The sequence below is a fragment of the Flavobacterium sangjuense genome (assembly GCF_004797125.1).
Lineage (GTDB): Bacteria > Bacteroidota > Bacteroidia > Flavobacteriales > Flavobacteriaceae > Flavobacterium > Flavobacterium sangjuense.
The window spans coordinates 2,076,173-2,191,515 of record NZ_CP038810.1; the positions used below are offsets into that span (position 1 = coordinate 2,076,173).

General features: G+C 35.1%; 116 protein-coding genes (2 of these 116 running past the window's edge). 56 read left to right on the forward strand and 60 right to left on the reverse strand.

The window, feature by feature from the left end; translation table 11 throughout:
- The 5 genes from GS03_RS09065 to GS03_RS09085 all read left to right on the forward strand — a co-directional run.
- Positions 1-728 carry the 3' portion of a DNA gyrase/topoisomerase IV subunit A gene (locus GS03_RS09065; RefSeq protein WP_136152221.1) on the forward strand. Its footprint begins 1,984 nt before the window's first position, so the window shows 728 of its 2,712 coding nt (coding positions 1,985-2,712); its start codon lies off the left edge, out of view; the stop codon is at positions 726-728.
- A gap of 119 nt (positions 729-847) precedes the next feature.
- Positions 848-1,120: a heavy metal-binding domain-containing protein gene (locus tag GS03_RS13380; RefSeq protein ID WP_210726611.1), complete on the forward strand. Its 273-nt coding sequence runs from the start codon at positions 848-850 to the stop codon at positions 1,118-1,120.
- A 106-nt stretch (positions 1,121-1,226) separates the two neighbouring features.
- On the forward strand, positions 1,227-1,787 hold the full coding sequence (locus tag GS03_RS09075) for a helix-turn-helix domain-containing protein (protein ID WP_136152222.1): 561 nt from the start codon (positions 1,227-1,229) through the stop codon (positions 1,785-1,787).
- Between the two features lie 92 nt (positions 1,788-1,879).
- Positions 1,880-2,593, forward strand: a complete 714-nt coding sequence (locus GS03_RS09080) for a heavy-metal-associated domain-containing protein (protein WP_136152223.1) — start codon at positions 1,880-1,882, stop codon at positions 2,591-2,593.
- Position 2,594: 1 nt separating this feature from the next.
- Complete coding sequence (locus GS03_RS09085; protein WP_136152224.1) at positions 2,595-5,030, forward strand: multicopper oxidase domain-containing protein; 2,436 nt, start codon at positions 2,595-2,597, stop codon at positions 5,028-5,030.
- Positions 5,031-5,059: 29 nt separating this feature from the next.
- On the opposite strand, the gene GS03_RS09090 is transcribed toward GS03_RS09085, so the two are convergent.
- The 15 genes from GS03_RS09090 to GS03_RS09160 form a co-directional block, all read right to left on the reverse strand.
- Positions 5,060-5,470 (reverse strand): OsmC family protein, encoded by a 411-nt coding sequence (locus GS03_RS09090; RefSeq protein WP_136152225.1) that lies wholly within the window; start codon positions 5,468-5,470, stop codon positions 5,060-5,062.
- Positions 5,471-5,473: 3 nt separating this feature from the next.
- Complete coding sequence (locus GS03_RS09095; protein WP_136152226.1) at positions 5,474-6,340, reverse strand: class I SAM-dependent methyltransferase; 867 nt, start codon at positions 6,338-6,340, stop codon at positions 5,474-5,476.
- Between the two features lie 30 nt (positions 6,341-6,370).
- Positions 6,371-6,898, reverse strand: coding sequence for a GNAT family N-acetyltransferase (locus GS03_RS09100; protein WP_136152227.1), 528 nt, complete (start codon positions 6,896-6,898; stop codon positions 6,371-6,373).
- Between the two features lie 45 nt (positions 6,899-6,943).
- Positions 6,944-7,459: a hypothetical protein gene (locus tag GS03_RS09105; RefSeq protein ID WP_136152228.1), complete on the reverse strand. Its 516-nt coding sequence runs from the start codon at positions 7,457-7,459 to the stop codon at positions 6,944-6,946.
- Positions 7,460-7,670: 211 nt separating this feature from the next.
- Entirely contained in the window at positions 7,671-8,528 is an 858-nt protein-coding gene (locus GS03_RS09110) for a TerC family protein (protein WP_136152229.1), read from the reverse strand.
- 21 nt (positions 8,529-8,549) lie between these two features.
- Entirely contained in the window at positions 8,550-8,921 is a 372-nt protein-coding gene (locus GS03_RS09115; protein WP_136152230.1) for a DNA topoisomerase IV, read from the reverse strand.
- Positions 8,922-9,005: 84 nt separating this feature from the next.
- Complete coding sequence (locus GS03_RS09120) at positions 9,006-9,581, reverse strand: DUF1572 family protein (RefSeq protein ID WP_136152231.1); 576 nt, start codon at positions 9,579-9,581, stop codon at positions 9,006-9,008.
- Positions 9,571-9,798, reverse strand: a complete 228-nt coding sequence (locus GS03_RS09125) for a DUF6095 family protein (RefSeq protein ID WP_136152232.1) — start codon at positions 9,796-9,798, stop codon at positions 9,571-9,573. The genes GS03_RS09120 and GS03_RS09125 overlap by 11 nt, the downstream gene beginning before the upstream one ends.
- 1 nt (position 9,799) lies before the next feature.
- Entirely contained in the window at positions 9,800-10,285 is a 486-nt protein-coding gene (locus GS03_RS09130) for a hypothetical protein (protein ID WP_136152233.1), read from the reverse strand.
- 5 nt (positions 10,286-10,290) lie between these two features.
- Positions 10,291-11,103 carry an N-acetylmuramic acid 6-phosphate etherase gene (murQ, locus tag GS03_RS09135; protein WP_136152234.1) on the reverse strand — a complete coding sequence of 271 codons (813 nt, stop codon included), beginning with the start codon at positions 11,101-11,103 and terminating at the stop codon, positions 10,291-10,293.
- Positions 11,104-11,109: 6 nt separating this feature from the next.
- On the reverse strand, positions 11,110-11,490 hold the full coding sequence (locus GS03_RS09140; protein ID WP_136152235.1) for a PH domain-containing protein: 381 nt from the start codon (positions 11,488-11,490) through the stop codon (positions 11,110-11,112).
- Between the two features lie 64 nt (positions 11,491-11,554).
- Positions 11,555-12,085 (reverse strand): hypothetical protein, encoded by a 531-nt coding sequence (locus GS03_RS09145; protein WP_136152236.1) that lies wholly within the window; start codon positions 12,083-12,085, stop codon positions 11,555-11,557.
- A gap of 36 nt (positions 12,086-12,121) precedes the next feature.
- The gene (locus GS03_RS09150; RefSeq protein WP_136152237.1) at positions 12,122-13,729 is read right to left on the reverse strand and encodes a tetratricopeptide repeat protein; all 1,608 of its coding nucleotides are present in this window, start codon (positions 13,727-13,729) and stop codon (positions 12,122-12,124) included.
- Between the two features lie 83 nt (positions 13,730-13,812).
- Entirely contained in the window at positions 13,813-14,481 is a 669-nt protein-coding gene (locus tag GS03_RS09155; RefSeq protein ID WP_136152238.1) for a ZIP family metal transporter, read from the reverse strand.
- A 77-nt stretch (positions 14,482-14,558) separates the two neighbouring features.
- On the reverse strand, positions 14,559-15,323 hold the full coding sequence (locus GS03_RS09160) for a class I SAM-dependent methyltransferase (RefSeq protein ID WP_136152239.1): 765 nt from the start codon (positions 15,321-15,323) through the stop codon (positions 14,559-14,561).
- A gap of 66 nt (positions 15,324-15,389) precedes the next feature.
- Between GS03_RS09160 and GS03_RS09165 the strand changes: the two genes are divergently transcribed.
- A complete protein-coding gene (locus tag GS03_RS09165) occupies positions 15,390-16,553 on the forward strand; it encodes a THUMP domain-containing class I SAM-dependent RNA methyltransferase (protein ID WP_136152240.1) in 1,164 nt (387 codons plus the stop codon).
- 7 nt (positions 16,554-16,560) lie between these two features.
- Here GS03_RS09165 and GS03_RS09170 read toward each other — a convergent pair whose 3' ends face one another.
- The 7 genes from GS03_RS09170 to rlmD all read right to left on the reverse strand — a co-directional run bounded on the left by GS03_RS09170 (position 16,561) and on the right by rlmD (position 22,497).
- Positions 16,561-17,076, reverse strand: coding sequence for a GNAT family N-acetyltransferase (locus GS03_RS09170; RefSeq protein ID WP_136152241.1), 516 nt, complete (start codon positions 17,074-17,076; stop codon positions 16,561-16,563).
- 9 nt (positions 17,077-17,085) lie between these two features.
- Positions 17,086-18,603: a TlpA family protein disulfide reductase gene (locus GS03_RS09175; protein ID WP_136152242.1), complete on the reverse strand. Its 1,518-nt coding sequence runs from the start codon at positions 18,601-18,603 to the stop codon at positions 17,086-17,088.
- A gap of 107 nt (positions 18,604-18,710) precedes the next feature.
- On the reverse strand, positions 18,711-19,454 hold the full coding sequence (locus tag GS03_RS09180) for an NYN domain-containing protein (RefSeq protein WP_136152243.1): 744 nt from the start codon (positions 19,452-19,454) through the stop codon (positions 18,711-18,713).
- 60 nt (positions 19,455-19,514) lie between these two features.
- Positions 19,515-19,748: a hypothetical protein gene (locus GS03_RS09185; RefSeq protein ID WP_136152244.1), complete on the reverse strand. Its 234-nt coding sequence runs from the start codon at positions 19,746-19,748 to the stop codon at positions 19,515-19,517.
- Between the two features lie 24 nt (positions 19,749-19,772).
- The gene (locus tag GS03_RS09190) at positions 19,773-20,525 is read right to left on the reverse strand and encodes a DUF6048 family protein (RefSeq protein WP_136152245.1); all 753 of its coding nucleotides are present in this window, start codon (positions 20,523-20,525) and stop codon (positions 19,773-19,775) included.
- Positions 20,497-21,030 (reverse strand): DUF6452 family protein, encoded by a 534-nt coding sequence (locus tag GS03_RS09195; protein ID WP_136152246.1) that lies wholly within the window; start codon positions 21,028-21,030, stop codon positions 20,497-20,499. The genes GS03_RS09190 and GS03_RS09195 overlap by 29 nt, the downstream gene beginning before the upstream one ends.
- A gap of 51 nt (positions 21,031-21,081) precedes the next feature.
- The gene (rlmD, locus tag GS03_RS09200) at positions 21,082-22,497 is read right to left on the reverse strand and encodes a 23S rRNA (uracil(1939)-C(5))-methyltransferase RlmD (protein WP_136152247.1); all 1,416 of its coding nucleotides are present in this window, start codon (positions 22,495-22,497) and stop codon (positions 21,082-21,084) included.
- Between the two features lie 155 nt (positions 22,498-22,652).
- Between rlmD and GS03_RS09205 the strand changes: the two genes are divergently transcribed.
- From GS03_RS09205 to GS03_RS09240, 8 genes are all read left to right on the forward strand, one after another.
- Positions 22,653-23,318 (forward strand): porin family protein, encoded by a 666-nt coding sequence (locus GS03_RS09205; protein WP_136152248.1) that lies wholly within the window; start codon positions 22,653-22,655, stop codon positions 23,316-23,318.
- 101 nt (positions 23,319-23,419) lie between these two features.
- A complete protein-coding gene (locus GS03_RS09210) occupies positions 23,420-23,965 on the forward strand; it encodes a DUF1697 domain-containing protein (RefSeq protein WP_136152249.1) in 546 nt (181 codons plus the stop codon).
- A 101-nt stretch (positions 23,966-24,066) separates the two neighbouring features.
- Entirely contained in the window at positions 24,067-24,477 is a 411-nt protein-coding gene (locus tag GS03_RS09215) for an OsmC family protein (protein ID WP_136152250.1), read from the forward strand.
- A gap of 98 nt (positions 24,478-24,575) precedes the next feature.
- The gene (locus GS03_RS09220) at positions 24,576-25,283 is read left to right on the forward strand and encodes a DUF1003 domain-containing protein (protein ID WP_136152251.1); all 708 of its coding nucleotides are present in this window, start codon (positions 24,576-24,578) and stop codon (positions 25,281-25,283) included.
- 155 nt (positions 25,284-25,438) lie between these two features.
- Entirely contained in the window at positions 25,439-26,683 is a 1,245-nt protein-coding gene (rocD, locus tag GS03_RS09225; RefSeq protein ID WP_136152252.1) for an ornithine--oxo-acid transaminase, read from the forward strand.
- Between the two features lie 45 nt (positions 26,684-26,728).
- The gene (locus GS03_RS09230; RefSeq protein WP_136152253.1) at positions 26,729-27,187 is read left to right on the forward strand and encodes a DUF5362 family protein; all 459 of its coding nucleotides are present in this window, start codon (positions 26,729-26,731) and stop codon (positions 27,185-27,187) included.
- 60 nt (positions 27,188-27,247) lie between these two features.
- Positions 27,248-27,436 carry a hypothetical protein gene (locus GS03_RS09235; protein ID WP_136152254.1) on the forward strand — a complete coding sequence of 63 codons (189 nt, stop codon included), beginning with the start codon at positions 27,248-27,250 and terminating at the stop codon, positions 27,434-27,436.
- The gene (locus GS03_RS09240; RefSeq protein ID WP_136152255.1) at positions 27,426-27,968 is read left to right on the forward strand and encodes a Smr/MutS family protein; all 543 of its coding nucleotides are present in this window, start codon (positions 27,426-27,428) and stop codon (positions 27,966-27,968) included. The genes GS03_RS09235 and GS03_RS09240 overlap by 11 nt, the downstream gene beginning before the upstream one ends.
- Positions 27,969-28,030: 62 nt before the next feature.
- Here GS03_RS09240 and GS03_RS09245 read toward each other — a convergent pair whose 3' ends face one another.
- On the reverse strand, positions 28,031-29,092 hold the full coding sequence (locus tag GS03_RS09245; RefSeq protein WP_136152256.1) for a DUF3810 domain-containing protein: 1,062 nt from the start codon (positions 29,090-29,092) through the stop codon (positions 28,031-28,033).
- A 97-nt stretch (positions 29,093-29,189) separates the two neighbouring features.
- On the opposite strand from GS03_RS09245, the gene GS03_RS09250 reads away from it, so the two are divergent.
- The 3 genes from GS03_RS09250 (at position 29,190) to GS03_RS09260 (ending at position 34,116) form a co-directional block, all read left to right on the forward strand.
- Positions 29,190-30,653, forward strand: coding sequence for an aminoacyl-histidine dipeptidase (locus GS03_RS09250; RefSeq protein ID WP_136152257.1), 1,464 nt, complete (start codon positions 29,190-29,192; stop codon positions 30,651-30,653).
- 123 nt (positions 30,654-30,776) lie between these two features.
- Entirely contained in the window at positions 30,777-31,808 is a 1,032-nt protein-coding gene (locus GS03_RS09255) for a hypothetical protein (RefSeq protein WP_136152258.1), read from the forward strand.
- Complete coding sequence (locus tag GS03_RS09260; RefSeq protein WP_136152259.1) at positions 31,768-34,116, forward strand: hypothetical protein; 2,349 nt, start codon at positions 31,768-31,770, stop codon at positions 34,114-34,116. Before GS03_RS09255 ends, GS03_RS09260 begins: the two co-directional genes overlap by 41 nt.
- 40 nt (positions 34,117-34,156) lie before the next feature.
- Here GS03_RS09260 and GS03_RS09265 read toward each other — a convergent pair whose 3' ends face one another.
- The 5 genes from GS03_RS09265 to GS03_RS09285 form a co-directional block, all read right to left on the reverse strand.
- A complete protein-coding gene (locus GS03_RS09265; RefSeq protein WP_136152260.1) occupies positions 34,157-34,705 on the reverse strand; it encodes a PepSY-associated TM helix domain-containing protein in 549 nt (182 codons plus the stop codon).
- 3 nt (positions 34,706-34,708) lie between these two features.
- Positions 34,709-36,949 carry a TonB-dependent siderophore receptor gene (locus tag GS03_RS09270; protein ID WP_136152261.1) on the reverse strand — a complete coding sequence of 747 codons (2,241 nt, stop codon included), beginning with the start codon at positions 36,947-36,949 and terminating at the stop codon, positions 34,709-34,711.
- A gap of 174 nt (positions 36,950-37,123) precedes the next feature.
- Positions 37,124-37,612: a DUF6265 family protein gene (locus GS03_RS09275; RefSeq protein WP_136152262.1), complete on the reverse strand. Its 489-nt coding sequence runs from the start codon at positions 37,610-37,612 to the stop codon at positions 37,124-37,126.
- 34 nt (positions 37,613-37,646) lie between these two features.
- Complete coding sequence (locus tag GS03_RS09280) at positions 37,647-38,255, reverse strand: HPP family protein (protein ID WP_136152263.1); 609 nt, start codon at positions 38,253-38,255, stop codon at positions 37,647-37,649.
- A gap of 2 nt (positions 38,256-38,257) precedes the next feature.
- Positions 38,258-39,526, reverse strand: a complete 1,269-nt coding sequence (locus tag GS03_RS09285) for a chloride channel protein (protein ID WP_136152264.1) — start codon at positions 39,524-39,526, stop codon at positions 38,258-38,260.
- A gap of 147 nt (positions 39,527-39,673) precedes the next feature.
- Here GS03_RS09285 and prfA point away from each other — a divergent pair, with 147 nt between their 5' ends.
- The gene (prfA, locus tag GS03_RS09290; protein WP_136152265.1) at positions 39,674-40,747 is read left to right on the forward strand and encodes a peptide chain release factor 1; all 1,074 of its coding nucleotides are present in this window, start codon (positions 39,674-39,676) and stop codon (positions 40,745-40,747) included.
- 64 nt (positions 40,748-40,811) lie between these two features.
- On the opposite strand, the gene GS03_RS09295 is transcribed toward prfA, so the two are convergent.
- The 5 genes from GS03_RS09295 to GS03_RS09315 form a co-directional block, all read right to left on the reverse strand.
- Positions 40,812-41,375, reverse strand: coding sequence for a hypothetical protein (locus GS03_RS09295; RefSeq protein ID WP_136152266.1), 564 nt, complete (start codon positions 41,373-41,375; stop codon positions 40,812-40,814).
- 34 nt (positions 41,376-41,409) lie between these two features.
- A complete protein-coding gene (locus GS03_RS09300) occupies positions 41,410-41,613 on the reverse strand; it encodes a lmo0937 family membrane protein (RefSeq protein ID WP_317128567.1) in 204 nt (67 codons plus the stop codon).
- Between the two features lie 129 nt (positions 41,614-41,742).
- Positions 41,743-43,536 (reverse strand): CHASE3 domain-containing protein, encoded by a 1,794-nt coding sequence (locus GS03_RS09305; RefSeq protein WP_136152268.1) that lies wholly within the window; start codon positions 43,534-43,536, stop codon positions 41,743-41,745.
- Between the two features lie 12 nt (positions 43,537-43,548).
- A complete protein-coding gene (locus tag GS03_RS09310; RefSeq protein ID WP_136152269.1) occupies positions 43,549-43,995 on the reverse strand; it encodes a response regulator in 447 nt (148 codons plus the stop codon).
- A gap of 5 nt (positions 43,996-44,000) precedes the next feature.
- On the reverse strand, positions 44,001-44,558 hold the full coding sequence (locus GS03_RS09315; protein ID WP_136152270.1) for a helix-turn-helix domain-containing protein: 558 nt from the start codon (positions 44,556-44,558) through the stop codon (positions 44,001-44,003).
- A gap of 253 nt (positions 44,559-44,811) precedes the next feature.
- Between GS03_RS09315 and pyrF the strand changes: the two genes are divergently transcribed.
- Together pyrF and GS03_RS09325 are read left to right on the forward strand one after the other, a co-directional pair.
- Entirely contained in the window at positions 44,812-45,630 is an 819-nt protein-coding gene (gene pyrF, locus GS03_RS09320; RefSeq protein ID WP_136152271.1) for an orotidine-5'-phosphate decarboxylase, read from the forward strand.
- 5 nt (positions 45,631-45,635) lie between these two features.
- On the forward strand, positions 45,636-46,436 hold the full coding sequence (locus GS03_RS09325) for an ABC transporter substrate-binding protein (RefSeq protein ID WP_136152272.1): 801 nt from the start codon (positions 45,636-45,638) through the stop codon (positions 46,434-46,436).
- Positions 46,437-46,594: 158 nt separating this feature from the next.
- Here the strand turns inward: GS03_RS09325 and GS03_RS09330 are convergent, their stop codons facing one another.
- Both GS03_RS09330 and purU read right to left on the reverse strand, forming a co-directional pair.
- The gene (locus tag GS03_RS09330) at positions 46,595-47,308 is read right to left on the reverse strand and encodes a DUF4197 domain-containing protein (RefSeq protein ID WP_136152273.1); all 714 of its coding nucleotides are present in this window, start codon (positions 47,306-47,308) and stop codon (positions 46,595-46,597) included.
- 50 nt (positions 47,309-47,358) lie between these two features.
- A complete protein-coding gene (purU, locus tag GS03_RS09335) occupies positions 47,359-48,213 on the reverse strand; it encodes a formyltetrahydrofolate deformylase (protein WP_136152274.1) in 855 nt (284 codons plus the stop codon).
- Positions 48,214-48,365: 152 nt separating this feature from the next.
- Here purU and GS03_RS09340 point away from each other — a divergent pair, with 152 nt between their 5' ends.
- The gene (locus GS03_RS09340; protein WP_136152275.1) at positions 48,366-51,791 is read left to right on the forward strand and encodes a methylmalonyl-CoA mutase family protein; all 3,426 of its coding nucleotides are present in this window, start codon (positions 48,366-48,368) and stop codon (positions 51,789-51,791) included.
- 48 nt (positions 51,792-51,839) lie between these two features.
- Here the strand turns inward: GS03_RS09340 and GS03_RS09345 are convergent, their stop codons facing one another.
- A complete protein-coding gene (locus GS03_RS09345) occupies positions 51,840-53,711 on the reverse strand; it encodes a mucoidy inhibitor MuiA family protein (protein ID WP_136152276.1) in 1,872 nt (623 codons plus the stop codon).
- 71 nt (positions 53,712-53,782) lie between these two features.
- Positions 53,783-53,929: a hypothetical protein gene (locus tag GS03_RS09350; RefSeq protein WP_136152277.1), complete on the reverse strand. Its 147-nt coding sequence runs from the start codon at positions 53,927-53,929 to the stop codon at positions 53,783-53,785.
- A 91-nt stretch (positions 53,930-54,020) separates the two neighbouring features.
- Here GS03_RS09350 and GS03_RS09355 point away from each other — a divergent pair, with 91 nt between their 5' ends.
- Complete coding sequence (locus GS03_RS09355; protein ID WP_136152278.1) at positions 54,021-54,536, forward strand: hypothetical protein; 516 nt, start codon at positions 54,021-54,023, stop codon at positions 54,534-54,536.
- A 79-nt stretch (positions 54,537-54,615) separates the two neighbouring features.
- Here the strand turns inward: GS03_RS09355 and GS03_RS09360 are convergent, their stop codons facing one another.
- Complete coding sequence (locus tag GS03_RS09360; protein WP_136152279.1) at positions 54,616-55,875, reverse strand: aminotransferase class I/II-fold pyridoxal phosphate-dependent enzyme; 1,260 nt, start codon at positions 55,873-55,875, stop codon at positions 54,616-54,618.
- A 97-nt stretch (positions 55,876-55,972) separates the two neighbouring features.
- Complete coding sequence (locus tag GS03_RS09365) at positions 55,973-58,357, reverse strand: hybrid sensor histidine kinase/response regulator (RefSeq protein ID WP_136152280.1); 2,385 nt, start codon at positions 58,355-58,357, stop codon at positions 55,973-55,975.
- 170 nt (positions 58,358-58,527) lie between these two features.
- On the opposite strand from GS03_RS09365, the gene GS03_RS09370 reads away from it, so the two are divergent.
- From GS03_RS09370 to GS03_RS09380, 3 genes are all read left to right on the forward strand, one after another.
- Positions 58,528-59,097 carry a non-canonical purine NTP diphosphatase gene (locus tag GS03_RS09370; RefSeq protein WP_136152281.1) on the forward strand — a complete coding sequence of 190 codons (570 nt, stop codon included), beginning with the start codon at positions 58,528-58,530 and terminating at the stop codon, positions 59,095-59,097.
- Positions 59,098-59,228: 131 nt separating this feature from the next.
- Entirely contained in the window at positions 59,229-61,178 is a 1,950-nt protein-coding gene (locus GS03_RS09375) for a DEAD/DEAH box helicase (protein WP_136152282.1), read from the forward strand.
- A gap of 177 nt (positions 61,179-61,355) precedes the next feature.
- A complete protein-coding gene (locus GS03_RS09380) occupies positions 61,356-62,123 on the forward strand; it encodes a carboxypeptidase-like regulatory domain-containing protein (protein ID WP_136152283.1) in 768 nt (255 codons plus the stop codon).
- 108 nt (positions 62,124-62,231) lie between these two features.
- On the opposite strand, the gene GS03_RS09385 is transcribed toward GS03_RS09380, so the two are convergent.
- Both GS03_RS09385 and GS03_RS09390 read right to left on the reverse strand, forming a co-directional pair.
- Complete coding sequence (locus GS03_RS09385; protein ID WP_136152284.1) at positions 62,232-62,897, reverse strand: TrmH family RNA methyltransferase; 666 nt, start codon at positions 62,895-62,897, stop codon at positions 62,232-62,234.
- Between the two features lie 23 nt (positions 62,898-62,920).
- Positions 62,921-64,198: a hypothetical protein gene (locus GS03_RS09390; protein WP_136152285.1), complete on the reverse strand. Its 1,278-nt coding sequence runs from the start codon at positions 64,196-64,198 to the stop codon at positions 62,921-62,923.
- Positions 64,199-64,257: 59 nt separating this feature from the next.
- On the opposite strand from GS03_RS09390, the gene GS03_RS09395 reads away from it, so the two are divergent.
- Positions 64,258-64,950 carry an SIR2 family NAD-dependent protein deacylase gene (locus tag GS03_RS09395; RefSeq protein ID WP_136152286.1) on the forward strand — a complete coding sequence of 231 codons (693 nt, stop codon included), beginning with the start codon at positions 64,258-64,260 and terminating at the stop codon, positions 64,948-64,950.
- A 72-nt stretch (positions 64,951-65,022) separates the two neighbouring features.
- The gene (gene purB / locus GS03_RS09400; RefSeq protein WP_136152287.1) at positions 65,023-66,366 is read left to right on the forward strand and encodes an adenylosuccinate lyase; all 1,344 of its coding nucleotides are present in this window, start codon (positions 65,023-65,025) and stop codon (positions 66,364-66,366) included.
- A 63-nt stretch (positions 66,367-66,429) separates the two neighbouring features.
- Here the strand turns inward: purB and GS03_RS09405 are convergent, their stop codons facing one another.
- The 5 genes from GS03_RS09405 to GS03_RS09425 all read right to left on the reverse strand — a co-directional run bounded on the left by GS03_RS09405 (position 66,430) and on the right by GS03_RS09425 (position 72,812).
- The gene (locus GS03_RS09405) at positions 66,430-67,500 is read right to left on the reverse strand and encodes an outer membrane beta-barrel protein (RefSeq protein WP_136152288.1); all 1,071 of its coding nucleotides are present in this window, start codon (positions 67,498-67,500) and stop codon (positions 66,430-66,432) included.
- Positions 67,501-67,636: 136 nt separating this feature from the next.
- Positions 67,637-68,962: an ammonium transporter gene (locus GS03_RS09410; protein ID WP_136152289.1), complete on the reverse strand. Its 1,326-nt coding sequence runs from the start codon at positions 68,960-68,962 to the stop codon at positions 67,637-67,639.
- A gap of 267 nt (positions 68,963-69,229) precedes the next feature.
- A complete protein-coding gene (gene guaB / locus GS03_RS09415; protein ID WP_136152290.1) occupies positions 69,230-70,702 on the reverse strand; it encodes an IMP dehydrogenase in 1,473 nt (490 codons plus the stop codon).
- A gap of 110 nt (positions 70,703-70,812) precedes the next feature.
- Entirely contained in the window at positions 70,813-71,679 is an 867-nt protein-coding gene (locus tag GS03_RS09420; RefSeq protein WP_136152291.1) for a beta/alpha barrel domain-containing protein, read from the reverse strand.
- A gap of 116 nt (positions 71,680-71,795) precedes the next feature.
- On the reverse strand, positions 71,796-72,812 hold the full coding sequence (locus GS03_RS09425) for a quinone-dependent dihydroorotate dehydrogenase (RefSeq protein WP_136152292.1): 1,017 nt from the start codon (positions 72,810-72,812) through the stop codon (positions 71,796-71,798).
- Between the two features lie 140 nt (positions 72,813-72,952).
- Here GS03_RS09425 and nadC point away from each other — a divergent pair, with 140 nt between their 5' ends.
- The 4 genes from nadC to priA are packed head-to-tail and all read left to right on the forward strand — an operon-like array spanning position 72,953 to position 77,642.
- Positions 72,953-73,810, forward strand: coding sequence for a carboxylating nicotinate-nucleotide diphosphorylase (nadC, locus tag GS03_RS09430; RefSeq protein WP_136152293.1), 858 nt, complete (start codon positions 72,953-72,955; stop codon positions 73,808-73,810).
- Positions 73,811-74,761, forward strand: coding sequence for a YihY/virulence factor BrkB family protein (locus GS03_RS09435; RefSeq protein ID WP_136152294.1), 951 nt, complete (start codon positions 73,811-73,813; stop codon positions 74,759-74,761). It abuts the gene before it with no gap.
- Positions 74,758-75,180: a DUF2147 domain-containing protein gene (locus GS03_RS09440; RefSeq protein WP_136152295.1), complete on the forward strand. Its 423-nt coding sequence runs from the start codon at positions 74,758-74,760 to the stop codon at positions 75,178-75,180. The genes GS03_RS09435 and GS03_RS09440 overlap by 4 nt, the downstream gene beginning before the upstream one ends.
- A gap of 11 nt (positions 75,181-75,191) precedes the next feature.
- Positions 75,192-77,642 carry a replication restart helicase PriA gene (gene priA, locus GS03_RS09445; RefSeq protein WP_136152296.1) on the forward strand — a complete coding sequence of 817 codons (2,451 nt, stop codon included), beginning with the start codon at positions 75,192-75,194 and terminating at the stop codon, positions 77,640-77,642.
- Between the two features lie 6 nt (positions 77,643-77,648).
- On the opposite strand, the gene GS03_RS09450 is transcribed toward priA, so the two are convergent.
- On the reverse strand, positions 77,649-78,344 hold the full coding sequence (locus GS03_RS09450) for a LytR/AlgR family response regulator transcription factor (RefSeq protein ID WP_136152297.1): 696 nt from the start codon (positions 78,342-78,344) through the stop codon (positions 77,649-77,651).
- Between the two features lie 188 nt (positions 78,345-78,532).
- On the opposite strand from GS03_RS09450, the gene rpsF reads away from it, so the two are divergent.
- From rpsF to GS03_RS09485, 7 genes are all read left to right on the forward strand, one after another.
- Positions 78,533-78,877, forward strand: coding sequence for a 30S ribosomal protein S6 (gene rpsF, locus GS03_RS09455; protein ID WP_136152298.1), 345 nt, complete (start codon positions 78,533-78,535; stop codon positions 78,875-78,877).
- A gap of 2 nt (positions 78,878-78,879) precedes the next feature.
- The gene (gene rpsR, locus GS03_RS09460) at positions 78,880-79,176 is read left to right on the forward strand and encodes a 30S ribosomal protein S18 (RefSeq protein ID WP_136152299.1); all 297 of its coding nucleotides are present in this window, start codon (positions 78,880-78,882) and stop codon (positions 79,174-79,176) included.
- Between the two features lie 62 nt (positions 79,177-79,238).
- The gene (gene rplI, locus GS03_RS09465) at positions 79,239-79,679 is read left to right on the forward strand and encodes a 50S ribosomal protein L9 (RefSeq protein WP_136152300.1); all 441 of its coding nucleotides are present in this window, start codon (positions 79,239-79,241) and stop codon (positions 79,677-79,679) included.
- A gap of 211 nt (positions 79,680-79,890) precedes the next feature.
- Entirely contained in the window at positions 79,891-80,364 is a 474-nt protein-coding gene (locus tag GS03_RS09470) for a DUF6495 family protein (protein ID WP_136152301.1), read from the forward strand.
- A gap of 73 nt (positions 80,365-80,437) precedes the next feature.
- Complete coding sequence (gene ligA, locus GS03_RS09475) at positions 80,438-82,438, forward strand: NAD-dependent DNA ligase LigA (protein ID WP_136152302.1); 2,001 nt, start codon at positions 80,438-80,440, stop codon at positions 82,436-82,438.
- Between the two features lie 100 nt (positions 82,439-82,538).
- Positions 82,539-83,258 carry a lysoplasmalogenase family protein gene (locus GS03_RS09480; protein WP_136152303.1) on the forward strand — a complete coding sequence of 240 codons (720 nt, stop codon included), beginning with the start codon at positions 82,539-82,541 and terminating at the stop codon, positions 83,256-83,258.
- 28 nt (positions 83,259-83,286) lie between these two features.
- The gene (locus tag GS03_RS09485; RefSeq protein WP_136152304.1) at positions 83,287-83,970 is read left to right on the forward strand and encodes a lysoplasmalogenase family protein; all 684 of its coding nucleotides are present in this window, start codon (positions 83,287-83,289) and stop codon (positions 83,968-83,970) included.
- On the opposite strand, the gene GS03_RS09490 is transcribed toward GS03_RS09485, so the two are convergent.
- Entirely contained in the window at positions 83,956-84,870 is a 915-nt protein-coding gene (locus GS03_RS09490) for a bifunctional metallophosphatase/5'-nucleotidase (protein WP_136152305.1), read from the reverse strand. The genes GS03_RS09485 and GS03_RS09490 overlap by 15 nt on opposite strands.
- 4 nt (positions 84,871-84,874) lie before the next feature.
- Positions 84,875-85,651, reverse strand: a complete 777-nt coding sequence (locus GS03_RS09495; protein WP_136152306.1) for a 5'-nucleotidase C-terminal domain-containing protein — start codon at positions 85,649-85,651, stop codon at positions 84,875-84,877.
- 103 nt (positions 85,652-85,754) lie between these two features.
- On the opposite strand from GS03_RS09495, the gene GS03_RS09500 reads away from it, so the two are divergent.
- The 13 genes from GS03_RS09500 to GS03_RS09560 all read left to right on the forward strand — a co-directional run bounded on the left by GS03_RS09500 (position 85,755) and on the right by GS03_RS09560 (position 100,987).
- Positions 85,755-86,219: a DUF6913 domain-containing protein gene (locus GS03_RS09500; protein ID WP_246034065.1), complete on the forward strand. Its 465-nt coding sequence runs from the start codon at positions 85,755-85,757 to the stop codon at positions 86,217-86,219.
- Position 86,220: 1 nt separating this feature from the next.
- Positions 86,221-87,105, forward strand: coding sequence for a 4-hydroxy-tetrahydrodipicolinate synthase (dapA, locus tag GS03_RS09505; RefSeq protein ID WP_136152308.1), 885 nt, complete (start codon positions 86,221-86,223; stop codon positions 87,103-87,105).
- 109 nt (positions 87,106-87,214) lie between these two features.
- Positions 87,215-88,009: an outer membrane protein assembly factor BamD gene (locus tag GS03_RS09510; RefSeq protein ID WP_136152309.1), complete on the forward strand. Its 795-nt coding sequence runs from the start codon at positions 87,215-87,217 to the stop codon at positions 88,007-88,009.
- A gap of 7 nt (positions 88,010-88,016) precedes the next feature.
- Positions 88,017-88,337 (forward strand): DNA-directed RNA polymerase subunit omega, encoded by a 321-nt coding sequence (locus tag GS03_RS09515; protein WP_136152310.1) that lies wholly within the window; start codon positions 88,017-88,019, stop codon positions 88,335-88,337.
- Between the two features lie 5 nt (positions 88,338-88,342).
- Positions 88,343-89,554, forward strand: coding sequence for a bifunctional phosphopantothenoylcysteine decarboxylase/phosphopantothenate--cysteine ligase CoaBC (gene coaBC, locus GS03_RS09520; RefSeq protein ID WP_136152311.1), 1,212 nt, complete (start codon positions 88,343-88,345; stop codon positions 89,552-89,554).
- Entirely contained in the window at positions 89,544-90,431 is an 888-nt protein-coding gene (gene porD / locus GS03_RS09525) for a type IX secretion system protein PorD (protein WP_136152312.1), read from the forward strand. Before coaBC ends, porD begins: the two co-directional genes overlap by 11 nt.
- Before the next feature lie 41 nt (positions 90,432-90,472).
- Complete coding sequence (gene recN / locus GS03_RS09530) at positions 90,473-92,125, forward strand: DNA repair protein RecN (RefSeq protein ID WP_136152313.1); 1,653 nt, start codon at positions 90,473-90,475, stop codon at positions 92,123-92,125.
- Between the two features lie 55 nt (positions 92,126-92,180).
- Complete coding sequence (fabV, locus tag GS03_RS09535; protein WP_136152314.1) at positions 92,181-93,374, forward strand: enoyl-ACP reductase FabV; 1,194 nt, start codon at positions 92,181-92,183, stop codon at positions 93,372-93,374.
- Positions 93,375-93,482: 108 nt separating this feature from the next.
- Positions 93,483-96,911 carry a T9SS type A sorting domain-containing protein gene (locus tag GS03_RS09540; protein WP_136152315.1) on the forward strand — a complete coding sequence of 1,143 codons (3,429 nt, stop codon included), beginning with the start codon at positions 93,483-93,485 and terminating at the stop codon, positions 96,909-96,911.
- Between the two features lie 120 nt (positions 96,912-97,031).
- On the forward strand, positions 97,032-98,033 hold the full coding sequence (locus GS03_RS09545; protein ID WP_136152316.1) for a glycosyltransferase: 1,002 nt from the start codon (positions 97,032-97,034) through the stop codon (positions 98,031-98,033).
- Positions 98,030-98,614 carry a dephospho-CoA kinase gene (gene coaE, locus GS03_RS09550; RefSeq protein WP_136152317.1) on the forward strand — a complete coding sequence of 195 codons (585 nt, stop codon included), beginning with the start codon at positions 98,030-98,032 and terminating at the stop codon, positions 98,612-98,614. Before GS03_RS09545 ends, coaE begins: the two co-directional genes overlap by 4 nt.
- Before the next feature lie 70 nt (positions 98,615-98,684).
- The gene (locus GS03_RS09555) at positions 98,685-100,265 is read left to right on the forward strand and encodes a sensor histidine kinase (RefSeq protein ID WP_136152318.1); all 1,581 of its coding nucleotides are present in this window, start codon (positions 98,685-98,687) and stop codon (positions 100,263-100,265) included.
- 20 nt (positions 100,266-100,285) lie between these two features.
- On the forward strand, positions 100,286-100,987 hold the full coding sequence (locus GS03_RS09560; protein ID WP_136152319.1) for a response regulator transcription factor: 702 nt from the start codon (positions 100,286-100,288) through the stop codon (positions 100,985-100,987).
- A 154-nt stretch (positions 100,988-101,141) separates the two neighbouring features.
- Here GS03_RS09560 and GS03_RS09565 read toward each other — a convergent pair whose 3' ends face one another.
- The 7 genes from GS03_RS09565 to GS03_RS09595 form a co-directional block, all read right to left on the reverse strand.
- Positions 101,142-101,882, reverse strand: coding sequence for an acyl-[acyl-carrier-protein] thioesterase (locus tag GS03_RS09565; protein WP_136152320.1), 741 nt, complete (start codon positions 101,880-101,882; stop codon positions 101,142-101,144).
- Positions 101,883-102,800 (reverse strand): tRNA (adenosine(37)-N6)-dimethylallyltransferase MiaA, encoded by a 918-nt coding sequence (gene miaA / locus GS03_RS09570; protein ID WP_136152321.1) that lies wholly within the window; start codon positions 102,798-102,800, stop codon positions 101,883-101,885.
- A complete protein-coding gene (locus GS03_RS09575; protein ID WP_136152322.1) occupies positions 102,800-104,161 on the reverse strand; it encodes an exonuclease domain-containing protein in 1,362 nt (453 codons plus the stop codon). The genes miaA and GS03_RS09575 overlap by 1 nt, the downstream gene beginning before the upstream one ends.
- A 109-nt stretch (positions 104,162-104,270) precedes the next feature.
- Complete coding sequence (locus GS03_RS09580) at positions 104,271-104,951, reverse strand: YggS family pyridoxal phosphate-dependent enzyme (RefSeq protein WP_136152323.1); 681 nt, start codon at positions 104,949-104,951, stop codon at positions 104,271-104,273.
- Between the two features lie 13 nt (positions 104,952-104,964).
- Positions 104,965-106,182: a DUF1015 domain-containing protein gene (locus GS03_RS09585; protein WP_136152324.1), complete on the reverse strand. Its 1,218-nt coding sequence runs from the start codon at positions 106,180-106,182 to the stop codon at positions 104,965-104,967.
- Between the two features lie 3 nt (positions 106,183-106,185).
- A complete protein-coding gene (locus GS03_RS09590; RefSeq protein ID WP_136152325.1) occupies positions 106,186-107,073 on the reverse strand; it encodes a 3-hydroxyacyl-CoA dehydrogenase family protein in 888 nt (295 codons plus the stop codon).
- A gap of 9 nt (positions 107,074-107,082) precedes the next feature.
- Positions 107,083-108,060, reverse strand: a complete 978-nt coding sequence (locus GS03_RS09595; protein WP_136152326.1) for a Gfo/Idh/MocA family protein — start codon at positions 108,058-108,060, stop codon at positions 107,083-107,085.
- Positions 108,061-108,192: 132 nt separating this feature from the next.
- Between GS03_RS09595 and GS03_RS09600 the strand changes: the two genes are divergently transcribed.
- Both GS03_RS09600 and GS03_RS09605 read left to right on the forward strand, forming a co-directional pair.
- Positions 108,193-108,834, forward strand: a complete 642-nt coding sequence (locus GS03_RS09600; RefSeq protein ID WP_136152327.1) for a protein-L-isoaspartate(D-aspartate) O-methyltransferase — start codon at positions 108,193-108,195, stop codon at positions 108,832-108,834.
- Between the two features lie 5 nt (positions 108,835-108,839).
- Positions 108,840-110,141: a T9SS type A sorting domain-containing protein gene (locus GS03_RS09605; RefSeq protein WP_168710294.1), complete on the forward strand. Its 1,302-nt coding sequence runs from the start codon at positions 108,840-108,842 to the stop codon at positions 110,139-110,141.
- Here the strand turns inward: GS03_RS09605 and smpB are convergent.
- Complete coding sequence (smpB, locus tag GS03_RS09610) at positions 110,138-110,590, reverse strand: SsrA-binding protein SmpB (RefSeq protein WP_136152329.1); 453 nt, start codon at positions 110,588-110,590, stop codon at positions 110,138-110,140. The genes GS03_RS09605 and smpB overlap by 4 nt on opposite strands.
- A gap of 140 nt (positions 110,591-110,730) precedes the next feature.
- On the opposite strand from smpB, the gene GS03_RS09615 reads away from it, so the two are divergent.
- Positions 110,731-111,381: an outer membrane beta-barrel protein gene (locus GS03_RS09615; protein WP_136152330.1), complete on the forward strand. Its 651-nt coding sequence runs from the start codon at positions 110,731-110,733 to the stop codon at positions 111,379-111,381.
- Positions 111,382-111,478: 97 nt separating this feature from the next.
- Positions 111,479-111,709, forward strand: a complete 231-nt coding sequence (locus GS03_RS09620; RefSeq protein ID WP_136152331.1) for a VF530 family protein — start codon at positions 111,479-111,481, stop codon at positions 111,707-111,709.
- Here GS03_RS09620 and GS03_RS09625 read toward each other — a convergent pair whose 3' ends face one another.
- Positions 111,710-112,270 carry a GNAT family N-acetyltransferase gene (locus GS03_RS09625; protein ID WP_136152332.1) on the reverse strand — a complete coding sequence of 187 codons (561 nt, stop codon included), beginning with the start codon at positions 112,268-112,270 and terminating at the stop codon, positions 111,710-111,712. It abuts the gene before it with no gap.
- Positions 112,271-112,557: 287 nt separating this feature from the next.
- Between GS03_RS09625 and GS03_RS09630 the strand changes: the two genes are divergently transcribed.
- The gene (locus tag GS03_RS09630) at positions 112,558-113,058 is read left to right on the forward strand and encodes a CAP domain-containing protein (RefSeq protein WP_136152333.1); all 501 of its coding nucleotides are present in this window, start codon (positions 112,558-112,560) and stop codon (positions 113,056-113,058) included.
- Between the two features lie 55 nt (positions 113,059-113,113).
- Here the strand turns inward: GS03_RS09630 and GS03_RS09635 are convergent, their stop codons facing one another.
- Complete coding sequence (locus tag GS03_RS09635) at positions 113,114-113,710, reverse strand: 3'-5' exonuclease (protein WP_136152334.1); 597 nt, start codon at positions 113,708-113,710, stop codon at positions 113,114-113,116.
- Between the two features lie 2 nt (positions 113,711-113,712).
- Positions 113,713-115,343, reverse strand: partial view of a DUF294 nucleotidyltransferase-like domain-containing protein gene (locus tag GS03_RS09640; RefSeq protein ID WP_136152335.1) — the 3' portion only. The gene runs 286 nt beyond the window's last position; 1,631 of the gene's 1,917 nt are visible here — the last part of the coding sequence; its start codon lies beyond the right edge, outside the window — the gene reads right to left on this strand; the stop codon is at positions 113,713-113,715.

Sequence of the window (115,343 nt, forward strand, 5' to 3'; positions counted from 1 at the left end):
ATTTGGATTTTGCCGATATTGCTATCAAAGGAAGAGCTTCACGCGGAAATACGGTAACCAAATATCCAATCAAGAAAATTGAATTAAAGGAAAAAGGAATTTCGACTTTGCGTCCGAGAAAAGTCTGGTTTGATGATACAGTTCAAAGATTAAATGTAGATGGAAGAGGTGAGTTGCTTGGCGAATTCAGACCAAATGACAGATTATTGCTTATCAATCAATCCGGAAAACTGAAAACTATTATTCCGGAACTGACGACGCATTTTGATGAAGATATCGTGGTGATGGAAAAATGGAATCCAAACAAACCGATTTCTGCGATTTATTATGATGGTGAAAAGGAGCGTTACTTTATCAAGCGTTTCTTGGTCGAAAACGAAAACAAGGAAGAAATCTTTATTACTGAACACGAAAAGTCGCAATTGGAAATTGTTTCTACAGATTGGCGCCCAATGGCTGAAATTATTTACGCCAAAGTAAAAGGCGTACAAAAGGATAACCAAACGATAAACCTGGAAGAATTCATTGCGGTAAAAGGAATCAAGGCATTAGGAAATCAACTGACAACAGATAAGCTAAAACAAGTGAATCTATTGGAATCATTGCCTTATGAAGAGCCTGAGCCTGAACCGGCAGAAGAAATGGAAGTCAGCGACGAAACGGATGTTTCGGATGATATACAGACAGAAACAGGCGATGATGGACAAATAACTTTGAGTTTGGAGTAACTACTATGATAAAATTTGACATCAATTAGAATTTAATATTGTAATTATATAACTATATATAAAACAAAGGGTTGTATATTTATACTGTAGAAATTAATCTACAAGTAAATTCAATTAAGATGAAAAGGGTATTCATTTCAGCCATAATAATGGCTTTAGTATTGGTTTCCTGTACTAAAAAAAGTGAAGGAAGTACAACAACCGTTACTTCCGATGATAATGCTACTGAGAAAGTCGAAGTAGTTAAAGATACAGTTAACGAAGAGCCGGAAACATTACCAGCGCAACTTTATGCGTGTTCCATGCATCCGGAAGTGCAGGGAAAACAGAACGATGAATGTTCCAAATGTGGCATGGCTTTAACAGAGCTTGTACCTGGAGAAACCAAATAAAAAAAAACAAATATTCTTTGTACTAAGTATTGACCTTGCTATACCAATAGTAAGGTTTAATTATTTGATGGCTACTTCACTTTTATTTAAAAATTAAATTCTCTTTATGAAACTTTATATTAAAAATATGGTCTGCAGCCGTTGTAAAATGGTAGTGAAATCTGTTTTTGAAAATATTGGAATAATACCCATTTCCGTTGAGTTGGGTGAAGTTGAAGTGAAAAATGATATTGCAGAACATCAAAAAAAGGAATTGATAAAGCAGCTTCGAAGTATTGGTTTTGATTTAATTGATGATAAGAAAAGTAAAGTGATTGATAAGATTAAAACATTAATCATCGATTTAGTTCAGAATAAAAGCAATAATTTAAAAACGAATTTATCCGACTATCTTTCTCAAGAATTGCATCAAGACTACACCACTTTAAGTAACCTCTTTTCGGAAGTAGAAAGCACAACTATTGAAAAGTACTTTATCAATCAGAAAATTGAAAAAGTAAAAGAGTTGATTATTTATGATGAGCTCTCTTTAAGTGAAATTGCATATTCCTTAAACTACAGCAGCGTTTCACATTTAAGCAATCAATTCAAGAAAACAACCGGTTTTTCGCCTACCTATTTCAAAAACTTAAAATCCATAAAGCGGAAGCAGATTGAAGATTTGTAAATTTTGCAAATCAAACCCAAAATTGTGCAAACCTGAAAAATTTTTATCAGGGAACTTTGTGTCATTATTAATAATATTTAAAAATTTTAAAAATGGTACACAAATATCAAATAACTGGAATGACCTGTACAAGTTGCGAAGCAAAAGTAAAATCTGATTTGCTTATGACTGAAAATGTAACGGATGTCAGCGTTTCAAAAGAAGATAATTCTGCAACGATAACTATGAGCAAACACGTTGCATTATCAGATTTGCAAAAGAACCTGAATCCAAAATACAGTATTTCGGCAATTAATCACAGCGAAATTACTGAACAGGCCAAGAGTTGGTTTGAAACTTACAAACCTATACTGCTCATATTTTTTTATATTGGATTAGTAACGTTACTTATTCAGCTCAAAAATGAAAGTTTCAGGAGCATGGAGTGGATGCGTCATTTTATGGTGGCTTTCTTTTTGGTATTTTCCTTTTTCAAATTATTAAACCTAAAAGGTTTTGTTGAAAGTTATGTCATGTATGACGTAATAGCAAAACGGTTACCAATCTGGGGTTATATCTATGCGTTTACAGAGTTAGGCCTGGGAATCGCTTTCCTGATTGATTTCAATCCACTGTTTACCAATGTAGTTACTTTTATCGTGATGTCAGTTAGCATAATAGGCGTATTACAATCAGTTTTGAATAAAAGAAAAATACAATGTGCCTGTTTAGGAGCTGTTTTTAATTTACCAATGAGCCAAGTCACTATCATCGAAGATGCTATAATGATTGGTATGAGTGGAATAATGATTCTTAATCTAATTTAAAATGAAAAAAATACTGCTGATATTAGTATCATTTTTCATAATTTCATTTGCAAATGCACAAACACAGCAAACCTTTTATACCTGTGTAATGCATCCGGAAATCCATGTCACAAAACCAGGAAAGTGTCCGAAATGCGGTATGAATCTGACCAAGGAAAAGCCAAAGTCGGTCAAGAAAAAAGTAGCTTTTCCGCAGCCAAAACCTGTTGCTCCAAAAAAAATGGATGTTAAAAAAGACAGCATTCCACCAGTAACAACTGCAACAAAGCCTAAGGTTACTATTATTTCAAAAAAGAATGACCCACCAAAAACTGTCCGCTATGACTTATATGTTAGGGATACGATAGTTAATTTTGGAAACAAACCCAAACGGGCTATAGCTGTCAACGGCCAGATTCCAATGCCCACATTAACCTTTACCGAAGGCGACACCGCTGAAATTTATGTCCATAACGAATTAGATGAAGATACTTCGCTGCATTGGCACGGATTGTTTTTGCCCAATCAGTATGACGGTGTTCCAAATCTGACGCAGCTGCCTATCAAGCCGCATACAACGCATTTGTACAAGTTTCCAATCATTCAAAACGGAACACATTGGTATCACAGCCACACCGAATTACAGGAACAAATCGGAATGTATGGCTCTTTTATTATGAACAAAAGAAATGAAGATCCAACCTTCCGGAATGGAATTGATGATTTGCCTACTGTTCCGATTATTTTGAGTGAATGGACAGACCTGAAACCCGAAAACGTACATCGCATGCTGCACAATGCTACCGATTGGTTTGCCATTAAAAAAGGAACTACCCAAAGTTATGCTGAAGCGATAAGAAGCGGCCATTTTAAAACAAAGATTATTAATGAATGGAAGCGAATGAATGCCATGGATGTCAGTGATATCTATTATGAAAAATTTTTGATTAATGGGCAAAATGAATCCTCACTTCCTCAATTTAAAGGTGGTGATAAAGTCCGTTTACGAGTTTCAAATGGTGGGGCTTCCTCATATTTCTGGCTGACCTATGCTGGTGGAAAGATTATGGTTGTTGCCAGCGATGGCAATGATGTAGAACCTGTTGAAGTAGATAGGTTACTCATAGCCGTTTCGGAAACCTATGATATTATCGTTACTATTCCTGACGATAAAAAGGCGTATGAATTATTGGCAACACCTGAAGACAGGACAAAATCAACTTCTGTATTTATAGGTGATGGCATAAAGCAAACAGCTTCTCGTTTGCCAAAGCTCAAGTATTTTGAAGGAATGAAGATGATGAATGACATGATGAAGATGAATGGTGATTTGGATGATATGGGAATGAAGATGTCTTACAACCAAATGGATATGAATTCCGTAATGTATCCTGAAGTTACAGGTGATGAAACTCATGCCAATGACAACGAACATTCCAATGAAATTATCACATTGAATTATGCAATGCTCAAATCACCAACCAAAACTAATCTCCCACAGGGCACAACAATAAAGGAATTGAAATTTGAACTGACTGGTAACATGAACCGCTATGTTTGGAGCCTAAACAACAAAGTGGTTTCGGAAACCGATAGAATCCTAATTAAAAAAGGAGAAATCGTGCGTATGGTCATTCATAACAATTCAATGATGCGCCATCCCATGCATCTTCACGGTCATGATTTTAGGATACTAAACGGTCAGGGTGATTATTCACCTCTTAAAAACATCATCGACATCATGCCGATGGAAACGGATACTTTAGAATTTGCAGCAAGCGAAAGTGGCGACTGGTTTTTTCATTGCCATATTCTTTATCATATGATGGCTGGTATGGGAAGAATCTTCTCCTATGAAAATTCGCCTCCAAATCCGGAAATCCCAAATCCCAAATTAGCACAGCGAAAATTATTCGCTGACGACAGGAAATTTCACATTATGACTGAAAATGATTTTGCGACAAATGGAAATGACGGTCATTTCATGATTGCAAATACCCGTTGGAGCATAGGCACAGAATGGCGATTGGGTTATACTGACATGCATGGTTATGAAACCGAAACCCATATTGGACGCTATATTGATAAGATGCAATGGATTATGCCGTTTGTAGGTTTCGATTGGCGTTACCGCAAAATGGATGAAGGCGAAATGGAAACAAACCTGTTCAATCAAACCAATACCAAAGACAATCGTTCCGTATTGAGTATCGGTATCGAATACACACTTCCAATGCTTATTAAGGCGCAGGCTGAATTGTTTACTGATGGTAATTTCAGACTCCAATTTGAACGAATGGATATTCCGGTTTCAAAGCGACTCCGAATGAGTCTGATGTGGAATACCGATAAGGAATATATGGCAGGACTGCGTTATATCTTCACACGCAATTTTGGCGTAACAACGCATTATGACAGTGATATGGGATTTGGTTTGGGAGTCAGCCTGAATTATTAAATGCCCAAGATTTCAAATGACAAACTCCGTCAGAGGCGGGATTTTTTTAATTCAACATTTATTCCTTGCCGCAGCGTATTATGAATTTCAGCAAGCTTATCGACAGTTTTTATCAAGTCCCAAATTTCGGCATCTGAATGGTCATTTGCTTTAACGTCGACTTCATAAGTGATATTTTTAGCTGGTTCACCTTCGCTTCCAAATTCTCCAGAAACAATAACTTGTACGGAATCAATTTTCATATTTCTTTTGCTGGCTTCTCTATATAAATCATTGCAAAAACAAGTAGCCAGCGACAGGAAAAGTAATTCACCACCATTAATTGACGAGCCAAAACCTTCGGGTTTCGGACTAATCGAAATGGGTTTTACTTTATTTTCTGTTTCAACAGTCACTTCATGAAGTTGAAAAGCGCTTTTTACTGATGCACTAATTTTCATAGATTAAGGTTTTTCTCCAACGGCTACGATCATTTCGCATGGTCCGGTAAAGCCCGTTTCAGATTCAAACGTTTGAAGTTCTCTTTCAATTTCCTCCCAAATAGCTTCTTTCTCAGTGTTGGTTAAATTACTCATCATTTGATGCAAGGCGCCAAATGATTCCTTTTCAAATTGCACACACGCACTTGCTGACGGAAGCTGTAAAGGCGAGTCAACAAGTTCTGATTTCACATTTATAAATCCAGCCTGTTCAAATGCTTTTTCGAGAACGCCTTCGGCACCTAAGCTAAAAGGTCCGGGTTGTCCCGGTAAAGGTGGTGGCAATTTTGCTCGATTGCGAATAATAGAAACAGGAATTGAGAAAAACTTATTTTTTTCTGGGGTTGAATAAACAATAGCTGCTATTTTTCCGCCTGGTTTAAGTACCCGCAACATTTCTTTTAATGCCCGCTGCTGGTCAGGAAAATAGATAAGCCCAACTCTGGAAATAACGGCATCAAATGTTTCATCATCAAGAGTCAGGTTTTCACCATCCATTACTTTTGTCTTGATATTACTTAACCCATTTTGTTCTGCCAATTTTTTGGCATATTCCAAAATATTGGAGGAAATGTCGGTCGCTAAAACTTCACCCGAAGGACCAACTTTCTTGGCTGTTGTTATAGATTGTTCACCTGCACCTGCAGCGATATCAAGGACATGATGTCCGGTGCTAATGCCTGCCATAGCAAGCATTTTTTCAGTAGCATTACCAAGCCACTTATTCAGTGTAGGACTCCACCGAAACCAGGCATCGGCTGCTTCTTGCCACTGATCGTGAGTTGTGTTTTTGTATTTAACAGGATCAAATTGTGGTGTTGTTGGTTCCATAATATTTAGAATTTAAGCTTAAAGGTAGCATTAATTATCTAAAACGTTCTGAATCAGTCTAAATAAAATCAAATCCGCATTCTCGACGTTAACATCGTTCAATTGTTTAAAATCTATTTTTTGAAGCAGTTTAATTGAGCTTTGATTTTCTTTATGCGTTGCTGCATCAATTGTTTTTATTCCAAGTGTTTGATTCGCATACTCAATAACTTTTTTTGCCGTTTCGAGCATAATTCCCTGACCCTGATATTCCGTTAAGAGCTCGTATCCAATTTCACATTTATTAATATCATTCTGAAAGTCAAATAAGCAAATTGTACCAATAAGTTTATCTTCCCCTGTCTTTGTAATTGCCCAATATAGAAGTTCATTGTCAATTATACTTTTGATGAAACTCAAGGCATCGTCTAGTGTTTTGCTTGGTTTTCTGTCAAGGTATTTATTTATCGCTGCGTCCGAACGCAATCGCAATATTTCTTCAGCATCACTTTTTGAAAGCTGCCGAAGTGTTAGCCTTTCAGTTGTTAGAATTGGGAATATTTTCGAGTCTGTGGTCATTTGTTTTATGAGAAATTGTCTGTCAAACGGCTGTTGTAGGCAGTTTTATTTCTTAATATATTCATCCCTTAAATCCTTTCCAGCTTCAAAATACGGTTTACTTGGATTTTTAATGACATAATTTTTTATAGCAGTTCTTTCCATTGAATCAATCCAGTTTTGCCCGTATCTATCTTCAATTTCTTTACTCATTACATCTTCATAACAAAAATAATTTAAACCTTTTGGTGGTCCTGTACAAGTTCTTTTTCCCTCTTTCGCAATCATACCATAAGGTTTAATAACTATGTTCAGCTCATCTAGAGTTCCTGCAATACAATCATAAGAATAAAGAACTAATTTGTTTTTCTTAATATCAAGTTTTGCTTTTTTAATTTCAAAAGGGCAAATAGTGTCAATAATTTCAATTTTTTGTTTCGGATTTTTGCGTATCACTTTTTCGTATTCTTCCCAGGAATAAATTTTTATTGAACCGTTAGAATCCGGTTTAGCTGTAACAACTTTCTGTGATTTTTCGCAACCTAATAAGATTATTAAAATTACGATAGTTAAGTTCTTCATGGTTACAGTGAAGTTTATGAAATTGCCTACAACTAATTAATAAGCATGACACTCATACATTATCCATAGCTAATATATAAAAAAGATTACAAATGGCTAACTTTCTAGCCCTGATGGCAGAGAAAATAAAAAGGCTTTCAAATCGAAAGCCTTTTTTATTGTAACGCACAGCAGGAATTGCCATTACTGATAAATTCTGAACCGTTCGCTCCTAATTCGTTACATCTTCATCTTTTAATTTCCTGTCGATAATCTTGTTGTTATGCAGCTTGACAGGTTTTCTGTTTTTCTTCATTCGCAGGTTTAGGAATTCCACGAATAAAGAGAAGAAAATAGAGAAGTATAAATAACCTTTTGGTATCGTTCCGACTTCGACATTGGCACCAAATCTAAAATGTGCCAGGTGAGAACCTTCGGCAATAAGCATCACACCAATTAAAATCAGGAATGATAAACCAAGAATTTGTATCGTTGGATGTTCGTTGACGAATTTAGAAACCGGTCCGGCAAAAATCATCATGATTACAATTGAAATCACTACCGCTAAAATCATAATAATCAACGCGCCGGCATGTCCAAATCCACCTTGTTCAGGTTCGGCGTTGCTTACCATTCCGATGGCCGTTAAGATACTGTCGAAAGAAAAAACGATATTCAATAACGCAATCTGAATGATGGCTGCAGATAAACTATTGCTGGCTTTGCCAGTTGTGCCTTCTTCTTCGCCTTCCATTTTGTGATGAATTTCGGAAACCGATTTGTATAACAGGAATAAGCCACCACCAAAAATGATAAGACTTTGTCCTGTAACTCCGGCTTCAAAAAATCCCCAGTCAACATGAAACAGCACTTCCTTTAAACCCATTACCCATGTAATTCCAAACAGCAGGATAATTCTAAACACCATGGCAAGCAATAACCCAACACGTCTTGCTTTTGGCTGGTCTTCGGCTTTTAATTTTCCGGAAACGATAGAAAGAAAAACGATGTTGTCAATCCCGAGAATGATTTCAAGAAAAGTCAGTGTAAGGAGTGCCATCAGGGCATTTGGCGTAAATAAAATTTCCATGTTTTATAAGTTGGTTTGTGTTTAATCTAGTTTTGTTACAGTGCCACGTGATTTTTTGTTGCTTCCCACAAAGGAATATTCAAAAGTATAGCTATTCTTTTCAGTAAACAAAATTTTCATGCTGATAGCTTTTTCTTCGGCCATGTTTTTCGGATGCAGTTTCTGCAGTATGAATTCGCAGTCATTTACCCAACGCACTGAAGCCGAATCGGTTTTTCCGTTATAGGTTTCAATCTGAAGATTTTCTGTACGTGTAAAAGTTGATGTATGTTTTTTGCCATTAATGTCCTGTGTAAATTCAAACTTTCCGGTTTTGAAATCCTGGCAGTTGCGTTCCTTTTCCGAGCAGGAAACGAGTAAAAATGTGAATAGGAGTAAGGTTAGTTTTTTCATTTTTAAAGGTGCTATGGTTCTAAGTCACTAAGGCTCTAAGGTTGAGAAATAAAAACTCAGCACCTTAGTACCTTAGCGCCTTAGTTACTTTTTTAGTTTATCTAATTCATCATCCGTAAAATTCTTAATGCTTTTTTCTTTGGCAAATTTTTCAGCGTTATAACTATTCGATTTGTTCTTCGGAATGGATAGCGAATTCCATTCGGTTTGCTTTAGCATTTTGGCATAAAAAACAATCTGACCAATATGATACGGATAATGCGCCAACTGACGGTTTATGGCTTCCATCACGGAGTGGCCTTCATTGCGAATGTAAATAATGGTTTCAAGTTGGTCAGGAGTTAACGAATTGATAGCGTTGAAAAAACAATCCCAGCCTTTGTTCCAACTAGTCATTAATTCTTCTTTGGTATTGATAGTTTCTTCGAATTCGCTATCTCGATTTCTCCATTCTTTCTCGCCATCAGTAGTCAAGAAATCTGTCCAGCGGGAAAGCATATTGCCCGAAAGATGTTTTATAATAACCGCAATCGAATTGGTGTCTTCATTTACAGAAACGAATAATTGCTCAGGTTCCAATTGCTCGATTGCTTTTTCTCCTATAGTTTTATAATACAGAAGTTGCTTTTTGATGCTTTCTAAATAAATATTATTTATCATGATGAAAAAGTGCGTCGGTTAGTGTTTTGATTCCCTTAAACATAAAATAAACGGCTAAAAAACAGAATGCAATTCCAAAAGCCAATACCAAATAATGCCAAACATTCTGCTTATTGATAAACGCATTATAAATTACGCTTGGTCCAATAAACATTAGTGGCAATGCATAAAGCATATACTTGATTCCTTTGTCTAAAAGTTGTTTGTTGAGAGGCATTTTAAAATTTTATTTGGATTCCGACTCCGTTTTGATTGGCCACTGCGTTTAAGTCAAAATCTACTGAACCCGTATTTTTTAGTCCGTCGTTATAGGATTTGACAGCTTCTTCAATCTTTTTTGACCTTCCGGATAAGACAGGAATAGAGACTGCAACCATGCCAACACCGGCATAGGTCAGTGCAGTTGGATATTTTGTATCTGAAAACAAACCGACAGCCAAATCAATAACTGACAGCGTTACTCCTAATCCAAGCAGCGTTGCACCAATTCCTTCTTTTGATTTTGCCTGCTTATAAAGATGTAGCGCATGCAAATTAGAAGCTAATATTTTCTTAACCTGATAACTCGGAATCTGTTCATTGTTCTGATAGATTTTTCCTTTTTCTAATTTGAGTTCAACAGACGTGGTTTTTTTAAGGGTAAGTCCTTGTGAAAAAGCAGTAAATCCAAATAGTAATGTAAATACTAAAAGTAAGTTTTTCATAGTGTTTATTTATTGTAATTATCAACCGCTTTTCTAACGCTGCCAAATTCTTTTAGCAATTCAGCTGCTTTTTCATACTCGACCGGAATTTCACCCATAATCATTTTCACGCCACGATCAACAAGTTTGTCATTGCTCAATTGCATATCAACCATTTTGTTTCCCTTGACTTTCCCAAGCTGAATCATCGTTGTGGTAGAAATCATATTCAGCACTAATTTCTGAGCGGTTCCTGCTTTCATACGGGAACTTCCGGTTACGAATTCAGGTCCAACCACAACAACTATCGGAAACTTTGCGGTTAACGCTATCGGACTTCCTTCATTGCAGGTAATGCAGCCCGTAACAATGTTTTTTGAATTGCATTTTTCCAAACCGCCGATAACATAAGGCGTAGTTCCTGAAGCGGCAATTCCTATAACAACATCGCTGTCCGTTATGCCGTGTTCCTGTAAATCAATCCAGGCCTGAAGTTTGTCGTCTTCGGCATTTTCTACCGCACGTCGAATGGCTTTGTCACCACCGGCAATAAGTCCGTTAACCAAATCAAACGGAACACCAAAGGTTGGTGGGCATTCCGAAGCATCTACAATTCCCAATCTTCCTGAAGTTCCGGCTCCAATATAGAAAAGCCTTCCGCCGAGTTTCATTTTTTCTACGGTTTTGGCAACCAATGCTTCAATCTGTGGCAATGCTTTTTCCACCGCAAGTGGAACAGTTTTATCTTCTTTATTGATATTGGCTAACAAATCGGCAACCGACATTTTTTCTAAATGTTCGTAGTGTGAGGATTGTTCGGTGGTTTTGGTAAAATTCATTTTTTATTATCTTAAAACGTGATGTGCCAATACATTTTGGACATCATATACATTAACCGATTTATTGAATTGCTTGATGATACTTGGATTTGCTTCGCTTGAAACCCAGATTTTCAACACAGCCTCAAGGTCAAATGTTCCTGCAGTTTCAACACTGAATCTTGAAATACTTTTGTAGATAATAGATTTGTATTCGATTTTGCTTCCAGTAATTCCTTGTTTCTCAACCAAAATAAGTCGTTTGTTCGTGAAAATAAAAGTATCGCGGATAAGCTTGAATCCCAATTCAATTTGCTCTCCTTCAATAAGTAGTTTTTGATACTCTTTAACTAAGGTTTCCTGATCAACTGATCCGGCGTTTCCTAATAATGCAGAAAATAATCCCATAAATTGTTTTTTTATTTCAGAGTGGCTAAGGTACTAAGATTTTTGCTTTTGGCATAAGCCTATTTTAATCTCCGCGGCTAAACTTATATATATCACCACCATTTTTTGAACAGTTAATAAAAAATTGTTTGGGTAAGCCTTTGCTGCAATCAATTACTCTTGTCTTTCTTAAATTGCAGTCTGCTGAATTTGTTGAATAAAGCAATTTGTTATTTTTCAGATAATCGGGCAAATTATCTGGATAACCAACATAATAGTAGCCAAAAAATTTGTTTTTTATGTCATATATTTTGATATTGCTCGTGCCATGGCATATGTCAACATGGGTTTTGAATACAAAAAAGGAAGTGAGAATCTTATACTGTTTTCCTGTATTGGTGCGGACAATCCCCAAATATTTAATGCTGGTTTTATTGCAGTTTTTTAAACCTGACAAATCATAAGTGTATTGCTTCCCAATACTATTTGCCTTTAAAGCTTTTAGCTCAAGTCTTTCGAGTTTGTCACATTCCGGACATTCTCTATTGATTACTGTAAACGAGCTTAAAACTACCAGACATAAAATTATTAATACTATTTTACGGGTTGTTTCCATAGGCTAAATTTACAAAGTTTTTGCTTTTGGTTTAATCTAAAATCCTCTACGTTTTTTTTCATTTTCATAGGAAGTATATTCTTCATGCAATTTTTCATATGACTTAGCTTTATCCTTGTCCTTGGCAATCACTTTTCCTTTTCTGTACATGCTGGCTAATTCTAAATACGTTTTGCTTTCAAAATAAGAACCTTTCATATACCATTCTTTTTTTGAATACAATGAGGTTATATAATCGGGTTGTAAGCTTTTCGAAAACCATTCAAAAGCCTTTTGCTCATCGGGAGCGATAGCATAGGACACATGCATTTTTTTTCTAAAATTCTTAATTCCTCCTGTTGAGAGATCTTCGATTATACCATACTTATAAATCATGCCTAAATAATACGCTGCGTTGGGACTGCCTTTGTCAGCTGCTTCTGTAAATGCCGCGATTGCCTTTTCCGGGTTTTCTCCTGCCACACTTTTCACACCACTATAAGTAAAGCTCTTACTGTCATACCACTTGCCAAGTTCTACCATGGCATCTAGACTGCCTAATCTGGCGGCTTCTTTTAAATAAGGAGTGCGTTCTTTTCCTAGTTTGGCTTCCATATCTGACATTATCATGATAGCATCTAAGTTCTTGTTTTTAAAGGCATGATTAAACCATTCCTCTCTTTTTGGGACGAATTTGGTACACCACAAATCATAACTTGAAAGGTATAAAATCATTCGCGCGTTTATATCTCCATTTGTTGCTCTGTCTATTAAGGGATAATAATATAACGTTCCGAATCGTTTTTCTTTATTCTCTCTTTCAATATCATCACTAACTTTTTTCTGTCTTTCGGCTTCTGCTGCTTCTGCTGCCCTTCTTTGTAATTGTGCCGGAGTTGGCGCAAACAGGTCTACAATTCCAGTCGCTACTTCGCTTATTTGCTGGCCTTGCTGATAACCTTTAGTAAAACTGTCGACCGCACCGGAGCCGCTACTTGTCTTCGTGACCATAGGATTGCTAACTGGTTTGCCATCTGTTTTGAAATGTGCTAAAGGATCATTGCCGGAAGTGTTTGCAGGTACACCATTAACTTTCGTTTGTCCGGGATTGGTATTACTTCCTAAAGTGGTATTGGAATTTCCGCTGTTTGATTTTTGAAGTATAGAACTAATTTTACTGGCAGTATCATTATCACTAATACTTACCCAACCAATTCCCGAAGCAGTTGGAGAATTACAACTTGAACCGCCAACAGATTTAGGCTGAAGAGCCATAGTTTGTGTATCGCCAATAGAATAAAAAGTGGCTGAATTACTCTCAAGCACTTTACCTTGACAATTGTATGTCAGTTGCAAATGAATGCTGCTAAACGTTATAGTATTGCAAATGCCTTCGAGCTGTGAGCAGCTATAAAATTTGCCGTTTTGATACCAACCTTTATTTTTGTCAACATCGACCTTAACTAATTCTACGGAATATTCTGTGCCATTTGCGGCCGAATTTATTGTAGAATTGGCAGCAGTTCTCAATAAAGAAATCCGAATGGTTAAAGTATAGGCAAATCCCCGACCATTACTTTGCGTATTGTCAACATATTTCGTAAAAGTCTGTCCGTTAGCAAAATTGGATAATAATGCTAATGCAATCAAAAGGAATTTTTTCATGTATTGGTTAGTTTAATTTTTAAGGAAGGACATTTTAGACTTGAGTCTGCGTAAACTTACCAATAATTTACCGACATCCAACATTATAAAAAACTCGCCAATACAATTCCTAAAATAATCATCGAAACTTTAGCGATGTTGAACTTATGTCCTTCGCTGCTCTCAAAGATAATGGTGGAGGAAATATGGAATAGAATCCCAATGACAACAGCGGTGATTTGAGTGTAGTATTCGTTGAGTATTGGAAGACTATCAGAAACTAAAGTTCCTAATGGCGTCATTATGGCAAAAGTTAGCATGAAGATAAACAGTGCTATTTTATTTAACTGCGCATTCAGAAAAAATGTTGTTAAGATAATGGCAATAGGTAAGTGGTGAATGGCAATTCCGTAAGCTAAATCGTGATGATGTCCAACAGGGAAACCTTCTAATAGAGCGTGAATACACAAACTGATAAAAAGTAACCAAGGTATTTGTGTCAGTTTATCATGTCCGTGAACGTGTCCGTGTTCGGCACCTTTGGAAAAGAACTCCAGAATGATTTGGAATAGAATTCCGCACATGATAAAAATCCCAACGCTTTTGTTGTCACTTTCATACACATCAGGAAGCAAATGCATGACGGTTAACGACAATAAAAAAGAACCGCTAAACGCCAATAACAGTTTTAGGTTTTTCTTTGCTTTTGGTTTAAGCAACAAGGCAATTAAATAACCGATAAGTACTGACAGTAAAGGTAATAAGTAATTCATTTGTTGGTTATTCGGTTATTCGGTTATTTGGTTATTTGGCTTTCGAATAACCAAATCCACAAATAACCAAATCCACTTTATTTAAAAATCATTATTAAACGTTCGCTCGTATTCTTGTGGAATTTTTTCAACTTATAATCACCAAAAGTATCCAATAAATAAATCCCGGTTTCGTTCATCATATTCTGGAAATCTTCCAAAGTATAGGCTCTTACTTTTTCGGTAAAATGAAAAGCTTCTCCCTTGTCTTCAAAATCAATTTCTTTAATGATAAAACCATCTATTGCAAAGCGTTTGATGTGAAAAGTGATTCCGTCTATTTCTTTGGTTTCTTCTGGAATTAAATTATCAATCACGACTTGTGAATTCATAAAATCAATCACGGCAAAGCCATATTCTGACAGGCTTTCTTTAATAGCAACCAAAGTTTTTATATCGTCTTCTCTGTTTTCAAAATAGCCAAAACTGGTAAACAAATTGAAAATAGCATCAAACTTTTCATTGAAAGGTACACGCTTGTCATGCACCACAAAATGCAACGTGTCATTCTTGTTTTTATTGGCTTCAGCAATACTGTTCTCAGATAAATCGGCACCAACAACATCAAATCCCAATTGGTTTAAATAAATAGCATGTCGTCCTTTGCCACAAGCCAGATCAAGCACTCTTGCTTTCTCAGGCAAGTTTAAATAATGCGTGAGATTGTCCATGAAAATTTGCGCTTCACGATAGTTTCTGTCTTTGTAAAGGATGTGATAATAAGGCGTATCAAACCACGAAGAATACCAATTTTCTGATTTTGTATTTGTAGTTTGAGATTTTAGATTTTCTGGTGTAGACATTTATTCTTTTCAAATGAATTCTGAACGTGCAAATTTAGTGTATTTTTGCCGATGAATTTATTGGATATGGAGAATTTTAAAATGATTGCCAAAACCTTTTTTGGTTTTGAAGAAATATTAGCTAAGGAATTGCAGCAATTAGGCGCGCAGGATGTTGAAATCGGAACGCGTGCTGTTAGTTTCAAAGGGGATAAGGGTTTTATGTACAAAGCCAATTTGTCGTTGCGTACAGCTTTGAAGATATTAAAGCCGATTTATTACTTCAAAGCGACGAATGACCAGAATTTATACAAAGGCATTCAGGGTATTGATTGGTCGAAATATATCGGCGAAAGCCAAACTTTTGTGATTGATACTACGATTCATTCTGATAATTTCAAGCACTCGCAGTTTGTTTCGCAAAAGGCAAAAGATGCTATCGTTGACCAATTCCGTGAGAAAACAGGGCAACGCCCAAGCATTGATAAGGATTTCCCCGATTTAAGAATTAACATTCATATTGACCGCGACCAGGTTTCGGTAGCACTTGATACTTCGGGTGCTTCGTTACATCATCGTGGTTATAGAACGGCAACGAATATTGCTCCGATTAACGAAGTACTTGCAGCAGGAATGTTGTTGCTTTCGGGTTGGGATGGAAGTTCTGATTTTTTGGATCCAATGTGTGGTTCGGGAACTTTATTAGCGGAAGCCGCAATGATTGCCTGCAATATTCCGGCGAACATCAACAGAAAAGAATTTGCTTTCGAAAAATGGAACGATTGGGATAACGATTTGTTTGACCAGATTATCGATGCGTTGATGAAACGAACCCGTGAATTCCATCATACCATTATTGGTTACGACAAAGCGCCAAGTGCGGTTCAGAAAGCAAAAGACAATATTATGAATGCCAATCTTGACGACTATGTAAGTATCATTCAGGGTGACTTTTTTGACAGTAAAAAAGAAAATACCGGACCATTGCAAATGGTTTTCAATCCGCCATACGGTGAACGTTTGAATATTGAGTTGGAACGTTTTTACAGAGAAATTGGCGATACTTTAAAGAATAATTATCCGAATACTAATGCCTGGTTTATCACGGCAAATCTGGAAGCCTTGAAATTTGTCGGACTACGACCATCACGTAAAATCAAGCTTTTCAACGGAAGTCTGGAAGCGCGTTTGGTAAAATACGAAATGTATGAAGGTAGCAAGAAAGGGAAGTATATGAACTTAGAAGAATAGTTCCCAGTCAATCGTTATTCAATTTCCAAGTAATGTATTCGCCTTCCTGACCTAAATTTAAAAAATTATTGTTTTCCAATATACGCTGTGAAGCAATATTTGAAGGGTCAGTTTTTGCAATTATAGATTTGACATTTTCCTGTTGAAAAGCCCAGAGCGCCATTTGATTTACCGCTTCTTTCATATATCCTTTGCCTTGAAATGCAGGATAAGTTCCATATCCGATTTCAATTTCTCCATCATCATTTGGCGGACCTTTGAAGCATAAGTCTCCAATCATGCAGTTTTGTGCTTTGTCTATTATTGTCCAAAAAGTGTACAATAAATTGTCTTTTGGAGATTCATTAATGGCAGGCAATAGTTTTGTGGTGATAGCATTTTTTACCCTGTCATTAATTGTTCTTGGAATAGGAATAATAGTAAGTCCAAGTTCGTTTTCAAGAATATTATCGGCTATAAGGTAATTTTCCAGTTGGTTTTTAGTAAGGGCAACTATTGAAATCCGAGTTGTTTCTAACTTCATTTGTTGCTACTATTTTCCATTTTTTGTTTCGTAATCTATTGCCTTAATCATGTTTTTTAACTGATTAGCATCAATGCGTTTGGCTTTGATAACTTTATTTCTGTCTAAGATATAAATAACAGGCGTAGAGTAAACATCATACTTCTCAATAGCATTGTTATAATGCGCGCCATCATAAACGTTTATCCAAGGCAACTTGTGTTCGGCTATATATTTCAGATATTTATCGACTTCGTGCTGCATGTAAACGCTGTATACTTTTACGTCTTTCTTTTCTTTTAACAAGTCATTATACTGTTCCAATAGTATCGGGATTTCTTTTTGGCAATGACCGCAATCAACATCCCAAAAAACAAGAACGGTATATTCTGCTTTGACTTCGCTTAACTTGACAAACATTTTGTTAACCTGATCAACATTTTTATAAAAAACATTGGTCATTTCTTCGCTGTTTTTAGCGTCTTCAAATCCCATGGCTTTTAACTTCGGAAAATCTTCGGCCTTTGTCATAAACAAATCCTGAGCAGTAGCACCAACCAATAGCGGCTTTAATTTATCGGCACGCTTGGTAATTTTTTGCACAATATCATTGTCTTCATATATGCCATTGGCTTTTCCGGTTTTAAAATACTTGTCAGACATGTGTACAAATACTTTGTCAAATCCCATTATTTTTGACGTTTCATACTTGTAGGTGAAATGCGCCAGTAAAAGTTTGTAGGTCAGCGTTCCCGGTTTGGTCTTGTCCATTATTTTGTCAATTTCAACAGCAACAGAATCAGGATGCATAACGACAATAGATTCGAAATACCTTTTTATTTTATTATTGAAAAAAGGATTTCTAATGGTGCCATCATCTTTGAAATCGACATTGTCCCAAAAATGTTTTTTATAGTATTTGAATACCTGAATGCTGTCTGGTCTTCCGTTAGAAGCTTTTGGAATGTCCTTGAGAAGTTTTTCCACTTTAAGATTCATCACATCAGCAATATAAGTTCCTTTATGGTCAGCAATAAACTTTTCTTCAAAATCATTAATCTTATTTTCGATTTCTTTTTGTTTGTTATTTAACGCCAGTGTATCTTTCTTGGTCGCCAAGGTTAAAGTTTGCTTATAAGCCTGAAAGTCTTTGTTTTGTTGGTTGATGTATTGCACATAGCTAAAGAAATCATTTTCCAATGGCGAATTTAGTGCTGTTAACTCTTTACCAATATTCTGGCTTGCTTCGGTTTTGAGTTCAAGATTTTGGGTGTTATCATCGACAAAGAAATCAAAGTAGATTCCTTTAGCCTGGCTTACCAAAGAGTAAATTCCCTTATCGAGTTTTCCTTTTCCTTTAAAAACAATCTTTCCGTTTTTGATATTGGTGCAAGTATCCTTGATTAAGGTTTTGTCAAATTGATAAAAGGTTAGATATGCTAAGGTATCCGGAGCGTTTTTTAGATTAATCGTAATCTCATAACCCGATTGGGCTACTGCAAATAAAGAAGAGAAACAAAAAATTGTGGCAAGTAGCAATTTCTTCATAAACAAGCGATATTATTTCTTTAAAATGATTTTAGAAATTCAAAAATAGTGCATTTAAAGACAGCAACAGCACCCTGAATTTTTAAAGTTTACTTAAAATTACAGCCTTATTTCAATCTGACTAAAGGATGATTCAATCCGTTGACGATATTTTTAACCACCTGATATTTGTCAATGCTCTCAAAAAGCTTGGTCAGATTCCTAAAACCATAGGTTCTGGAGTCAAAGCTTGGCGATATTTTACGCAGGTTGGTTCCAATGTTTGAGATATACGCTTCATCATCTTCATTGGCTGAAATATCAAATGCTTTGTCAATAATCGAAAGATTTATTTTTGGAGTAGCATCTGTTTCTTTTACGGCGACTTCTTTTGTACTGGCTTTCTTTTTAGCAACCGGAATTGCTTTTGGTTCCACAAGAAGGTTTTCGGTAAACGTAAAGATTTCACACGATTGAACAAACGCACTTGGGGTTTTCTTTTGTCCGATGCCCATCACAAAAAGACCTTCTTCCCGAATTCTTTTGGCCAAACCGGTATAATCGCTATCACTTGAAACGATGCAAAAGCCTTCGGTGTTTTTGCTGTGGAGAATATCCATAGCTTCGATAATTAGGGAACTGTCGGTAGAGTTTTTCCCTGTAGTATAGGCAAACTTTTGAATTGGACTGATAGAATACTGATTGATAATTTCTTTCCAGCCATTCATATGTTGTTGTGTCCAGTCGCCATAAATTCTTCGAATGGTGGCTTTCCCATATTTGGAAACTTCTTCAAGAATTTCCTTAATTAGTTTGGGCTGGGCATTATCACCATCGATTAAAACAGCGATATTAAATTTTGTGTCTTCCATTATTTGGTTATTTTCTGGAAATAAAGATAACCTTTTTAAAACACTTATGCTGATTATTGATTATCCTACTTCGCGAATGCCTTTTAAAAACAACCAACGCATGAATATCTTTTCACCATCAGGAGTTTTTACTGCCTGGAATTTAGGTGCTGTAAGTGTACCAATGACAAAGGCTGTGATTGGAATATACAAACCCGTTAAGTTGGTATATTTATCTACCAGGAAACGAAACGAAATGAATAGTATTGCAAAGCAAACAAGGTTATAAAGGAAAGCTTTTACTTTTTTGGACATAATATTGAAATTACGAATTACGAATTATTTTTTCTTCTTCTTAGATTCCTCTTTCTTTTTAGCTTTTACCGTGGCTTTGTAAAGCGGAATAAAATAAGAAACGGTATAGTTGAATCCAACACCAAAATCTCCATTATAGGTTCTGTTAAAACCCGGAATATAGAGATTGTCAAAGTTATTGGGACGTTTTTGAGTTACCAATCGGTTTAGCCTAAAACTAAAACCTACGAAGACGTTGTTAAATACTTCGGCTTTCATACCGGCAACGACTTCTATCCATTGTGCTGATAAACCATTAAATTTTTCACCTGAGATGATTACGGGAGATTCTCCTAAATACTGGTTAGGATTATAGACTTGATAGCTATTTAATGTCTGGCTAAAACTACTCACACCATAACGCAATCCAACAGAAATAATGTTCTCCATATTTCCCCAGTTCTGAAAAGAGTTGTAGTCAAATCCCGCTTTTAGATACGTTCCTTTTGTAGTAAAGTTGACTTGGTCATCATTAACCGTTTTGTCTTCATTACCAATTTCGGCAGCCAAATAATGCCTGCGTGTCAAACGATAATCGCCAACCAATTCCAATCCACGGTAATCGGTTTCATAAAACGAACGTGTTAGTTTGAATAAATCAACTCCAACACGCAAACCATAGCGTTCTTTTTTGGGAGGAATGCTGTCTTTTTTTGTCGTAGCTTTCTCTTGTGCATTTCCTAAAAACGAAAGCAACAGTAGGCAAACACTAAAAAAGAATTTTGATATGTGTCTCATTTTCGGTTTCAATGTTTGTTGTTAAAATGTTTATGTCTTGTATCCAAATGCCGTCAGCTATTGCTCCATCCGTTTTGATAACACCAGTTGGAAAAGCATTCAATTCAAAAATGGTTTTGTAACCACAGGCTCTGGAAACAAAAACGTTTTGACGTGTATAATTAAATTGAAGCGAATCTTCATTCGCACCGCTTGAACTTGTGCTGTTTAGTATCAAACTGTATTTGGTTGTATCTTGTGTAATATTCAGCGGCAATTCGAGTTTGTTGCCATTGAAAAGATACCGGTCAGGATCTGTTTCCGGGAGAGATGTATTAAAAACTATAAAATCAGCAGCACCAACTGCTTTGACTTTTAAGTTTACGACAGCCTTCAGATTTGCCGGGTTTGAAACATCATAAAACTCCAATATCAATCGAGGAGTCGTTTCGTCTATGCAGATATCGTCCTTTTCACAGCTTGAAAGGCTTATTGTAATTAGTAACAGGGCAAGTATTTTTTTCATATAATTTATTTTTGTCAGTCTGAGCTTGTCGAAAGACAGTGTGACAAATTTCTATCGTCTTTCCAAAAGTACAACATTTTCCACATGATGCGTTTGCGGAAACATATCTACCGGACGCACGCGTGTCACTTTGTATTGTTCATCCATCAAGGCTAAATCTCTGGCTTGTGTAGCCGAATTACAACTAACATACACAATCTTTTCTGCCCCAATTTTCAGCAATTGCTCCACAACATCTTTATGCATTCCGTCACGTGGCGGATCGGTAATGATTACATCGGGTTGGCCGTGTTGCGCAATGAAATCATCATTAAACACATTCTTCATATCGCCCACATAAAACTCACAATTGGTGATGTCGTTGCGTTTGGCATTTTCCTTTGCATCAGCAATAGCTTCGGGAACGGCTTCTACGCCAATAACTTTTTTGGCTTTTTTGGAAACGAATTGTGCAATAGTTCCGGTTCCGGTGTATAAATCGTAAACGACTTCATTACCTGTCAAGCCTGCAAATTCGCGTGTGATTTTGTATAATTCATACGCCTGATCAGAGTTGGTTTGGTAAAACGATTTGGCGTTGATGCTAAACTTTAAACCTTCCATTTCTTCCAGTATATAATCTCTTCCTTTATACAATTTGATGTCCTGATCGTATAAGGTATCATTCGCTTTACCATTGATTACGTATTGTAGAGAAGTAATCTGTGGAAACGTGGCATAGATATAATTCAATAACAATTCGCGTTGTGATTTATCTTCCTGAAAGAACTGAATCAGCACCATGATTTCTCCCGTTGAAGCGGTTCTAATCATCAGCGTACGCAACAAACCTTCGTGGTTACGAGCGTTAAAGAATGGCATATCGTGTTCGGTTGCAAATTCACGGATTGCATTTCTAATCGCATTTGATGGATCTTCCTGCAGGTGACATTTCTCAATATCCAAAATCTTGTCCCACATTCTCGGAATATGAAAACCTAATGCCGGCTTTTTGCTTAACGATTGATCTTCGGATTGTATTTCTCTTTCGGTTAACCAACGCGTGTCCGAAAACCCAAACTCCATTTTGTTTCTGTAGAAGAATTGTTTCTCCGAACCCAATATCGGTTCAAAGTCTGGCAAGTCAATTTTACCAATGCGTTTCAGGTTGTTATACACTTCCTGATTTTTATAAAACAACTGTTGTTCGTATTTCATATTCTGCCATTTGCAACCACCACAGGCACCAAAGTGCTCACAAACAGGTTCAATTCGGTTTTCAGAATAGGAGTGGAACTTGATGGCTTTGCCTTCAAAATAGGATTTTCTTTTCTTTAAGGTTTGCACATCTACCACATCGCCGGGAACGACATTGGGTATAAAGATGACCTGACCTTCGGGTGCTTTTGCTACCGATACGCCTTTGGCACCGGCATCAAGAACAGTTATGTTTTCAAAGATGACTTTGTTGGTTTGTTTTCTTCCCATTCGGCAAAAATAGGGAAAGAAGAATCAAGAATCAAGAAGCAGGAGAAAAGAATATAGAAAATAGACTTGGGTTTGCTGTAACTAAGATTTTAAAACCAGCTGCGCCAAATATTAAAAAAATGGTGTATTTTAGCACAATCTCTAAAACATAAACAATGAAAAACCTTTTTTTAATTGCGGCGATACTAGTTTGTAGTATTGGAACTGCTCAAGATAAACAAGATGCTAAGCACGCGTCAAAACCTTTAAAATATGGACTTAAATTAGGTTTGAATTTTGCAAAATTAACCGACTCTGATTCTGGGACAACAAGAAATGGGTTGAATGTTGGAGCTTATTTAAATTATAAGTTTGCAGATAAGTTTGCTTTTCAGCCAGAATTGCTATACACAGCCCAGGGAATGAAAGAAGAAGGCACTTCTGAAGGAATTGACCTCAAACTAATTTATAAACTTGACTATATAGCGATACCATTGATGCTTAAATATTATCCGGTTAAAAACTTTAACTTCGAGTTTGGTCCCCAATTAGGATTCAATGTTAAAAAAGAATTAGAAGCAACAGGTAACGGACAGACTTTGACTTTTGATTTAGACGATTTCTTTAATGATAATGGTATTGATGCTAAAACCAATACATTTGATTTGGCACTAAATTTTGGTTTGGGATATGAACTCGAAAATGGTTTGAATTTTAACGGACGTTATTCGTTAGGACTTACTAAAGTTATTGAAGGAGACGATGTAGTTGATAGTAACGGAAACTCACAAGATATTAAGAACTCAGTATTTACCTTTGGGTTAGGATATACATTCAAATAAAAACTAATTTTCATTTAGATAAAAGCAACTTTTGGTGGTTTTTTTATGCTTTAAAGATTAGCGTCTGTTTTGTATATTTGAAAGATAGAAATTAAATTATAATGACAACCCATCTCGCACTTCTCCGTGGCATCAACGTCTCGGGACATAAAATGATTAATATGGTGGCTTTGAAAAAAGCACTTGAAGCCATTGGCTTTACCAATGTGGTAACCTATATTCAATCGGGAAATGTGTTTGTGGATACCGAAGAAGAAAGTCCGGGGAAAGTTGGTTTTTTGATTAAGCAGGAAATCTTTAAGGAGTTTGGGCATGATGTTCCCGTAATTGTCATTGGAAAAGAAGATTTGCAGGCGTGTTTGGATCGGAATAAATTCCTGAACGAAGAAGGCGTCGATTTAAAGAAATTGTATGTTTCGTTTATTTCATCGATGCTGCCCGACAATATGATTACCCAACTCAACTTAAACTTTATAAAGCCAGACGAAATTCAGTTGGATGGCAAACGTATTTATCTGAAATATGATATTTCTCCCGCCAAAACCAGACTCGATAACAAATGGATTGAGAAAAGCATGAATGTGGTTTCTACTACGCGGAATTGGAATACGGTGAATAAACTACTTGAAATGTTCGAGGGAAAATAATTGCCAATTAAAATAATCCTATAATAAATAACAATGATTTCGTAACTTTAGAGAATTATTCTATTATTAAATTTGACAAAAATTTTAAACAATCAACTATCATGAAAAGAAATGCAACCGCAGTTTGGAAAGGTTCCCTAAAAGAAGGAAAGGGAGTGATTACAACACAAAGTACCACATTAAACAACACACAATATTCTTTCGGTTCCCGTTTTGAGGAAGGCGTTGGAACTAATCCTGAAGAACTTGTTGCGGCAGCACATTCGGGTTGTTTTTCGATGCAACTTTCTGCTTTTATTGGTGAAGCGGGATTTACACCGGACAGCATTGAGACCAAATGTGTAATCGACTTACAGAATGGAAGTATCGTTAGTTCTACTTTGACTGTGGAAGCTAAAATCCCGGGAATATCAAATGATACGTTTCAGGAATTGGTTATTAAAGCAGAGAAAAACTGTCCGATTTCAAAACTTTTGAATACAGAAATTAGTTCGACTGCTACTTTACTTTAGTTGATAACTAGTATAATAACTAACCTCATTTCTTTTACAGAAGTGAGGTTTTTTTATTGATTAAAAATGTAAATTAGCTAATAAAATAAAATATCACTATGAGTTCAAAAGCCACATTTAAAAGTGCCATCTCGGGTTTAGAAGCTCCTGAAAATGATAAAATTTCCTGTAAAAGCATCAGAGTTCCCATTCTCAATTTGATAAAAGAAGACCATCCGGATTTAGATATGTCAAAAGATATAACAGTAGGTGAATTGAATATCTACAGAGAAAAATATATTTCAAAGTTTTTAAAATCCGAAGTAGGTGAGTTAAATGATTTGCATAAAAATGTGCTCAAATCATTAACCGATGACAAATCATTGGTTAGAAAAGTAGAAGACGAACCCGACAATAGAACTTTTGGTCAAAGATTAGCGGATAATGTGGCTGATTTTGGAGGAAGCTGGACATTCATTATTTGGTTTTTTGTGGTTATTATGGCTTGGATTGGGGCGAATGTTTTTCTGCTGATGAACAAAGGGTTTGACCCATATCCGTTTATATTATTAAATTTGATTTTGTCCTGTTTGGCCTCATTGCAGGCACCCATAATCATGATGAGCCAAAACCGCCAGGAGCAAAAAGATCGGGAACGTGCCAAGAAAGATTATATGATTAACCTGAAATCAGAATTAGAAATCAGAATGTTAGATGATAAATTAGACCATTTAATAATGCACCAACAGCAGGAATTAATAGAAATACAGAAGGTTCAGATAGAAATGATGAATGATATTTTGAATAGGATTGAGGGGAAGAAGTAGTTATAAGTTATGAGTTATAAGTTATGAGTTTTTGAAAATTTGCAGATTACAACTCATAATTCATAACTTATAATTCATAATTAAGTTTTACTTTTGTCATGGATGATTTCTCTCCAAAAGAAGGAATTGATATTAAAGAATTTAAATTACAAAAAATGTCAGTTTTAGAAAAAATGAGTTCAGCTGAAGCGATTGCTTTAGAAAACAAGTATGGTGCACACAATTACCATCCGTTACCAGTAGTTTTGAGTAGAGGAGAAGGCGTGTATGTTTGGGATGTTGAAGGTAAAAAGTATTACGATTTTCTTTCGGCATACTCTGCAGTTAATCAAGGTCATTGTCATCCAAAGATTGTAGGTGCGATGATGGAACAAGCGCAAACTTTGACGCTGACATCGAGAGCATTTTACAATGATAAACTGGGTATTTACGAAGAATACATCACTAAATATTTTGGTTTTGATAAAGTATTGCCAATGAATACAGGTGCCGAAGCTGTAGAAACCGCTTTGAAACTTTGTAGAAAATGGGCTTATGAGAAAAAAGGAATTAACGAAAACGAAGCACAGATTATTGTGTGTGACGGTAACTTCCACGGAAGAACTACGACTATTATTTCGTTTTCTAATGATGAAAATGCACGTAAAAACTTTGGTCCATACACAGCAGGATTTATAAAAATAGCTTACGATGATTTAGACGCTTTGGAAAAAACGATTACTTCTTCAAAAAATATTGCAGGTTTCTTGGTTGAACCAATTCAGGGTGAAGCCGGGGTTTATGTGCCAACAGAAGGTTATCTGGCGAAAGCCAAAGCATTATGCGAAGCGAACAATGTTTTATTCATTGCTGATGAAGTACAAACCGGAATTGCACGTACCGGAAAATTATTAGCCGTAAATCACGAAAACGTACAGCCTGATATTTTGATTTTAGGGAAAGCCATTTCTGGTGGCGCGTATCCAGTTTCGGCAGTTTTGGCAAATGATGCGATTATGAATGTCATCAAACCTGGCCAACACGGTTCTACTTTTGGTGGAAATCCGGTAGCTGCAGCAGTTGCTATGGCTGCGTTAGATGTGGTGAAAGATGAGAAGCTTGCTGAAAATGCAGAAAGATTAGGCGTTATTTTCCGTAGAGAATTGGCAAAATATGTTGAAACATCCAACATCGCGACTTTAGTTCGTGGAAAAGGATTATTAAACGCTGTTGTAATCAATGATACTGAAGAAAGCGATACCGCGTGGAATATCTGCATGGCTTTACGTGACAACGGATTATTGGCAAAACCAACACACGGAAACATCATCCGTTTTGCGCCGCCATTGGTAATGAATGAAGAGCAATTATTAGATTGTGTTGCTATCATTATCAAGACATTAAAGCAATTTGAAAAGTAATCAACAACCCTTTTTATAAACCAACCAAAAAAAACTTAATTAATTATGGAAGAAAAATTATCATTGAATGACTTAGCTGTTGAAGCTTTAAGAGAAAGTGCCAAGTGGTGTACGTTTTTAGCAATCGTAGGATTTATTTTTATTGCTCTGATGGTAGTCATGGGAGTTTTTATGACAGTCGCAATGACTGCAATCCCGAGTGATCCCTATGGCGGGGCAATGGGTGCAAATCCAATATTGGCTATGAAAGAATACTTTGGTGCGTTTTACATCCTGATGGCATTGCTTTATTTTTTCCCGGTTTATTACTTATACAAGTATGCTAACGGAACAAAACGAGCTTTAGAATCAAGCAATAGCGACGTGCTTTCAGATGCTTTGGTGAATTTAAAATCGCATCATAAATTTTTAGGAATAATGACTATCATCATGATTTCACTATATATTTTAGCAATCATTGGTTTTGTTATATTTTTCGCTAGTATGGCAAGCGGAGGAATGTAATTATTAAAAATATGTTTATTTAAAACCAGCTAATTCAGCTGGTTTTTTTATTTTTGGATTATGAAAAAACTAGTAATTCCATTTACACTTGTGGCCATTATTGTTGGTTTGTATGAACAATCAAAGGCCAAACCCAATGTTTATATTTTATGTATTACTATCGTGATATTCATGTATGGCATTATGAAATTAAGCGCCAAAACGCCTAGTAAAAATCAGGAAGAAAAAGAGGATGACCATGCTGAATAAAGGTGATAAAGTTTCGGTTTTGGATGATGCCATTGATGGTGTTGTGGTTGAAATCAATGGTTCGGAGGTTACTATTGAAACCACTGATGGTTTTAGTCTGACGTTTAAAAGCAGCGAGTTAATTAAGATTGGAAGTGGTAATGCGATGGATTTTAAATTTAATAAAAGCCAGGTGATTAGCGAAAAGGAAGTAGCCAAGCCAAACTATATCAACAAAGAGAAGAAAAACAAAAAAGAAATTCCGCCACCGGAGTTTGATTTGCATATCGAAAAGTTGGTCAAAAACTACAAGTCGATGAACAACTATGATATCCTGACTAAACAAATAGATACGGCAAAATCCCATATTGAATTTGCCATTCGAAACCGAATTCCGAAGATTGTCTTTATTCACGGTGTTGGAGAAGGCGTACTGAAATCTGACCTTGATTTTCTGTTAGGACGTTATGATAATATTGTTTTTCAAGATGCTAATTATCAGAAGTATGGACTAGGTGCAACGGAAGTTTACTTTAAGCAAAACACAAAATAGTGGGAACACAGATTTCACAAATTATCACAAAATAAATCTGTGCGAATCTATGAAATCGGTGTTTAAAATTCTTTTTCTTTGTAGTAATTAATCAATAAATCAACAAACTTACTATAGCTTTCCAAACCGTCTTTTTGTTGGTTGGCTTTTAGGAATTGATCATAAAAAGCGTGAAATCCTTTGTCAATAAAGGTGTCGTATTGTTCCCAAAAAAGCTCACTTTCTTTAAAGTTCTCAATGATTCCGGGATTGATTTTCGGTCTTAACGCTTTGAATTTTTCTTCGTCTTTCATAATCACATTCCCCAGACAATAGCGCAAAGCCACGTTATAAGCAGCATACTGAAAATACAAATCATCATTTTTGATACAGGCCATAAAGCCGATAAAGTTGCATTCGCTTTCGCTGGCAAAGCCAATTTGGTGTGCCATTTCATGACAAACTACATTTGGGAAACCATACATCGGTAACTTGTAATTCACCTGCGATTCATTGGTAAACGGATTTAGATAACCGCCAAAACCCATATAAGTCAAGGGCAAACTAAACAGTGATTTCTTTCGGCTTGGAATTTCATATTTGAAAAAAGGATATTGTTTGGCTAAATTGTCATAACCATTTTGCGTCATGTTGAAAATGCTGTCCTGCGAATACGGATTGGTCACTTTCTGATTTTTGTTGTGCGTAATGGCGAATTGTACTTCGTTGGTTTTGGCAATCAGCTTTTCGGTAAACGCATATAAATCTTCGTTGCTGTATTCTCTTTTGATATTCATTTTCTCAAACAGCGGCAGGCGATAATAATTCAATGCCCAAAGAAGATGAAATATAAAGTAGAAAACAGAAAGGCAGCTTACCACTTTCAGTAGATTATCCTTCCATTGTTTTTGCCATGTTTTTCGGGTTTTCCAGATAGAAATCAACAAATAAACAATTAGAATTCCATACATGATATCGCCAAAAGAGAACGGAATCCAGCCTAAAACGGTGCGCTCAAATCTCGAAGTGAAAACATACAATCCGTTGCTGTAATGGCGTTCAATAGTTTCGGGGAAGAAGGCTAAAACCTTCAGGAAAATGATTTGAAATAACAGAAAAAGAGGAAGTATATATTTGCGTTTCACGTTGCGATTTAAAATGTAAATATAATCACAATATCAATTTGCAAAGCAATTTAACTTTGTAACTTTGCGACTCGACATTTAAAAAAATAGAACTATAATGAGCCAGGAAATTAGAAACCTTGAACCAAAAGTACTTTGGAATAAATTCGCCGATTTGAATGCGGTTCCTCGTCCGTCAAAGAAGGAAGGACGTGTGATTGAATTCATGAAAAACTTTGGTAACAGTTTAGGATTGGAAACTTTTGAAGACGAAATCCGCAACGTAATCATCCGCAAACCGGCAACTCCTGGAATGGAAAACAGAAAAACTGTTGTACTGCAAGGGCATTTGGACATGGTGCACCAAAAAAATAACGACACTAATTTTGACTTCGATACGCAAGGAATTGACATGTATGTTGATGGCGATTGGGTTCGTGCACGCGGAACTACGCTTGGCGCGGATAACGGTTTAGGTGTTGCAGCGATTATGGCCATTTTGGAAAGCAAAGATATTCCGCATCCTGCGATTGATGCGTTGTTTACGATTGATGAAGAAACCGGAATGACTGGCGCTTTGAACTTAAAAGGCGGAATTTTAAAAGGAGAGATACTGTTGAATTTAGATACCGAAGAAGACGATGAAATTGATATTGGTTGTGCCGGTGGAGTAGACGTAACAGCAACCAGAAGTTACAATCCGGAAGAAACTCCGGAAGGCTCTGTTGGTTACACGATAACGGTTAAAGGTTTGAATGGTGGCCATTCCGGAATGGATATTCATAAAGGATTAGGGAATGCCAACAAGATTATGAACCGTTTATTGTTTGATGGTTTTGAGAATTTTGGTTTGCAGATTGCTGAAATCAACGGTGGAAGTTTGCGTAATGCGATTCCGCGTGAAAGCGTGGCGAAAGTGATTGTTGCGGGTATGTATGATGAAGCATTTGTATTTGATATGCAGGAAATCATTAACGATATTAAATTTGAATTTAAGACTACTGAACCCAACTTAGCCATCGAAATTGTAAAAAGCGATTTGCCTGCATCTGTTATGGATTTAGGCGTTCAGGAAGGATTGTTGCGTGCTATTTATGCCGCACACAATGGTGTTTACCGAATGAGTGCTGATATGGCTGACTTGGTAGAAACTTCGAATAATATTTCTAAAGTGGTTGTGAAAGATGGTGAAATTACCATTCAGAATTTAACGCGTTCCTCTGTAGAAAGTTCAAAATTTGATTTGGCTAATGCTTTGCGTTCGGCGTATGAATTGTTTGGTTGCGAAGTTGAATTTGGCGGAAGCTATCCGGGTTGGACACCAAATGTCAAATCAGAAATATTGGATTTATTAGTAAACATCTACGAAAAACAAAATGCTGCTAAACCAAGTGTTGTGGCTTGTCACGCCGGATTGGAATGTGGAATTTTGGGAACCAATTATCCAGGAATGGATATGATTTCGTTTGGGCCAACAATCCACGGTGCGCATAGCCCTGATGAAAGAGCATCGATTAAATCATCACAGAAATTCTGGAAGTTTTATTTAGAGATATTGGCGAATATTCCTGAAAGAAAATAGAGAAAAGAAGCATGAATAAAGAGAAACTTCGTTTAGAAATAGACGAGGTTTTTTTTTGTTAAAATATTGCAGAAAATAATATACTTTTAATACGTATTTTACGTTATATCAAAAACTTCAAAAATGAAAAAAATACTGCTTCTTGGTTTGATTTCCTGCCTGTTTTTGTCTTGTAAAAAGGAACATAAAATTGCCAATGTTGAACGTGCTTTTTATTATTGGAAAAGTGACAATTGGAATATTTCACAAAAAGAAGACTCTATTAGTAAAAAACTAAATGTAAAGAAATTATATGTGAAGTTTTTCGAAGTAGATTATAGTGATGCAATGGGCAATTTTCCCATTTCAAAAACACAACTTTATTTATACAATCTTGATAGTATTACTATTGTACCAACTGTGTATATAAAAAATGCTGTTTTCCTAAAATCCAATCAGGCCAGTTTGGATACTTTGGCAGATAACGTCAACTTTTTAATCACTAAATTTTATAAAGAAAAATTCAGAGAGGCCAAACCTCTGACTGAGTTTCAAATGGATTGTGATTGGACGTTGAAATCCAAAGACAACTATTTTTATTTTTTGAAAAAACTAAAATCCATTTCCCAAAAAGAAATCAGTTGTACACTGCGATTGTATCCATATAAATATCCGGATAAAATGGGAGTTCCTCCAGTTGATAAAGCTACTTTAATGTGTTACAATATACTGAATCCATTGCAGAACCATACAAAAAACTCCATATTGGATATTGATGAATTAGAAAGTTATCTGGATACAGATAAAATCTATCCGAAGCATTTAGATGTTGCTTTGCCTATCTATTCGTGGATGCAAGTGTATAAAAACGAACAGTTTTCGAATGTAATCTATACAGATAATAAGATGGTCAAAAAGTTGTTGAAGGAAATAAAACCGCTTTGGTATTCGGTAACCAAAGACACTGTTATCAATGAAACCTATTTGCGAATAGGCGATAAAGTAAAGTTTGAAGAAATTGACGCTCGAAAAATTGAGCAAACAATTCATTTATTGAAAAAATATGTAAGTTTCGACAAGAATACCACGGTTTCCCTTTTCCATTTAGATGATGAACAATTAAGCAATTATACCAATGAAGAACTTTCTGGGTTTTATAGCGCTTTTAGCAAGTAGCAGTCTTTTTGCCTGCGGATTTTATCCGTATGGTGAAGAACTTCGTTTTTCATTTTTTAATCCCGATTTGATGGGATACCATTCCTATTCGGAGTTTTATTATTCTGCCAATACATTTTCACCTCAAGGGGTTTACAGGGATTTTGATAAAAGACCCAATGACTTACTTTGGGTTAAATATTGCAAAAACAAGGTTTCCTATCAGGCGGTTCAAGAAGTATTGGGTGGGATGTCTGTTGGCGACATCAATCCAAGGTCAAAAAATGAAATGTTGCATTATTTGTATCAAACCAAAGATTATGAGGTAATTAATTATTTGAAGTTTGCCAAAAACTGTGAATTTTTCAATTCCTGGATGGAAGACCCTTGGGAGCGCAATGAAGTGCAATCGTCTCCGGTTCGAAGAAAATTGTTAAAGAATGCTATTTTGCTTTCCAAACAAACAAAGAATGAAACACTAAAGTTCCGTTATACTTTTTTAGCTATCCGTATGGCATTTTACAGCCAGGATGTGGTTAAAATCAGAACGCTTTTTGATACTGTTTTTAAAGCCAAACCTTCCAAAGACATATTGTTTTATTGGAGTTTGTATTTCAGAGCCTTAGCTGAAGAAGATAAAGCTTTGGGCAATTTTTATGCATCACAGGTTTTTGTCAATGCACCCGAAAAACGTTTTGCCATTTCACAATATTACAATAGAGATGTTCCTATAGAGCAAGTAGTAGCTTTTGCCAAAACCGATGATGAAAGAGCCAATGTTTATCTTTTCGCCGGGATTTTAAAACACGATAAATCATTGGAATATTTCAAAAAAGTATATGAATACCGTCCAAAGTTTGATGGATTGAGTTTTATGTTGTTGCGCGAAATGAATAAAGTGGAAGATTGGATTTTTACGCCTTATTACACTCTTTTTGAACCATCGATTGAAACCAACAGTTATTGGGATGAAGAGGTTTCTGTTTTTCAAACCGTACAGAAAAGGGTAGAAGGCGATCGAAATTACGCCGGAGAATTATTGCGCTTTATCAATACAATCGATTTGAATTCAGTTGAAAATCCTATGCTCTGGAAAACCTGTAAAGCTTATTTGTTATTCATTACTAAAGATTACAATGGCAGCATTTCCTTATTGAATGAGCTGGAAAAAGTCAAACAATCAGAATTGGTTACCAATCAATTGGAAATTATTGAAGCATTGGCTTTAACAGCCAATCAGGAATACGGAAAAGCGATATTGATTAACGAAGTGAAACCGATAATTTTAAGAAATAAAAACTATCAAAAGTTTTTGTTTGCCTTGGGAAGAGAACTAGAATACAAAGGCAACACCACAGATGCAGTATTACTGTATTCCACTTTAGGTAAAGGTTATGAGAATTATTATGAAGATCATAATTATTATAATAGTGTCTATTGGAAAACGGTGACCAATTCACCTGACAATTATTCTGATTTCTATAATGAGTATTTCGATTACATCAATGTAATGTATACGCCTGGGCAAATGGAAGCTTTGATTGACAATATTTATAAAAACAGAGATAAGGAAGATGAATTTTCAGTTTTTAAATACAGTGTTTTAAAGACACAATTACCTCTTTTATATGATTTATTAGGAACCAAATACATACGACAAAACAAATTGACTAAAGCAATGCAAAGCTTTAAGAAAGTTGATGCTAAACTTTGGAATGAAAAGTATTCTAACTGGGAGCATGAGAACAACGGATGGAATTTTGGAGATAATGTATTTGATGAAAATCCATTTTATGTTGTAAAATATACTCCGGAGTTTATTCCGGTAAAAGATGCTTTCCGCATTAATAAATACACCGTTACGCGACAACTGATTAAGTATATTAACAAAGCTGAAAATCCAAAAGAAAAGAACAAGGATTACTATTATTTTTTAGTTGGGAATTGCTATTATAATATGACTCATTTTGGCAACGCCTGGATGATGCGTCGCTACTACTGGACCAGCGGAGGAAATCCAACTACTATCGAAGATGAGAGAGAATATTACGAATGTCTTTCGGCCAAAACCTATTATTTGTTGGCACTTAAAAATGCCAAGACGGATAAGTTTAAAGCGTTGTGTCTGCGGATGATTGGCCGTTGTGAAAACAATAGATTGATTCATGCAGACAACGATAGATTTGAAGGCAGTTATGATCAGTTCCAAAATTATATTATGGGCAATAATAAATACTATCGGGAGTTAAAAGAAAAGTATCCGGATTATTATGGTGAATTGACTTCAAACTGTGATGCTTTCGGAAAATATTTCAGCGCCAGACGATAATAAAAAAGCTCTCCATTGGAGAGCTTTTCGTTTATTCTTATTAACCCAATAAGAACAAAAACAATAGAGGGAAAAGTAATCCGGCGATGGCCAGTTTCCAACCTCTACGTTTAAAGGTAAACTTTCCGGCAGGAATCATAATCGCTCCTGTAATCGCTATTGTGATTAATGATATTCCAAAGATATCAGAGTAATAAATCCACCAGTTAGAAGTGTTTTTGTGCAACTTCATCATTTGGCTGATGATAGGTGTTTTTTGAAAAGAAACAATTTCACCTTTACCAGTTTCCATATCAATTTCAACATCGTGTTTTTCGAATGAAATCTTGAAGGTTCCTTTTTTTACATTGTGACGACGAATTTTGTCATCAATACCAAGAGCTTTTCCCAAAGAATCAGCAAACGGTTCGTTGATTTTTTCCTCCGCAGGCAATTTAACTTCGATGGCTTTGGTTTCAATCGTATATTTTTCAGGATGCCAGCTTTCCCTGTGATTCATCAAAATCCCTGAGAAGGCAAAAGAAATGATTAGTCCAATATAAAAATAACCTAAGTCGCGGTGCAGGTTTCTGATAGTGACTTGCTTCATTTTTTAGAATTTATAAGATACTGTAGTGGTTAACATTCTTGGGGCAATAGGGGTAACGGTATTATCATCATAAACATAATAGCTAACTACATTTGCTAAGTTCGATAATCTTGCTCTTATTGAAAAATCTTTGATGGAATAACCAACTGATGCATCGAATTGTAAAAATCCGTCAACAGGAATTGGTTTTCTTGCCATTTCAGCAGCAGTTGACGCATTGTTTGGTCTTAATCTTCCGCCTAATCTTTCTCCGATAAAAGTTGATTGTAAACCAAATTCGAATCCTTTTAATTTGGTGTTTTCAAAAGTATAAAACGCACTTGCATTAGCGGTATGTTTTGGTGAAAATCTTAGATGTGTACCAGCATCATAGATATTACTTTTAGTATATTTTGTTTCGTTAAAACTGTATCCGGCGATTAATCTTAAACCTTTGTGGTGGCCTGTAATGTCTAACTCAACTCCTTTACTTTGGTAAGCTCCAGCTAATTCTTTGATGTTGGTATTGGTATTTCCGTTTGAGAAATCGGTCTGCGCTAAATTTCCGTAATCGATTAAATAAGTTGTCAAATTAGCAACCAAATGACCTTTGAAGAATTCGTTTTTAATTCCCACTTCGTATTGATCGATTCTTGAGTTTGGTAAAGCTTTTAGATTTCTGTCAGTTCCGGTGTTTAACACAAATGAATCAGAATAGCTTGCAAAAACAGAATTGTTTTTAGTTGGTTGGAAAACCAAACCTAATTTTGGAGAAAATATATTATCGTGTGTTTCTGTTACAACCGGTGCAGTTGGTGTTGAAGAATATGTGAATACTTCAGAGGTGTTTTCAAGATAGCTGTAACGTAAACCGGCTAATACTTTTACTTTTTGAGTAACTTCAATTAAGTCCTGAAAGTAAACTCCGGCTCTTTTAACATTGGCCAAAGTGTTAGTGTTTTTATCCATTGAAGGGATAAGTGTATTGGCGTAGGTTGGATTTTTGGCAAGAATCACATTCGGATTATAGATGTTGATTTTGTCATAATAATTGATGTTTTTGTAAGCCAAAGTGACAGTGTTACTTTGGTCGGCATCTGCACCAAAAAGTAAAGTGTGTTTCATTTTTCCGGTGTTGAAGGTTCCGGTTAAATCTGCTTCAACTAAGCTGTAATCTTGCTCTGAGTCTGTTTTTTGAACACCTCTAATCCAATCGCCATTGGCACGAACTAAGTTGTTGTTTGCGTTGTTAGGATCATTAATTCCTGCATTTGGTCTTAAACTCGACAATAAATCAGTGCTGTAACCTTGGTAAGAGAAAATCCCTTTCAATTGCCAGTTTTTGTTTAAATCGTGATTGATGGTAGAAGTAAAGCCTACTTGTTCTGAGTCAAATTTTCCCCAATCAAAACCTAAGAATGAATTTCTTGGCAATTCAACCACTTTATAATCAATGGTAGCCAAACCAAAGTCAGGTGTTCTGTTGTCACTTGTATAATCCGCTTCAACTAAAATATTTGTTTTTGCTGAAATGTCAAATAAGAATGATGGATTGAAATAGATTCTTCTGGTTTGCACATCATCTCTAAAACTGTTTCCTTGCTCATAGCTACTGATAAAACGGTAAGCCACAGTATTACTGTTGTTCACTGCTCCATAAACATCAATGGTAGGTTTGAAAAAGTTATATTCTGTCGTTCTGATACTCAATTCACCACCGTGATTGAATCTTGGTTTTTTGGTGATAAGGTTTAAAATTCCACCCGGAGCAACGTTTCCGTATAAAAGTGCGGAGCTTCCTTTTAAAATTTCTATACTTTCAAGCGAAGCTGTTTCAGGAATTAACGATCCGTTAAATCTCACACCGTTTTTAAATGTGTTAGCACCGCTAAAAGTAAATCCTCTTGAACCTAATTCTTCCTGATTGTTTCCTGAAGCATTGCTGGCACCTGCAACATAAATACCGTTAGCGTTTTTAAGCGCATCTGAGAGTCTTAATATTTGTTGTTGCATGATGGTTTCTTTACCGATTACCATAGAGGCTTGCGGTAAGTCAAGTGGTTTGATGTTGGCTTTTCCACCTTTAACCACGGTTTTTTGTTGTTGTGAAATAATCACTACTTCTTTTAAGGCTTCTCCTTTTTTGTTTTTTACTGTATCGTTTACAGCATAAAGTTCGTCTTGGAAATCATCATTGGATTCTTGGGCAAAACCAACGGCACTAGTAGTAAGTGTTAAGGCGAGAATTGTAATATATCTATACATTTATTTAGAATAAGTTAAAATAACGGTGCAAATATAAATACGAGATTTGAATTAAAAAAGTTTATTTAGACTTAATATAAATAATATTTTTCAACAAATTGATTTACTAATGTTTATAAATAAAAAAACCTTACTGTTTAGTAAGGTTAGAAGTGTTTTATGAAGAAAAAGTGCTTATTTTTTAGTCATTGCATAGCTTTCCGAAGTCGGTTTTCCTTGTTGCTTTCCGGAAATTGTTGCAACTAAACTAGTTCCATTTATTTTTTTATAAGTGATTTTTTGTGGGTAATCATGAGCTGGGTTTTCAAAAGCAAAAGTGTTATCTGCATCCGAAGTTAATTTAAATTGAACAGGCTCATCATTATTTTGTCCAACAACTGTAGCATTATAGGTTAATTCCTCAGCACGCTGCGTAAGCTTTATGCTTTCAAAATGAACCGTGTCTTTAGGGGTGATAAAATAACTGTCTCCGCTAAACGTGCTGTCATTTTGCTTTGTCCAGGTTTCCTTTAAGGTTCCATCAGGAAGTTTTTGTTCCCAATTGCCAACAAGCCAATTCAGCTTTTCGAGTTTGTCGAACTTTTTTTCGGAAGAATTATTTTTACATGATGCTAAACAGGCAAGAACAAGTGCAATAACCAAAGGAAGTTTGTGTGATTTCATAGAAAATGATTTATAAAAGATAAAAATAGTAAACTTATTTATCATTTTCATATTTTGGTAAGAAAGGAATTCGTTTTCTAATTTCAGAAAACTTCTTGTTAACGGGATATTGTCTATTAGCTGTAATATTATTAAAGAACAAGGCCGCAACAAGTAAAATTATACTTCCAACCAAAACAGGTGATATTACATACCAATAACCAAGATTCTTCAATTCAACAGAACCAGTCACGGCAATCAAAGCTGTTGCTCCTCCGGGTGGATGCAATGTTTTAGTTATTTGCATTAAAACAATGGACAATGAAACAGCAAGTGGTGCCGTAATCCACAAAATATCAGGAGCAAATTTTTGAACGGTAACACCAATTATGGCTGAAACTAAATGTCCACCAATTAGGTTTCTGGGTTGTGCCAATGGACTTTGAATTACACCATATACCAATACACTTGAAGCGCCAAAAGAGCCAATTAGATAAATCACATCAGAATGAGGTAAAGTTTTTGATTGCAAGTAAGCAATGATACCAATGCCAATAAACGAACCAACAAATGCCCAAAAGTGTTCTCTAAAATTAATCAGGGTCTCTCTGTAAAGAATATATCTTGTCCTACGATAACCTCTTTTTATTTTTTTGATTGGCATAACTATGCGCGATTATAATTATAAACTGTAAATGGAAAAATTAGTTTCGAAGTATATTTGGCAATCAGTGCCACTGCTAAAATTGGGAAAAACAAAGTATAATCATTTATCATTCCACATACCAAAAACAGAGCAGTAAAAGGAGCATGAATGCTGGCACTTAAAACAGCGGCCATTCCAATGACCATAAAATTAATCGGAATAACATTGGCATCGAAAAATGTATTTAAAATCGTAGCCATTAATAATCCCAAAAAGGCACCAATAAATAGGCTGGGAGCAAACACACCGCCATCGCCGCCAGAGGCTAGTGTGGCTGAAGTGACAATAGGTTTTAAAATAAGTATTCCGAGAATTGTTGCTATAAGACTTAGAGTAGTGACTGGATTGGTTGCCGAAAATATATCTTTCATGGCATGATAACCATCACCATATAATTGTGGAAATTCAGCCAATGAAAGACTCAAAATTAATGCACCAATGATAATTTTATGATAATCACTTGCAATTTTCCCGTATTGTCGTTTAAAGAACAACACCATTTTGGTAAGGAAAACAGAATTAATTCCGGCTAATATTCCCAACAAAATAAAATAAGGAATTGCATAAAAATGCCAAGTGGTAATGGTAACACTAAACAACGGTTCTTCGTTCATTAATAGTAACAAAGCAGAAGCTATCGTTAGCGCAATGATGTTGGTCAAAAAGAAAATCTTATTCGTTTTTTTGGCAATGACTTCCATCGAAAACAAAATACCGGCAATCGGACTGCTGAATAAAATTGTAATTCCGGCTGTAATTCCGACGCAAATCAGTTCCGTTTTATAGTTTCTGAAAACATTTTCTTTTCTATGTGATGCTGCACCAATTGCAGCCGTCGAGACAACGGTTGAAACTTCGATTCCGGTGGAGCCACCAAAAGCAACGGTAAACAATCCATTGACAAAATGCGATGGGATTTTATATAACGGTAAGCTTTTATTCTTTGATTTGGTCGCATCAAAAATTTCAGTAATGCCTTTGTTTTCTTTTTTCTTGAATAAATACTGGCGTAAAAAGTGAATGATAAGCAATCCAATAATTGGAAACACAAACATGTAAATAGTGTTGTTGGCTGCTTTCAAAAAGAAAATGCTTTCTAAATATTCCGTTGTATGCTTTAATGATATGGCCAAAAAGGAAGAAAGAACACTAATCAGCAACGAAGCTATAATCAGTTTTCGGGTTATAATTAGTCTGATTTTTTTTTTAATTTTTGTATAGGAAGTCATTTGGAGTATTGTATTTTACAAAATTAATGAATCATTATCCGAAAAACTTTAAATGCAATCATAAAACTATCCTAAACTTGAAATAGTAAATTTTAAACTTGAAACAAAAAGTTGTATTTTTGCACGCGAAATAAAGAACACAAAATAATGTTAGAAAGACTTCAATATGTAAAACAGCGTTTCGACGAGATTTCGGATTTGATTATTCAGCCCGATGTCATTGCCGATCAAAAGCGTTATGTACAGTTAAATCAGGAATATAAAGCTCTGAAAGATTTGATGGAAAAGCGTGAAGAGCTTATTAATGTTACCGGAAATATTGCTGAAGCAAATGAAATTATTGCTGATGGTTCTGATGCCGAAATGGTAGAAATGGCCAAAATGCAATTGGACGAAGCCAAAGAACGTTTGCCGGAATTAGAAGAAGAAATCAAATTCATGCTGATACCAAAAGATCCGGAAGATGCCAAAAATGTAATGGTTGAAATTCGTGCCGGAACTGGAGGAGATGAAGCTTCAATTTTTGCAGGAGATTTATACAGAATGTATACTAAATATTGTGAATCTAGAGGTTGGAGAACTTCTACGGTTGATATGAATGAAGGAACTTCAGGAGGTTTTAAAGAGGTTATCTTTGAAGTAACCGGAGAAGACGTTTACGGAACATTGAAATTTGAAGCCGGAGTTCACCGTGTACAACGTGTACCACAAACCGAAACACAAGGTAGAGTTCATACTTCTGCAGCAACGGTTATGGTTTTACCTGAAGCCGAAGAATTTGATGTACAAATTGATATGAATGATGTTCGTGTCGATTTCTTCTGTTCGTCTGGCCCTGGCGGACAATCGGTTAATACGACTAAATCTGCTGTGCGTTTGACACACATCCCAACCGGATTAGTAGCACAATGTCAGGATCAAAAATCGCAGCATAAAAATAAAGATAAAGCTTTGGAAGTTTTACGTTCGCGTTTATACGAACAAGAATTAGCCAAAAAACAGGAAGAAGATGCAACAAAACGTTCATCACAGGTAAGCTCAGGTGATCGTTCGGCAAAAATCAGAACTTATAATTATGCGCAAGGTCGTGTGACTGACCACAGAATTGGATTGGATGTTTTTGATATGGATGGTGTGATGAACGGAAAAATTCAAAAATTTGTTGACGAACTTCAGTTGGTGAACAATATGGAAAAACTAAAAGAAAGCGAAGTTTTCTAAATAAAAAAAGAGCTAACGAAAGTTAGCTCTTTTCTTTTACTTACTATCAGTAGACCCATTTGGGCTAAAGTCTAAATCCGTAAGCAAGTCTCAAAGCAATCATTCCCATTCCTTTTCCAGTTGTTCCATCATTATTCACTATTGGAAAATCAGTATAATGTTCGTATCGTAGACTGGCATCAAAATACTTGTTTGCGTATCCTATTCCAGGACTAAGAAGCAATGAAGATTCATCATAGTCGTTTGTAACGGCAAATGCACCACCAACTTCAGCCAATAAGTAAAGTTTATCTTTTAGAACAAAGGCTTTAAATCCACCTTTTACAGGTATGTATCCCAAATCATTATCATCACCATTGATGAAGAAATTATTGAATCCTGTAGTAAAAGTTAAAGAATATTTGGTTGATAAATCGTATTGTAATCTAACATCGGCGCCAACATTAAACTCATAAGGTTCTGCGCTTAATGGTACACCACCTGAAAGCCCGAAGCCAAGACGCCAGCCTTGATCATAATTTTCTGTTTTTGTTGTTGTTCCCGAATCTTGTGCAGATGCCGTAATCGAACCTGCTAGGAATAAAAGAACTGTGACTAATTTTACTGAATTTCTAAAAATAGTTTTCATGGTATTTAATTTAGATTAATAAAATGTAGTTTTTCTACACTTTTTCTCCTTTTATGATTTTAAGCAATACAACTACGACTGCAGCTAATAGTAAAAGATGGATAATACTGCCTGTGTTGTATATGAAAAACCCTAATGCCCAGAATATGAGTAATAATATCACGATTGAGTAAAGTAGATTTTGCATGATAGTTTGAAAATTATTTGTTAGTATCCAGTTTGTTTTGATTGACATCATTTAACATTACAAAGTTGCGTGGATTGTAGGAGGTTTATGTTATAACTTTTTTAGCAATAGTTATAACATTTCCATTTATAGAAAATCCTATGCGATAACATAGGATTTATAGATAAGGAGTAAAGTTAGTTAGTGGTTGTCTTCCGGAAGGTAAATGGTAAAAGTTGCTCCGGCATTTGGTTTTCCTTTGGCAAAAATAAATCCCTTATGGTTTTCAACAATTTTTTTACAAATGGCCAAACCAATTCCGGTACCAACATATTCATTCTTATTATGAAGACGGTTGAATAATACAAATATTTTTTCAGCATATTCCTGCTCAAAACCAATCCCGTTATCTGTAAAAGTAATTTTATAGAACTTGTCTTTTGTCTTTTTAGGAATCAATTCTTCCTCGAAAGCAATTACCTTTTTGCACGAAATTTTAATTTTCGGAACAGTGTCGGTTTTGCTGTATTTTAGTGAATTGCCAATCAGATTAGCAAATAATTGCTGGATTTGAAACGAAATTACAGTCATTACCGGCAACTTATCACTTTTGATAATCGCATTTTTTTCCTCGATTGATTGCAATAGATCGTTTTTAGCATTTTCTATTAAGTCATTCAAGTCGGTACTTTCAAAAACTTTCTCTGTTTTTGTAGTTCTCGAATATTGCAACAAATCATCAATAAGAATTCGCATTCGTTCAACAGAATTGTTGATTCGGGTCATGAACTCTTTTCCGTTTTCGGATAGGTTGTCATATTCTTTGTCAGCCAATCGGGAAACAAAGGTTTGAATTTTCCGCAATGGTTCCTGTAAATCATGACTGGCAACATAATTAAAAGCGACCAGTTCTTTATTACTGGCTTCTAATTCTATGTTTTGTTGTTCCAATGACAAAGAAGCCAAAACTTCTTCCGTAACATCACTGGTGGTTCCAATTAAAATTTCTTGTCCTGATTTATTGGTTACAATTCGGGCTGTAGTTCTAAAATATCTGACTTTCTTATCTTTTCTAATCACTCTGTAAGTAAATGGTGCCATGCTGCCATTTTCTATCATTTTAGAACTAGCCTCACTAAAAGCGGAAAGATCTTCAGGATGAATATACTTCATAAAGTTTTCCTGGCTAGCAAAAAAAGCTTTCGGTTCATAACCAAGCAGTCGATAACTGTTGTCTGAAAAAGTATATTCTTTGGTATCAACATTTAATTGCCAACTACCAAAACTACCGACTATTTCAGCCAGATTATTTGATTCATTCAACACAACCAGACTGTTGTTGGAAATTTGTAATTTATCTAAATCTTTAATAATTCGGGTATAGGAAATAGAGATTAACAAAAGCGTAATCAAAAGCGTTATATAAACAAAAATTGGAGTAACCTTGATGGTGTCTTTATAATACAATTCTCTTCCTTTTAATGTTTTTTTCTCATAAAGAATCATTTTATCTATTTGATTCCGAATGCTATCCATTGTTTCCTTACCAATAATTAAAGCTTTTTTTATTTCTTTATCATCTATTGATTTTTTTAGCGATAAATGCAAGGTAATAGAAAGATAATTTTGTCTTTTACTGATGAAAAATTCTAATTTTCGGAGATTATTTTCTTGAGCAGGATTATCTTTTGTATATTTTTTAACTTTAGCAAAAGAACCATCAATTTTCGTTTTGGATTTTATATAAGGAACTAAAAAGGTAGAATCTTTAGTGATTAAAAATCCACGCTGACCGGTTTCAGCATCTTTTATATACGACATTAAACGTTCCAATTCTAGGTTGATATCATAGGAATGAGTAACCCGTTTAGAAGAACTATCTAATACACTAATATGCTTGAAAGTTACGGCTGCAATGAAAAAAATAGCAAAAATAGAAACCACAAAAATGCTTTTGAGAAAAATAGCCGATTTATAGATTCTACTTAATTTCATGATTTCAATAATTTACAATCGAAGTAAAAAATTATCTCTGTTTAATCCCGAAGTATAATATTGCCAGTTTATGGTAACTACATCCGACAATACTTTTTTCAGTGTAGTAAAATCACTTGGCTTTTTTATATAGATATTGGCACCAAGTACAAAAGTTTCTTCGATATGTTCTTCTGAAGATGAAGTTGAAAAAATGGCAATAGCAATATCGCTAAAACGATCGTCTTTCTTTATTTCATTGAGACATTCAATTCCGTTTTTCTTTGGCATGTTTAAATCGAGAAATAAGACATTAGGCAAAACAGCATTTGGAGTATTTAAATAATCCATCAATTCTACGCCGTCATTAAATGTATTTACTTTTGTATTGATTTTCATTTCTTCAAATGCATCAGTAAAAAGCATCCTATCGTCTTCGTCATCGTCGGCCAAAATAATGTGTATATAATCCTTATCCATATGTCTTATTTTTTTGTGGCGATTTCTCTTCTTTTTGTTATTATTCGCTGAAAGGCTGAAGGTGTAATTCCGGTAACATTTTTAAATTGTGTACTTAAATGCGCCACACTCGAATAATTGAGTTGGAAAGCAATTTCAGTCAAGCTCAAATCACTGCTTACAATTAATTGCTTGGCATATTCTATTTTTTGCAAAATAATGTAATTCTCAATTGAAGTGTAGGTTACATCAGAAAACAAATTGGAAAGATAGCCATAGCTGTGACTCAACTTTTCGGCAAGATAAACGGAACTTTTGACATTAACTAGTTCAGGGCTGTGAATCATCTCAATTATGGCATCTTTTATTTTTTGAACCAAGACACTTTTTTGATTTTCGATAATATCAATACCATATTCTTTAAGCTCTTCGGTCAAAGCCTTAAAAACAGAAGCATCAATTTTCCCCAGAACATCAACTTCACCAAAACCTAATATTCGATAGTTGATATTATGTTTGATGAGTTTTTCTTCTAAAACTTTTCGGCAAACTGCGTTAAAATCAAATTTGATAAAGATTTTCATAAAAATGGATTCAGCGTTAATTATTGTAAATGTAATAAAATAATGCTATCAAAAAAGCCGTATTGTTATACGGCTTTTTCTTTCTCTCTAACCCCAACTTTTATTATAGCCAAATGATAGTAGATTTGAGTATCATTTGCTTTACAAAGATATCCTACCTTTTTAAGGATGGGTTATATAATTTTAGGGCATTGTTATATTTTTTCCACTTTTTAGTTTCCAATTTGTAACTTTGTACCACACAACTACAAAAATGACAACACAACAACTCGTTCAACAAATCCAACAAAAAAAATCTTTTCTTTGTATTGGTCTCGATGTAGATTTGACTAAAATTCCACAACATTTACTGGAACTCGAAGATCCAATTTTTGAATTCAATAAAGCCATTATCGATGCCACTCACGATTTGTGCGTTTCCTATAAACCCAATATGGCTTTTTATGAAGCCTACGGATTAAAAGGCTGGCAGTCGCTACAAAAAACTATTAATTATTTAAACGAAAAGCATCCTGAAATTTTCACCATCGCTGACGCTAAACGCGGAGATATCGGAAACACATCAGCGATGTATGCCAAAGCTTTTTTGGAAGATTTGAATTTTGACAGCATAACCGTTGCACCTTATATGGGCAAAGATTCAGTTGAACCATTTTTAGCTTTTGAAAATAAGTTTGCCATCATGTTAGCACTGACTTCCAATGAAGGTGCATTCGATTTTCAGACTAAAAACGCAGATGGAGAAGAGCTTTTTAAAACAGTAATTAAAACGTCTAAAACCTGGAAAAATTCACAAAACTTGATGTATGTCGTTGGCGCAACCAAAGCGGAATATTTTGCTGAGATTCGAAAAACAGTTCCAAATAGTTTTCTGCTCGTTCCCGGAGTTGGCGCTCAAGGGGGAAGTTTATATGATGTTTGCAGTTATGGTATGAATGATGAAGTTGGTTTGCTTATTAATTCATCCCGTGGAATTATTTATGCTTCCAACGGAAAGGATTTTGCTGAAAAGGCTAGGGAAGAAGCCTTGAAAATACAGCAGGAAATGGAAGTGATTCTTGCAAATAAATAGTCGTTTTGAAAACGTTTGCAGACCAACTCGGCACAATCCACACTTTTGAGAACATTCCGAAAAGAATCGTTTCTCTTGTACCTTCTCAAACAGAACTGCTATACGATTTGGGTTTGGAAGAAAGCATCGTTGGAATTACTAAATTCTGTGTGCATCCTTTTCATTTCAAATCGACAAAGAAAATTATTGGTGGCACCAAAAAAGTGCATTTCGAAAAAATAAGATTACTCCAACCCGACATTATCATTGCCAACAAGGAAGAGAACACTCAGGAAGTTGTTGAGCAACTTTCTAAAATCTGCCCCGTTTGGGTTACCGATATTATCACTTTGGAAGACAATTTGAAAATGATAACTGACTTTGGCTTACTGTTTAACAAAAGAACCGAAGCTCAAAAATGGGTGGATAAAATAAATTTTGCACACCAAAATTTTCTGAATTTTATCAAAGATAAAGAAGTACTAAAAGTAGCTTATTTTATTTGGGCAAACCCGTATATGGTTGCCGGAAACAATACGTTTATTAACGAAATGCTTAAATTCAATAACTTTCAAAATATTTATGAAAATAGGGAAGAACGTTATCCCGAAATAATTATCCAAAAGATGCGAATTCAAGGCGATCCTGATTTGATTTTACTTTCATCGGAACCTTTTCCTTTTACTGATGAACATGCTTTTGAATTAGGAAGATTTACACATCATGCCAAAACAGTTTTTGTGGATGGCGAAATGTTTTCCTGGTATGGAAGTCGGTTAATAAAAGCATTTGATTATTTCAAAAAACTACACGAAAGCATTGCATAAAAAAAATCCGGTGTTTTGGGAACACCGGATTCTTTAAACTAACCCTAACCAAAATAATAAAAAACCAAATTTATTACAGTACAAATATACGCTGCCTTTTTAGCTTTTACTGTTAAGGTTATGTTATACTTATGTTATTGATTTCTAAAAATTTAGATCTACTTTTTGTCCTGCATTGCAAATACTTGTTGCAGCAAAGTAGAAGTTCTTGAACTTAGGTTGGTTCTGATGTTTTTTTCTTCCACAGCAATCATTTTATAAACACCTTCTAACGCTTTATTGGTAGTATAATCGGTTAAATCAGGATTGACTTTTTTAACAAATGGAATGTTGTTGTATTTGGAGATAATATTTGTCCAGACTTTATCAGCTCCCACTTTTGCAAAAGAGTTTTTGATAACCGGATTGAATTTAGCGTATAAAGGAGTAGTCGTAGTAGATTGAAGATAAGTAGTTGCAGAACTTTCGTTACCCATCAAAATATTTTTAGCATCTGTAAAAGTCATTTGTTTTACGGCATTCACAAAAATTGGTGTTGCTTCTTTTGTGGCATCTTCTGCAGCACGGTTCAGCATTTTTATACCATCATCTGCAAGAGAACCCAATCCTATTTTTCGCAAGGCTTTATCTACTTTTTGCAACTCTTCGGGCATTAGGATTTTTACCGCTTCGTTTTTATAAAACCCATCAACAGCAGTCAACTTCGATACTTGTTTGGTGATTCCGTTATTCAACGCTTCTTTTAATCCACCTGCTATATCAAGGCTTTGTGTGGAGTTAGGAAGTTGATTGGCAATTTGTTGTAATTCGGCGCAACTCATAAAAACAAACATTAGGGCAAAAGCAGCGGTAATAGATAGGAACTTTTTCATAGTAAAATTTTTTTTCGATGTCTTGCAAAAATAAAGCCAAAAAATGAATGCTAAGCAAAAACAACTGTTTTATTATTGTAAACCATCGTTTTTCTTTCGGCATGCAATTTTATGGCTCTTGCCAAAACCATGCGTTCTAAATCTTTTCCTTTCATGATAAAGTCTTCTATCGAATGGCTGTGCGTTACCCGAGTAATATCTTGCTCAATAATCGGTCCTTCATCCAATTCTTCAGTAACATAATGACTGGTAGCTCCAATAATTTTCACACCACGGTTAAAAGCGGAATGATAAGGTTTCGCTCCGGGAAAAGCTGGTAAAAAAGAATGGTGAATATTGATAATTTTGTTTTTATACAATTCAATCAGATTAGGCGTGATAATCTGCATATAGCGCGCCAAAACAATGAAATCAATTTGGTGTTCTTTTAGAATTTCTATCTGAGCTTTTTCTCCGGCTTCTTTGTTCTCTTTGGTAAATGGAATGTAGTGATACGGAATCGAAAAGCGTTTGGCAACATTACTCAAATCATTGTGATTACTTATAATCAAAGGAATTTCTACATGTAATTCACCAGTGCTGAATCTCGAAAGAATATCATACAAACAATGATCATATTTAGAAACAAAAATCGCCATTCTCGGTTTTCGCTCCTGAAGCTGAACTGACCACGACATAGAAAAAGGAGTAGCTAGGTTTTTCTGAAAGTTATCCTTAATGTCATTCAAATTAAAATGGTCTTTAGCAAATTCACATACCAATCGCATAAAAAAGACATCCTGATCACCATCTACATGCTGGTCAAGGTAAATAATGTTTCCTTCAATAGAAGCAATATAGTTGGTAACAGCTGCTATAATTCCCTTTTGATCTCGGCAATGGATGAGTATGACAATTTTATTCATTTGATATTGAAATGCTTGGTTCTGTATTCCAAATCTAAACTTATTTTGCTTTGATTTTTGAAAAAAACTAATTTTTATGTTTTGTACTAATTAATAGTCCATTTTTTGAAAAATCCTTAAATTGCGTGCTCAAAACAGACACTTATTTAACAATGGTTCAAGAACAACCTTATATTCCTAAAAACAAAGTCAGAATTGTAACTGCCGCTTCACTTTTTGATGGTCATGATGCCGCTATTAATATCATGCGAAGAATCATTCAGGCAACTGGTGTTGAAGTAATTCATTTGGGTCACGACAGAAGCGTAGAAGAAGTGGTAAACACTGCAATTCAGGAAGATGCCAATGCCATTGCTTTGACTTCTTATCAAGGAGGGCATAATGAGTATTTTAAATACATGCACGATTTATTAAAGGAAAAAGGAGCAGGTCATATCAAGATTTTTGGCGGCGGTGGCGGCGTAATTTTGCCAAGCGAAATTGCAGAACTGCAAGCTTACGGAATTACCCGAATTTACGCTCCGGATGATGGTCGAGCCATGGGATTACAAGGAATGATTAACGATTTGGTTAAGCAATCTGATTATCCTATTGGTAACGAACTGAATGGTGAGCTAAAACATATTGAAGATAAAAATCCAACAGCTATTGCCCGTTTGATTTCGGCAGCAGAGAATTTCCCGGAAATTGCAAAACCTGTTTTTGATGATATTCATAAGATTAATGAAACCTCAAAGATTCCGGTTCTTGGAATTACAGGAACTGGTGGAGCTGGAAAATCTTCTTTGGTTGATGAGTTAGTACGTCGTTTTTTAATTGATTTTCCTGAAAAAACTATCGGATTAATTTCGGTTGATCCATCAAAACGTAAAACTGGTGGTGCTTTACTAGGAGACAGAATCCGTATGAATGCGATTAACAATTCCAGAGTTTATATGCGTTCGTTGGCAACACGCCAATCTAATTTAGCGTTATCAAAATATGTTGCCGAAGCGATTCAGGTTTTGAAAGCGGCGAAATACGATATTATCATTCTTGAAACTTCGGGAATCGGACAATCTGATACTGAAATCATGGATCATTCCGATGTCTCTTTGTATGTAATGACACCTGAATTTGGTGCCGCAACGCAATTGGAAAAAATCGACATGCTTGATTTTGCTGATTTGGTAGCGATAAATAAGTTTGATAAACGTGGTGCTTTGGATGCTATTCGCGATGTGAAGAAACAATACCAACGCAATCACAACCTTTGGGATACAAACCCCGATGAAATGCCGGTTATTGGGACAATCGCTTCACAGTTCAATGATCCTGGAATGAACACACTTTATAAAAAAGTGATGGATAAGATTGTGGAAAGAACTGGTGCCGATTTAAAATCTACTTTCCAGATTACCCGTGAAATGAGCGAGAAGATTTTTGTTATTCCACCACACAGAACAAGATATTTATCTGAAATTGCAGAGAACAATCGCAAGTATGATGAAACGGTTTTAACTCAGGTAGAAGTTGCTCAAAAGTTATATGGCATTTATAAAACCATTGAAAGCGTTTCCAGAAAACCAGTGCATTTAGACAAAGCCGGAGTTGATGTTAATGCTTTGAATTTCAATGATGATAACAAAGATTTTCTAAACCTATTAGTTAAAGAATTTGACAGAGTAAAAATGAACCTTGATCCATTCAATTGGGAAATAATCCTAACATGGAATGACAAGGTAAATAAATATAAAAATCCGGTTTATAGCTTTAAAGTGCGTGACAAGGAAATCAAAATCCAAACGCATACCGAAAGCTTATCACATACACAACTTCCAAAAGTAGCGCTTCCAAAATACCAGGCTTGGGGCGATATTTTGAGATGGAATTTGCAGGAAAATGTTCCAGGAGAATTTCCTTTTGCTTCCGGATTGTATCCGTTTAAGCGTGAAGGCGAAGATCCATCACGTATGTTTGCAGGAGAAGGCGGGCCGGAACGTACTAACAAACGTTTCCATTATGTGAGTGCAGGTTTACCGGCAAAACGTTTATCGACAGCGTTTGATAGTGTGACCTTATACGGAAACGATCCTGATTTACGTCCGGATATTTATGGAAAAATCGGTAATGCCGGAGTTTCTATTTGTTGTCTGGATGATGCCAAGAAATTGTATTCCGGTTTCGATTTGAGTCATCCGCTGACTTCGGTTTCGATGACAATCAACGGTCCGGCGCCAATGTTGTTGGGTTTCTTTATGAATGCTGCTATCGACCAAAATTGTGAAAAATACATTGTTGAGAATAATCTTCAGGTAGAAGTAGAAGAAAGAATCAACGAAATCTATAAGGAAAAAGGATTAAACAGGCCAAAATACAACGGTGAATTGCCACAAGGAAATAATGGTTTAGGACTTATGCTGCTTGGCGTTACCGGAGACCAAGTTTTACCAAAGGATGTTTATCAGGACATCAAAGTTAAAACACTGACACAAGTTCGTGGTACAGTGCAGGCTGATATTTTAAAAGAAGATCAGGCGCAAAATACTTGCATATTCTCTACTGAATTTGCGCTTAGATTGATGGGTGATGTGCAGGAATATTTTATTCAGAAGAACGTTCGTAACTTTTATTCGGTTTCTATTTCAGGTTATCATATTGCCGAAGCCGGAGCGAATCCAATTACGCAATTGGCATTTACGCTATCGAATGGTTTCACTTACGTGGAATATTATTTGAGTCGTGGAATGAACATCAACGATTTTGGACCAAACTTATCCTTCTTTTTCTCAAACGGAATTGATCCGGAATATGCTGTAATCGGAAGAGTTGCACGTAAGATTTGGGCGAAAGCCATGAAAAATAAATACGGTGCCAACGAAAGAGCGCAGATGTTGAAATACCACATCCAAACTTCCGGTCGTTCGTTGCACGCTCAGGAAATTGATTTCAACGATATTCGTACAACGCTTCAGGCTTTGTATGCGATTTATGATAATTGTAATTCGTTGCATACGAATGCGTATGACGAAGCGATTACAACTCCAACTGAGGAATCAGTGCGTCGTGCGATGGCAATTCAATTGATTATCAATAAGGAATTGGGTTTAGCCAAAAACGAAAATCCAATTCAGGGTTCGTTTATCATTGAAGAATTAACCGATTTAGTTGAAGAAGCAGTATTGCAGGAATTTGACAGAATCACAGAACGTGGCGGAGTTTTGGGCGCTATGGAAACCATGTATCAGAGAAGCAAAATACAAGAAGAAAGTTTGTATTATGAAACTTTAAAACATACAGGTGAATTTCCAATCATTGGAGTAAACACATTCTTGAGTTCAAAAGGTTCACCAACGGTTTTACCAGCCGAAGTGATTCGTGCTACCGAAGAAGAAAAGCAAGTGCAGATTCAAACCTTAGATAATTTGCATAAAACCTATCACGATTATGAAGATGAGCAGATTGCGGCTTTGCAGAATGCTGCAATAAATAACGAAAACATCTTTGAAGTGTTGATGAATGCTACGAAATATTGTTCACTCGGACAGATTACCGCAGGTTTGTTTGAAGTAGGAGGACAGTATCGTCGTAATATGTAACTTAGTATATTAAAAAAGAAAACCTCACATCACTGTGAGGTTTTTTTATTACAAATTTATTTTCTTATTCTTAGGGTATTTTACCTGATAGCCCAATTGCTTTTTGATCACTTGCTTTGGTGTAATTGTTATAGGCCAATATAAAATTCCTGTTTTTTCATCATACTCAGCACTATCAGTGTTTTCTTTTTCTACTTTAATCTCTTTATTTTGGCTTATAGGGATTCGGTCATAGATTCTAACAGTGGCATCAGTCGATTTATTATTACGCAAAGTGATTTCGTAGTTGCGGTCAATAATTCTGGTGCTTCCCAAAAATGATTTGTCTTTTAGGTTGTTGATTTGCTTGCGCTCAATAATCAGATTACTGTCAATCCCCATCGATATTATCAATTCTTCTTCTGTTTGATACGGATTGATAAATGTTGTGCCAGCATAACTTCCTTCGGTATAAATACTCGCATCACCTGGTAATAAATCGTATTTATTCCAGTCTTTTACTTTGGCAGTCAAGAATACATTTTCACTTAGTATTGGAGCTGAGAAATATTCAAATTCAGCAGGCATACTAAAGTTATCAATTTCTATTATGGATGGAGTGTCGAGCGAAGGAATAGAGTAGTTCTTTTTAATTTTAAAAGTTACAGTATTCATTATAATTTCCTTCTCGTCACCGGAACCTGTTGTGATTTCTTCTGATTTTACTTCGTTATCGTCTGAATCAATATCAGATCTTTTAGTTGAGCCATAGCCAACAACTACTACTTCCTGCAACGTAACACCACTGTCTTTCATAGTAACATTCATGGTGTTGCTGTATATGGGAAGCACAGCGTTTTCCATACCAACAAACGAATAAACTAATTCTTTACCGTTTTCTACTTTAAGGGTGTATCTGCCGTCAAAATCGGTTTGAGTACCAATGTTGGTTCCCTTTACCATTACATTAACGCCGGGTATTGGACCACCTTTATCTGTAACCACACCTGAAACTACTTTAACCATTGGGTTAAAAATAAAATTTTGTTTTGTTAGCGCAGCTCCGGCATTGTAGTTATAAGTATTAATAAAGTTTAAATATTGAGGATCTAATTGTGGTTTGTCGTTGTTAACAGTAGGGTTACCTGTTGACAAAATAAGTTTTACGTTATTCCAATCCTCACCGGTATTTTGGTAAACCTGTGCTTTGTAAGCAAATTGCAAAGCATCTTTTGAATTCTTGGCCTTAATTTCATAAGAAGGAACCCAGCCAGCACCTGAAACAGTATATTTCAGAATCAAATCCAGCGCAACGGCTTCATTGGGATTGTCTAATTTTATAATTATCTCACCTTTTGTTTCGTTAGAATTACCCATAATTTTTTGTAATTCCTGCTGCATGAGTTTTACGTCAGTATCTAAGGCTGCAATTTTTTTGTTGGTATCATACTTTTCCATTTTGATAATAGGAATACGTTCTCTGTAATGTTTGGAATGCAAAAGCAATTTGTCCATTCCAACGGCTTGTTGACTACTGCCTAAATTTTTATTGAGTGAAAGTAACGACTCTTCTTCATCGAGACCATTAATACTGCTTTGTAAAACAGCTATTTCTCTTAGTTTGGCACTGATTTCAGATTGAAGTGTTTTGATTTTATCTGACAATATTTTTTTAGGATAAGACACTACTTCATACGCAATAGATAGTATTGAAACATCTTTTAATCCACTGATTTGTATAGTGTTTTGACTTATAAATTGGGAAACATCTACAATTTTGAGGATATTAGCTCCTTTTGGAATAGTTACAGAAACATCCGAAGTGATTTGTGCTCCATTGGTATATACTATAACTTCTTTAGGTGTTGCTTTTGTTTTAATTTCGGTAGCAGAAACATAAATCGAAGTAGTACATAAAAGGAATAAAATGATTTTTTTCATCAGTGCAGTGATAATTAGTTTTTCTCGATATGTTCAAAGATATAAAACAAATGATACAGATTTCAGCATTCTTAAGAATTAGATTTATCCTCATTAAACTTTTTTACAATAGCTTTGAGTTGTTCTGCGCGGGCAGCTTTCTTGGATTTTTCCTTATCTTGCGCTTTGTGAAGCTTATCGTTATGTGCCTTAATATTTTTAGCATTGTTTCTTCCCATGTGTTAAAAGTACAAATTTTTGTTAAATTTAATCTTTGGCACAATTAATGGATAGCAAAAAAAAATCATTAATCATTAAAAAATAAATATTATGAAAAAGTTTACTTTAGTTTTAGCTTTTATCGGGATGATAACGCTACAAGGTTGCACAACTAACAATGATGACAGTATTGATAACGATACCATTAGTGAAGTATTTGAACTTAAAAATATTAATTTTGGTTTTGACGGAGGAAACAGTTATTCGATTTATCAAGTATTAAATCCTCAAATTTACCCTTCGGATAATATTCTGATTTATAGATTGTCGGGAACCATTGATTCCAGCACTCCAATTTGGCAATTAATTCCAAGAACCTTATATTTAGATGAAGGTGAGTTGGATTACGATTTTGATTTCAGCAAAGAAGATTTTACGATATATGCCGGCGGAACGTATGATTTGACTCTAACTCCAAGCTATATCACTAATCAAACATTTAGAATCGTAATTATTCCAGGTTATTTTTCAAATAAAATGAAAGCTGGTGTAGATTTATCAGATTACAATGCAGTTGTAAATGCATTCCATATTGACCAGTCTAATATTAAAGTGCTGAATAAATAATTTGTAATACAGTTTTATAAAAAAACCATCTCGAATAGAGATGGTTTTTTATTTATCTAAAAATCTAATTGTCTAAAATCTATGAGACATCAACCGTAGTGGCATCAGCAATCTTTTTATATGTTCCGTTTACTAATTTTTCTCTGATTGCATCAAAAGCAGTCAATGTTTCGTCGATATCCGCCAAAGTGTGAGAAGATGTTGGAATCATTCTCAACAAGATAATTCCTTTTGGAATAACAGGATAAACTACAATTGACAGGAAGATACCATAGTTTTCACGCAGGTCATTTACCATCACCATCGCTTCCGGTATAGAACCTTCTAAATAAACAGGAGTTACACAAGTGTTGGTATCTCCAATATTAAATCCGTGTGCTTTTAATCCGTTTTGCAATGCGTTTACATTTTCCCAAAGTTTGTCTTTCAATCCCGGATTGTCTCTCAACAACTGTAATCTTTTCAAAGCACCAACAGTTTGAATCATTGGCAACGCTTTGGCAAACATTTGCGAACGCAAATTGTATTTCAAATAATCAATAATGTCTTTATCTGCAGCAAGGAATGCTCCAATACTTGCCATCGATTTGGCAAATGTTGAAAAGTAAACATCAATTCCGTCCTGGCAACCTTGCTCTTCTCCGGCACCGGCACCTGTTTTTCCTAATGTTCCAAATCCGTGAGCATCATCAACTAAAAGTCGGAAATTGTATTTCTTTTTCATCTCTACAATTTCTTTCAACTTTCCTTGTTGGCCACGCATTCCGAAAACACCTTCTGTAATGAATAAAATTCCACCTCCGGTTTCAGTAGCCATTTTAGTAGCACGTTGAAGATTTTTCTCCATGCTTTCTAAATCATTGTGTTTGTAGGTAAAACGTTTGCCCATGTGAAGACGCACACCATCAATGATGCAGGCGTGTGCATCAACATCGTAAACTATAATATCATTTTTGGTAACCAAAGCATCAATAGCAGACATTATCCCTTGGTAACCAAAGTTTAATAAGTATGCTGATTCTTTCATTACGAAAGCCGCTAATTCTTTTTCTAATTGTTCGTGAGCATCAGTGTGACCAGACATCATACGAGCACCCATTGGATAAGCAGCACCATATTTAATAGCAGCATCAGTATCCGCCTGACGAACTTCAGGATGATTTGCTAAGCCTAAATAATCATTCAGACTCCAGTTTAAAATATTTTTTCCGTGAAATGTCATTCTTGGGCCAAGTTCTCCTTCCAGTTTTGGGAAAACATAATATCCTTCGGCTTGAGATGCCCATTTTCCTAATGGACCTTTATTGTTTTGTATTCTTTCGAATAAATCTTTTACCATAATCACTTTGTGTTTTAGTCGTGGCAAAAGTAATTATAAATTTAGTTTACTCCTAATGAAAATTTTGAACCATTAAGTGTTGAAAACCCAGATAAATCTAGCTGACCAATAATTTAATGATTTCAAACAACGTGTCCTTATCAACCGGTTTTGATAAATATTTGTTCATTCCAATTTCGATAACTCTGGTTTTGGTGCTTTCCATGACATCCGCAGTTAAAGCAATAATCGGAATTGATTTTTTGTCTTCGCCGGCTTCACCGTTACGGATGGCTATTGTGGCTTCATAACCATCCATAATTGGCATTTGTAAATCCATAAGAATAATGTCATAATCTTTCTCCATCAGTTTTTGAACACCTTCTTGTCCGTTGTTGGCAAAATCTACTGTAGTGTTCAGCCATTTTTTGGTAATCATTTTAATCACCATTTGGTTCATCGCATTGTCTTCAACAACCAAAATTGATTTTCCGTTTAAATCATAATCATTAGTTGCAGCACTTACTTCAATTTCATTTTTGACTTCAATATTTTCATAAGTCAAATCGATAGTAACAACAGTTCCCAATCCAGTAGTGCTATCAACTTTAATCTTGCCATTTTGCAGATTTACCAAATGTTTTACGATATAAAGTCCAAGTCCTAAGCCGCCAAATTTTCGTTTGTTGGTAATGCTGTCCTGTGAGAACGAATCGAAAATGCTGTTTATTTTTTCTTTAGAAATTCCAACTCCGGTATCACTTACCGAAAAGGTGATTTGCACTTTGTTGTCTTTCTCTATTTTAGCATCTAACTTAAATTTGACAAATCCTTCATTGGTAAATTTGAGTGCATTACTTAAGATGTTTTGCAGTATTTGACTCAATCGGGCAGCATCTCCTTTGACCATTTGTGGCAAATTATCTCCTTTGACGAAAGTAAATTCTAATCCTTTGTCCTTAGCTTCACTAGTAAAATTATTGGCCATGTGCTCTACAGTTTTTACCAAATCAAACTCCGTAAACTCAAGCTTTATTTCATTTTTTTCAATTTTGGAAAAGTCCAGAATGTCATTAACGGAATTCAATAAACTATAAGTCGAATACTTTATGATTTGACTGCCATTTTGTATTTGCTCCTCTTTAGAATCATTTGCCATTGATTTGGCTGTGTTCAAAATTGCATTCAAAGGTGTTCGCAATTCGTGACTTATATTGGATAAGAAATAGGACTTCAACTCGTTCATTTCTTCAGACTTCTGTAGTGCTACGGTTTGCAATTCTTCACGTTCGTCTTTTAGATTCCGAATTAAGTTCGCCATCGAAAGTGAAAGGAAAATTACCTCCATTCCGGTACCCAATTTTGATCCGTTTTCTGTCCAAAAAGTTAGTGGTAAAATGCTGAAATTTTTAAGAATAAAAACAACAAACCCGGCAATGAGAAAGAGTATGCCTGTTACAAAGAAACGGTCAATTCTTTCGGTTTTAATATAAATAATTAATACTGAAGTGATGATAAGTAACAATAAAACTAATCCCAATCCATTCGCAATAGGATAGGAGTATTGAAGTGCTTTAGGAATAAAAAATAATGACAAAAAAAGCAGTAAATCCAATGCGTACAAAACATAAAAAGCATTGTTTATAAAACGATTGTATTCTTTTATTTTCAGAAACACTTGAGCATAGCGACCTAAGAAGAAATTAGCAATGCAGGCAAATATAATTACGGCGTGCAAAGAAAACCAACCCGATTGTGGTGTAATAAATTGATAGAAATAGCCATCGATAGAAAATTGCAGCAAACCAATAAAAACCACATACATGCTGTAATACAAGAAAGTTTTGTCACGCATGGCAAAGAAAAAGAACAGATACAAAATAGCCGCAATAATCAAGATTCCGTAAAAGAAACCAAACACAAACTGTTCAAACGAAGTGACTTCTAATAAATGTTGCAAACTATGCAACACCATTGGCATAGAAAGCATTTCACCATCACTTTTAATATGCAGATAAAACTGCTGTTGTTCCTGTGGCGACAAAGTAATTCTGAAAATCGTTTTTCTGTGGTCAAAACTTCTTTCGGCAAAGGGAATAGCATCACCACTAATATATTTTGCAACCTGATTATTGTTTTTTATAATATACAATTCGGCTAAGTCGGTTATTGGTCTTGCCGTTTCAAAGAAATATATCAGTTCTTCATCAGTAGTATTCTTGAGCTGAAATCGCAGCCAATAGTTATGGTTTGTAAAGCCAAAGTCTTGATTTTCATTCTTCATTGGAACGAAATGAAAGGCTTTTATATTTTTGATTTGTTCAAAATTTACGTCAACTTTGCCAACGTCAACATATTCAGTTTTAGTATGTATGGATATGTTTTCGGATTGTTTTCCTTCTTGCAGAAGAAATTGTGAGGTCACATTTTGACTCAGTAATAGAAAGATGCCAATAAGGCAAAGCAAACTATTACATGCTTTGTTTGTGGTATTTGATAGCATGCTTGGGTTCGTTTTATTGTGGGTAAAGTAACTTACGAATATATTTGGCTTTTAGTTCTGTTTAACAATAGTATAAAAAAGATAAACAACTATTTAATTTTATCTGCTAATAAATCATAAAACGGTATATTTTAAATAACTTTGTCATCCTAATACTTCATTTAATTTCCATGCAACTCGTCTTTGCTTCCAATAACAAAAATAAAATCAAAGAAATTCAATTGTTACTTCCGCAATCTATTCAAATTCTGAGTTTGGAAGATATAGGTTGCATTGAAGAAATTCCAGAAACTGCTGATACAATTGAAGGTAACGCTATTCTCAAAGCGAATTATGTTACCCAAAAGTTTGGTTACAATTGCTTTGCAGATGATACTGGTTTGGAAGTCGAAGCTTTGAACGGTGAACCTGGTGTTTATTCGGCTCGTTATGCAGGTGAACAAAAAGATGCCAATGATAATATGGATAAATTGTTATTGAATTTAAAAAATAAATCCAATAGATCTGCCCAATTCAAAACAGTTATTACTTTAAACCTTAACGGAAAACAAACCCTTTTTACAGGCATTATCAAAGGAAAAATCATTGAAGAAAAAAATGGAACCAATGGCTTTGGTTACGATCCAATTTTTGTTGCCGATGGTTATGATAAAACCTTTGCCGAGTTGACGATAGAGGAGAAGTCAACTATCAGTCATCGTGGTTTAGCTGTCAAAAAATTGGTTGAGTTTCTCAAGTAAATCTTATTGCTTATCCCTTTTCTCTTATCCCTTTCAACTTTATCAAATCGTAACTAATTAATTATCAATAAATAACAAATTAGTTTTTATGGTTATTAAAACCTACCTTTGCACCCAATTTAAAATACAATATGAATAAATTTGAACAATTAGGTCTGAATGAGTCGTTACTGCTGGCGATCAAAGATCTAGGATTTGAGAATCCGTCAGAAGTGCAGGAAAAGGCTATTCCGGTTTTATTGGAACAAAACACAGACTTAGTAGCTTTAGCACAAACAGGAACAGGGAAAACGGCAGCTTTTGGTTTTCCACTAATTCAAAAAATTGATGCCGAAGACAGAAGTACTCAAGCGTTAATTTTATCCCCAACGCGTGAGCTTTGCTTACAAATCACCAACGAGATTAAACAATACTCAAAATATGTAAAAGGTTTACATACAGTGGCAGTTTATGGTGGTGCAAGCATTACAGAACAAGCCAGAGAGATTAAACGCGGAGCACAAGTAATTGTGGCAACTCCGGGTAGAATGCAGGACATGATTAATCGTGGTCTTGTGAACATTAAAAACATTAATTTCTGTATTCTTGACGAAGCAGATGAGATGTTAAACATGGGTTTTTATGATGATATCGTTTCGATCTTATCTGATACTCCGGACGAAAAAAACACTTGGTTATTCTCGGCAACAATGCCTGCGGAAGTAGCGCGTATTGCTAAGAAATTCATGCATGAACCGGCTGAAATTACAGTTGGACATAAAAACTCAGGTTCGGCTACAGTGTCACACGAATTTTACTGTGTGAATGCACGTGACCGTTACGAAGCTTTGAAAAGATTGGCTGATGCGAATCCGGACATCTTCTCAGTAGTTTTTTGTAGAACAAAACGTGATACACAAGCGGTTGCTGAAAAGTTAATCGAAGATGGATACAGTGCCGCGGCATTGCACGGAGATTTATCTCAGGCGCAACGTGATGGTGTAATGAAATCTTTCCGTGGCCGTCAAATTCAAATGCTTGTTGCAACTGACGTTGCGGCACGTGGAATTGACGTTGATAATATTACACACGTAGTAAACTATCAATTGCCTGACGAAATTGAAACTTACAATCACCGTTCAGGAAGAACAGGAAGAGCCGGTAAATTAGGAACTTCTATCGTAATCATCACTAAAAGTGAGTTGCGCAAGATTTCTTCAATCGAAAGAATCATCCAACAAAAATTCCAGGAAAAAACAATTCCAAGTGGAATTGAAATCTGTGAAATCCAATTATTGCACTTAGCTAATAAAATTAAGGATACCGAAGTTGACCACGAAATAGACAACTATTTACCGGCAATCAACGAAGTTCTTGATGGTTTATCAAAAGAGGAACTAATCAAGAAAATGGTTTCTGTTGAATTCAACCGATTTATCGCTTACTACAAAAAGAAACGCGACATATCTGGTGAAGGTGGAGAAAGAAGCGAAAGAAGTTCAGAGCCGAGAGAAATCAGAGCCGGAGATCCAGTTCGTTATTTCGTAAACATTGGTTCAAGAGACGATTTCGATTGGATGCAATTGAAAGATTTCTTAAAAGAAACACTTGATTTAGGTCGTGATGACGTATTTAAAGTGGATGTAAAAGAAGGTTTCTCTTTCTTTAATACTGATGGTGAACATACTGAAAAAGTAATGTCAATTCTTAACGGATTTGATATGAATGGAAGACGTATCAACGTTGAGATTTCTAAAAACGACGGTGGAAGCCGTGAAAGACGTGACCATAACGGAAGAAGTTCTGGTGGTTTCAGAGGTGATAGAAATTCTGGTGGAGAAAGAAGAAGTTCTGGTGGTGGAAGTTTCGGCCCGAGAAAAGAAGGCGGATTCAGAAGCGACAGAAACGATGCTCCAAGAGGTGAACGTTCTGACAAACCAAGAAGAGAAGGTGGTTTCAATCGTGATAGCGCAGCTCCAAAAAGAGCGCCAGGTTCTTTTCAAAGAGAAGAAAGAGCGCCAAGACGTTCTTCTGAAAACAATGACAGACCAGCAGGTCGTTCATTTGAAGCTGCTAAAAGCAGAAGACCAAGAAAAAGCTAAAGCTTAACTTTATTCCTGAAAAGGAAATTATTATAACTCCGTTTTTACTCAATTATTGAGGTGAAAACGGAGTTTTTTTAGGCGAACACCTGATTTTGTTAATTTTGTTCTAATTCTGCCATTAAACGTTACCATTTCTTAAAAGAGTTTCATACTTTTAAACCATCAAAATAAGCTATGAGATATTTTACAATTTTACTTTTCTTTATATTTTCTTCAAGTGCCATCGCGCAAGTCAATCCGATATCGCAAAAAGTTACAGGAACAATTGTCAACGATAATACATTATTGCCAATTTCCAATGTAAACGTTATTAATATAAACAAAGTAAAAGGCGTTACTACTGATGTTAAAGGTTACTTTGAATTGGAAGTAAGTGTTAATGATACGCTGCACATCGCTTTGCTGGGTTATCAATCATTGAGAGTAAGGGTAACCAATGACTGGCTTAAAAATGGTACGGCCAAATTATTGCTGACTGAAAAAGCTATTGCTTTGGAAGAAGTTATTGTCAAAAAATATGACTTAACAGGTTATCTTGAAATCGATTCAAAGCTTATTCCCGAAAAAGAAAATTACCGTTACAGTATTTCAGGTTTGCCACAAGGATATGAAACAGGAGATACTTCGCCCGGAGCTTTTACGAGAGTTTTAGGTTCTATTTTCAACCCCGCGGATATGCTGTATAATTTCTTTGGTAAGAAGTCCAATGAGCTCAAGAAACTCAAACAGATGAAAAAGGACGATACCGTTAGAAATCTGTTAGAATCTAAGTTTGACAGGGAAACGCTTGGTGTGCTTCTTGGTATTGATAAAAAAGAAATTGCAGAAATCTTAACGCGTTGCAGCTACTCGGAAGAGTTTATCAAAACTGCAAACGATTTGCAAATTATGGATGCCATCAGCGAATGCTATGAGCAATACAAAGTGTTGAAGAAGAAATAGATAAAAGAATAAAGACAGCTTCTCTGCAAGAAGAAAGATGTATAATGGCTAAAAAAGAAGCGTCCCGATTTAATCAGGACGCTTCTTTTTTCTTTCTTCTTTCTTCTTTCAACGAAGTGGTCTATTCTCATAATACCTCGCTTCAATCCGCTTAATATCCTTAATAGTATTTTTTGCCCAAAGCAAGCGCTTTTCAAGCAATTCTTCTTCTGTAAGCTGCCAGTTTACATCAGATTGGCGCAGGCGAGTGGTGATATCCTGAATAATAATAGCTGCCGAAACGGATATATTCAGACTTTCCGTAAAACCAACCATTGGAATTTTTAAATAACCATCTGCCTGATTCATTACTTCTTCTGATAATCCTTCTTTTTCGGTACCAAAAAATAAAGCGCTCTTTTTGGTTACATCAAATTCATGCAGCAAGCACGAATCGTTATGCGGAGTAGTAGCTATGATTTGATAACCTTTTTTTTTTAGTGTTTGAATGCAATTAGAAATGTTTTCAAACTTATTGATATCGACCCATTTTTGTGCGCCCATAGCAATTTCTTTATCGATGTTTTTACCAAAACGCTGCTCCACTATATTAATTTCCTGGATTCCAAAAACTTCGCAACTGCGCATCACCGCACTCGTATTGTGAAACTGAAATACATCTTCTACCGCAATGGTAAAATGATTGGTTCTGTTTGCCAACACAGTTTCAAAGCGTTCTTTACGGTTGTCAGTTAAAAATCCTTCGAGATAGGTGAGGTAATCTAGGTCAATCATGGTAATAGTATTTTGATAAGAAGTTATCTATTTGCTTCTGATATCCAGTGAAACTGTCTTTCTGCTAACGGGAATTTTTTATCATGTTTAACAAGTTCATAGAACAAAGTATCTTTTTTAAACACTCCTTCTAATTGAAGTATTTTTTTATTGATAAATTTATACTTCATCCCAAACAAAGGTACGCTGTCTGACATTCCTTCTTTAAAGTTTATCATTTGTTTGGACTTATCTGTTTCGTAAACAAAATAGGCTCTTCCGTATTTGTTCCAAAAAGTAGTGTCGGCTGTTTTGATGCTGCCCAATTTTCCTTTGTCAAATATGAAATCTTTCCATGCTAAAGTATCAGTAGCGTCAATAGCAATAAGCTGATTATTCTTTTTAAATGTCTTAATGTTGTAAACTCCTTGTGGTATAATGCTAGTTTCCTCTTTGTGCATTTGTCCATACCAGTCTATGCATTCGTATATGTTTAAACCAACAACAAGCACTATAAATGCAGTTTTTAAAACGATGCGTCCAACTCGTTGCCATCTTTTGGTAAAGTGATAATTATAACCTGTTGTCGGAATCGTCGGCTTATTGAGGATAAAGAAATTAAGGTACTTTCTGCTGTCAATTGCCAATAAAAAGAAACAGCAGATAACAATCTGCATCGAATACAATTTAACCGGAATATCATAGCACATATTCATCGCAAACACATTGACAAAGACTCCAAGACCAACAATCAGTCCAAGTGGAATGGTTCTTCTGTAAAGCAATAAAAGTCCAACAATAACTTCCATCAAGCCTGAAAAGAATTGGTAAGGCTGAGAGTAACCAATAAACATCCAACTAAATCGCATTGGCAGAAACTCACCCAAAGGTGTTGCCAACTGGCTTAGGTTTGGAAAGGGCATCTGTAATCCAAACAACTTGATAATTCCATAACTGAAAGCAACCATGATAAGGTTGTACCGAATTAAATTGTGCAGCCAATATTCGAGTGATCTGGATTCTTTTTCTTTTTTATTTAAAATTGTCCAAATAATCGCAATTACCAGCGAAAGTATAATGAAAGTATAAAACTCAGCCCAAGCATAAGAAGTGTCTCCGCTTCCATAGCCTTCAGTATTTAATTTTGGCTTCACATGCAAAAACCAATCATTGCATTTGAAAACAATCCACTGTATTCCTTTGGTGTAAAAATCCGTTACGTAGTTTAAGCCCGGTACATATGTAAGCCAAAACCAAGGTGTAATGGTCAGAAAAAAATAAAGAAAGAAAAACCGAAAGAATATTTTTTTGATATGTTTCATAAATTATGGTTTTGGTAAAAGTAGTAAAATAGTGTAATTTTAAGCAAAAAATATTTTGTATGAAAAAGAAGCTAGTCGTTTTAACCGGTGCCGGGATTTCTGCAGAAAGCGGTCTCAAAACATTCCGTGATGCTGACGGACTTTGGGAAGGTCATAATGTTATGGATGTCGCTTCGCCCGAAGGTTGGCATCGAAACAAGGAATTGGTTTTAGATTTCTATAACCAACGCCGAAGACAATTGCAGGAAGTTAAGCCAAATCAAGGGCATATAGTGTTAGCTGAATTGGAAAAAGATTTTGATGTCCATATTATCACGCAGAATGTAGACAATCTCCACGAACAAGCCGGAAGTTCAAAAGTTTTGCATTTGCATGGCGAATTATTAAAAGTACGAAGTACCAAAAATGAAGACTATATTTTAGATTGGAAACATGATTTGGTTCTTGGCGATGTTGATGATAAAGGCCATCAATTGAGGCCACATATTGTTTGGTTTGGCGAAATGGTTTCTGCTTTAGAAGAAGCTGTAAATATCACAGAACAAGCGGACTATGTAGCTGTTATTGGCACATCACTTCAAGTTTATCCGGCAGCAAGTTTGATGCATTATGCGAATTCAAATACCAAGGTTTTTTATATTGACCCAAGACCGGCAAGCATCAATAATTTGCAAAATCCGTTAGAAGTTATTGCTATGAATGCTACTGATGGCGTTCCGTTATTAAGAGAAAAGTTATCGAATTTAAAGTAAAAAACTCATAACTCATAACTCATAACTTACAACTAATCCTTATTTTTGCATCACAAAACAACAACACAACACATGTCACTAACACCATTAAACGCCGTTTCTCCTATTGACGGAAGATATAGAAGTAAAACCAAATCACTTTCCAATTATTTTTCTGAAGAAGCTCTAATAAAATACAGAGTTTTAGTTGAAGTTGAATATTTTATAGCCTTATGCGAAGCTAATTTACCACAGCTAAAAGGAGTAAACCCAAGCGTTTTTGATAGTCTGCGTAATCTCTATAAAAACTTTACTGCCGAAGATGCGCAATGGATAAAAGACACTGAAAAAATCACTAACCACGATGTAAAAGCGGTAGAATATTTCATTAAAGAAAAATTTGAAGCCTTAGGATTGTCACAATACAAAGAGTTTATTCATTTTGGTTTAACCTCACAAGACATAAACAATACAGCGATTCCTTTATCTACAAAAGAAGCTTTTCAGGAAGTGTATTTGAAGTCATTAATTGCATTGGTAGCAAAACTAAAAGAACTGGCGATGGAGTGGAACGACATTCCAATGTTGGCCAGAACACATGGACAGCCAGCTTCTCCAACACGCTTAGGAAAAGAGATTTTAGTTTTTGTAGAACGTTTGGAAGAGCAGATGCGTTTGTTGTTTAATATTCCGTTTGCCGCTAAGTTTGGTGGTGCTACCGGGAATTTTAATGCGCATCATGTAGCCTATCCAAATGTAGACTGGAAACAATTTGGTACCACTTTCGTGGAAGATACACTCGGATTGCAACATTCTTTTCCAACCACACAAATAGAGCATTACGACCACTTTGCAGCTTTTTTTGATGCGCTAAAAAGAATAAACAATATTGTCATTGACTTAGACAGAGACATCTGGACGTATGTTTCGATGGAGTATTTCAAACAAAAAATCAAAGCAGGTGAAATTGGTTCATCAGCCATGCCACATAAAGTAAACCCAATTGATTTCGAAAACTCCGAAGGAAACTTAGGTATTGCCAATGCTATTTTTGAGCATCTTTCGGCCAAACTGCCAATTTCAAGATTGCAGCGTGACTTGACTGACAGCACGGTTTTAAGAAACATCGGTGTTCCGATGGGACATACGTTGATAGCTTTTGACGCTGCTTTGAAAGGATTGAATAAATTGTTATTAAATGAATCAAAATTTGCTGAAGATTTAGAAAAAAACTGGGCAGTTGTTGCCGAAGCTATTCAAACCATTTTAAGAAGAGAAGGGTATCCAAATCCGTATGAGGCTTTGAAAGGGTTGACCAGAACTAATTCAGTTATTGATAAAAAAGCGATCCACGATTTTATAGGAACATTAGAAGTTTCAGATTCAATTAAAGCTGAATTGCTTCAAATCACTCCAAGCAATTATACCGGAATTTAATAAATAAAGGCATAAGTAATTAAACTTATGCCTTTATAATTTTGTGTTGTTTTAGTTATTGTATTAAAAAGAATAGGTTGTTGCTAATAAAATAAAAGCAGAAGAACCTGTTGCAGTACCATCTTTCTTGCTGAAAATATCTTCTGATGATGAATCAAATCTGATTTCCGGAATAAAAGTAAAGTTCCCTTCTTTATAATTAAAAGAAAGTGTATTGCCTATTATGCTTGGCATTGCTCCATAAATAGCCCCATCTTTGTCATCAAAATACTCTAATCTATAGGCCAAACTCCATTTGCCTTTTAAGGTATAGTTTAGATAGCCTACAAGTGAAAACCAGTTAGCATCAAGATCACTATCAATGTCATCCTCAACCATAGCATAAGTACCATTAAAGCCCAAAGTCAATTTAGCATTTAACTTTCTACTGGCAACCAAATCAAATTGGGTTTTGTTTTTATCTGATGCAGGATTTGCACTTCCAGAAGTGAAATTAAAGTAAGCACTACCTTTGTCTGCAACATAACCAATTTGACCAATAAAAGTTTTATTTTTTGATCCCGCCTCACCAGCAGTTTTAAAATCAGTTGGGTTAGTAATTCCGGCCATAAAGCTATACTTTCCAGAGGTATATTGCGCTTTAACTCCTGTGTTGAAAAATGGCCCGTTTGTAAAAGCATAAGACATACTGTAGTTTTTATTATCAACGGCGTCTAATAATTCGTATCCGATGTGAGTTCCAAAACTACCGGCTGTTACTTTAAAACTAGGTGTGAAATCATAGGTGACATACATTTGTTTAATCATAAAAGTAGTGGCTGCGTCGTTGTATGTAAATTCACTTGCTCTTGAGCCAAAACCTAAATCAACAAATACAGAGGCCTTTCCTAATTTATGAGAAGCTTCAATTGAAGCCATTCCAATTTCATAGGAATCGTGAGAATGTGTAAAACTGGTATAGCTGTTATCTACTTCTGCAAAGTCATATTTATAATAGAAATCGGCTGACCCAGCGAAAGTAGTTCCAGGTAAAATTGTTGTGCCTTCTTGTGCATTTGCGGCATATATCGCCAATAGGCAAAAACCGGCTATTTGAAAAAAGTTCTTCTTTAAAATTGTTGTAGTTGTTTTCATGTGTTGTTTTTTAAAAGTTAATTAGTAATGATTTTTTTAAGATTTAGACAATAGAAAATACCATCAACAACATCTGGGGCAAAAAGATGTTGTTGAAAATATTTTCAGTAAATAAGTGTGATTTTAAATAATTTATTTAGAGGAATTCACCGTGTTGTGTGATGTCCAGTCCTAATTCTTCTTTTTCTTCGCTTACACGTAAAGGTGTTATTTTATTAACGATAAAGAATAAAGCATAGGAAACCACAAAGGCAAATATTGAAACTAGTACTAAAGCTTTCAATTGTGTAAAAAACAAAGTAGCATCACCATATATTAAACCTTGATTGTCACCAACAATTGCATTAACAGATTTTGAGGCAAATACACCAGTCAAAAGCATACCAACCATTCCGCCAACACCGTGACAAGCAAATACATCTAATGCATCATCGATTTTACCTTTTGGAAATTTACTAACCACAAGGTTACTTACAATACTAGCTATAAAACCAATAGCAAGTGCAGAAGGAATTGACACAAAACCTGCAGCAGGAGTAATGGCTACCAATCCAACAACAGCACCGATACAAGCTCCCATTGCAGAAAGTTTGTGTCCCAATATTTTATCAAGGAATACCCAACCCATTGCGGCAGCGGCAGCAGCTACAGTAGTTGTTCCAAGAGCTTGAGCAGCAAGGCTTCCAGATCCAACAGCAGAACCTGCATTGAAACCAAACCAACCGAACCACAATAAGCCAGTTCCTAATAAAACATAAGTTATACGAGCAGGATTTGCTTTTTGCGCTTTCCTTTTTCCTAAAAACATAGCTCCTGCAAGAGCAGCCCAGCCGGCACTCATATGTACTACAGTTCCTCCGGCAAAATCTAATACTCCCCATCCAAAAAAGATTCCATCAGGATGCCAAGTCATGTGGCATAATGGAGAATAAATAAATAATATGAATAAAACCATAAATAACATATATGCCCAGAAACGAACGCGTTCTGCAAAAGCTCCTGTTATTAACGCAGGTGTTATGATAGCAAATTTTGCTTGAAACAAAGCAAACAATATAAAAGGAATCGTTGGAGCTAATTCCCATGCTGTATTAGCACTTACTCCTTGGAAAAACAAGTTATGGGAAGGGTCTCCAATAAAACCTCCAATTGAAGGTCCAAAACACAGTCCAAATCCAACTACAACCCAAAGTACAGTTACAATTACCATAGCTATAAAGCTTTGTAGTACTGTACTAATTACATTTTTCTTACCAACCATTCCTCCATAAAAGAAACCAAGTCCTGGGGTCATTAACAACACAAGTCCTGTTGCGCAAAGCATCCAAGCAGTATCTCCAGTATCTAATTTTAGATTAACTACGTGAGCACCTAATGTTGTCCCTTCTGGAAATAAATAAATTGAAAAAACAGATAGTACTAAAATTGTAATCAGAATTACACTTAAAATAATTTTTCTCATAAATATGGTTTTTTAATGTTAATTATTTGCTAAAACTATTAATAAATTATTGTAACCCCCAAATATTTATATATAAAAAGTTAATTTTTATTAAATTATTAAATTTAACCCTAAAAATTATAGGGTATGCATATAAAATAAAATATTTTTAGAATTTAATAACCCACTTTTTTAAAAACCATATTTTTCTTAAATAATTAATAATAAAAAAGGTATCAGAAATTAATCTGATACCTAATACTATTTTAAGTTTTAAAATTTTAAGAGTTATCTCGAATAATTCGGAGCTTCTTTAGTAATGGTTACATTATGCGGATGGCTTTCACCAATGCCACTTGTGGTGATTCTAACAAAGCGTCCGGTTTCCTGTAGCGTTGGAATATCTTTTGCACCACAGTAACCCATTCCGGCACGAAGCCCGCCAACAAATTGCTGCATGCTTTCGTTTAATTCGCCTTTGTATGGAACCCGGCCAACAATTCCTTCCGGAACTAATTTTTTGATATCGTCTTCGACATCCTGGAAATAACGGTCTTTTGAACCTTCCTGCATCGCTTCTACAGAACCCATACCGCGATAGGATTTGAATTTTCTTCCTTCAAATATTATAGTTTCTCCCGGAGATTCTTTTGTTCCGGCTAAAAGTGAACCTAACATTACACTATCTGCACCAGCTGCAATCGCTTTTGGAATATCACCGGTATATCGAATTCCACCATCGGCAATTACAGGAACTCCGGTTCCTCTTAATGCTGCAGCAACTTCTAAAACTGCTGAGAACTGCGGGAATCCAACTCCGGCCACCACTCGTGTTGTGCAAATAGAACCAGGTCCAATTCCAACTTTCACAGCATCAGCACCATTTTGAACCAGATATAATGCTGCTTCAGGAGTAGCGATGTTGCCAACAACCACATCAAGGTTTGGAAACTTGGCTTTGACTTCTTTTAAAACAGAAACAACACCTTGCGTATGTCCGTGAGCGGTATCAATAATGACAGCATCAACTCCGGCGTTTACCAAAGCAGTTGCTCTTTCCAAAGCATCAGCAGTTACACCTAATGCAGCTGCAACTCTAAGACGACCAAATCTATCTTTGTTAGCAATTGGTTTTTGAGTCAGTTTGGTTATATCTCTAAAAGTAATTAATCCTATAAGTTTGAAGTTGTCATCAACTACAGGAAGTTTTTCTATTTTGTTTTTCTGAAGGATTCCTTCGGCTTCCTGCAAAGTTGTTCCTTCTGCAGCTGTTACCAGATTTTCAGAAGTCATTACTTCTAATATAGAACGGGAATTTATTTTTTCGAAACGCAAATCCCTGTTGGTTGCAATTCCTTTTAAGATTCCGTTTTCATCTACAACCGGAATTCCGCCAATGCCAAATTCTTTCATAGCCATCTTAGCATCGCCAACGGTAGCTGTCAATGGTAAGGTAACCGGATCGATAATCATTCCGGCTTCAGCACGTTTTACTTTTCTGACTTTAGCTGCCTGCTGTTCAATCGTCATGTTTTTGTGCAGTACGCCAATGCCGCCTTCCTGAGCCATAGCAATCGCCATAGAACTTTCGGTAACGGTATCCATAGCTGCAGAAACAATAGGAACATTCAAAGTAATATTTCTCGAAAACTTCGATTGAATACTAACTTCACGTGGTAAAACTTCGGAATAATTTGGGATGAGCAGTACATCGTCGTAAGTAAGACCTTCTCCAACGATTTTTGTTGTGTGTGCTTTCATTGCAATTTGTAGTTGTAGTTAAATTGCATGCAAATGTAAGTAATAATTATGAATTATAAGTGATAAGTTATGAGTTAAGGTTAGGTTAAAAAATATAACTCATAATTGACTTAATGATAAGATGTAAAAATCTTTGTCGCTTCATTGTAAGCGCTTTCAAAACTCATTGGACTTGTATTGGTATTTGCTTTTTGTGTAGTGAAATAGGATAGGAGTTTCTCGGTTGGCATATTACCGGTTAAATCATCCTTTGCCATTGGGCAACCGCCAAAACCCTGAATGGCTCCATCAAAACGGACACAGCCGGCTTTGTATGCGGCATCAACTTTTTCGTGCCATTTGTCCGGAGTTGTATGCAAGTGTGCACCAAATTCGATGTGAGGATATTTCGGAATCAGATTCGAAAACAAATAAGTAATCACATCAGGCGTTGAACTTCCAACAGTATCCGAGAGCGAAAGAATTTTAACGCCCATATTCGCCAGTTTTTCTGTCCATTCGCCAACAATCTCAACATTCCAGGGATCACCATACGGATTTCCAAATCCCATAGATATATAAGTAACAACTTCTTTGTTGGAAGCATCCGCAATATCTAAAATTTCCTGAAGTGTTATAAGACTTTCGGCTATGGTCTTGTGTGTATTACGCATCTGAAAGTTCTCTGAAATCGAAAAGGGAAAACCTAAATATTGAATCTCCTTATGTGTTGAAGCTATTTGTGCGCCTTGTGTATTGGCGATAATAGCAAGCAGTTTGCTTTGCGTTTGTGATAAATCTAATTGGGCTAAAACTTCAGCTGTATCCTGCATTTGCGGAATCGCCTTAGGAGAAACAAAACTTCCAAAATCAATTGTATCAAAACCAACCCGAAGCAACGACTGAATGTAATCAACCTTCTTCTGAGTAGGAATAAAGTCTTTGATCCCTTGCATGGCATCTCGTGGACATTCTATGATTTTGATTTTTTCTTTCAAGGTACTGAGGTGCTGAGGCGCTAAGGTACTAAGTTTTTTTTTAAAGAGTTGCTAAAAAATTAAGGTTCGAAGGCACTAAAGCTTTTACTTTCTTAGAGCCATAGCACCTTAGTGCCTCAGTTCCTTAATATTGCTTTGTTGATATCGGAAACCAATTTTGGACCTTCATAAATAAACCCGGTATACAATTGTACTAAACTTGCCCCGGCTTCCAGTTTTTCTAAAGCATCTTCAGCAGTATGAATTCCGCCCACGCCAATGATTGGAAACGCTTTATTGCTTTTCTCTGAAAGAAAACGAATGACTTCAGTAGAGCGTTTGGTTAATGGTTTACCAGATAATCCGCCAGTTTCTGTTTTATTTTCTGATTGTAAACCTTCTCTTGAGATGGTTGTATTGGTTGCAATCACGCCTGATATTTTGGTTTCGTTTACAATATCGATAATATCCAATAATTGTTCATCAGTTAAATCAGGTGCTATTTTCAAAAGAATTGGTTTAGCCTTAGGCTTTTTATCATTTTCATTCTGTAATGTCTGCAAAAGTTTTGTCAAAGGCTCTTTCTCCTGAAGTTCGCGAAGGTTTGGTGTGTTTGGTGAACTCACATTCACCACGAAATAATCGACATAATCAAACAAAGTTTCAAAGCAAATCAGATAATCAGAAGTCGCATCTTCGTTAGCTGTGATTTTGTTTTTACCAATGTTTCCACCAATTAAAACATCTTTATTTTTTTTCAATCTCAAGACTGCCGCATCAACGCCGCCATTATTAAAACCCATTCGGTTGATGATAGCGCTGTCTTGCTTTAAGCGAAATAAACGTTTCTTTGGATTTCCGTCCTGCGGTTTTGGAGTTAAGGTTCCGATTTCGATAAAGCCAAAACCAAAGTTGGATAATTCCTGAAAACATTTGGCATCCTTATCAAATCCGGCAGCCAAGCCTACTGGATTTTTAAATTTCAAGCCAAAAACTTCGCGTTCCAAACGAGTATCATTTACGTCATAAATTGACTTTAGAATACTGGAAACAAAAGGAATTTTGGAAATAAATCTGATAAAACTAAAGGAAAAATAATGGACTTCTTCCGGGTCAAACCAAAATAAAATGGGACGAATAAGTAGTTTGTACATGAGTAGTGTTGTTGTTACGCAAAGATAATTCGGTTATTTGGTAATTCGGTTATTTGGTTAAAAAAATTGTTTTCAAATAACAAGATAAACGCATAACCAAATCAACATATTTACTATTTTAGCCAATCAATAGTTTCAAAATGATTTCAGAACAACAGTTTCAAAAAGAACTCAATATAATTATACAAAATGGCATCCGCGAGGATATTGGTCCTGGCGATTACAGTTCGTTGGCCTGTATTCCGACTAATGCCAAAGGGAAAGCAAAGCTTTTGGTTAAAGATAACGGAATCATTGCCGGAGTAGCATTTGCCAAAATGGTTTTTGAAAATGTTGATCCAACTTTAGAAATTGAAACTTTTATTGAAGATGGAACAGCAGTAAAACATGGCGATATTGTTTTTCATGTTTCGGGAAGTTCGCAATCTATTTTGAAAGCGGAACGATTAGTGCTGAATTCGATGCAACGCATGTCTGCCATTGCTACCAAAACAAATCAATACGTAAAACTATTGGAAGGCACCAAAACTAAAGTGCTTGATACTCGTAAAACTACTCCCGGATTTCGTGCTTGTGAAAAATGGGCTGTCAAGATTGGTGGTGGTGAAAATCACCGTTTTGCTCTGTATGATATGGTAATGCTAAAGGACAATCACAATGATTTTGCAGGTGGAATTACAAATGCTATCAACAAAACCAAAGAATTTTTAAAGTTTAATGATCTGGATTTGCAGATTATTGTCGAAGCCAGAAACCTTGATGAAATAAAAGAAATTCTGGAAAGTGAAGGTGTTTACCGAATTTTGATTGACAATTTCAATTTTGATGATACAAGAAAAGCTGTCGAATTGATTGGCAACAAATGTTTGACAGAATCATCCGGAAATATCAATGAGAATACCATTCGTCAATATGCGGAATGTGGTGTGAATTATATTTCGTCAGGAGCATTGACGCATTCGGTTTATAATATGGATTTAAGTTTAAAAGCTTTTTAAATGTCGACTACAACAGAAAACAAATTCAGCAAGCTTCCTGTAATTAAACAGTTTGTCTTTCTTTTAGACGGCATAAAATTACCATGGCTTCATGGCATGTCGTTGTATGAGATGTTAAGTTTTTATTTCACCGGAATTTTTGAGGGTGAGATTTCTTATCGTGCTACGGCAATTGCATTTAGTTTTTTTATGGCGTTGTTTCCGTTTGCTCTTTTTATACTTAATCTGATTCCGTACATACCAATTGAGGGATTTCAGGAAGATTTTTTAGGCTTCGTTCAGCAAAGCGTGCCACCGACAACTTATGATGCTATTTACAAAATCATCAATGATATTTTGCACAACAGTCATAGCGGATTACTTTCGACAGGTTTTTTGATGGCTGTTTTGTTGATGACTAATGGCGTGAATGCTGTTTTAGGAGGATTTGAGGCTTCTCATCATATTCATGTTTCTTTAAAACGAAAGTTTTTTAGACAATATGTTGTTGCTTTAGCCTTGTCAATAGTATTATCGTTTCTATTGTTAATTACCGTGGCAGCGATTGTGATTTTTGAGGTTTTTATTCAAAAAACAAAAATTCAAGATGTTTTATCAGACAACATTCCGCTTATCGAAATGGGACGATACATTTTTGTTATTTTAATGATATTGATGGCTACCTCTATATTGTTCAGATATGGAATTAAGCATGATAAAAAAAGAGCTTTAGTTTCTATAGGTTCGGTTGTGACAACCATTCTGATTATTATTTCTTCTTATTTCTTTGGAATTTGGGTAGTTAAATTTTCAAAGTATAATGAGCTTTATGGTTCCATAGGAACACTGTTAGTTGTTATGTTTTACATTTGGATAAATTCAATGGTCTTGCTTTTAGGTTTTGATTTAAATGCTTCCATACATCATATTAAACGTGAAAAGCAAAAAGAAATAGATAATAAAGTACCATGAAACTAACTTTATCAATTGTAATGTTCTTGTTTTTCCAACTAAGTTTTTCGCAAACTATTTTTGGGAAATGGAAGACTATTGACGACATAACAGGAAAAGAAAAAGGAGTTGTTGAAATCTTTGAGCACAAAGGAAAAGTTTACGGCAGGATTATCGAAATATTTGAAGCGGAAAAAAAGCATATCAAATGCGAAAAATGCGATGGCGATGAGAAAAACAAACCTGTAATGGGAATGAACATTATTAAGGGAATGACAAAAGATGGTGATATTTATGGTGGTGGAAAGGTGTTAGACCCAAAAATTGGTAAATGGTATCACTGCAAAATTTCCCTCGATGGAAAAGATAAACTGATTGTTCGCGGTTATATAGGAATTCCACTTTTTGGCAGATCACAGATATGGATTAGACATAAATAACTACATTTAAAATGAATTACTTCATTGAAGTTATTGTTCCGCTTTCTTTGCCTAAAACCTTTACTTATAAGGTTTCAGAAAATGAATTTGCATTTATTAAAAAAGGAATGCGGATTGCTGTTCCTTTTGGTAAAAACAAAATCTATACAGCCTTAGCAATCGATTTGCATCAAAACGAACCAACGCTTTATGAGGCAAAAGAAATCCACCAAATTCTTGACGAAAAACCAATTGTAAACGAATTCCAAATCAATCATTGGTTTTGGATTGCGTCTTATTATATGTGTAATATTGGAGATGTTTATCGTGGTGCATTACCATCAGCTTTGTTGTTGGAAAGCGAAACGATTATCTCTCAAAATAAAGAAACATTTGTAGATGAAACTTCTTTTACTGATGATGAGTTTTTGATATATGAAGCCTTACAACATCAGAGTTCATTGAAAGTCGAGAACATTATTGACATTCTGAATAAGAAAACGGTTTTGCCGGTTATTCAAAAGTTAATTAACAAAAAAATCATCTCGCTTCAGGAAGAAATCCAGGAGGAATACAAACCCAAACTTGTCAAATACATTCGGCTGCACGAACAGTATCAAAAGGAAGAAAATCTAATAGCTTTATTGGATGGTTTAAAATCCGAAAAGCGAAAAAATCTAGTACTCCAATATTTTCAATTGCAAGCGCAGGAACGTCAGCCTGTTTCGGTAAAACAATTAACGGAAACGACACAAACTTCTGCAGCAATTGTCAAAGGATTGGTTGATAAAGAAATCTTTGAAGAGTATTTTATTCAGGAAGACAGAGTCAATTTTGATAAAAATAAAGTTGAAAATGAATTGACTTTAAGTCAGACGCAACAACAGGCTTTTGATGAAATTGTAAATTCTTTTGAAGAAAAAGAAGTTTCGCTTTTGCATGGCGTAACATCAAGCGGCAAAACAGAAATCTACACCAAACTCATTGAAAACTATATAGCTGAGGGAAAGCAAGTCTTGTATTTACTGTCGGAAATTGCTTTGACAACACAATTGGTTGCCCGATTAACGCAGCATTTCGGCAATAAGGTTGCTGTTTTCCATTCCAAATACAGTAATAACGAAAGGGTAGAAGTCTGGAACAACGTTAATCAAAATGCAGCATCAGCACAAATTATAATAGGAGCAAGGTCGGCTTTGTTTTTGCCATTTTCCAATTTAGGTTTAATCATTGTTGACGAAGAACACGAGCAAACATTTAAGCAACAAGATCCGGCTCCAAGATATCATGCACGTGATGCAGCGATTGTATTGGCAAATGCGCATCTAGCCAAAGTTTTATTAGGTTCCGCGACACCAAGCATTGAGACATATTACAATGCAACTTCAGGAAAGTTTGGTTTGATAACTTTAACGGAGCGCTTTGGGAAAGTGCAAATGCCCGAAATTGAATTGGTCGATTTGAAAGACAGTTATTTCAGAAAAAAAATGAAAGGTCATTTCAGCCTTACTTTAATTGAAGAAATTACCGAAGCGTTTGCTAATAATGAGCAGGTAATACTTTTTCAAAACCGTCGTGGCTTTTCGCCTGTTTTAGAATGTATGACTTGTGGTCATGTGCCGCAATGTCCACAATGCGATGTGAGTTTAACGTACCACAAATATAAAAACCAGTTGCGTTGTCATTATTGTGGTTATTCGATGGCAAAACCAACGAATTGCCATGTTTGTTCGAGTGTTGATTTGGAAACCAAAGGTTTTGGAACTGAGCAAATCGAATTGGAATTAGCCGAATTGTTTCCTCAAAAGAACATCAAACGCATGGATCAGGACACTACACGTGGGAAATACAGCTTCGAAAAAATCATTGATAGTTTTAAAAACAGAGAAATTGATGTTTTAGTTGGTACACAAATGTTGGCCAAAGGTTTAGACTTTGACAATGTCTCTTTAGTCGGAATAATGAATGCGGACAATATGTTGTATCATCCCGATTTTAGGGCTTTTGAAAGAAGTTTCCAAATGATGACACAGGTTGCAGGTCGTTCGGGCAGGGCAGAAAAACGCGGAAAAGTTATCATTCAGACGTATAATCCGTTGCATAATATCATTCAGCAAGTGACAAACAATGATTATGAAGGAATGTATAAGGAGCAACTTTATGAAAGGAAGATTTATTACTATCCGCCATTTTACCGTTTGATAAAACTAACCTTAAAGCATCGTGACTTTGAAAAATTGAAAGAAGGTTCGATGTGGTTGTATCAGGTTTTACAGCAAAACTTAACTATTCCTGTTCTTGGTCCGGAAGAACCGGCCATTGGAAGAATCCGAAACGAATATATTCGAACCATAATGATTAAGATGCCTGGAGACGCTTCGATTCAGGGCACAAAAAAAACTATCCAGAAAATACTGAATAGTTTTGATTTGGTTTCACAATACAGAACTATTAAAGTTACTGTAAATGTTGATTTTTATTGAGTAGACTTAAGCAATAGCTAAAGCTTTAATCAAATCTTCTTTCTTATTTCGGCTCAACGGAATTTTTGTTACCCCAATTTCGGCAAACTTACTGTTGAAACGTTCCACTTTATCAATATTAATGATATAAGATTTATGAACCCGAATAAATTTCTCTTTTGATAAATCATTTTCAAAAGACTTCATAGTTGAAAGAACAAGATTACTATCTTCTTCGGTAACTACTTTCACATAATCTCCATAAGCTTCAATCCACTTAATTTTATTGGTATAAATTTTAAGTTTCTTAAGATTACTCTTAATAAAGATATGTTCTCCTTCTTCTTCCTGATTTTCTTTTTTAAGCATATGGAAATCCATTGCTCTTCTGACAGATGCATTAAAACGATCCAAAGCTATCGGTTTCTGTAGGTAGTCCGTAGCGTCATAATCGAATGCTTTCATAGCATACTCTGCCTTTGACGTGATAAAAATAATTTGGGGTTTTACTTTTAAGCCGTCAAGAAAATCAAAACCGCTGATGACTGGCATCTCGATATCGAGAAAAATTAAGTCAACGGTATGAACCGACATGCAATTTTTTGCTTCAATTGCATTAGAAAAATCACCTACTAAATGTAGATTTGGGTGATTATTTACTAACTTTGCGATGATCATTCTTTGAATCGAACTATCATCAACAACAACACAATTTAGTTTCATAATATTATTTATTATAGATTTGGTGATGTAAAAATAGATACTTTTTTTTAATCCACCAAGCATTTCATCGATTTTTTTTGCTTTTTGTCGGTATTTTTTACTTTTTGACGATTTAACGTTACTTGCGATTGTTAATTCAAATATTATTCATACTTTCGCGCCCAAATTAAATTTTAATCATTTTTATTATGAATCATTACGAAACTGTTTTCATCTTAAATCCCGTTTTATCTGAAGTTCAGGTAAAGGAAACAGTAAGCAAATTTGAAGATTTTCTTACTGCTAAAGGAGCAAAGATGGTATCCAAAGAGGATTGGGGCTTGAAAAAACTAGCTTACGAAATCCAAAACAAGAAAAGTGGGTTTTACCATTTATTCGAATTCCAAGTATCAGGAGAAGCTTTAATTGCTTTTGAAACTGAGTTTAGACGTGACGAGAGAGTTATGCGTTTCCTTACTGTAAGTTTGGATAAACACGCTATTTCTTGGGCAGAGAGAAGAAGAACTAAATTAAAAGAAGCAAAAGCAAACTAATCATGGCAAACTTACAACAATCCGCTTCAGGAAAGAAAGACGGAGATATCAGATATCTTACGCCTTTAAACATTGAAACAAACAAAACTAAAAAGTATTGTCGTTTCAAAAAATCTGGAATCAAATACATCGATTATAAAGATGCAGATTTCTTATTGAAATTCGTTAACGAGCAAGGTAAAATTTTACCAAGACGTTTAACAGGAACTTCATTAAAATACCAAAGAAAGGTGTCAGTAGCTGTAAAAAGAGCTCGTCACTTAGCTTTAATGCCATACGTGGCCGATTTATTAAAATAATATAAACTCAGTTGTTGGTTTCCCGGTAAGCGGAACCTAACTTCTATAATAAGGACAACAACATGGAATTGATCTTAAAACAAGACGTTCAAAATTTAGGATTTAAAGATGACGTAGTAACGGTGAAAAACGGATACGGTCGTAATTTCTTAATCCCACAAGGTTTCGCTTCTTTAGCAACTCCTTCTGCAAAAAAAGTTTTAGCTGAAAACCTAAAACAAAGAGCACACAAAGAAGCTAAAGTAGTAAACGATGCAAAAGCATTGGGTGAAGCTTTGAAAGCTATCGAAATTAAAATCACAGCAAAAGCTGGTGGCGAAAAATTATTCGGTTCTATCTCTAACATTGATATCGCTGCTGCTTTAGAAGCTGCAGGTCAAACTGTTGATAGAAAATTCATCACTAGTGGTGTTGTAAAACGTACAGGTAAATACTCTGCAACTGTGAGACTTCACAGAGATGTGGTTGTTGAATTACCATATGAAATCGTAGCTGAAGTTTAATCTTTCGCTATATAGTATAAAAGTCCCGATGTAAGTCGGGATTTTTTTTTGAAGCTATTTCCCGCTATTCGTTACAATCTTTTTAATTTGTGCTTCGACAAGCTCAGCATGACAAATTAAAAAGGATTTTCACTGCTATCGGGGCTAAAAAAATTATTTATAAAATAAAACTAAGAACCTTAGAACCTCAGTGCCTTAGCAACTTTAAAAAATGAAGTACAAAAGACTAACAAAAGAACAATTTGAAGAACTGCACAAGGAATTCACCAACTTCCTGGCAACACAATCTATTGATAAAGCCGAATGGGATAAAATAAAATCAGATAAACCGGAAGTTGCAGAACAGGAATTGGATGTTTTCTCCGATTTGATTTGGGAAGGCGTTTTGAGTAATGCTCATTATTTAGAACATTTTTCTAAAAACCATATTTTCCTTTTTCACTGTCAGGAAAAATTAATCCAATCTATTGTTTTAAAAGCATTAGAACCACAAGTCGATTTTATGCAAAAGGATGGCTTGCAATGGTTGAGTGATAATATATTTACCGATGCTGTTGAAATTCATTTGGGTAAAAAAGAATATCAGGGCGAACGAAACCCAGCTATTTTTGATTTGATTAAAGAAGGCGCTATTTTGAGTGACGGACAATTATATCTTCAAATAAACGGAATAATTCAGTCATAAAGTTTATTCCTTTTCAAAAAATATTGGCTATTTTAGTGCACATAATTTGCAACTATAATAGCCAATTCTTTTTATGGATATTCAGAAAACAATTCAGGATTTACGTGACGAACTCAATCAACACAACCACAATTATTATGTGTTAGATACGCCAACGATTTCTGATTTCGAATTTGACCAAAAACTAAAACAACTTCAGGAATTAGAAAATCAACATCCCGAATTCTATGACGATAATTCACCAACTCAACGCGTTGGCGGAACCATTACCAAAAATTTCAATACAGTTGTTCACGATTACCGAATGTATTCTCTCGACAATTCGTATTCCAAAGAAGATTTAATCGATTGGGAAACCCGAATCCAAAAAGTGCTTGGAAATGTTCCGTTGCAATATACCTGTGAATTAAAATATGATGGTGCATCGATTTCTATAACCTATGAAAACGGAAAATTAAAACGGGCAGTTACTCGTGGCGATGGTTTTCAGGGTGATGATGTGACTAATAATATTAAAACCATAAAATCCATTCCATTAAAATTAAAAGGAGAATATCCGGCGCGATTTGATATTCGTGGTGAAATCATTTTGCCTTTTGAAGGTTTTGAAAAAATGAATCAGGAATTGATTGAAATAGGAGAAACACCTTATTCTAATCCAAGAAATACAGCTTCAGGAAGTTTGAAATTACAGGATAGTACTGAAGTAGCAAAACGTCCATTGGAATGCTTACTCTATTTTATTGTGGGCAATAATTTAAATTTCGATTCTCAATTTGACGGATTAGAAACTGCTCGTAAGTGGGGTTTTAAAGTTCCCAAAGAAGCCAAATTAGCTAACACTATTGAAGAAGTTTTTGAATACATAAATTATTGGGATACGCATCGTCACCATTTACCATATGAAACAGATGGTGTTGTGATAAAAGTCAATAACCTGCACCAACAAGATGAATTGGGTTATACAGCCAAATCTCCTCGTTGGGCAATGGCTTATAAATTCAAAGCGGAACAAGTTTCAACTACGTTAAATTCAATTTCGTATCAGGTTGGAAGAACCGGTTCGATAACTCCGGTAGCCAATTTACAACCAGTGCAGTTGGCCGGAACTATCGTAAAACGGGCATCTTTGCACAATGCTGATCAAATCGAAAAATTAGATATCCGCATTGGTGATACTGTTTTTGTTGAAAAAGGAGGCGAAATTATTCCGAAGATAATCGGTGTTGATTTGGCAAAAAGAAATCCGGAATCAGAACGTACTCAATATATTTCTCATTGTCCTGAATGCAATTCGGAACTGATAAGAACCGAAGGCGAAGCCAATCACTATTGTCCGAATTTTTATGGTTGTCCTCCACAAATTATAGGCAGAATTCAGCATTTTATTTCGCGTAAAGCGATGGATATTGAAGGTCTTGGCGGAGAAACTGTGGCTTTGCTTTTCAATAATAATCTGGTTAAAGATTACGCTGATTTATACGAGTTAACTGTTGAACAAATTTTGCCATTAGAGCGAATGGCGCAAAAATCGGCTGAAAACCTGGTTAATGGTGTTCAGAAATCTAAGGAAATTCCGTTTGAAAGAGTTTTGTATGCGATTGGAATTCGATATGTCGGAGAAACCGTTGCAAAGAAACTAGCAAAGCATTACAAGAATATTGATGCATTGCAAAATGCGTCGTTAATGGATTTGATTTTGGTAGATGAAATAGGAGAGAAGATAGCCCAAAGCGTAATCGAGTTTTTTGAAAATCAGGAAAATGTCAAAATAATAGAACGCTTAAAAGAATTTGGAGTGCAATTAGAATTGGTTGAAAAATTTAATCCAAATGCTACTGATAAATTAGCTGGTAAAACCTTCGTGGTTTCCGGAGTTTTTGAGAAATTCTCGCGTGATGATCTTAAAAAAGCAATTGAAGATAACGGCGGAAAAGTTGGAAGCTCTATTTCTGCCAAAACAGATTATGTGGTTGCGGGAGAAAATATGGGGCCAGCCAAACTGGAAAAAGCGAATCAGTTAAAAATTGCTATCATTTCAGAAAATGATTTTTTAACTATGATTACGGATTGAAAATATAGTGCAGCAATTGCTTTATTTTAAAAATATTAGAGTAACTTTATTTTAAGTTTAACACAGTTGATTATTAAATTTTCCCTCAAATCAAAACAACATGAGCTTAGACAAGTCTTTTAATGCTAAGTATAGAAAATATATTTCAAGTTTTTTTCTGTGTTTATTTTTTATTGTTTCACTTTTTGAAATTATGGGTGAATATAAGGAAGACAAACTTTTAATCTGGATTACCAAGCCCTTTATTCTCCCTTTTTTATTTGCTTATTATTTAAGTCTGACAAAAAAAATAAACTACTTTTTTTTAGTGGCAATAATTTGTAGTTGGATTGCTAATTTGCTCTTTATAGAAAATACTATAAATTGGATAATCTTTGGTTCTGTATTCTTTTTAGTTTATAGAATATTGGTTATTTATATCGTAATGAACAAGGTGAAAATGCCAAGTTTAGTGCCGTTGATTATAGGTTCTGTTCCTTTTATTTTTATTTATGCAACGGTTTGTTCTTTATCATTTGAGGCCATGGGAGACAATATTTATTTGTTCTTGATACATGGAATATTCACCATCTTTTTGGGTGGATTAAGTTTGGGTAATTATATCATGGTTTCGAATAAATCAAATCTTGTTTTGTTTTTAAGCACGATGCTTTTTGCTCTGACACAGTTTGTTTTCGTCCTAAAAGTATATTATGAAGATGCTAATTTTTTTCATGCTTTAGCAATGACAATGTTTGTTGTAGGACAGTTTTTGCTAACGAAATTTATGTTCTTAACGGAGGAAAACAAAGATAAATATCAGACAACATTATTAAGTTAAACTAAACATTTTTTGAAATCAGCGTTTGATGCTAAAAAAAGAAAATATAATAAAATCATTAACAGTATGTTATTTTATAATAGCTTTTTTTGAAGTTATAGCCGAGTATTATGTAAACACAACACTAATTTGCGCATTAAAACCAATAATTCCATTGGTTTTAATCGTAATTTATTGCATTGAATCCGATAAGAAAAGCAAACTTTTTATAACGGCATTACTGTTATCCTTATTTACTAATATTCTCTTTATCCCAAATACACCAAGCTATTTGTTTTATGGTGTGTTAGTATTTACAGTCCATCGTATCATAGTGATATGCATAATATTTCGCTTCCAAAAGGTTAATGATTTTATCCCTTTAATCATTGCGACAACGCCTTTTTTACTGATATTCTTTTATCTGTTTTTAGAAACAGTTGAAATTCCAAACAACAGCATTTATATATTAATATTCCAAAATTTACTGATATCATTATTTGCCGGAATAGCGCTTTCAAGTTATTTCATGAATGACAACAAACAAAATTCTGTGCTACTAATTAGTGCATTGCTTTTTGTGATGCTGCAATTTGTGGTATTTGTAGAAAAGTATTTTTTGGTAAATGAATTTGAAGAATTGTTCAGACCATTAGCAATGACATTCAATGCTTTGGCTTTTTTCTCTTTTTATAAGTACGTTATCACAGCCGAAAAATCAAACAATAATTGATTTTCCTGAGGCGATTTTTGAAACATCAGTATCAAAATAAAAATCAATTCTACCCAGATTTACACCATAACAACCAACCTGATTTACCAATACATCTTTTCCATCAGCATTTTTTAAAATAGTTGGTTTGTCCAGGAAAGTGTGTGTGTGACCACCAATAATCAAATCAATGTCTTTGGTCAAAGCAGCTAATTTAACATCACAAATTTTATCAGGTTCGTTTTTGTATTGATAGCCAATATGTGAAAGGCAAATTACCAAGTCACATTTTTCTTCATGCTTTAAAATATGAGACATGTCTTGAGAAACTGCAACCGGATCATGATAAACGGTTTCTTTATAGTTTTTCTTGTCAACCAAACCTTCAAGTTCAACGCCAATTCCGAAAATTCCAACTTTAATTCCGTCTTTGTGAATTACTTTATAAGGTTTCACATGACCATTCATGATCGTATTTTTGAAATCATAATTGGCATTGACAAATTCAAAACTGGCATTGGGTAATTGGTTGTATAAACCTTCAATTCCGTTGTCAAAGTCATGGTTTCCAATGGTAGCCAAATCATATTTCATCATGCTCATCAGTTTAAATTCTAATTCGCCACCATAATAATTAAAGTAAGGTGTTCCCTGAAAAATATCACCAGCATCAAGCAATAAAACATTTGGATTTTCCTTTCTGATGGTTTCAATCAAAGCAGCTCTTCGGGCAACGCCACCCATATTCGGATTCTTTGGATGCGTTGGTGGAAAAGGATCAATATAACTGTGAACATCGTTAGTGTGAAGTATCGTCAAATGCTTGGTATCAAACGTTTTGAAACTGCTCAATGATAAGCCACCAAGTCCAAGCAAAGCTGAACTTAAAGCTGTATTTTGGATAAAATCTCTTCTTTTCATGATGCTATTCTTTGGTAATTCTAATGTCTTTGTTGGCTGTAATCGTTTTGTTTTCCTTAAAATAATCAATGATGATATTTCTAAGCTTATAATCTAAATCATATTTTTCAACGCCTTTTTTGAAGAAAAGCATATTATCGCCGCCATTGGATAAATAATCAGAAGTCACAACATAATAGACTTTAGTTTTATCTAATGTTTTTCCATTTACCAAAACGTTTTTAGGCTGATTGCTTTTGTCAATGGTAAACGTCAGTCCTTTCAACGGATGTGGTTTTTTTTCGGAAATAATATAATTGACTATTTCCAAAATTTGCTCACCTTTTAGTCCAATGACAATAGCGCTGTTTTCAAAAGGCATTACTTCATAAGCGGTTCTGGCTGTTACATTTCCTTTCGGAATAATACTTCTTATACCACCATGATTCAATAAACAAATATCAATTGCTTTTTTCTCACGCGATTGAAACACTTTATCTGATTTTTCAAAAGTAATATCGGCTAAAAAGTTACCCATTGGCGTTTGCCATTCACCTGATTTGTCAAGAGTTTCAGGAGCATTTCCCAAAACGGTATTCAAATCAGCATCAATTCTGTCACGATAGGGTTTAATAAAGTTTTCAATCTCAGTAACTTCAGGTTGCTTATCTGTAATTCCAATTTCCTTGCCTTCAATTTTGGTAACGGCATATTTCTTTTCGGCACACGAAATAACAGCGGTAAATGTTAATAATAAAACAAAATGCTTTACTACACCGTTATAGTTTTTTAGTTTTACCATCTCTTTTTGACACTAATTTTAGTAAATTTGCAATTCAAGTAAAAGTAGTATGTTTTTAAATTACTTCAAGGATTTTTCAACAAAAAAAATAGTTAAAAATAGCTTGTCAAATGTAAAACATTTGGCTTCCGATAACGTAATCAAAACCGTCGGAATTATTTTTGACGAAAGCTATTTCTATGAAAGAGAAGACTTGGTCAAAGAGTTGATTAAGAAAGGAATTGATGAAAAGGATATTAAAGTTTTAGTTTTCAAAAACAAAATAAAGAAGAATGAAGTTTTTGATTATCCTGTTTTTAGCCATAAAGATTTGAGTTGGACAGGAACTGTAGATAAAAAAGAAGTAAAAGATTTTATCACTGAACCTTTTGATTTGCTGATTAATTATTATGATACCGAAAAAGTAGCATTACTGTTGGTTTCTAACTTATCTAAAGCTGGTTTTAAAGTTGGTTTTGCCTCTATTGATAAGCGATTAAATCATTTTATGATTGATACTAATGCCGAAAACTATAAAGTTTTTATGTCTGAATTATTCAAATATTTAAAAATCCTAAACAAAATATAAAATGCAATCATTAATTGGAACCGGCGTTGCGCTTGTTACACCATTCAAAAAAGATTTCTCAGTAGACGTTGAAGCGTTGAAAGCCATTGTCAATTTTCAAATTGATAACGGAATTGATTATTTAGTGATACTCGGAACTACTGCAGAAAGTGCAACCTTATCAAAAGCTGAAAAAGAATTGGTAATAAAGACTATTGTTGATACCAATAATGGAAGATTACCTTTGGTTCTTGGTGTTGGAAGCAACAATACAGCAGAAGTTGTTGAAGAATTAAAATCAAGGGATTTTTCAGATTTCGTTGCTATTTTATCGGTTTCTCCTTATTACAATAAGCCAACACAAGAAGGGATTTACCAACATTTCAAAGCTATTGCCGAAGCATCTCCAATTCCGGTGATTTTATATAATGTTCCAGGAAGAACAGCCAGCAATATATTGCCGTCAACAATTATCAGATTGGCAAACGATTTTAAGAATGTTGTCGCTGTAAAAGAAGCTGCCGGAGATATTGTACAGGCGATGAAATTGATACAAGATAAACCAAAAGATTTTCTCGTAATTTCCGGTGACGATATGGTAACATTACCAATGGTTTTGGCTGGAGGTGCTGGCGTTATTTCGGTAATTGCAGAAGGTTTTCCGAAACAATTTTCAGAAATGGTGCATCTTGGTTTAAACAAAAGGGTAGACGATGCTTATAAAATTCATTACCTTTTAGCCGAATCAATCGATATGATTTTTGAGCAGGGAAATCCGGCCGGAATTAAAGAAGTCTTTAAAGCATTGGGCTTGTCTGAGAATATCGTGCGTTTACCACTTGTAAATGTCAATGAGGATTTAGCAAATCGTCTGCATAATTTCACAAATAAAATCTCAAAAATGTAGATTTTTTGACATCAAAAAAAATATTTTGTAATCAACAATTAATAACTAAATTTGCAGTTGATTTTTCCAACACAAAAAGTGTTTAAAATCAACTGAATTAAATAAATAAATGAAGAAATTTTTCGCCCTGTTTGCAGTTGTTTTATTTTTATCGTCTTGTAGCGAATATCAAAAAGCATTAAAATCGGAAGATGTTGCCGTTAAGTTTGTATCAGCTACAAAAATGTATGAGGCCAAAAAGTATGGTAAAGCTATCAGGCTTTTTGAACAAATTGCTCCGGCCTATAAAGCTAAACCACAAGCAGAAAGAATGTTTTATATGTATTCACAAGCATTATATAAAACAGAGCAATATTATTTAGCGGGTTACCAGTTTGAGAGTTTTGTGTCTAGTTATCCAAAAAGTGAAAAATTGGAAGAAGCTTCCTTTTTAGGGGCTAAATCATTTACTTTTTTATCTCCTGTTTATAGTTTAGATCAAACAGATACCTACAAAGCGGTTGATAAACTTCAAAATTATATTGATTCGTATCCTGAAGGACAGAATTTGGCGGAAGCTAATTTATTGGCAAAAAATTTAAGAGAGAAATTAGAAAAAAAAGCATTTGAAAATGCGAAAATATATCACACTATTTCTGATTACAAAGCAGCAATGGTAGCATTTGACAACTTTTTAATTAACTTTCCGGGAACACCATATAAAGAGAAAGCATTATTTTATAAATTAGATTCTGCCTATCAATTAGCAATCAATAGTGTTCCGGGAAAAATGCACGAAAGGCTTGATAATGCTAAAGCGGCTTATTCAAGTTTGATGAAATTTAAAGGTGATACCGAATATAAAGCTAAAGCTGATGTAATGTTAGCTCGAATTGAAAACGATTTAAAACAATATTCTAAATAAAAAAGGCATGGATTTAAAGAAGACGAATGCACCGGTAAACACTGTTACGTATAACAAAACTCTAATTGAAGAGCGTACAGGTAATGTTTACGAGGCAATAACAATAATGGCTAAAAGAGCAAACCAAATCAATTCTGAAATCAAAAAAGAATTGACTGAGAAATTAGAAGAGTTTGCAACTTACAACGATAGTCTTGAGGAAATCTTTGAAAACAAAGAACAAATCGAAGTTTCTAAATACTACGAAAAATTACCAAAACCACATGCATTAGCTGTTCAGGAATGGCTTGATGACAAAATTTACTACAGAGATACTACAAAAGACTAATTCAGATGTCTGTTTTAAGCGGTAAGAAAATTTTACTCGGCGTTTCCGGAGGAATTGCCGCCTACAAGACAGCCACATTAGTTAGATTATTTATAAAAGCCGGTGCACATGTCCAAGTGGTCATGACACCGGCTTCTAAGGATTTTGTAACACCGTTAACACTGTCAACGCTTTCAAAGAATCCTGTTCATTCTACCTTTCATGATGAAAAAGATGAGAATGCGCAATGGAACAATCACGTTGAATTAGGACTTTGGGCAGATTTAATGCTTATAGCTCCGGCAACTGCCAATACCTTATCCAAAATGGCAAATGGCAATTGCGATAATCTTTTAATTGCCACCTATCTTTCTGCTAAATGTCCCGTTTATTTTGCTCCGGCAATGGATTTGGATATGTACAAGCATCCTTCGTCTATTTCGAGTTTTGATTTGCTAAAGCAATTTGGCAACATCATGATTCCGGCTGAAAACGGAGAATTGGCCAGTGGTTTATCCGGTGAAGGAAGAATGGCAGAACCTGAAAACATTGTCGCTTTTCTCGAAAAAGATTTGGAAAGTAAATTGCCTTTAAGAGGAAAAAAAATACTTATTACCGCTGGACCAACTTACGAAGCGATTGATCCGGTTCGTTTTATTGGTAATCATTCTTCAGGTAAAATGGGGTTTGATATTGCTGAAAGAGCAGCCGAATTAGGGGCGGAAGTAACTTTAATTTCTGGCCCGACACACTTAAATGTAAAAAATTCCGTTATTAATTTAGTCCGTGTGACTTCTGCTCAGGAAATGTATGATGCATGCCACAAATATTTCAATGAAGTTGACGTCACTATTTGCGCAGCTGCGGTAGCTGATTACAAGCCAAAATTTGTAGCCGAACAAAAGATTAAAAAAGCAGAAGCTTCGTTAACAATTGAGCTCGAAAAAACGCAGGACATATTGGCCTCCTTGGGAAGAGTTAAACAAAATCAATTTTTGATTGGCTTTGCTTTAGAAACTGAAAATGAAATTGAAAATGCCAAGTTGAAAATTCAGAAAAAAAACCTAGATTTGATTGTTTTAAATTCGCTTCAGGATGAAGGTGCAGGTTTTGGAAAAGCAACTAATAAAATAATATTTATCGATAAGGATTTTGATATTGAACCGATGGATTTAAAATCAAAAGAATTGGTTGCAGCAGATATTATGAACAAAGTAATTTCACATTATGAAAAATAGAATTTCGCTTCTTTTATTGCTATTTGTTGGAGTGGTACAGGCTCAACAATTAAATTGTTCCGTTCAGATTAATTCGGATAAAGTGGCATCGACTAACAATCAGATATTTAAAAACTTAAAAACTTCAATAAGTGATTTTGTTAATAAAACGGATTGGACGGGAGATGAATATAAAGCAAATGAGAAAATAGAATGTTCTATGGTTATCATAGTGAACAGCTATGAATCAAACCAGTTTACCGCATCGATTCAGGTGCAATCTACTAGACCGGTTTTTAATTCGACTTATGCATCGCCAGTATTTAATTTTAATGACAAAGATTTTAGTTTTCGATATGTTGAATTTGAAAACCTGCAATTCAATCCATCCAATTTTGATTCTAATTTAGTTTCCGTTTTGGCGTATTACTGTTATATGATTCTTGGTTTTGATGCTGATACCTATTCATTAATGGGTGGAGATAAAAATTATGGAATAGCACAGCAAATACAATCTGTAGCGCAACAAAGTGGTTATAAAGGATGGAGTCAGGCAGATGGGAATCAAAACAGGTATTTCTTAACAAACGACATTCTTAGCGGAACATTTGATGCTTACAGAGAAGCTTTGTATCAATATCACAGAGAAGGTTTGGATACGATGAGTGCTGATGCAAAATCAGGAAAAGATAAAGTTATCGGGGCAATTAGTACACTTGCTTCTATATATAAAGTTCGTCCAAACGCTTTTATAACCAGAGTGTTTTTTGATGCTAAAGTGGATGAGTTAGTTTCAATATTGTCTGCAGGTCCAAAAGTTTCTTTAACAGAGACAATCGAGAATTTAAATAAATTGTCACCACTCAACGTAAGTAAATGGCAAACGATTAAGTTATAATTAGTACATTTACTACTTAAACTTTTCTTCATTTTCTGCACATGATTACATCGTTATCCATTGAAAATTTTGCCCTGATAGAAAAATTAGATATCGATTTTTCGAAGGGTTTTTCAATTATAACCGGTGAAACCGGAGCAGGAAAATCAATACTTCTTGGCGCTTTAGGTTTGGTTTTAGGAAAACGTGCCGACTTAACTTCCCTTAAAAATAAAGACGAAAAGTGCATTGTTGAAGCCAATTTTTCAATTGGGAAATACGATTTGGAATCTTTCTTCGAAGCCAATGATTTAGATTATGAACAGGAAACGATTATTCGGAGAGAAATTCTTCCTTCCGGAAAATCAAGAGCGTTTGTAAATGATAGTCCGGTTAATCTTCAACAACTGCAGGATTTAAGTTTTTATCTGATAGATGTGCATTCGCAGCATCAAACTTTAGAGTTGTCAGAAGAAGAATATCAATTCAAAATCATTGATGCTATTGCCAATAATCAGGAGTTGCTTATTGAATTTCAATCCGATTTAAAAAAATACCGTTCCGCAAAATCGACTTTAGAATCTAAAAAAAATGAGTTTTCATCAATCTTAAAAGAGAAAGATTATAACGAATTTTTGTTTCAGGAATTGGAATCAGCCAATTTAAAAACGGGCGAATTGGAAGAATTAGAGCAGCAATATCAGGCATTAAACAATGTTGAATTTATCAAAGAAAATCTGGACAAACTTTTGGCTGTTGCCAATGAAGAAGAATTTGGAATTCTGAAAAACTTAAAAGAATTCAAAGCTGCACTTCAAAAAAACATTAATTTTTCGGCTGAATACCAATCGCTTTTCGAACGAACCAATAGCATCTTAATTGAATTTGATGATATAGTTAAAGAATTAAACAGGGAATCAGATTTGCTTTTTAATGATCCTGAGAAACTGGAAACTATCAATCAAAAACTGCAACTGATTTATAATCTTCAGAAAAAGCATAACGTTTTGACTGTTGAAGAATTAATCCAGATTCAAACGGATTTAGAAACTAAAGTTGTTTCGGTTGCTACTTTAGAAGAAGAAATTACAAAACTAGAAAACAGTATTAAAGATATCGAATTGCAGTTGGATGCAATTGCTTCAACAATAAGCCAAAGTAGGAGAGAAGCGGTGCCAAATTTAAGTGAGAAACTAATTGAAATACTGAATCAATTAGGTATGCCAAATGTCCGGTTTAAAATTGATGTAATTCCTTCAGCAAGTTATCACAATAACGGAAAAGACACGCTTCAGTTTTTATTTTCCGCCAACAAAGGAACCGATTTTGGTTTGCTAAAAAAAGTAGCTTCAGGTGGTGAAATGTCCCGAATTATGCTTGCAGTGAAATCAATTTTATCTCAATATTCCAAACTCCCAACAATCATTTTTGACGAAATTGACACTGGTGTTTCGGGTGAAATCGCTAACAAAATGGGTGAAATTATGAGAGATATGAGCAAAACGATGCAGGTTTTTGCCATAACACATCTTCCTCAAATTGCGGCGAAAGGAGCAAATCATTATAAAGTTTTCAAAACTGTATTGGGAGAAAATACCGTTTCGGAATTGAAATTATTAAACAGCGATGAAAGAATAATCGAAATTGCTGAGATGCTTTCGGGTAAAGATATTTCAGATTCAGCCGTTAATCATGCCAAAGCGTTGTTGAATTGAAATCCTAATTTATTACTTTTGTAACTCAAAAAAATTAACATAAAATACATATCATATGATTATAGAACCAAGAATGCGAGGATTTATTTGTTTGACTGCACATCCGGAAGGCTGCGCTCAAAATGTTAAAAATCAAATTGAATATGTAAAATCAAAAGGGCATATCGAAGGTGCTAAAAAAGTCTTAGTTATCGGAGCTTCAACTGGTTTTGGTTTGGCTTCAAGAATAACAAGTGCTTTTGGTTCAGGTGCCGGAACAATTGGAGTTTTCTTCGAAAAACCACCAGCAGAAGGAAAGACCGCAACTCCGGGTTGGTATAATTCTGCTGCTTTTGAAACTGAAGCTCAAAAAGCCGGTTTATATGCTAAAAGTATAAATGGTGATGCTTTTTCGAATGAAGTGAAACAACAAACAATAGATTTGATTAAAGCAGATTTAGGTCAGGTTGATTTAGTAATTTACAGTTTGGCTTCACCAGTTCGTTTGCATCCGGTTACAGGAGTTTTGCATCGTTCGGTTCTGAAACCTATCGGACAAACCTTTTCAAATAAAACGGTTGATTTTCATACAGGATTAGTTTCACAAGTTACTATCGAACCGGCAAATCAGGAAGATATTGACAACACTGTTGTTGTTATGGGTGGTGAAGATTGGAAGATGTGGATGTATGCTTTAAAAAATGCAGGTGTTTTAGCTAACGGAGCAACAACAATAGCTTATTCTTATATCGGACCTGAAGTTACTGAAGCGGTTTATAGAAAAGGAACAATTGGCCGTGCCAAAGATGATTTGGAAGCAACAGCATTCAAAATTACAGACGATTTAAAAACATTAAACGGGAAAGCCTATGTATCAGTAAATAAAGCTTTAGTAACGCAAGCCAGTTCTGCTATTCCTGTAATTCCGCTATATATCTCTTTGTTATATAAAATAATGAAAGCTGAAGGAGTTCACGAAGGTTGTATAGAACAAATTCAAAGATTGTTTGAACAGCGACTTTATGCCGGAAAAGAAGTTCCAACTGACGATAAAGGCAGGATCAGAATTGACGATTGGGAAATGCGTGACGATATTCAGGAAAGAATAAAAGCATTATGGGCAAAAGCCACTTCTGAAAACTTAACTGAAATAGGAGACTTAGCAGGTTACAAACAAGATTTTCTTAACCTATTTGGTTTTGGATTTAATAATGTTGATTATACAGCCGATTCTAATGAATTGACAATGATTAAAAGTATCGAAAGTTAATTTGTTGATATTTCTTTTGATAACTCTAATTTTTAAACTCACAATTTATTTGTGGGTTTTTTTATTTATACTTACTTTTATGGCAATTAACTTTAAAACTTTAACTACATGAAAAAAATTACATTAGTATTAATGCTTCTGGTCACTTTTTCCGGGTTTGCACAGTTTCCTGCGCCCTATTGTGGACCAATGACTTTTACGAGTGCTGTTGAGCCAATAACTTTGGTCAATTTTGCTGGTATCAATAATTCCAGTTCCGCTACAGTTGGAGCTAGTAACGGGACAACAATTTTTGCACATGAAGACTACACTGCAATAGTTGGAAATGTAACTGCAGGATCTGCTTATCCAATCACGCTGAAAGGAAATACAGACGGAGCTTTTACCACGAAACTTAGAGTATTCATTGATTGGAATCAAAATAATGTTTTTACTGATTCGGGAGAATCTTATGACATTGGGGACATTGTCAATTCGACTGGTGTTGATGCAGTTCAATTAGTTGGAAGCATAACAGTTCCGGGGACTGCTTTAGGAGGAAACACCAGAATGAGAGTAGTTAAGAGATATAATGTTTATGGAACTTCTTGTCAAACGGGTACTGGATATGGTCAAGCGGAAGACTATACTTTAAGTGTAACTGCTGTTACTGCTTGTCTAACAGGAAATATGTACCCGCCTGATGTAATTGTTCCAACAACTTGTGATGGAATTACCCCTAATTTAATAGCAACTGATTCTTGGGCAGGAGATTATTTTGTTGTTACTGTAACAAGTGGGCAAACCTATAAATTCACAAGTTCAATAGCCACTGATTATTTTACTGTAAGTACAGATAATGGAGCAACAGCTGCCGCTTCCAGTACATCACCATTAACATGGGTATCAACTGTCACTGGAGACATTAGAGTATATATAAATACCGATTCAGCATGTGGCACTAATGATGATGAAAGAGAAACAAATGTAATTTGTGGTGCTGCGTGTTTGACAGCAGGTTTATTCCCGGCAGCAACTTATGATGTGCCGGTTTGTGATGGCACTGTATTCATTATAGTTGCAAATGCTTGGGCTGGTGAATATTCAAATATTAATGTACTTGCTTCAAGCACCTATACTTTTTCAAGCTCTGTAGCCACTGATTATATTACAATCGCTTCAGCAGATGGTACAACTGCATTTGTAGCAGGTGAAGGTAGTGTTACCTACACACCTACGACTGATGGCGTTATAAGATATTATATTCATACAAATTCAACTTGCGGAACTCAAAATACATCTAGAGACAGAAGAATTAGTTGTACTTCCACATTATCAGTTCCACAATGTGCATCAAATCCAACTCCTGCTGACGGAAGCACAACTGTTCCGGCATTTGATACTTTTGATGTATCTTGGGACGCACCTACAACAGGTGAACCTGCAACTTCTTATGATCTTTATTCTGGAACGGATATAGGAAATTTAACATTTGATGGAAATTTTGCAGGAACAAGTATTACGGATGCTGGACCTATTGGAGCATATAACACTACTATCTATTGGCAAATTGTTCCAAGAAATGCTGCTGGTGCAGCTGTAGGATGTGCTATTTGGAGTTTTACAACAGAACCACAACCAACAGTTACACCTGACTGGGCTAATCTACAATTCCCTGCCACTGAAACAATTACGCAGGGCGGAAGTGTAACTGTCTATGGACAAGTTTATGAAGCCGGTTTAACCGATGTTGTACCAAACATTGACGGACAAGCTCCGGATATTTTAGCATGGGTAGGTACTGGTGCAACTGGAACAGATCCAAGTACATGGACGGACTGGACTGTAGCAACTTGGAATGCTGGACACATTAGTAATAATGATGAATATCAGGCATCTATTGGAGCTGCTTTAGCTCCGGGTACTTATGATTACGCTACTAGATTCTCTTTAAATAACGGACCATATGTATATGGTGGTTTCAGTTCTGGTGGCGGTGGTTTTTGGGATGGAACTACATTTGTTAGTGGAGTGTTAACTGTTAATCCGCTTCCACCAGTACCTGGTGATGATTTTGCTGATGCGATTGCTATAAGTTGTGGAAATACATATACAGGAGATACATCAGCACCTGTAACATTAGATGAAGATGATGCTCCAGACGGTCCTAATGCCGATTTAGATGCTCCAAACCTTTGGTATTCGTTTACAGGAAGTGGTACTGCACAAACAGTGACACTTAATCTTTGTGGTTCATCTTATGATACATCTGTGTTGGTTTATACCGGAACCTCTGGTAATTTAACTTTAGTCGCTGATAATGATGATGATGCTACTTGTGCATCAAACACACTAAATTCTAAAGTAACTTTTGATTCTGATGGAACAACAACTTACTACATTACTGTTGAAGGTTGGAACGTTGGAAGTGTAGGTGCATTTACTATGAATGTAACTTGTACAACACCTCCTCAACCACCTGTAAATGATGATTGTTCAGATGCAATCACTGTAACTTGTGGATCTACTACAGCTGGAACAACTGCACTTGCAACAAATGAAAATATGCCAGTTTGTGGTATTTCAGGAGTAACAACACAAAACACACCAGGTGTTTGGTATAAATATGTAGGTGATGGAAGTGATGTAACAGTAACTACTTGTTCCCCAACTATTACTACAGGTGATTCAAGAATTGCTGTTTACAGCGGTGCTTGTGGTGCTCTTACTTGTATTGGTGGTAATGATGATGCACAAGCTGCGGGTTGTGCAACAAATACATTAGCTTCAATTGTTACATTTACTGCAGCTTTAGGTACTGATTATTACATCTTAGTATATTCTTATACTTTTGCTCCAGGTACTAATCCTATCAATTTTGAATTAAATGTTAGTTGTGTTGCTGCTTGTACACCAGCTACAGTAAATGATGAATGTTCTACTGCTACACAAGTAACAATTGGAACACCAATTACCGCAGCTGATAATTCATGTTCTTCAGCTAGTTTAGGAGTAGCTTACCCAAGTTGTGGAAATATGTTTGGAACGTACTATGATACTTGGTATTGGTTTGATAGCGGATCTGTTACAGATGTAACAATCACTCTTTCTAATCTAACAGGAGCTGCAGGTTTCGCATTATATTCTGGTAGTTGTGGTGCATTAACACAGGTTGCCGGGTCTTGTACAACAACTGGAGCAGCTACAAGTTTAACAGGATTGACTATTGGAACATATTACTTAAGAGTATTCTCAACGACTCCAGCTGGTCGTGGTAGTTATGATTTATCAATTACTGATGATGGATTAGGAACTGGTTCTTTTGATAGTGCTAATTTTACATACTATCCAAACCCTGTAAAAAACACTTTGAACTTATCTTATAACCAGGAAATTTCAAATGTTGAAGTATTTAATTTGTTAGGGCAAAAAGTAAGTTCTAATGTTATTAATGCTAACGATGCTCATATTGATATGTCAAACTTATCAAATGGAGCTTACATGGTTAGAGTAACATCTAATAATCAGGTTAAAACTATTAAGGTTATTAAAGAATAATTAGATTTCCTTTTTAATAATTAAAACCACCTAAATTTTAGGTGGTTTTTCTTTTGTATAAAACTTATCTTTGTAACCCGAGACCTTTAGGCCGAACTGTACGAAGTAAAAATTTACACGATGTTTTCAATTATTATTCCAGTTTATAATAGACCCGATGAAATTAAAGAGCTCTTAGAAAGTCTTTTGATTTCTGATTATAACAAAGAATACGAAATTGTAATTGTTGAAGATGGCTCTTCATTGACGTGTAGGGAAGAAGTTGAAAAATTCAAAGACAAACTAAATATATCGTATTATTTCAAAGAAAACTCAGGTCCGGGTGATTCCAGAAATTACGGAATGAAAGTAGCCAAAGGAGATTATTTTATCATCTTTGATTCAGATTGCATTATTCCAAAACAATATCTTTCTGAAGTTGAAAAAGAATTAACAACCGATTATGTCGATTGTTTTGGTGGTTCTGATGCAGCTTTAGATTCGTTTTCAGATATTCAAAAAGCAATTAATTTTGCAATGACATCTTTCTTAACAACAGGTGGAATTCGTGGCGGGTCGGAAAAGTTAACCAAATTTCAGCCTCGAAGTTTTAATATGGGAATTTCAAAAAAAGCTTTTGAAGATTCTAATGGATTTGGAAATATTCATCCGGGTGAAGATCCGGATTTATCTATTAGATTATGGAAATTAGGACATGAAACAAGGCTTTTCCCAAAAGCATTCGTATATCACAAACGAAGAATTGATTGGGATAAATTTTCGGTTCAGGTAAACAAATTTGGCAAAGCACGTCCAATTTTAAATAGTTGGTATCCCGAATATAGTAAGCTTACTTTTTTCTTTCCGACACTTTTTATTTTAGGTTTTTCTGTTGCGATATTTTTGTTCCTATTCGGTTTTCAATTACCAATAATTTGTTACGCATTTTACTTTCTTTTAATTTTAATTGCAGCAACAATTCAAAATAAAAGTTTTAAAATTGGGTTTCTTTCCTTAATAGCCGTTTCCAAGCAATTCTTTGGATACGGAAGAGGATTTTTAGAAGCGTATATTAAAGTCATTCTTTTAAAACAAAAGCCCGAAGTTGCTTTTCCTGAATTATTTTTTAAAATAAAATCATGACTAAAATAATTGGATTAACAGGCGGAATTGGAAGCGGAAAAACAATGGTTGCTGAGTATATCAAATCATTGGGAATTCCGGTATATATTGCTGATGATGAAGCCAGAGAATTAATGTCTTCTGATAAAATAATCAAGGCGATAAGCACTGCATTTGGAAATGAAGTTGTAAACAACGGAACTCTTAATCGTGATAAACTAGCCCAAATTGTTTTTAACAATCCCGAAAAACTGCAAAGACTAAATAGCATAATTCACCCTGAAGTAAAAAAACACTTTGATGTCTGGGTTGAGAAGCATAAAAATTTCCCTTTTGTAGTTAAAGAAGCTGCTATTTTATTTGAATCCGGAAGCTATAAATATTGTGATGCTGTGATCACAATAACTGCTCCTTTGGAAACTCGTCTTCAACGAGTAATTAATCGCGATAAAACCGATAGGAATTCTGTTTTAAAAAGAATTCAAAACCAATGGACTGACGAACAGAGAATTGCAAAAAGCAATTTTGTAATTAATAATCTATCAATTGATGCTACCAAAAAGCAAGTCAATGAAATTCTCGAATTATTGAAAAATCAATAATATATTCTCAAGATGTTAATGTTTGGTTAATGTATTTATTGTATAAATGTTAAAATGTTAAATTTGTATAATGAATAAATTGTTTTTCCGCTTACTGGTTATCCTAATGAGTTTATCCCTAATAGGTATAATTCTTGTTCAGGTGTATTGGTTTGATAAGTCTTTCGAGAATAATGAAGAACAATTCAAGTATCATGTAAAGCAGGTTCTTGGGAATGTTGCCGAAAAATTGCAAAAGCAGGAGCAATATTCTTATGCCGAGATTTACAATCATCTTAAAGACAGTATTGGTAAAGCGCCTCAAAAGAGCGACTTTTTAGAATTCGGTTATTATCAGCGAGATTCCAGAACCAATGAAATGATAATATATTCAAACAGCATAAATTCCGAAGATTATGGAATTTCTGCTTCGTTCTTTGATAAAAAATTTGACAGCATAAAGCTCAAAAATTACACAGCAAAAAGAAAAACTGAAATTTACAACGGTGATATTGACAACTCAGGCATAAAACAAACGGTTTCTCCTGATATTAAAATTGAAAAATCGGGGCGTTTGGATTTGTTGGATAACGCAGAATTTGAAATTTTCTACAAAGACATTGCGGCGGTAAAGCCTATTCAGGAAAGAGTTTCAAATGAGATGATGCAAAAATTATTGTTTGAAGAACTTAATGAATATGGTGTCAAAACGCCTTTTGAATTTAATGTTTACAGCAATGGTTTGGCAACAAAAATAAAATCGGAGCGATTTAGGTATGACAAACCATCAACTTATTCCATTCCAATTTTTATTGATAACGACGGAAATAACAAATACCAATTGCTATTAACGTTTCCACAAAAAAAGAAGTTCTTGTTTTCGGAACTGATTGGAATTTGCATTTTGTCAATCATTTTTACGCTCATCATTGTCATTGCGTATTCAAGTGCATTAAATCAACTGATAAAACAACGTCAGATTTCTGAAATCAAAACCGATTTCATTAATAATATGACACACGAATTCAAAACACCAATTGCAACAATAAATTTAGCTTTGGATGCCATCAAAAATCCAAAGGTGATTGAAGATAAGGAGAAAGTGCTTCGCTATTTGCAAATGATAAAAGATGAAAATAAGCGTATGCATGCACAGGTTGAAAATGTTTTACGTATTTCAAAACTGGAGAAAAAAGAGTTAGATATTACTAAAGAATCTACCAACATTCACGAGATAATTGAAGATGCTATTGAACATGTGAATTTGATTGTTGAAGACAGAAACGGAAAGATAACAACGCATTTTGATGCAAGCAGAACTTCAGTTTTATTAAACGACGTGCATTTTACTAATGTTATAGTTAATATTTTGGATAATGCCATTAAGTATTCACCTGAAGAACCGATAATAGACATTCAAACTGAAAATGTAAAAGAATTTGTCATTGTCAAAATTAAAGATCAAGGTTCAGGAATGTCGAAAGCCGCTCAAAAAAGAATCTTCGAAAAATTCTATCGCGAGCACACAGGAGATTTGCACAACGTAAAAGGTCATGGATTAGGATTGGCTTACGTTAAAAGAATTGTTGATGATCACAACAGTGAAATATTTGTAGAAAGCGAAAAAGGAAAAGGAAGCACATTTATAATTAAAGTCCCACTCATAAATTAAAATAAAAAAAAACTACTACTATGGAAAACAACAAAAAGATACTTCTAGTCGAAGACGATCAAAACTTCGGAATAGTTTTGAGAGAATTCCTAACATTAAATGATTTTGAAGTAACGCTAGCCAAAAATGGAATGGAAGGTTTCGAAAAATTCAAAAAAGACAATTTCGATTTGTGTATTTTGGATGTGATGATGCCATACAAAGATGGCTACACTTTGGCAAAAGAAATCAGAGAAAAAAACAAAGATGTGCCTTTGATTTTCTTAACCGCCAAATCAATGAAAGAGGACGTTTTAAAAGGATATAAAGTTGGTGCCGATGATTATTTAAACAAACCGTTTGATTCCGATGTATTGCTGATGAAAGTAAAAGCAATCATTCAAAGAAAAGCGGCTGAGAATAAAAACGAACCTGCAAAATTTGAGTTCCAAATAGGAAGATTCCTTTTAAATTCAAAACTTCGTTACTTGAAATTCGAAAATAATGAACCTATTAAATTATCTCCAAAAGAGTCTGAATTGCTAAAAATGATGGCTGTTTACGAAAATGATTTGATGCCAAGAGAATTGGCTCTGACAAAAATCTGGAGAGAAGATAATTATTTCACCTCAAGAAGTATGGATGTTTACATTGCCAAATTGAGAAAATATCTGAAAGAGGAACCAAATGTTGAAATCCTCAACATTCACGGCGAAGGTTTTAGATTGGTCGTAAAAAAATAAGCAAAGTGGCTTCAGGAAACTGGAGCCATTTTTAATTAGAAGCTATTCCGGCTTTCCGTTTCAATCTGTCATTGCGAGGAACGAAGCAATCTAATCACGATTCTCTTTAGCAATGTCAGGATTTCCACTGCAATCCGGGCTAGGGCATTGGCTTTCATTTCAAGTTCAGTTGTAAAGCAAAACAGATTTTGTTTGTGGAATTCACCGTAAAAACACTTGGGTTTTCCAAACTACTTTTCTCAATAGCAATTGTATCGTTTAATGAAACTTCTTTTAGGTAATTCATTTCAAAACTTTCTACCTTTTGATTTAAGAGTAATTTTGGTTCAACATAATCCAAACACCATTCTAAATATTTTACGCTGTTAGCATGGTTTACAATGTCTAAATCAGAAAGTAGTATCGTTTTTTCGGTTACAAATGTCTTGTCAACCGTAGTGTCAATTTTAGAAAATTGAATTTCAGTTGCTTTATCCTCTGGATATTTTTCAAAATGGGCATGTTCCAAAGCCAGGTTTTCCGGACGACGCGTTTGTGTATTAAAAACAGCCCAAAAGGTTTCACAACCGATAATCTTTTCATCACCAATATACAACTCCAAACAACGAATAGAACGCGAATTCTCTAACGAATTAATCCAGGTTTTAACGGTTACAACATCTCGCCATTTTGGTAATCGTTTTATCTCAACACGCATTCTGCTCAAAACCCAAGCCTGATGATGCACCTGCATATCACTAAAACTAATGCCACCCAATTCCGCATGAAGACCGGCAGTTAACTGCAGTATATTGCACAAATCAGTGTATTTCAAATAACCATTCGGATAACATTGCAGAAAAGTGATTTCCCAATCTTTGGTTAGTATAGAAGTAAAGTCGTTTGAAATCGGCATTTATATTTTGGATTTTATATAATTGATAATATCGTTTGGATTGCTTTTGAAATCAAACCATTGTACATTTTCAGTTCGCTTAAACCAGGTCAGTTGGCGCTTTGAAAAGCGACGAGTATTTTTCTTTATTTCATCTATAGCAAATTCTAAAGAAATGGTTCCGTCAAAATAATCAAACAGTTCTCTGTAGCCAACGGTTTGCAATGCATTCAATTCCTTATTTGGAAACAAACTTTCAGCTTCTTTAACCAAGCCTTCTTTAATCATAATGTCAACACGTTGATTAATTCGGTTGTACATGATTTCTCTGTTAGCTTCCAAACCAATGATAATAGGAGCGAAGCGACGTTCGTTTCTCTTTTGATTAAGAAAGGAAGAATAGGGTTTTCCGGTTCCGATACAAACTTCAACAAAGCGTTTCATTCGCTGTGGATTTTGCAAAGTTTGCGGATTTTCAAGTGCTGTTTTATGATAATAATCCGCATCTAATTCTTTCAACTTGTTTTGTAGGTAATCAATTCCAAGTTGTTCAAAATCAGCATTTATTTTTTCACGAACTGAGTTGTCGATATCCGGAAAATTATCAAACCCTTTTAGAATAGCATCCACATACAAACCCGAACCGCCAACCATAATTTGGATGTTATTCTTAAGGAACAATTCGTCCAGTTTTACAATGGCTTCTTTCTCAAAATCACCAACAGTATAATTATCAAAAATAGATTTGTTTTGAATAAAATGATGTGCAGCTGCAGCTAATTCTTCTTCACTCGGAACAGCAGTTCCAATACACATTTCCTTAAAAAACTGCCGACTGTCACACGAAATAATATCACAACCAAAATGTTTTGCCAAAGCAATGCTCAGGGAAGTTTTTCCTATCGCTGTTGGTCCAATGATGGTGATTAAGTAGTTCATTAAAATTTGATAATCTTTATCACTTTATGTCTTTTCAAATGAGCTTGTATAATCGTTTTGGTGTCACGGTTATTCTGCATCGGAATGATGATGTTTTTTAGGATTTCGATATTGTTAATCTGATAATTTAAATCATAAAAACAATAGCCTTTGTAAATTCCGTTTTCAATCAAAACAGCGCAGCGTTCATCAACAGTCCTTCCTCGGTCAACAATTACCATATTGTCGTTTTCAAACTTCATTTCCTGAATGAATTCTTCAACACGTTCGTTATATAATTCAGGTGCTTCTTTACCCAAACACGCGCCATTGCATTCTTTTATTTTATGCTGAAAGCAACCATTTTTGGTTTCGTATAAGCCATTTATTTTTTGACACAAATTATGCTTTTCGGTAATTTTCAACAGTGAATTTCTTCCTTCCTGCACAGAAGTAAATGAGGTTATTTCCTTTTTTCTACCATCAGCTTTTTGAAGTTTTAAAGCCAGATAACCATTCTCATCCTTTTCAGAATACAATGCCCACTGAAAAATAGTCTTGCGTTGCGAACGATTATAAATCGGTTTATTGATTTTTATCTCTTCGCTTTCTTTTAGCAAAGCAATCAATTCACTTCCGGTAATTTCATAGGTCACGGCAAAAACTTCACGCTGAATCTTTTTGCTTTTTCCCGATGTTCCCGTGAAATGCTGATTGATTCGTTTCTTTATATTTCGGCTTTTGCCAATGTAAATCAGATTGCCTTTCTCGTTATGAATGTAATAAATTCCGGTTTTTGTTGGTAAACTCTCGACAATATCTAATAGTTTCGGAGTCAAACCCGATTTGATTTCGGCCTTAATCAAACTGATTAAAATTTCTTTTTCGGTGTCTTTTGCCAAAATCATTTTAAACAATTTCACGGTTGCCATGGCGTCACCGCTGGCGCGATGCCTATCGGTTACCGGAATTCCAAGTGCCCGAACCAATTTTCCTAAACTATAAGAAAGTTGTCCCGGAATTAATTTTTGTGCCAATTCAACGGTACAAAGCGTTGGTTTTATATAATCATAACCCAATCGCTTGAATTCGGTTCTAAGGATTCTGTAGTCGAATGAAGCGTTATGAGCCACTACGATGCAATCTTCTGTAATTTCGATAATACGTTTGGCGATTTCATAAAACTTTGGAGCAGAGCGCAACATAGCGTTATTGATACCCGTTAGCTTAACAACAAAAGGCTGAATCGGTTTTTCGGGATTTACCAGGCTGATGAATTGATCAACAATTTCGTGGCCGTCAAATTTATAGATGGCAATTTCGGTAATGCCTTCTTCATTAAATTGACCACCGGTTGTTTCTATGTCGAGTATTGCGTACATTTTAGATGATAGAAGAAAGAACCAAGACCGCTATGCTGAAAGAGCAAAACTGCATGATTTGTCTATTTTTAATATTACTCATTTTCTTTGTTCTTGTTTCTTGCTTCTTTTATCTGTTTCCAAATATACTACTTCCAATTCGAACCATGGTACTTCCACATTCAATGGCAAGTTTGTAATCACCGGACATCCCCATGGAAAGAGTTGTGAGTGATGAGTGATGAGTTTTGAGTTTATCGAATAGTGATTTCAAGTTCAAGAATTCTTTCTTGATTTGTGTTTGATTATCAGTAAATGTTGCCATTCCCATTAAACCAATCACTTTTACATTTTGCATTTTGTCATTAGCTCCGCTCTGTTCGGCATTGCCTCGAGTCTGAACGAAGTGAAGAATCTCATCCAATTCATTTTCATCCAAACCAAACTTCGATTCTTCTTCAGCAATATAAACCTGAAGTAAACAATCAATAACACGATTGTGTTTTGCAGCTTGTTTGTTGATTTCTTCTAATAATTTCAAACTGTCAACTCCATGAATCAAACTGACATATTTCGCCATGTATTTGACTTTGTTGGTTTGAACATGTCCAATCATATGCCATTGAATATCTTTGGGCATTTGTTCCCACTTCTCGGTCATTTCCTGGATTTTGTTTTCGCCAAAAATTCGTTGCCCGGCATTGTATGCTTCCATCAAATCGGAAACCGGTTTGGTTTTTGAAACGGCAACAAGCGTTACGTTTTCCGGAAGTTGTGATTTTATTTGAAGTAAATTGTCTTTGATTGACATTTTTGTTTTTTAATTACAATTCATAAACCATCAATCCACTTCTGAATTTTGGTTCGATATAAGTACTTTTTGGAGGCATAATCAAATTGTTATCTGCCAAAGCTTTAATTTCTGAAATATCCGATGGGAATAACATAAATCCGACTTCAAATTCGCCTTCATCAACCAATTCCTTTATTGTCGAAATGGATTGCTTTCCGGGAATGTATTCAATGCGTTCGTCGTTTCTCAAATCTTCAATCCCTAATAGTGGCTGCAAAACTTTATCGTATAAAATTTGTGCATCGAGATTTTCTAAAATGGAAGGCTGTTTGTTCTCTTGCTTGTAAAACAAAGCATAGAAATGTCCGTCGAGATACATTCCAAATTCGAATTTACTTTGAGGTTTCCACAATTCCTGCTCTTTGTCTTTGATGATGAAATTCTCCGCTAACTTTTCCAGAAAATCATCTTTGCTAAAACCATTCAAATCGCGAATAATTCGATTGTATTCGTAGATTTTGACATTGCTTTCGGCAATTAGAAAACTCATAAAATAGTTTAGGTTTTCGTTGCCCAAATGTTTGTCTTCATCATATAACAATTCTGCTGAAGCCGAGCGGTGATGTCCATCAGCAATATATAATTCTGGGATTTTTTCAAACTGCTGCTGCAACCATTGAATTTCTGCAGCTGTTTCAATTTTCCAAACCTGATGTTTTTCCTTGTTGGTTGTAGAATAATTATAAATCGGTTGGCTTTTTTTCTTTTCGGTTATCCAGGAATTCAAGGTTTCATTATCGGGATACGTAATCAAAACGGGTTCGGTATTAAAACCTGTCTGATGCAAATAATCTTTGAAATATTCTACACGATATTGCAGTGTATCTTCGTGCTTTTTGATGACATTATTTTTATAATCTTCAATCGAAGTTCCGGCTATAAAACCAGTGAAAGACTGCACTTTATTCTGAATTTCATACAAAAAGAAAACAGCTTTGTCTTCTTCCATAAAAATGCCTTCTTCTTTAAAGTCCTGATATTTATGAGCAACACCTTTAAAACGTTTGTCCAGTGTAATCTTTTGCGAATACATATAAGCGGGATTAATCACATGCAAAAACGAATACGGATTAAAACTCAACCAGGCAGCAAGTTCAGCCGAACTATAATCGTCATAGTTTCTGCAAGTCACTAACGCTACTTTGTCAGGCGTGGGACGAACGGCTTTAAAAGGGATTATTTTGCTCATAGTTTAAGCGAATTGTTTCGAAACTTTCTCAGCTTTTTTGCTTTCTGAATAATCATAAAAACCTTCTCCTGATTTCACTCCTTTTTTTCCGGCCATAACCATATTTACCAAGAGTGGGCAAGGAGCATACTTTGGATTTTTGAATCCGTCGTACATTACGTTTAAAATCGAAAGGCAGACATCTAATCCGATGAAATCGGCCAATTGTAATGGTCCCATTGGATGCGCCATTCCTAGTTTCATCACAGTATCAATTTCATAAACGCCGGCAACACCATTGTATAAAGTTTCGATAGCTTCGTTTATCATTGGCATCAGAATTCGGTTTGCCACAAAGCCGGGATAATCATTTACTTCGGTTGGTGTTTTTCCCAATTTTACTGATAAATCCATGATGATTTTGGTTACTTCATCCGAAGTAGAATAGCCACGAATGATTTCAACCAATTTCATAATCGGCACCGGATTCATAAAGTGCATTCCGATTACACGTTCAGGATGCACTACTTGTGCCGCAATTTGCGTAATAGAAATCGAAGAAGTGTTGGTTGCCAAAATCACATTATGATCGCAAACATCACTTAATTGTTTGAAGATTTGAAGTTTTAAGCCAACGTTTTCTGTGGCGGCTTCAATTACTAAATCAGTTCCGACAACGCCGTCTTTGATATCCGTATAGGTAATTATATTTCCAATAGTTTTGTGTTTGTCTTCTTCGGTGATGGTTCCTTTGGTTACCATTCGGTCAAGGTTTGCAGCGATTGTTGCCATTCCTTTTTCCAATGATTTTTCGGAAACATCAATTAATTTTACGGTAAAACCGCTTTGTGCGAAAGTGTGGGCAATTCCATTGCCCATTGTTCCTGCGCCTATTACAGCTATTGTTTTCATTATGTTGGGTTAGATGTTTTTATTTTTCTCCATCGAATCAATAATCATGTACGCAACGCGCAATGCTTCTGTTCCGTCTTCTAGAGTAACAATTGGATTTGTATTGTTATTGATAGCGTCGGCAAATGTTTCTAATTCATCAAGAATCGCATTGTTATGGCTAACCTCAGGGTTGTTGAAATAGATTTGCTTGCGATCACCTTCAGCGTTTTGAAGAATCATATCAAAATCTCCCGGAGTTTCCGGAGCTTCTTTCATTTTTACGACTTCACAGGTTTTGTCTAAATAGTCAACAGAGATATAAGCGTCTTTTTGGAAGAAACGCGACTTGCGCATATTCTTTAACGAAATTCGGCTCGAAGTAATATTGGCGACACAACCATTTTCGAATTCAATTCGGGCATTGGCAATATCCGGTGACTGGCTCAAAACCGAAACGCCGCTTGCATGAACTGCTTTTACTTTTGATTTTACAACACTTAAAATTGCATCGATATCGTGTATCATCAAATCTAAAACGACAGGAACATCAGTGCCACGCGGATTGAATTCTGCCAAACGGTGTGTTTCGATAAACATTGGAGTTTCTATTTGGTCTTTAACTGCTATAAACGCTGGGTTGAATCGCTCCACATGACCAACTTGTCCTTTGACATTATATTCTTTGGACAGTGCTATGATTTCTTCAGCTTCTTCAACCGTTGTGGAAATTGGTTTTTCTATAAAAACATGTTTCCCTGATTTTATAGAAACCTTAGCACATTTGTAATGTGAAAGGGTAGGAGTTACAATATCGATAACATCTACCGCATGGATTAATTTGGCAATAGTATCAAATTGTTTGTATCCAAATTCGGCTTCGATTTTGGCTCCGTTTTCGTGATTTTCGTCATAAAAACCAACGAGTTCATATTTTTCAGATTGTTGTAATAATCGTAAGTGTATTTTTCCGAGGTGACCAGCACCTAAAACGCCAACTTTAAGCATAGAAGTAAATTTTATCAAAAGTACTATTTTAGTTTAAAGTTTAAAAGAAAAGTTTATGAGTTTAAGGGTTAATGAGTTTATTTGCTTTTTGAAATTTAAAAGTTATTTTTACGAAATAAATCACTACCCAAATTGAAAGATACAAGCAAACATCAAGGACTTAGAAATCAATTGGCCAAACTTCTGGCTGAAAAAGGAATTACGGATAAAAAAGTACTGGAAGCAATTAAAGTAATTCCAAGACATTTATTTTTAAATTCCAGCTTTGAAGATTTTGCTTATCAGGACAAGGCGTTTCCAATTGGTGCCGGGCAAACTATTTCGCAACCTTATACTGTGGCATTTCAAAGTCAATTATTGGAAGTGAAAAAAGACCACAAAATACTTGAAATCGGAACCGGTTCAGGATATCAAACAGCTGTTTTAGTCGCAATGGGAGCCAAAGTCTATTCGGTAGAAAGACAAAATGAATTGTTTAAAACAACTTCGGCTTTATTGCCAAAATTAGGAATTCGCGCTAAGTATTTGTCTTTTGGTGATGGTTATAAAGGATTGCCGGATTATGCTCCTTTCGACAGTATCATCGTTACTGCTGGTGCACCAATTATTCCTAAAGCATTGATGGCTCAATTAAAAATAGGAGGAAGGCTTGTGATTCCCTTGGGTGAAGATGTTCAGATAATGACATTACTGATTCGCAAAAATGCCACTCAATTTGAAAAGCACGAATTTGGCGACTTTAAATTTGTACCTTTATTGGAAAATAAAAACTAATCATGATGAAAAAATTACTTCTGTTGTTACTTCCTGTTTTAGGTTATTCACAAGGTTATACTTCCTATTTTACAGGAAACACTACCAATATTACAACCAATCCTGAATTTGGTGTATGCATGATGGGTGGGGCAGCCGTACAGGATAATGCTATGATATGGTTGTTGCAAAAAGCCAACGGAGGTGATGTTGTTGTTCTGCGTTGCTCAGGAGGCAATGAAGAAAATGTTTATATGTCAGGCTTAGGGGTAACTGTCAATTCCATTGAAACTTTAGTAATCACTTCAGTTGCAGGAGCAACAAATCCGTATGTTTTAGACAAGGTTGCTAATGCCGAAATGATTTGGTTTGCTGATGGAAATCAATGGGATTATATATCCTTCTTTAAGGATAATGCATTAGAAGACTTAATTAATTACCACATTAATGATAAACATTCACCAGTTGGCGGAGCAGGAGCCGGAATGTCTATTTTAGGCGAGAATTATTTCACGGCACAGAATGGGAATGTTACCTCCGCCGAAGCACTCAACAATCCATACAATGCCAATGTCACTATAGGCGGATTTGCACCGGTGCCTCCATTTTATAGCTTTTTAAGTGTTCCTGGATTAGGTAATGTAATAACGGATTCACATTATGATAACCCTGATGGGAGGGGACGCCATTTAACTTTCATGGCGCGAATTTTAAAAGATATGATTAGTCCAGGGACTTCGGGAATTGGTTGTAATGAACATACTGCAATTTGTTTTGGGGCAGATATGATTGGACATGTTTATGGAAATTATCCCAGCTCTCAGGATTATGCTTATTTTATTCAACCATCTTGTTTTTGGGCGACTCCGGGTCCATATTGTAACTCAGGGCAGCCATTAACATGGGGTGGTTTAATGACGTATGTTGTACCGGGCACACCTAATGGGGAAAATTATTTTAAGGTAAATGACTGGGGAAATTTTTGGTCAATTAACTACGCAGGAGGAAGCTGGGAAGACTGGGCAGTTGTTGGCGGAGTGTTATCAACATCTTCAGGAATCGGCCCAATCATGAGTTGTGCATTAGCTGTAGATGAACATGAACTGAATAAATTCAATGCTTTACCCAATCCTTTTTCTAATTATATACGCTTGGAAAATGCTGAAAATACTATGGTTGAAATCTATGATGGTTTAGGTAAAAGAGTTTTTGCAGATTCCAATTTTACCACAAATACAATTGACACCTCTCAATTTTCAAGCGGATTGTATTTTGTAAAAATCCAAAAGGATGGAAAATTTACCACTAAAAAAATGGTTAAGAATTAAAACGACTTCTTAATTCTGTCTAAATCGCGCTTAGTGTCTTGCTCTTTAAGGCTTTCGCGTTTGTCATAGGTTTTCTTTCCACGACATAATCCAATGTCTAATTTGGCAATTCCTTTTTCATTGGTAAAAAGCCTTAAGGGAATAATGGTCAGTCCTTTAGTGTCAAATGCTTTCTCTAATTTTCGCAATTCTCTTTTATTTAATAAAAGTTTACGCTCACTTTTTGCCTTGTGATTGAATTGATTTCCATAAAGATATTCATCAATTTGGGTATTGATGGCAAATAACTCTCCGTTATGAAATTCACAAAAACCTTCTGTAATATTAGCTTTTCCTAAACGAATAGATTTGATTTCCGTACCTGTTAAAACTATCCCGGCAGTATAGGTTTCGATTATTTCATAATCAAATTTTGCGCGTTTGTTTAGGATGTTTATTGTCTTTAACATAGGACGGCAAATGTATAAATTATTGCTCTTACTTGGAATGAAATTAGTAATAAAAAAAACCGTTAAACAATGATTTATATCATTTTCTGCACAAAATCATCACGGTAATTTTGACCTATAATTTAAAACCAATATATAAAATGAAAAAATTATTATTAGCAGCAGGAATTGTATTAATATCATTGTCTGCTCAAGCGCAAGAAAAAAGTCAAGGTCTGGAAGGAGCATGGTTTGCTACTTCACAATTTGGTTACCAACAAAGTAAATCAGGTGACGTAAAAAGCACCAACGTAATGGTTTTGCCAATTGTTGGAACATTTGTAACGCCATCAGTAGCAGTAGGTGCCGGTGTTGGTTACCTTAATATAAAAGCAGATAACGCCAGCGTTGGAGGTGGTACAGCAGATTTAAATTCTAAATTATATGTTTTCCAACCGTTAGTGCGTAAGTATTGGAACATTGCCGGAAATTTCTATTTCTTTGGACAATTAGCTACACCTATCATTACCGGTAAAGAAGAAACAAGCAACCTAAAAATTTCTCAATTTGGCGCTGATATGTCAGGAGGTATTGATTTCTTCGTTACTAAAAATTTCTCTGTAGAGTTTTCATATAATTTGATAAACTTCAGCCAAACTACTTTGAAACCTGATGGTGGTGAAAAAACTACAATTACTGATTTTTCTATTGCACATGTTGCCAACGTTGAGTCAGCATATAATAGTGCTTTATATGGTAGTGGGGGTAGCCTGACAACTCCATTTGCATTCGGATTTAAATTTGTGTTTTAATTTTATGAGTTAATAAATTAGTAATCCAATTTTATCGGATTATTTAAAGACCGTCATTCTTGATTGATTGGCGGTTTTTTTATTCTATTTTTGCGGCATGCAAAATAATTCATCTAAAGATCCGCTTCACGGCATTACACTTCAGAGAATACTTGAAGTTCTTGTGGATTTTTATGGCTTTGACACTTTAGGTGAATTGATAAACATAAAATGTTTTCGTGAAAACCCTTCGATTAAATCGAGCTTGATCTTTTTAAGAAAAACAGATTGGGCCAGAAAAAAAGTAGAAGAATTGTATGTTAGGACTTTGCCAAAGCTCAACAACTAACTATTTTTTCCAATTCTTTCTTAACAACGAATAAATAACGGTATCCCAAAACTTTCCTTCCCATAATTCATTTTCCAGTAGGTGAGCTTCTTTTACAAAACCATTTTTTTGTAAAACTCTTTCAGATGCAATGTTCCCAGGGTCAATAATCGCTTCAATAGAATGCAAGTCCATTTGTTCAAAACCGTACGCAACGACTGCTTTTATCGCTTCTGTAATGTAACCTTTTCCATTGTGTTCAGGAAAAGACATATAGCCAATTTCAGCACGATGATTTTCGGGAGAAATTCTGTAATGACCAATGATGCCAATGATTTTTGGGTTTCCTTTGATGGTAATTCCCCAATTAATTCCGGTATTGCTGATAATTTTATCTTCAATCATGGCAATATGTTCCAATGCGTCTTCGGTTGTTTTTGCCAAAGGCCGTGGAATATATTTCATGATTTCAGGATTGCCGCGAAGTCCTAAAACTTCTTCAACATCATTATTATCTATACGTCGCAATAACAAACGTTCGGTTTCTATGTTTTGGAATGGATGGAAATTTATAGTAAGCATAGTTATGTTTTTTTTGCAAAATTATAGAATTTCAATACTAAAATTGAATCCTTTGGATGAATTACTTTCCAAAAATCAGATTAAAATATATTATCGACGAACGATATTAAAGTAAGAAATATACCCAATATAATTTAATATAAGTGCATTTTGTCGATTTTATTTGTGCTTTAATCGATAAAAGTTGTAGAATTGTCTAACCAAATCAAACAATACGTTCTGTCAATATTAATCGAATAAAGTGTTTGCCCCACATCTACTTTATTAAAAAAACTTAACCTACTACTATGAAAGCAAAAATGTTCAGAGCATTGTTGCCGTTAGCAATTGTGTTCACCATGGTATCCTGTTCTTCTGATTCTTCAGAAGGTTCTTCAGCTGACAACAAAGTTGTAACTACCTATAATTACAATGAAACTGAGTTGAGACTTGTTACACTTATCAATGATTATCGTGCAAGTATTGGATTGAATACACTTCAAGTAATCAATCATATCTCTTACAAATCACAAGAGCACAATATTTATATGATTGATAATGATGTGGTAAACCACGATTATTTCCAACAAAGATCTAACAATCTGATCCAAGTATTAGGAGCAGAAAGGGTAGGCGAGAACATTGCCTACAACTACCAAACCCCAGAAAGCGCTATGAGTGCCTGGTTAAACAGCCCAGCTCACAAAGACAACATCGAGGGTAATTACACTCATTTGGGTATATCCGTAACAGTTGATGAAACAACCGGAAAAAAATATTACACCAATATGTTTATAAAGAAAAAATAGTTTGTTTAGTTTAATTTTGATGTGCTAAGAAAACCCATTCAGTAGAGTGGGTTTTTTATTTAAAACCTAATCGGGTCTTTAATTTAAGAAACAATAATGAGATAGAATAGGCATCGTCTGAAGCTGAATTCCTTTCATTTAAAGGAAGTTTGTAATGCTTTACTAAATCTTCAAGTGAAAAAGATTTGTTTGTAATGTCCATTAACTTCTGATGCATTATTTCGACATCTAATGCTTCATTCTTTAATTTTCCGCATTCCATTTTCTCCAGCACATCATTAATCATTTCTATGTCAAAATGGATTCGGTGCCCAACTAAAACCGCATTGCCAATATAATCTACTAACGCTTGTATGGCTTGAGGTTCAGCTAGTTTTGCCAGTTTACTTTCAATTAGAAACTCATTTGACAATCCATTGTCGTGAAGGTATTTGTATTGCAAAATCACCACTTCAAAATTATCTCCAATTCGGATAACATCATTCACAACAGCAACAGCTCCAAAGGATAAGATGACGTCTTTTTTTGGATTTAAACCCGTAGTTTCTGTGCTTAAAACCACATATCTATTGGATTTGGTTTCAAACTTTGCTAGATACGATTTCCAAAAATCAGGATATTCTTTGTTGATATTTTTTATCCAATCTATCATATTTATGAAAATTGAGTTAATTGAAATTTATCTTTTATCAATTCTTCCAATTCTTTCATTGGACCCAAAGCATTCTTCATTTTTTCTTTATCAACTTTTGAAAGCTCTTCAACATTAATATAATCACCGGTGCTGTCGTTTTTTAGTCCTTCAAGTGTTCTGAATTTTGATAGAATTAAAAAAGCATCTGCACAATTTAAATAAATTTCAGAAAACTTAGGATCTGCAATAGCTAATTGTTTAAATCTCAAATAAGTATTGTTTATTCCTTTAAGATTCAAACTTATTGCGAATAGCCTAGCACCATCAACCAGTGGCATGATGGCTTTATTCTTAATATCAAATTTTCCTTTATGATCACCTTCTTCTTCGAGATTGAATTTTCTGAAAAAGTTTATTGGGGCATTTTTCCGCAAGGCATCGTTCCCAAGATAATCAAAGAATAACGCATTGTTTTTAGTATTCTTTAAAATCAAATCATCAAGTGTGTCTTCAATCTTGCCTTCGCCAAAAACAAGCTCATAATCAAAAAAGATGCTGCTAATGTCATTCGATTTTTCACCAGGAGTTTTCATCCAGTTGTTATATTGTTTTATCCAGTCTGACATTGATTTACACCAAAGCATGTTGCTTGCCATATGGCCATTAGGACAGAAATCATAACCAACTTTTTCAAGTATGGTAGTTGTTCGTTTGGCTAATTTCAAAAAATAATCTTTGACATCTCTGTATTTTTCTTCAGCAACATCTTCAAATACTAAAAAACTATCCTGATCCGTCAATAAAAATTGCTCTTTTCTTCCTTGACTACCAATGCTAAACCAGGCAAATCGGGCTGGAGGTGAACCCAAATCGAGAATAGACAATTCAATAGAACGTTTTATAATAGCTGTAATAATTTCACCCGAAATATTATATATATGTGGTAAAGGAATATTTTTGGCAATTGACGATTGAATTAAATCGGTTAGTTTTTCTCTAACTAGCTTAAGTTCTTTAGGTGAAAGGGAACGCTTTATTTCCTTAATCAAAACACCCGGATTATTTGCTTGAGCCACAATCAAATCGTGCTCGGAAATTACTCCTTTAACCTCAGATTTATCAGAACCATCAACCGTTACACATAAATGACTCACATTATTTTTTAGCATCAATAGTTGCGCTTCGGCCACAGAAACATTTTCAGGAACGGTAATTACCGGTGAGGACATGATTTTATCTATAGTTGAAATAAGTGGAAATCTGCCATTAGCAATTTTAGATCTAAAATCGGTATCAGTAACAATGCCAATAGGATGGTTTTGTTCGGTTACAACCACACTGTCAGTAAGGTTTTCAGTCATCAATTGTGCCGTATCTTTTGCAATAGCTGAAACACTGACTTTTAAAGGTGTTTTATTATAAGCTAAGGACTGAAAATACTGTATTTCATTTTGCTGACCTTCAGTATAAACATTATCAGTAATCAGTTTTCCTCGGTTTTCTTTGTCAAAAGGGTTTCTGGTATTTGTAGCAAAACTTTCCAGTAAGAAATCCAAAACCTGAGGGTTTTGAGCCACGAAAGGTTTAAAAACTGCAATAGGGATTGCATAGACAATACTGTCTTCGCGTGCCTTAGCGGTCATCATATAAT

What these genes read in the sequence shown, in the direction of transcription:
- GS03_RS09495 (WP_136152306.1), bottom strand. Translation starts at nt 85,651, where the DNA reads ATGGTAAAACTAAAAAACTATAACGGTGTAGTAAAGCATTTTGTTTTA.
- GS03_RS09260 (WP_136152259.1), top strand. Translation starts at nt 31,768, where the DNA reads ATGAAGAACTTTCTGGGTTTTATAGCGCTTTTAGCAAGTAGCAGTCTT.
- GS03_RS09300 (WP_317128567.1), bottom strand. Translation starts at nt 41,613, where the DNA reads ATGATGTCAATCAAAACAAACTGGATACTAACAAATAATTTTCAAACT.
- GS03_RS09105 (WP_136152228.1), bottom strand. Translation starts at nt 7,459, where the DNA reads ATGAAGAACTTAACTATCGTAATTTTAATAATCTTATTAGGTTGCGAA.
- GS03_RS09580 (WP_136152323.1), bottom strand. Translation starts at nt 104,951, where the DNA reads ATGTCAATCAAAGACAATTTACTTCAAATAAAATCACAACTTCCGGAA.
- GS03_RS09125 (WP_136152232.1), bottom strand. Translation starts at nt 9,798, where the DNA reads ATGCCTCTCAACAAACAACTTTTAGACAAAGGAATCAAGTATATGCTT.
- GS03_RS09115 (WP_136152230.1), bottom strand. Translation starts at nt 8,921, where the DNA reads ATGAAAAAACTAACCTTACTCCTATTCACATTTTTACTCGTTTCCTGC.
- GS03_RS09360 (WP_136152279.1), bottom strand. Translation starts at nt 55,875, where the DNA reads ATGGTAAAAGATTTATTCGAAAGAATACAAAACAATAAAGGTCCATTA.
- GS03_RS09440 (WP_136152295.1), top strand. Translation starts at nt 74,758, where the DNA reads ATGAAACTAACTTTATCAATTGTAATGTTCTTGTTTTTCCAACTAAGT.
- GS03_RS09110 (WP_136152229.1), bottom strand. Translation starts at nt 8,528, where the DNA reads ATGGAAATTTTATTTACGCCAAATGCCCTGATGGCACTCCTTACACTG.
- GS03_RS09450 (WP_136152297.1), bottom strand. Translation starts at nt 78,344, where the DNA reads ATGAAACTAAATTGTGTTGTTGTTGATGATAGTTCGATTCAAAGAATG.
- GS03_RS09590 (WP_136152325.1), bottom strand. Translation starts at nt 107,073, where the DNA reads ATGAAAACAATAGCTGTAATAGGCGCAGGAACAATGGGCAATGGAATT.
- GS03_RS09355 (WP_136152278.1), top strand. Translation starts at nt 54,021, where the DNA reads ATGAAAAAGTTTACTTTAGTTTTAGCTTTTATCGGGATGATAACGCTA.
- GS03_RS09630 (WP_136152333.1), top strand. Translation starts at nt 112,558, where the DNA reads ATGAAAGCAAAAATGTTCAGAGCATTGTTGCCGTTAGCAATTGTGTTC.
- GS03_RS09625 (WP_136152332.1), bottom strand. Translation starts at nt 112,270, where the DNA reads ATGCTTACTATAAATTTCCATCCATTCCAAAACATAGAAACCGAACGT.
- GS03_RS09435 (WP_136152294.1), top strand. Translation starts at nt 73,811, where the DNA reads ATGTCGACTACAACAGAAAACAAATTCAGCAAGCTTCCTGTAATTAAA.
- GS03_RS09150 (WP_136152237.1), bottom strand. Translation starts at nt 13,729, where the DNA reads ATGAAAAAATTCCTTTTGATTGCATTAGCATTATTATCCAATTTTGCT.
- GS03_RS09555 (WP_136152318.1), top strand. Translation starts at nt 98,685, where the DNA reads ATGAATAAATTGTTTTTCCGCTTACTGGTTATCCTAATGAGTTTATCC.
- purB (WP_136152287.1), top strand. Translation starts at nt 65,023, where the DNA reads ATGTCACTAACACCATTAAACGCCGTTTCTCCTATTGACGGAAGATAT.
- GS03_RS09575 (WP_136152322.1), bottom strand. Translation starts at nt 104,161, where the DNA reads ATGTACGCAATACTCGACATAGAAACAACCGGTGGTCAATTTAATGAA.
- fabV (WP_136152314.1), top strand. Translation starts at nt 92,181, where the DNA reads ATGATTATAGAACCAAGAATGCGAGGATTTATTTGTTTGACTGCACAT.
- GS03_RS09285 (WP_136152264.1), bottom strand. Translation starts at nt 39,526, where the DNA reads ATGACTTCCTATACAAAAATTAAAAAAAAAATCAGACTAATTATAACC.
- GS03_RS09145 (WP_136152236.1), bottom strand. Translation starts at nt 12,085, where the DNA reads ATGGAAACAACCCGTAAAATAGTATTAATAATTTTATGTCTGGTAGTT.
- rpsF (WP_136152298.1), top strand. Translation starts at nt 78,533, where the DNA reads ATGAATCATTACGAAACTGTTTTCATCTTAAATCCCGTTTTATCTGAA.
- GS03_RS09090 (WP_136152225.1), bottom strand. Translation starts at nt 5,470, where the DNA reads ATGAAAATTAGTGCATCAGTAAAAAGCGCTTTTCAACTTCATGAAGTG.
- GS03_RS09185 (WP_136152244.1), bottom strand. Translation starts at nt 19,748, where the DNA reads ATGTCCAAAAAAGTAAAAGCTTTCCTTTATAACCTTGTTTGCTTTGCA.
- GS03_RS09565 (WP_136152320.1), bottom strand. Translation starts at nt 101,882, where the DNA reads ATGCCGATTTCAAACGACTTTACTTCTATACTAACCAAAGATTGGGAA.
- GS03_RS09175 (WP_136152242.1), bottom strand. Translation starts at nt 18,603, where the DNA reads ATGAAGAAATTGCTACTTGCCACAATTTTTTGTTTCTCTTCTTTATTT.
- GS03_RS09510 (WP_136152309.1), top strand. Translation starts at nt 87,215, where the DNA reads ATGAAGAAATTTTTCGCCCTGTTTGCAGTTGTTTTATTTTTATCGTCT.
- GS03_RS09240 (WP_136152255.1), top strand. Translation starts at nt 27,426, where the DNA reads ATGCTGAATAAAGGTGATAAAGTTTCGGTTTTGGATGATGCCATTGAT.
- GS03_RS09620 (WP_136152331.1), top strand. Translation starts at nt 111,479, where the DNA reads ATGCAAAATAATTCATCTAAAGATCCGCTTCACGGCATTACACTTCAG.
- GS03_RS09160 (WP_136152239.1), bottom strand. Translation starts at nt 15,323, where the DNA reads ATGTCTACACCAGAAAATCTAAAATCTCAAACTACAAATACAAAATCA.
- GS03_RS09615 (WP_136152330.1), top strand. Translation starts at nt 110,731, where the DNA reads ATGAAAAAATTATTATTAGCAGCAGGAATTGTATTAATATCATTGTCT.
- GS03_RS09350 (WP_136152277.1), bottom strand. Translation starts at nt 53,929, where the DNA reads ATGGGAAGAAACAATGCTAAAAATATTAAGGCACATAACGATAAGCTT.
- GS03_RS09165 (WP_136152240.1), top strand. Translation starts at nt 15,390, where the DNA reads ATGGAGAATTTTAAAATGATTGCCAAAACCTTTTTTGGTTTTGAAGAA.
- GS03_RS09380 (WP_136152283.1), top strand. Translation starts at nt 61,356, where the DNA reads ATGAGATATTTTACAATTTTACTTTTCTTTATATTTTCTTCAAGTGCC.
- GS03_RS09075 (WP_136152222.1), top strand. Translation starts at nt 1,227, where the DNA reads ATGAAACTTTATATTAAAAATATGGTCTGCAGCCGTTGTAAAATGGTA.
- rplI (WP_136152300.1), top strand. Translation starts at nt 79,239, where the DNA reads ATGGAATTGATCTTAAAACAAGACGTTCAAAATTTAGGATTTAAAGAT.
- purU (WP_136152274.1), bottom strand. Translation starts at nt 48,213, where the DNA reads ATGAATAAAATTGTCATACTCATCCATTGCCGAGATCAAAAGGGAATT.
- GS03_RS09215 (WP_136152250.1), top strand. Translation starts at nt 24,067, where the DNA reads ATGAAAAGAAATGCAACCGCAGTTTGGAAAGGTTCCCTAAAAGAAGGA.
- GS03_RS09425 (WP_136152292.1), bottom strand. Translation starts at nt 72,812, where the DNA reads ATGTACAAACTACTTATTCGTCCCATTTTATTTTGGTTTGACCCGGAA.
- guaB (WP_136152290.1), bottom strand. Translation starts at nt 70,702, where the DNA reads ATGAAAGCACACACAACAAAAATCGTTGGAGAAGGTCTTACTTACGAC.
- GS03_RS09180 (WP_136152243.1), bottom strand. Translation starts at nt 19,454, where the DNA reads ATGGAAGACACAAAATTTAATATCGCTGTTTTAATCGATGGTGATAAT.
- GS03_RS09310 (WP_136152269.1), bottom strand. Translation starts at nt 43,995, where the DNA reads ATGGATAAGGATTATATACACATTATTTTGGCCGACGATGACGAAGAC.
- GS03_RS09605 (WP_168710294.1), top strand. Translation starts at nt 108,840, where the DNA reads ATGAAAAAATTACTTCTGTTGTTACTTCCTGTTTTAGGTTATTCACAA.
- GS03_RS09385 (WP_136152284.1), bottom strand. Translation starts at nt 62,897, where the DNA reads ATGATTGACCTAGATTACCTCACCTATCTCGAAGGATTTTTAACTGAC.
- GS03_RS09485 (WP_136152304.1), top strand. Translation starts at nt 83,287, where the DNA reads ATGCTAAAAAAAGAAAATATAATAAAATCATTAACAGTATGTTATTTT.
- GS03_RS09190 (WP_136152245.1), bottom strand. Translation starts at nt 20,525, where the DNA reads ATGAGACACATATCAAAATTCTTTTTTAGTGTTTGCCTACTGTTGCTT.
- GS03_RS09220 (WP_136152251.1), top strand. Translation starts at nt 24,576, where the DNA reads ATGAGTTCAAAAGCCACATTTAAAAGTGCCATCTCGGGTTTAGAAGCT.
- GS03_RS09595 (WP_136152326.1), bottom strand. Translation starts at nt 108,060, where the DNA reads ATGCTTAAAGTTGGCGTTTTAGGTGCTGGTCACCTCGGAAAAATACAC.
- GS03_RS09120 (WP_136152231.1), bottom strand. Translation starts at nt 9,581, where the DNA reads ATGATAAATAATATTTATTTAGAAAGCATCAAAAAGCAACTTCTGTAT.
- GS03_RS09250 (WP_136152257.1), top strand. Translation starts at nt 29,190, where the DNA reads ATGAGCCAGGAAATTAGAAACCTTGAACCAAAAGTACTTTGGAATAAA.
- GS03_RS09390 (WP_136152285.1), bottom strand. Translation starts at nt 64,198, where the DNA reads ATGAAACATATCAAAAAAATATTCTTTCGGTTTTTCTTTCTTTATTTT.
- GS03_RS09410 (WP_136152289.1), bottom strand. Translation starts at nt 68,962, where the DNA reads ATGAGAAAAATTATTTTAAGTGTAATTCTGATTACAATTTTAGTACTA.
- murQ (WP_136152234.1), bottom strand. Translation starts at nt 11,103, where the DNA reads ATGAATTTTACCAAAACCACCGAACAATCCTCACACTACGAACATTTA.
- GS03_RS09540 (WP_136152315.1), top strand. Translation starts at nt 93,483, where the DNA reads ATGAAAAAAATTACATTAGTATTAATGCTTCTGGTCACTTTTTCCGGG.
- GS03_RS09545 (WP_136152316.1), top strand. Translation starts at nt 97,032, where the DNA reads ATGTTTTCAATTATTATTCCAGTTTATAATAGACCCGATGAAATTAAA.
- GS03_RS09305 (WP_136152268.1), bottom strand. Translation starts at nt 43,536, where the DNA reads ATGAAATTAAGTAGAATCTATAAATCGGCTATTTTTCTCAAAAGCATT.
- GS03_RS09330 (WP_136152273.1), bottom strand. Translation starts at nt 47,308, where the DNA reads ATGAAAAAGTTCCTATCTATTACCGCTGCTTTTGCCCTAATGTTTGTT.
- GS03_RS09170 (WP_136152241.1), bottom strand. Translation starts at nt 17,076, where the DNA reads ATGAAGTTAGAAACAACTCGGATTTCAATAGTTGCCCTTACTAAAAAC.
- GS03_RS09370 (WP_136152281.1), top strand. Translation starts at nt 58,528, where the DNA reads ATGCAACTCGTCTTTGCTTCCAATAACAAAAATAAAATCAAAGAAATT.
- GS03_RS09230 (WP_136152253.1), top strand. Translation starts at nt 26,729, where the DNA reads ATGGAAGAAAAATTATCATTGAATGACTTAGCTGTTGAAGCTTTAAGA.
- GS03_RS09255 (WP_136152258.1), top strand. Translation starts at nt 30,777, where the DNA reads ATGAAAAAAATACTGCTTCTTGGTTTGATTTCCTGCCTGTTTTTGTCT.
- recN (WP_136152313.1), top strand. Translation starts at nt 90,473, where the DNA reads ATGATTACATCGTTATCCATTGAAAATTTTGCCCTGATAGAAAAATTA.
- GS03_RS09270 (WP_136152261.1), bottom strand. Translation starts at nt 36,949, where the DNA reads ATGTATAGATATATTACAATTCTCGCCTTAACACTTACTACTAGTGCC.
- prfA (WP_136152265.1), top strand. Translation starts at nt 39,674, where the DNA reads ATGTTAGAAAGACTTCAATATGTAAAACAGCGTTTCGACGAGATTTCG.
- coaBC (WP_136152311.1), top strand. Translation starts at nt 88,343, where the DNA reads ATGTCTGTTTTAAGCGGTAAGAAAATTTTACTCGGCGTTTCCGGAGGA.
- GS03_RS09340 (WP_136152275.1), top strand. Translation starts at nt 48,366, where the DNA reads ATGGTTCAAGAACAACCTTATATTCCTAAAAACAAAGTCAGAATTGTA.
- GS03_RS09275 (WP_136152262.1), bottom strand. Translation starts at nt 37,612, where the DNA reads ATGAAATCACACAAACTTCCTTTGGTTATTGCACTTGTTCTTGCCTGT.
- rpsR (WP_136152299.1), top strand. Translation starts at nt 78,880, where the DNA reads ATGGCAAACTTACAACAATCCGCTTCAGGAAAGAAAGACGGAGATATC.
- GS03_RS09315 (WP_136152270.1), bottom strand. Translation starts at nt 44,558, where the DNA reads ATGAAAATCTTTATCAAATTTGATTTTAACGCAGTTTGCCGAAAAGTT.
- GS03_RS09560 (WP_136152319.1), top strand. Translation starts at nt 100,286, where the DNA reads ATGGAAAACAACAAAAAGATACTTCTAGTCGAAGACGATCAAAACTTC.
- GS03_RS09080 (WP_136152223.1), top strand. Translation starts at nt 1,880, where the DNA reads ATGGTACACAAATATCAAATAACTGGAATGACCTGTACAAGTTGCGAA.
- GS03_RS09365 (WP_136152280.1), bottom strand. Translation starts at nt 58,357, where the DNA reads ATGCTATCAAATACCACAAACAAAGCATGTAATAGTTTGCTTTGCCTT.
- dapA (WP_136152308.1), top strand. Translation starts at nt 86,221, where the DNA reads ATGCAATCATTAATTGGAACCGGCGTTGCGCTTGTTACACCATTCAAA.
- GS03_RS09085 (WP_136152224.1), top strand. Translation starts at nt 2,595, where the DNA reads ATGAAAAAAATACTGCTGATATTAGTATCATTTTTCATAATTTCATTT.
- GS03_RS09345 (WP_136152276.1), bottom strand. Translation starts at nt 53,711, where the DNA reads ATGAAAAAAATCATTTTATTCCTTTTATGTACTACTTCGATTTATGTT.
- GS03_RS09235 (WP_136152254.1), top strand. Translation starts at nt 27,248, where the DNA reads ATGAAAAAACTAGTAATTCCATTTACACTTGTGGCCATTATTGTTGGT.
- priA (WP_136152296.1), top strand. Translation starts at nt 75,192, where the DNA reads ATGAATTACTTCATTGAAGTTATTGTTCCGCTTTCTTTGCCTAAAACC.
- rlmD (WP_136152247.1), bottom strand. Translation starts at nt 22,497, where the DNA reads ATGGGAAGAAAACAAACCAACAAAGTCATCTTTGAAAACATAACTGTT.
- pyrF (WP_136152271.1), top strand. Translation starts at nt 44,812, where the DNA reads ATGACAACACAACAACTCGTTCAACAAATCCAACAAAAAAAATCTTTT.
- GS03_RS09130 (WP_136152233.1), bottom strand. Translation starts at nt 10,285, where the DNA reads ATGAAAAACTTACTTTTAGTATTTACATTACTATTTGGATTTACTGCT.
- GS03_RS09295 (WP_136152266.1), bottom strand. Translation starts at nt 41,375, where the DNA reads ATGAAAACTATTTTTAGAAATTCAGTAAAATTAGTCACAGTTCTTTTA.
- porD (WP_136152312.1), top strand. Translation starts at nt 89,544, where the DNA reads ATGAAAAATAGAATTTCGCTTCTTTTATTGCTATTTGTTGGAGTGGTA.
- rocD (WP_136152252.1), top strand. Translation starts at nt 25,439, where the DNA reads ATGTCAGTTTTAGAAAAAATGAGTTCAGCTGAAGCGATTGCTTTAGAA.
- GS03_RS09195 (WP_136152246.1), bottom strand. Translation starts at nt 21,030, where the DNA reads ATGAAAAAAATACTTGCCCTGTTACTAATTACAATAAGCCTTTCAAGC.
- GS03_RS09280 (WP_136152263.1), bottom strand. Translation starts at nt 38,255, where the DNA reads ATGCCAATCAAAAAAATAAAAAGAGGTTATCGTAGGACAAGATATATT.
- GS03_RS09405 (WP_136152288.1), bottom strand. Translation starts at nt 67,500, where the DNA reads ATGAAAACAACTACAACAATTTTAAAGAAGAACTTTTTTCAAATAGCC.
- GS03_RS09265 (WP_136152260.1), bottom strand. Translation starts at nt 34,705, where the DNA reads ATGAAGCAAGTCACTATCAGAAACCTGCACCGCGACTTAGGTTATTTT.
- GS03_RS09635 (WP_136152334.1), bottom strand. Translation starts at nt 113,710, where the DNA reads ATGATAGATTGGATAAAAAATATCAACAAAGAATATCCTGATTTTTGG.
- GS03_RS09210 (WP_136152249.1), top strand. Translation starts at nt 23,420, where the DNA reads ATGACAACCCATCTCGCACTTCTCCGTGGCATCAACGTCTCGGGACAT.
- coaE (WP_136152317.1), top strand. Translation starts at nt 98,030, where the DNA reads ATGACTAAAATAATTGGATTAACAGGCGGAATTGGAAGCGGAAAAACA.
- GS03_RS09470 (WP_136152301.1), top strand. Translation starts at nt 79,891, where the DNA reads ATGAAGTACAAAAGACTAACAAAAGAACAATTTGAAGAACTGCACAAG.
- GS03_RS09585 (WP_136152324.1), bottom strand. Translation starts at nt 106,182, where the DNA reads ATGAGCAAAATAATCCCTTTTAAAGCCGTTCGTCCCACGCCTGACAAA.
- GS03_RS13380 (WP_210726611.1), top strand. Translation starts at nt 848, where the DNA reads ATGAAAAGGGTATTCATTTCAGCCATAATAATGGCTTTAGTATTGGTT.
- GS03_RS09480 (WP_136152303.1), top strand. Translation starts at nt 82,539, where the DNA reads ATGAGCTTAGACAAGTCTTTTAATGCTAAGTATAGAAAATATATTTCA.
- smpB (WP_136152329.1), bottom strand. Translation starts at nt 110,590, where the DNA reads ATGTTAAAGACAATAAACATCCTAAACAAACGCGCAAAATTTGATTAT.
- GS03_RS09155 (WP_136152238.1), bottom strand. Translation starts at nt 14,481, where the DNA reads ATGAATTACTTATTACCTTTACTGTCAGTACTTATCGGTTATTTAATT.
- GS03_RS09100 (WP_136152227.1), bottom strand. Translation starts at nt 6,898, where the DNA reads ATGACCACAGACTCGAAAATATTCCCAATTCTAACAACTGAAAGGCTA.
- ligA (WP_136152302.1), top strand. Translation starts at nt 80,438, where the DNA reads ATGGATATTCAGAAAACAATTCAGGATTTACGTGACGAACTCAATCAA.
- nadC (WP_136152293.1), top strand. Translation starts at nt 72,953, where the DNA reads ATGATTTCAGAACAACAGTTTCAAAAAGAACTCAATATAATTATACAA.
- GS03_RS09205 (WP_136152248.1), top strand. Translation starts at nt 22,653, where the DNA reads ATGAAAAACCTTTTTTTAATTGCGGCGATACTAGTTTGTAGTATTGGA.
- GS03_RS09490 (WP_136152305.1), bottom strand. Translation starts at nt 84,870, where the DNA reads ATGAAAAGAAGAGATTTTATCCAAAATACAGCTTTAAGTTCAGCTTTG.
- GS03_RS09395 (WP_136152286.1), top strand. Translation starts at nt 64,258, where the DNA reads ATGAAAAAGAAGCTAGTCGTTTTAACCGGTGCCGGGATTTCTGCAGAA.
- GS03_RS09140 (WP_136152235.1), bottom strand. Translation starts at nt 11,490, where the DNA reads ATGGGATTATTTTCTGCATTATTAGGAAACGCCGGATCAGTTGATCAG.
- GS03_RS09375 (WP_136152282.1), top strand. Translation starts at nt 59,229, where the DNA reads ATGAATAAATTTGAACAATTAGGTCTGAATGAGTCGTTACTGCTGGCG.
- GS03_RS09515 (WP_136152310.1), top strand. Translation starts at nt 88,017, where the DNA reads ATGGATTTAAAGAAGACGAATGCACCGGTAAACACTGTTACGTATAAC.
- miaA (WP_136152321.1), bottom strand. Translation starts at nt 102,800, where the DNA reads ATGAACTACTTAATCACCATCATTGGACCAACAGCGATAGGAAAAACT.
- GS03_RS09095 (WP_136152226.1), bottom strand. Translation starts at nt 6,340, where the DNA reads ATGGAACCAACAACACCACAATTTGATCCTGTTAAATACAAAAACACA.